The 115,343-nt window shown below is 31.9% G+C and carries 121 protein-coding genes, 3 pseudogenes and 1 riboswitch (1 of these 125 running past the window's edge); of the genes and pseudogenes, 28 read left to right on the top strand and 96 right to left on the bottom strand.

The window, feature by feature from the left end; all coding sequences use genetic code 11:
* From LGK95_RS07435 to LGK95_RS07330, 23 genes are all read right to left on the bottom strand, one after another.
* A protein-coding gene (locus tag LGK95_RS07435; RefSeq protein WP_226123741.1) for a FecCD family ABC transporter permease crosses the window boundary here: on the bottom strand, positions 1 to 358 show its 5' portion. Its footprint begins 731 nt before the window's first position; 358 of the gene's 1,089 nt are visible here — the first part of the coding sequence; it begins with the start codon at positions 356 to 358; its stop codon lies beyond the left edge, outside the window.
* A 41-nt stretch (positions 359 to 399) separates the two neighbouring features.
* Positions 400 to 1,182: an ABC transporter ATP-binding protein gene (locus LGK95_RS07430; protein ID WP_226123739.1), complete on the bottom strand. Its 783-nt coding sequence runs from the start codon at positions 1,180 to 1,182 to the stop codon at positions 400 to 402.
* Between the two features lie 71 nt (positions 1,183 to 1,253).
* Positions 1,254 to 2,342 carry an ABC transporter substrate-binding protein gene (locus LGK95_RS07425; protein WP_226123737.1) on the bottom strand — a complete coding sequence of 363 codons (1,089 nt, stop codon included), beginning with the start codon at positions 2,340 to 2,342 and terminating at the stop codon, positions 1,254 to 1,256.
* A 44-nt stretch (positions 2,343 to 2,386) separates the two neighbouring features.
* The gene (locus tag LGK95_RS07420) at positions 2,387 to 3,490 is read right to left on the bottom strand and encodes an ABC transporter substrate-binding protein (protein WP_226123735.1); all 1,104 of its coding nucleotides are present in this window, start codon (positions 3,488 to 3,490) and stop codon (positions 2,387 to 2,389) included.
* Positions 3,491 to 3,519: 29 nt separating this feature from the next.
* Positions 3,520 to 3,645, bottom strand: a complete 126-nt coding sequence (locus tag LGK95_RS22360) for a hypothetical protein (protein WP_264174496.1) — start codon at positions 3,643 to 3,645, stop codon at positions 3,520 to 3,522.
* A gap of 37 nt (positions 3,646 to 3,682) precedes the next feature.
* Complete coding sequence (locus LGK95_RS07415; RefSeq protein WP_226123733.1) at positions 3,683 to 4,549, bottom strand: beta/alpha barrel domain-containing protein; 867 nt, start codon at positions 4,547 to 4,549, stop codon at positions 3,683 to 3,685.
* Between the two features lie 30 nt (positions 4,550 to 4,579).
* The gene (locus LGK95_RS07410) at positions 4,580 to 5,656 is read right to left on the bottom strand and encodes a homocitrate synthase/isopropylmalate synthase family protein (protein ID WP_226123731.1); all 1,077 of its coding nucleotides are present in this window, start codon (positions 5,654 to 5,656) and stop codon (positions 4,580 to 4,582) included.
* A 94-nt stretch (positions 5,657 to 5,750) separates the two neighbouring features.
* The gene (gene nifB, locus LGK95_RS07405) at positions 5,751 to 7,022 is read right to left on the bottom strand and encodes a nitrogenase cofactor biosynthesis protein NifB (RefSeq protein ID WP_226123729.1); all 1,272 of its coding nucleotides are present in this window, start codon (positions 7,020 to 7,022) and stop codon (positions 5,751 to 5,753) included.
* 41 nt (positions 7,023 to 7,063) lie between these two features.
* Positions 7,064 to 8,401 (bottom strand): nitrogenase component 1, encoded by a 1,338-nt coding sequence (locus LGK95_RS07400; protein WP_226123727.1) that lies wholly within the window; start codon positions 8,399 to 8,401, stop codon positions 7,064 to 7,066.
* Positions 8,386 to 9,912: a nitrogenase component 1 gene (locus LGK95_RS07395; RefSeq protein WP_226123725.1), complete on the bottom strand. Its 1,527-nt coding sequence runs from the start codon at positions 9,910 to 9,912 to the stop codon at positions 8,386 to 8,388. The genes LGK95_RS07400 and LGK95_RS07395 overlap by 16 nt, the downstream gene beginning before the upstream one ends.
* 88 nt (positions 9,913 to 10,000) lie before the next feature.
* Positions 10,001 to 11,386, bottom strand: a complete 1,386-nt coding sequence (locus LGK95_RS07390; RefSeq protein WP_226123723.1) for a nitrogenase component 1 — start codon at positions 11,384 to 11,386, stop codon at positions 10,001 to 10,003.
* 72 nt (positions 11,387 to 11,458) lie between these two features.
* Positions 11,459 to 11,797 carry a Fe-only/vanadium nitrogenase subunit delta gene (locus LGK95_RS07385; protein WP_226123722.1) on the bottom strand — a complete coding sequence of 113 codons (339 nt, stop codon included), beginning with the start codon at positions 11,795 to 11,797 and terminating at the stop codon, positions 11,459 to 11,461.
* Between the two features lies 1 nt (position 11,798).
* Positions 11,799 to 13,190 (bottom strand): nitrogenase vanadium-iron protein, alpha chain, encoded by a 1,392-nt coding sequence (gene vnfD, locus LGK95_RS07380; protein WP_226123720.1) that lies wholly within the window; start codon positions 13,188 to 13,190, stop codon positions 11,799 to 11,801.
* A gap of 68 nt (positions 13,191 to 13,258) precedes the next feature.
* A complete protein-coding gene (locus LGK95_RS07375) occupies positions 13,259 to 13,642 on the bottom strand; it encodes a P-II family nitrogen regulator (protein ID WP_226123718.1) in 384 nt (127 codons plus the stop codon).
* A gap of 12 nt (positions 13,643 to 13,654) precedes the next feature.
* Complete coding sequence (locus tag LGK95_RS07370; RefSeq protein ID WP_226123716.1) at positions 13,655 to 13,981, bottom strand: P-II family nitrogen regulator; 327 nt, start codon at positions 13,979 to 13,981, stop codon at positions 13,655 to 13,657.
* Between the two features lie 106 nt (positions 13,982 to 14,087).
* Complete coding sequence (nifH, locus tag LGK95_RS07365; protein ID WP_226123714.1) at positions 14,088 to 14,909, bottom strand: nitrogenase iron protein; 822 nt, start codon at positions 14,907 to 14,909, stop codon at positions 14,088 to 14,090.
* A 653-nt stretch (positions 14,910 to 15,562) separates the two neighbouring features.
* Positions 15,563 to 16,630, bottom strand: coding sequence for a sulfate/molybdate ABC transporter ATP-binding protein (locus LGK95_RS07360; protein WP_226123712.1), 1,068 nt, complete (start codon positions 16,628 to 16,630; stop codon positions 15,563 to 15,565).
* 2 nt (positions 16,631 to 16,632) lie between these two features.
* Positions 16,633 to 17,316 carry a molybdate ABC transporter permease subunit gene (modB, locus tag LGK95_RS07355; protein ID WP_226123709.1) on the bottom strand — a complete coding sequence of 228 codons (684 nt, stop codon included), beginning with the start codon at positions 17,314 to 17,316 and terminating at the stop codon, positions 16,633 to 16,635.
* A 17-nt stretch (positions 17,317 to 17,333) separates the two neighbouring features.
* Positions 17,334 to 18,155, bottom strand: a complete 822-nt coding sequence (gene modA, locus LGK95_RS07350) for a molybdate ABC transporter substrate-binding protein (RefSeq protein ID WP_226123707.1) — start codon at positions 18,153 to 18,155, stop codon at positions 17,334 to 17,336.
* Between the two features lie 187 nt (positions 18,156 to 18,342).
* Positions 18,343 to 19,308: a substrate-binding domain-containing protein gene (locus LGK95_RS07345; RefSeq protein WP_226123705.1), complete on the bottom strand. Its 966-nt coding sequence runs from the start codon at positions 19,306 to 19,308 to the stop codon at positions 18,343 to 18,345.
* 27 nt (positions 19,309 to 19,335) lie between these two features.
* Positions 19,336 to 19,989, bottom strand: a complete 654-nt coding sequence (locus LGK95_RS07340; protein WP_226123703.1) for a pentapeptide repeat-containing protein — start codon at positions 19,987 to 19,989, stop codon at positions 19,336 to 19,338.
* A gap of 22 nt (positions 19,990 to 20,011) precedes the next feature.
* Positions 20,012 to 20,641, bottom strand: coding sequence for a flavodoxin family protein (locus tag LGK95_RS07335; RefSeq protein WP_226123701.1), 630 nt, complete (start codon positions 20,639 to 20,641; stop codon positions 20,012 to 20,014).
* A gap of 187 nt (positions 20,642 to 20,828) precedes the next feature.
* Positions 20,829 to 21,545, bottom strand: coding sequence for a YoaK family protein (locus LGK95_RS07330; RefSeq protein WP_226123699.1), 717 nt, complete (start codon positions 21,543 to 21,545; stop codon positions 20,829 to 20,831).
* Between the two features lie 284 nt (positions 21,546 to 21,829).
* Between LGK95_RS07330 and LGK95_RS07325 the strand changes: the two genes are divergently transcribed.
* From LGK95_RS07325 to LGK95_RS07310, 4 genes are all read left to right on the top strand, one after another.
* The gene (locus LGK95_RS07325; protein ID WP_226123697.1) at positions 21,830 to 22,453 is read left to right on the top strand and encodes a TetR/AcrR family transcriptional regulator; all 624 of its coding nucleotides are present in this window, start codon (positions 21,830 to 21,832) and stop codon (positions 22,451 to 22,453) included.
* Positions 22,454 to 22,499: 46 nt separating this feature from the next.
* Complete coding sequence (locus LGK95_RS07320; protein ID WP_226123695.1) at positions 22,500 to 23,384, top strand: ABC transporter ATP-binding protein; 885 nt, start codon at positions 22,500 to 22,502, stop codon at positions 23,382 to 23,384.
* Positions 23,385 to 23,389: 5 nt separating this feature from the next.
* A complete protein-coding gene (locus LGK95_RS07315) occupies positions 23,390 to 24,187 on the top strand; it encodes an ABC transporter permease subunit (RefSeq protein ID WP_226123694.1) in 798 nt (265 codons plus the stop codon).
* Between the two features lie 89 nt (positions 24,188 to 24,276).
* Positions 24,277 to 25,074, top strand: coding sequence for an ABC transporter permease subunit (locus tag LGK95_RS07310; RefSeq protein WP_226123692.1), 798 nt, complete (start codon positions 24,277 to 24,279; stop codon positions 25,072 to 25,074).
* A 281-nt stretch (positions 25,075 to 25,355) separates the two neighbouring features.
* On the opposite strand, the gene LGK95_RS07305 is transcribed toward LGK95_RS07310, so the two are convergent.
* From LGK95_RS07305 to LGK95_RS07285, 5 genes are all read right to left on the bottom strand, one after another.
* Positions 25,356 to 25,634 carry a winged helix-turn-helix domain-containing protein gene (locus LGK95_RS07305; RefSeq protein ID WP_226123690.1) on the bottom strand — a complete coding sequence of 93 codons (279 nt, stop codon included), beginning with the start codon at positions 25,632 to 25,634 and terminating at the stop codon, positions 25,356 to 25,358.
* A gap of 56 nt (positions 25,635 to 25,690) precedes the next feature.
* Positions 25,691 to 25,990 carry a DUF2325 domain-containing protein gene (locus LGK95_RS07300; RefSeq protein ID WP_226123689.1) on the bottom strand — a complete coding sequence of 100 codons (300 nt, stop codon included), beginning with the start codon at positions 25,988 to 25,990 and terminating at the stop codon, positions 25,691 to 25,693.
* A gap of 153 nt (positions 25,991 to 26,143) precedes the next feature.
* A complete protein-coding gene (feoB, locus tag LGK95_RS07295; protein ID WP_226123688.1) occupies positions 26,144 to 28,210 on the bottom strand; it encodes a ferrous iron transport protein B in 2,067 nt (688 codons plus the stop codon).
* Between the two features lie 26 nt (positions 28,211 to 28,236).
* Entirely contained in the window at positions 28,237 to 28,461 is a 225-nt protein-coding gene (locus LGK95_RS07290) for a FeoA family protein (protein ID WP_226123687.1), read from the bottom strand.
* 40 nt (positions 28,462 to 28,501) lie between these two features.
* Positions 28,502 to 28,738, bottom strand: coding sequence for a FeoA family protein (locus tag LGK95_RS07285; protein ID WP_226123686.1), 237 nt, complete (start codon positions 28,736 to 28,738; stop codon positions 28,502 to 28,504).
* A gap of 298 nt (positions 28,739 to 29,036) precedes the next feature.
* Here LGK95_RS07285 and LGK95_RS07280 point away from each other — a divergent pair, with 298 nt between their 5' ends.
* Entirely contained in the window at positions 29,037 to 29,306 is a 270-nt protein-coding gene (locus tag LGK95_RS07280; RefSeq protein WP_226123685.1) for a hypothetical protein, read from the top strand.
* Between the two features lie 278 nt (positions 29,307 to 29,584).
* Here the strand turns inward: LGK95_RS07280 and LGK95_RS07275 are convergent, their stop codons facing one another.
* From LGK95_RS07275 to LGK95_RS07265, 3 genes are all read right to left on the bottom strand, one after another.
* Positions 29,585 to 30,490: a polysaccharide deacetylase family protein gene (locus LGK95_RS07275; protein WP_226123684.1), complete on the bottom strand. Its 906-nt coding sequence runs from the start codon at positions 30,488 to 30,490 to the stop codon at positions 29,585 to 29,587.
* A 40-nt stretch (positions 30,491 to 30,530) separates the two neighbouring features.
* On the bottom strand, positions 30,531 to 30,767 hold the full coding sequence (locus LGK95_RS07270) for a hypothetical protein (RefSeq protein ID WP_226123683.1): 237 nt from the start codon (positions 30,765 to 30,767) through the stop codon (positions 30,531 to 30,533).
* Positions 30,768 to 31,088: 321 nt separating this feature from the next.
* Complete coding sequence (locus tag LGK95_RS07265) at positions 31,089 to 31,685, bottom strand: hypothetical protein (RefSeq protein WP_226123682.1); 597 nt, start codon at positions 31,683 to 31,685, stop codon at positions 31,089 to 31,091.
* A 189-nt stretch (positions 31,686 to 31,874) separates the two neighbouring features.
* Between LGK95_RS07265 and LGK95_RS07260 the strand changes: the two genes are divergently transcribed.
* The 3 genes from LGK95_RS07260 (at position 31,875) to LGK95_RS07250 (ending at position 33,361) form a co-directional block, all read left to right on the top strand.
* Positions 31,875 to 32,297 (top strand): hypothetical protein, encoded by a 423-nt coding sequence (locus LGK95_RS07260; protein ID WP_226123680.1) that lies wholly within the window; start codon positions 31,875 to 31,877, stop codon positions 32,295 to 32,297.
* Positions 32,298 to 32,324: 27 nt separating this feature from the next.
* Positions 32,325 to 32,816, top strand: coding sequence for a hypothetical protein (locus tag LGK95_RS07255; protein ID WP_226123677.1), 492 nt, complete (start codon positions 32,325 to 32,327; stop codon positions 32,814 to 32,816).
* Positions 32,817 to 33,169: 353 nt separating this feature from the next.
* Positions 33,170 to 33,361: a hypothetical protein gene (locus LGK95_RS07250; protein ID WP_226123675.1), complete on the top strand. Its 192-nt coding sequence runs from the start codon at positions 33,170 to 33,172 to the stop codon at positions 33,359 to 33,361.
* A gap of 92 nt (positions 33,362 to 33,453) precedes the next feature.
* Here the strand turns inward: LGK95_RS07250 and LGK95_RS07245 are convergent, their stop codons facing one another.
* From LGK95_RS07245 to hypA, 9 genes are all read right to left on the bottom strand, one after another.
* Positions 33,454 to 34,020: a hypothetical protein gene (locus LGK95_RS07245; protein WP_226123673.1), complete on the bottom strand. Its 567-nt coding sequence runs from the start codon at positions 34,018 to 34,020 to the stop codon at positions 33,454 to 33,456.
* Positions 34,021 to 34,086: 66 nt separating this feature from the next.
* The gene (locus tag LGK95_RS07240) at positions 34,087 to 34,791 is read right to left on the bottom strand and encodes an LrgB family protein (RefSeq protein ID WP_226123671.1); all 705 of its coding nucleotides are present in this window, start codon (positions 34,789 to 34,791) and stop codon (positions 34,087 to 34,089) included.
* A complete protein-coding gene (locus LGK95_RS07235) occupies positions 34,784 to 35,137 on the bottom strand; it encodes a CidA/LrgA family protein (RefSeq protein ID WP_226123669.1) in 354 nt (117 codons plus the stop codon). Before LGK95_RS07235 ends, LGK95_RS07240 begins: the two co-directional genes overlap by 8 nt.
* A 347-nt stretch (positions 35,138 to 35,484) precedes the next feature.
* Positions 35,485 to 35,922, bottom strand: coding sequence for a hydrogenase maturation protease (locus tag LGK95_RS07230; protein WP_226123667.1), 438 nt, complete (start codon positions 35,920 to 35,922; stop codon positions 35,485 to 35,487).
* Positions 35,923 to 35,977: 55 nt separating this feature from the next.
* The gene (hypB, locus tag LGK95_RS07225; RefSeq protein WP_226123665.1) at positions 35,978 to 36,646 is read right to left on the bottom strand and encodes a hydrogenase nickel incorporation protein HypB; all 669 of its coding nucleotides are present in this window, start codon (positions 36,644 to 36,646) and stop codon (positions 35,978 to 35,980) included.
* Between the two features lie 99 nt (positions 36,647 to 36,745).
* A complete protein-coding gene (locus LGK95_RS07220) occupies positions 36,746 to 38,146 on the bottom strand; it encodes a nickel-dependent hydrogenase large subunit (RefSeq protein WP_226123663.1) in 1,401 nt (466 codons plus the stop codon).
* Positions 38,147 to 38,215: 69 nt separating this feature from the next.
* Entirely contained in the window at positions 38,216 to 39,049 is an 834-nt protein-coding gene (locus LGK95_RS07215; protein WP_226123661.1) for a hydrogenase small subunit, read from the bottom strand.
* 193 nt (positions 39,050 to 39,242) lie between these two features.
* Positions 39,243 to 39,917 carry a hydrogenase nickel incorporation protein HypB gene (gene hypB / locus LGK95_RS07210; protein WP_226123659.1) on the bottom strand — a complete coding sequence of 225 codons (675 nt, stop codon included), beginning with the start codon at positions 39,915 to 39,917 and terminating at the stop codon, positions 39,243 to 39,245.
* Between the two features lie 3 nt (positions 39,918 to 39,920).
* Entirely contained in the window at positions 39,921 to 40,262 is a 342-nt protein-coding gene (gene hypA / locus LGK95_RS07205; RefSeq protein WP_226123657.1) for a hydrogenase maturation nickel metallochaperone HypA, read from the bottom strand.
* Positions 40,263 to 40,471: 209 nt separating this feature from the next.
* On the opposite strand from hypA, the gene rbr reads away from it, so the two are divergent.
* Positions 40,472 to 41,011, top strand: coding sequence for a rubrerythrin (gene rbr / locus LGK95_RS07200; protein ID WP_226123655.1), 540 nt, complete (start codon positions 40,472 to 40,474; stop codon positions 41,009 to 41,011).
* 11 nt (positions 41,012 to 41,022) lie between these two features.
* Positions 41,023 to 41,280 carry a hypothetical protein gene (locus LGK95_RS07195; protein ID WP_226123652.1) on the top strand — a complete coding sequence of 86 codons (258 nt, stop codon included), beginning with the start codon at positions 41,023 to 41,025 and terminating at the stop codon, positions 41,278 to 41,280.
* Between the two features lie 43 nt (positions 41,281 to 41,323).
* Here LGK95_RS07195 and LGK95_RS07190 read toward each other — a convergent pair whose 3' ends face one another.
* From LGK95_RS07190 to cobU, 4 genes are read right to left on the bottom strand one after another with little or no spacing between them, the layout of a single operon-like run.
* Positions 41,324 to 42,088: a heme ABC transporter ATP-binding protein gene (locus LGK95_RS07190; protein WP_226123650.1), complete on the bottom strand. Its 765-nt coding sequence runs from the start codon at positions 42,086 to 42,088 to the stop codon at positions 41,324 to 41,326.
* Positions 42,089 to 43,141, bottom strand: a complete 1,053-nt coding sequence (locus LGK95_RS07185) for a FecCD family ABC transporter permease (protein WP_226123647.1) — start codon at positions 43,139 to 43,141, stop codon at positions 42,089 to 42,091. It abuts the gene before it with no gap.
* 16 nt (positions 43,142 to 43,157) lie between these two features.
* A complete protein-coding gene (locus LGK95_RS07180; protein WP_226123644.1) occupies positions 43,158 to 44,105 on the bottom strand; it encodes an ABC transporter substrate-binding protein in 948 nt (315 codons plus the stop codon).
* A 22-nt stretch (positions 44,106 to 44,127) separates the two neighbouring features.
* Complete coding sequence (gene cobU / locus LGK95_RS07175) at positions 44,128 to 44,688, bottom strand: bifunctional adenosylcobinamide kinase/adenosylcobinamide-phosphate guanylyltransferase (protein WP_226123642.1); 561 nt, start codon at positions 44,686 to 44,688, stop codon at positions 44,128 to 44,130.
* A gap of 162 nt (positions 44,689 to 44,850) precedes the next feature.
* Positions 44,851 to 45,029: riboswitch (cobalamin riboswitch) on the bottom strand.
* A gap of 323 nt (positions 45,030 to 45,352) precedes the next feature.
* Between cobU and rd the strand changes: the two genes are divergently transcribed.
* The gene (rd, locus tag LGK95_RS07170) at positions 45,353 to 45,514 is read left to right on the top strand and encodes a rubredoxin (protein ID WP_226123640.1); all 162 of its coding nucleotides are present in this window, start codon (positions 45,353 to 45,355) and stop codon (positions 45,512 to 45,514) included.
* Positions 45,515 to 45,618: 104 nt separating this feature from the next.
* Here the strand turns inward: rd and LGK95_RS07165 are convergent, their stop codons facing one another.
* The 5 genes from LGK95_RS07165 to LGK95_RS07145 all read right to left on the bottom strand — a co-directional run bounded on the left by LGK95_RS07165 (position 45,619) and on the right by LGK95_RS07145 (position 51,578).
* A complete protein-coding gene (locus LGK95_RS07165) occupies positions 45,619 to 45,819 on the bottom strand; it encodes a hypothetical protein (protein ID WP_226123638.1) in 201 nt (66 codons plus the stop codon).
* A gap of 252 nt (positions 45,820 to 46,071) precedes the next feature.
* Positions 46,072 to 48,171: a sodium-translocating pyrophosphatase gene (locus LGK95_RS07160; RefSeq protein ID WP_226123636.1), complete on the bottom strand. Its 2,100-nt coding sequence runs from the start codon at positions 48,169 to 48,171 to the stop codon at positions 46,072 to 46,074.
* 317 nt (positions 48,172 to 48,488) lie between these two features.
* Positions 48,489 to 49,718, bottom strand: coding sequence for an ABC transporter permease (locus LGK95_RS07155; RefSeq protein ID WP_226123634.1), 1,230 nt, complete (start codon positions 49,716 to 49,718; stop codon positions 48,489 to 48,491).
* A gap of 46 nt (positions 49,719 to 49,764) precedes the next feature.
* Positions 49,765 to 50,457, bottom strand: a complete 693-nt coding sequence (locus LGK95_RS07150) for an ABC transporter ATP-binding protein (RefSeq protein WP_226123631.1) — start codon at positions 50,455 to 50,457, stop codon at positions 49,765 to 49,767.
* Entirely contained in the window at positions 50,457 to 51,578 is a 1,122-nt protein-coding gene (locus LGK95_RS07145) for an efflux RND transporter periplasmic adaptor subunit (protein ID WP_226123629.1), read from the bottom strand. The genes LGK95_RS07150 and LGK95_RS07145 overlap by 1 nt, the downstream gene beginning before the upstream one ends.
* Before the next feature lie 558 nt (positions 51,579 to 52,136).
* On the opposite strand from LGK95_RS07145, the gene LGK95_RS22355 reads away from it, so the two are divergent.
* Complete coding sequence (locus LGK95_RS22355) at positions 52,137 to 52,265, top strand: hypothetical protein (RefSeq protein ID WP_264174495.1); 129 nt, start codon at positions 52,137 to 52,139, stop codon at positions 52,263 to 52,265.
* Between the two features lie 154 nt (positions 52,266 to 52,419).
* Here the strand turns inward: LGK95_RS22355 and LGK95_RS07140 are convergent, their stop codons facing one another.
* Entirely contained in the window at positions 52,420 to 53,970 is a 1,551-nt protein-coding gene (locus LGK95_RS07140) for a nitrite/sulfite reductase (protein WP_226123777.1), read from the bottom strand.
* Between the two features lie 122 nt (positions 53,971 to 54,092).
* On the opposite strand from LGK95_RS07140, the gene LGK95_RS07135 reads away from it, so the two are divergent.
* The 4 genes from LGK95_RS07135 to LGK95_RS07120 all read left to right on the top strand — a co-directional run bounded on the left by LGK95_RS07135 (position 54,093) and on the right by LGK95_RS07120 (position 59,444).
* Positions 54,093 to 54,983 (top strand): LysR substrate-binding domain-containing protein, encoded by an 891-nt coding sequence (locus LGK95_RS07135; RefSeq protein ID WP_226123627.1) that lies wholly within the window; start codon positions 54,093 to 54,095, stop codon positions 54,981 to 54,983.
* A gap of 293 nt (positions 54,984 to 55,276) precedes the next feature.
* On the top strand, positions 55,277 to 56,404 hold the full coding sequence (locus tag LGK95_RS07130; protein ID WP_226123625.1) for an ABC transporter ATP-binding protein: 1,128 nt from the start codon (positions 55,277 to 55,279) through the stop codon (positions 56,402 to 56,404).
* Positions 56,404 to 57,996 carry an ABC transporter permease/substrate-binding protein gene (locus tag LGK95_RS07125; protein ID WP_226123623.1) on the top strand — a complete coding sequence of 531 codons (1,593 nt, stop codon included), beginning with the start codon at positions 56,404 to 56,406 and terminating at the stop codon, positions 57,994 to 57,996. The genes LGK95_RS07130 and LGK95_RS07125 overlap by 1 nt, the downstream gene beginning before the upstream one ends.
* 443 nt (positions 57,997 to 58,439) lie before the next feature.
* Positions 58,440 to 59,444 carry a lysylphosphatidylglycerol synthase transmembrane domain-containing protein gene (locus LGK95_RS07120; RefSeq protein ID WP_226123621.1) on the top strand — a complete coding sequence of 335 codons (1,005 nt, stop codon included), beginning with the start codon at positions 58,440 to 58,442 and terminating at the stop codon, positions 59,442 to 59,444.
* Between the two features lie 63 nt (positions 59,445 to 59,507).
* Here the strand turns inward: LGK95_RS07120 and LGK95_RS07115 are convergent, their stop codons facing one another.
* From LGK95_RS07115 to dpaL, 17 genes are all read right to left on the bottom strand, one after another.
* On the bottom strand, positions 59,508 to 60,785 hold the full coding sequence (locus LGK95_RS07115; protein ID WP_226123619.1) for an FAD-dependent oxidoreductase: 1,278 nt from the start codon (positions 60,783 to 60,785) through the stop codon (positions 59,508 to 59,510).
* A complete protein-coding gene (locus LGK95_RS07110) occupies positions 60,697 to 60,912 on the bottom strand; it encodes a hypothetical protein (RefSeq protein WP_226123617.1) in 216 nt (71 codons plus the stop codon). The genes LGK95_RS07115 and LGK95_RS07110 overlap by 89 nt, the downstream gene beginning before the upstream one ends.
* Before the next feature lie 85 nt (positions 60,913 to 60,997).
* Positions 60,998 to 62,098, bottom strand: a complete 1,101-nt coding sequence (locus LGK95_RS07105) for a hypothetical protein (protein WP_226123615.1) — start codon at positions 62,096 to 62,098, stop codon at positions 60,998 to 61,000.
* Positions 62,099 to 62,352: 254 nt separating this feature from the next.
* Positions 62,353 to 63,372, bottom strand: a complete 1,020-nt coding sequence (locus LGK95_RS07100) for a phosphodiester glycosidase family protein (protein ID WP_226123613.1) — start codon at positions 63,370 to 63,372, stop codon at positions 62,353 to 62,355.
* Between the two features lie 260 nt (positions 63,373 to 63,632).
* Positions 63,633 to 64,292 carry a VTT domain-containing protein gene (locus tag LGK95_RS07095; RefSeq protein ID WP_226123611.1) on the bottom strand — a complete coding sequence of 220 codons (660 nt, stop codon included), beginning with the start codon at positions 64,290 to 64,292 and terminating at the stop codon, positions 63,633 to 63,635.
* Between the two features lie 169 nt (positions 64,293 to 64,461).
* On the bottom strand, positions 64,462 to 65,325 hold the full coding sequence (locus LGK95_RS07090; protein ID WP_226123609.1) for an FAD binding domain-containing protein: 864 nt from the start codon (positions 65,323 to 65,325) through the stop codon (positions 64,462 to 64,464).
* Positions 65,319 to 65,795: a (2Fe-2S)-binding protein gene (locus tag LGK95_RS07085; RefSeq protein ID WP_404814412.1), complete on the bottom strand. Its 477-nt coding sequence runs from the start codon at positions 65,793 to 65,795 to the stop codon at positions 65,319 to 65,321. Before LGK95_RS07085 ends, LGK95_RS07090 begins: the two co-directional genes overlap by 7 nt.
* Complete coding sequence (locus LGK95_RS07080) at positions 65,785 to 67,923, bottom strand: xanthine dehydrogenase family protein molybdopterin-binding subunit (RefSeq protein WP_226123605.1); 2,139 nt, start codon at positions 67,921 to 67,923, stop codon at positions 65,785 to 65,787. Before LGK95_RS07080 ends, LGK95_RS07085 begins: the two co-directional genes overlap by 11 nt.
* Complete coding sequence (locus LGK95_RS07075) at positions 67,916 to 70,255, bottom strand: xanthine dehydrogenase family protein molybdopterin-binding subunit (RefSeq protein ID WP_226123603.1); 2,340 nt, start codon at positions 70,253 to 70,255, stop codon at positions 67,916 to 67,918. Before LGK95_RS07075 ends, LGK95_RS07080 begins: the two co-directional genes overlap by 8 nt.
* The gene (locus LGK95_RS07070; protein ID WP_226123601.1) at positions 70,252 to 70,704 is read right to left on the bottom strand and encodes a (2Fe-2S)-binding protein; all 453 of its coding nucleotides are present in this window, start codon (positions 70,702 to 70,704) and stop codon (positions 70,252 to 70,254) included. Before LGK95_RS07070 ends, LGK95_RS07075 begins: the two co-directional genes overlap by 4 nt.
* Positions 70,701 to 71,492, bottom strand: a complete 792-nt coding sequence (locus tag LGK95_RS07065) for an FAD binding domain-containing protein (RefSeq protein ID WP_226123599.1) — start codon at positions 71,490 to 71,492, stop codon at positions 70,701 to 70,703. The genes LGK95_RS07070 and LGK95_RS07065 overlap by 4 nt, the downstream gene beginning before the upstream one ends.
* A gap of 12 nt (positions 71,493 to 71,504) precedes the next feature.
* A complete protein-coding gene (locus tag LGK95_RS07060; RefSeq protein ID WP_226123597.1) occupies positions 71,505 to 72,587 on the bottom strand; it encodes a 4Fe-4S binding protein in 1,083 nt (360 codons plus the stop codon).
* A gap of 2 nt (positions 72,588 to 72,589) precedes the next feature.
* Positions 72,590 to 73,882, bottom strand: a complete 1,293-nt coding sequence (locus LGK95_RS07055) for an amidohydrolase family protein (protein WP_226123595.1) — start codon at positions 73,880 to 73,882, stop codon at positions 72,590 to 72,592.
* Positions 73,882 to 75,192 carry an amidohydrolase family protein gene (locus LGK95_RS07050; RefSeq protein WP_226123593.1) on the bottom strand — a complete coding sequence of 437 codons (1,311 nt, stop codon included), beginning with the start codon at positions 75,190 to 75,192 and terminating at the stop codon, positions 73,882 to 73,884. Before LGK95_RS07050 ends, LGK95_RS07055 begins: the two co-directional genes overlap by 1 nt.
* Before the next feature lie 47 nt (positions 75,193 to 75,239).
* A complete protein-coding gene (locus tag LGK95_RS07045) occupies positions 75,240 to 76,223 on the bottom strand; it encodes an ornithine carbamoyltransferase (RefSeq protein WP_226123592.1) in 984 nt (327 codons plus the stop codon).
* 68 nt (positions 76,224 to 76,291) lie between these two features.
* The gene (locus LGK95_RS07040; RefSeq protein ID WP_226123591.1) at positions 76,292 to 77,497 is read right to left on the bottom strand and encodes a YgeY family selenium metabolism-linked hydrolase; all 1,206 of its coding nucleotides are present in this window, start codon (positions 77,495 to 77,497) and stop codon (positions 76,292 to 76,294) included.
* Between the two features lie 40 nt (positions 77,498 to 77,537).
* The gene (dpaL, locus tag LGK95_RS07035; protein ID WP_226123590.1) at positions 77,538 to 78,776 is read right to left on the bottom strand and encodes a diaminopropionate ammonia-lyase; all 1,239 of its coding nucleotides are present in this window, start codon (positions 78,774 to 78,776) and stop codon (positions 77,538 to 77,540) included.
* A gap of 239 nt (positions 78,777 to 79,015) precedes the next feature.
* Between dpaL and LGK95_RS07030 the strand changes: the two genes are divergently transcribed.
* Together LGK95_RS07030 and LGK95_RS07025 are read left to right on the top strand one after the other, a co-directional pair.
* On the top strand, positions 79,016 to 80,407 hold the full coding sequence (locus LGK95_RS07030) for a PLP-dependent cysteine synthase family protein (protein WP_226123589.1): 1,392 nt from the start codon (positions 79,016 to 79,018) through the stop codon (positions 80,405 to 80,407).
* Positions 80,408 to 80,496: 89 nt separating this feature from the next.
* On the top strand, positions 80,497 to 80,961 hold the full coding sequence (locus LGK95_RS07025) for a nucleoside deaminase (protein ID WP_226123588.1): 465 nt from the start codon (positions 80,497 to 80,499) through the stop codon (positions 80,959 to 80,961).
* A 78-nt stretch (positions 80,962 to 81,039) separates the two neighbouring features.
* Here LGK95_RS07025 and LGK95_RS07020 read toward each other — a convergent pair whose 3' ends face one another.
* From LGK95_RS07020 to LGK95_RS07010, 3 genes are all read right to left on the bottom strand, one after another.
* Entirely contained in the window at positions 81,040 to 82,017 is a 978-nt protein-coding gene (locus LGK95_RS07020; protein ID WP_226123586.1) for a 2-hydroxyacid dehydrogenase, read from the bottom strand.
* Between the two features lie 61 nt (positions 82,018 to 82,078).
* Complete coding sequence (locus LGK95_RS07015; protein ID WP_226123584.1) at positions 82,079 to 82,945, bottom strand: DMT family transporter; 867 nt, start codon at positions 82,943 to 82,945, stop codon at positions 82,079 to 82,081.
* Between the two features lie 3 nt (positions 82,946 to 82,948).
* Positions 82,949 to 83,674 carry a hypothetical protein gene (locus LGK95_RS07010; protein WP_226123582.1) on the bottom strand — a complete coding sequence of 242 codons (726 nt, stop codon included), beginning with the start codon at positions 83,672 to 83,674 and terminating at the stop codon, positions 82,949 to 82,951.
* A 234-nt stretch (positions 83,675 to 83,908) separates the two neighbouring features.
* On the opposite strand from LGK95_RS07010, the gene LGK95_RS07005 reads away from it, so the two are divergent.
* Positions 83,909 to 84,400, top strand: coding sequence for a metallophosphoesterase family protein (locus LGK95_RS07005; protein ID WP_226123580.1), 492 nt, complete (start codon positions 83,909 to 83,911; stop codon positions 84,398 to 84,400).
* Positions 84,401 to 84,464: 64 nt separating this feature from the next.
* On the opposite strand, the gene LGK95_RS07000 is transcribed toward LGK95_RS07005, so the two are convergent.
* The 4 genes from LGK95_RS07000 to hydF form a co-directional block, all read right to left on the bottom strand.
* Entirely contained in the window at positions 84,465 to 84,677 is a 213-nt protein-coding gene (locus tag LGK95_RS07000) for a heavy-metal-associated domain-containing protein (RefSeq protein WP_226123577.1), read from the bottom strand.
* 260 nt (positions 84,678 to 84,937) lie between these two features.
* Positions 84,938 to 85,483 (bottom strand): DUF5317 domain-containing protein, encoded by a 546-nt coding sequence (locus LGK95_RS06995; RefSeq protein WP_226123575.1) that lies wholly within the window; start codon positions 85,481 to 85,483, stop codon positions 84,938 to 84,940.
* Between the two features lies 1 nt (position 85,484).
* A complete protein-coding gene (locus tag LGK95_RS06990) occupies positions 85,485 to 86,765 on the bottom strand; it encodes an HD-GYP domain-containing protein (RefSeq protein WP_226123573.1) in 1,281 nt (426 codons plus the stop codon).
* A gap of 659 nt (positions 86,766 to 87,424) precedes the next feature.
* Positions 87,425 to 88,615 (bottom strand): [FeFe] hydrogenase H-cluster maturation GTPase HydF, encoded by a 1,191-nt coding sequence (gene hydF / locus LGK95_RS06985; protein ID WP_226123571.1) that lies wholly within the window; start codon positions 88,613 to 88,615, stop codon positions 87,425 to 87,427.
* Positions 88,616 to 88,945: 330 nt separating this feature from the next.
* Between hydF and LGK95_RS06980 the strand changes: the two genes are divergently transcribed.
* On the top strand, positions 88,946 to 89,731 hold the full coding sequence (locus LGK95_RS06980; RefSeq protein ID WP_226123569.1) for a polysaccharide deacetylase family protein: 786 nt from the start codon (positions 88,946 to 88,948) through the stop codon (positions 89,729 to 89,731).
* A 55-nt stretch (positions 89,732 to 89,786) separates the two neighbouring features.
* On the opposite strand, the gene pssA is transcribed toward LGK95_RS06980, so the two are convergent.
* The 4 genes from pssA to LGK95_RS06960 all read right to left on the bottom strand — a co-directional run bounded on the left by pssA (position 89,787) and on the right by LGK95_RS06960 (position 93,822).
* Positions 89,787 to 90,305, bottom strand: coding sequence for a CDP-diacylglycerol--serine O-phosphatidyltransferase (pssA, locus tag LGK95_RS06975; RefSeq protein ID WP_226123567.1), 519 nt, complete (start codon positions 90,303 to 90,305; stop codon positions 89,787 to 89,789).
* 236 nt (positions 90,306 to 90,541) lie between these two features.
* Complete coding sequence (locus LGK95_RS06970) at positions 90,542 to 91,720, bottom strand: acetyl-CoA C-acetyltransferase (RefSeq protein WP_226123565.1); 1,179 nt, start codon at positions 91,718 to 91,720, stop codon at positions 90,542 to 90,544.
* A gap of 24 nt (positions 91,721 to 91,744) precedes the next feature.
* A complete protein-coding gene (locus tag LGK95_RS06965; protein WP_226123564.1) occupies positions 91,745 to 91,924 on the bottom strand; it encodes a hypothetical protein in 180 nt (59 codons plus the stop codon).
* Between the two features lie 188 nt (positions 91,925 to 92,112).
* Positions 92,113 to 93,822: a sigma-54 interaction domain-containing protein gene (locus LGK95_RS06960; protein WP_226123563.1), complete on the bottom strand. Its 1,710-nt coding sequence runs from the start codon at positions 93,820 to 93,822 to the stop codon at positions 92,113 to 92,115.
* Positions 93,823 to 94,049: 227 nt separating this feature from the next.
* Here LGK95_RS06960 and LGK95_RS06955 point away from each other — a divergent pair, with 227 nt between their 5' ends.
* Entirely contained in the window at positions 94,050 to 94,640 is a 591-nt protein-coding gene (locus tag LGK95_RS06955) for a protein kinase family protein (RefSeq protein ID WP_226123562.1), read from the top strand.
* 122 nt (positions 94,641 to 94,762) lie between these two features.
* Here the strand turns inward: LGK95_RS06955 and LGK95_RS06950 are convergent, their stop codons facing one another.
* On the bottom strand, positions 94,763 to 94,951 hold the full coding sequence (locus LGK95_RS06950; RefSeq protein ID WP_226123561.1) for a ferredoxin: 189 nt from the start codon (positions 94,949 to 94,951) through the stop codon (positions 94,763 to 94,765).
* A gap of 204 nt (positions 94,952 to 95,155) precedes the next feature.
* Between LGK95_RS06950 and LGK95_RS06945 the strand changes: the two genes are divergently transcribed.
* Positions 95,156 to 95,602 carry a DUF2383 domain-containing protein gene (locus LGK95_RS06945; protein ID WP_226123560.1) on the top strand — a complete coding sequence of 149 codons (447 nt, stop codon included), beginning with the start codon at positions 95,156 to 95,158 and terminating at the stop codon, positions 95,600 to 95,602.
* 233 nt (positions 95,603 to 95,835) lie between these two features.
* Here LGK95_RS06945 and ilvD read toward each other — a convergent pair whose 3' ends face one another.
* Both ilvD and LGK95_RS06935 read right to left on the bottom strand, forming a co-directional pair.
* On the bottom strand, positions 95,836 to 97,506 hold the full coding sequence (gene ilvD / locus LGK95_RS06940; RefSeq protein WP_226123559.1) for a dihydroxy-acid dehydratase: 1,671 nt from the start codon (positions 97,504 to 97,506) through the stop codon (positions 95,836 to 95,838).
* Positions 97,507 to 97,595: 89 nt separating this feature from the next.
* A complete protein-coding gene (locus LGK95_RS06935; protein WP_226123556.1) occupies positions 97,596 to 98,282 on the bottom strand; it encodes a FadR/GntR family transcriptional regulator in 687 nt (228 codons plus the stop codon).
* Positions 98,283 to 98,529: 247 nt separating this feature from the next.
* Here LGK95_RS06935 and LGK95_RS06930 point away from each other — a divergent pair, with 247 nt between their 5' ends.
* On the top strand, positions 98,530 to 98,814 hold the full coding sequence (locus tag LGK95_RS06930) for a hypothetical protein (protein WP_226123555.1): 285 nt from the start codon (positions 98,530 to 98,532) through the stop codon (positions 98,812 to 98,814).
* Between the two features lie 132 nt (positions 98,815 to 98,946).
* Here the strand turns inward: LGK95_RS06930 and LGK95_RS22645 are convergent, their stop codons facing one another.
* The 4 genes from LGK95_RS22645 to LGK95_RS06910 all read right to left on the bottom strand — a co-directional run bounded on the left by LGK95_RS22645 (position 98,947) and on the right by LGK95_RS06910 (position 100,811).
* Complete coding sequence (locus LGK95_RS22645; protein WP_226123553.1) at positions 98,947 to 100,008, bottom strand: PAS domain-containing sensor histidine kinase; 1,062 nt, start codon at positions 100,006 to 100,008, stop codon at positions 98,947 to 98,949.
* The gene (locus tag LGK95_RS06920; RefSeq protein WP_226123550.1) at positions 100,002 to 100,268 is read right to left on the bottom strand and encodes a hypothetical protein; all 267 of its coding nucleotides are present in this window, start codon (positions 100,266 to 100,268) and stop codon (positions 100,002 to 100,004) included. Before LGK95_RS06920 ends, LGK95_RS22645 begins: the two co-directional genes overlap by 7 nt.
* On the bottom strand, positions 100,265 to 100,558 hold the full coding sequence (locus tag LGK95_RS06915) for a hypothetical protein (RefSeq protein WP_226123548.1): 294 nt from the start codon (positions 100,556 to 100,558) through the stop codon (positions 100,265 to 100,267). Before LGK95_RS06915 ends, LGK95_RS06920 begins: the two co-directional genes overlap by 4 nt.
* A gap of 100 nt (positions 100,559 to 100,658) precedes the next feature.
* A complete protein-coding gene (locus tag LGK95_RS06910; protein WP_226123546.1) occupies positions 100,659 to 100,811 on the bottom strand; it encodes a hypothetical protein in 153 nt (50 codons plus the stop codon).
* 100 nt (positions 100,812 to 100,911) lie between these two features.
* On the opposite strand from LGK95_RS06910, the pseudogene LGK95_RS06905 reads away from it, so the two are divergent.
* Positions 100,912 to 101,040: pseudogene (locus tag LGK95_RS06905) on the top strand (cupin domain-containing protein); the annotation flags it as partial.
* Positions 101,041 to 101,098: 58 nt separating this feature from the next.
* On the opposite strand, the gene LGK95_RS06900 reads toward LGK95_RS06905, so the two are convergent.
* Complete coding sequence (locus LGK95_RS06900) at positions 101,099 to 101,440, bottom strand: zinc ribbon domain-containing protein YjdM (protein ID WP_226123544.1); 342 nt, start codon at positions 101,438 to 101,440, stop codon at positions 101,099 to 101,101.
* A 210-nt stretch (positions 101,441 to 101,650) separates the two neighbouring features.
* On the opposite strand from LGK95_RS06900, the gene LGK95_RS06895 reads away from it, so the two are divergent.
* Together LGK95_RS06895 and LGK95_RS06890 are read left to right on the top strand one after the other, a co-directional pair.
* Entirely contained in the window at positions 101,651 to 102,022 is a 372-nt protein-coding gene (locus LGK95_RS06895) for a DUF2812 domain-containing protein (protein WP_226123543.1), read from the top strand.
* A 151-nt stretch (positions 102,023 to 102,173) separates the two neighbouring features.
* Positions 102,174 to 102,617 carry a LapA family protein gene (locus tag LGK95_RS06890; RefSeq protein WP_226123541.1) on the top strand — a complete coding sequence of 148 codons (444 nt, stop codon included), beginning with the start codon at positions 102,174 to 102,176 and terminating at the stop codon, positions 102,615 to 102,617.
* A 234-nt stretch (positions 102,618 to 102,851) separates the two neighbouring features.
* Here LGK95_RS06890 and LGK95_RS06885 read toward each other — a convergent pair whose 3' ends face one another.
* Complete coding sequence (locus LGK95_RS06885; protein ID WP_226123539.1) at positions 102,852 to 103,727, bottom strand: alpha-amylase family glycosyl hydrolase; 876 nt, start codon at positions 103,725 to 103,727, stop codon at positions 102,852 to 102,854.
* 409 nt (positions 103,728 to 104,136) lie between these two features.
* On the opposite strand from LGK95_RS06885, the gene LGK95_RS06880 reads away from it, so the two are divergent.
* Together LGK95_RS06880 and LGK95_RS06875 are read left to right on the top strand one after the other, a co-directional pair.
* Positions 104,137 to 104,841 (top strand): DUF421 domain-containing protein, encoded by a 705-nt coding sequence (locus LGK95_RS06880; protein WP_226123537.1) that lies wholly within the window; start codon positions 104,137 to 104,139, stop codon positions 104,839 to 104,841.
* 964 nt (positions 104,842 to 105,805) lie between these two features.
* Positions 105,806 to 106,219 carry an AarF/UbiB family protein gene (locus LGK95_RS06875; RefSeq protein WP_226123535.1) on the top strand — a complete coding sequence of 138 codons (414 nt, stop codon included), beginning with the start codon at positions 105,806 to 105,808 and terminating at the stop codon, positions 106,217 to 106,219.
* 284 nt (positions 106,220 to 106,503) lie between these two features.
* Here the strand turns inward: LGK95_RS06875 and LGK95_RS06870 are convergent.
* The 9 genes and pseudogenes from LGK95_RS06870 to thiS all read right to left on the bottom strand — a co-directional run.
* A pseudogene (locus LGK95_RS06870) lies at positions 106,504 to 108,094 on the bottom strand (GxGYxYP domain-containing protein); the annotation flags it as partial.
* Between the two features lie 383 nt (positions 108,095 to 108,477).
* Positions 108,478 to 109,347: a DUF1002 domain-containing protein gene (locus tag LGK95_RS06865; RefSeq protein ID WP_226123533.1), complete on the bottom strand. Its 870-nt coding sequence runs from the start codon at positions 109,345 to 109,347 to the stop codon at positions 108,478 to 108,480.
* Positions 109,348 to 110,125: 778 nt separating this feature from the next.
* A pseudogene (locus LGK95_RS22800) lies at positions 110,126 to 110,200 on the bottom strand (HNH endonuclease); the annotation flags it as partial.
* A 281-nt stretch (positions 110,201 to 110,481) separates the two neighbouring features.
* Complete coding sequence (locus LGK95_RS06855) at positions 110,482 to 110,727, bottom strand: hypothetical protein (protein ID WP_226123531.1); 246 nt, start codon at positions 110,725 to 110,727, stop codon at positions 110,482 to 110,484.
* A gap of 7 nt (positions 110,728 to 110,734) precedes the next feature.
* Positions 110,735 to 111,331, bottom strand: coding sequence for a thiamine phosphate synthase (locus tag LGK95_RS06850; RefSeq protein WP_226123529.1), 597 nt, complete (start codon positions 111,329 to 111,331; stop codon positions 110,735 to 110,737).
* On the bottom strand, positions 111,324 to 112,481 hold the full coding sequence (thiH, locus tag LGK95_RS06845; RefSeq protein WP_226123527.1) for a 2-iminoacetate synthase ThiH: 1,158 nt from the start codon (positions 112,479 to 112,481) through the stop codon (positions 111,324 to 111,326). Before thiH ends, LGK95_RS06850 begins: the two co-directional genes overlap by 8 nt.
* Positions 112,482 to 112,494: 13 nt before the next feature.
* Positions 112,495 to 113,271, bottom strand: a complete 777-nt coding sequence (locus LGK95_RS06840) for a thiazole synthase (protein WP_226123525.1) — start codon at positions 113,269 to 113,271, stop codon at positions 112,495 to 112,497.
* Positions 113,272 to 113,304: 33 nt separating this feature from the next.
* Positions 113,305 to 114,114 (bottom strand): thiamine biosynthesis protein ThiF, encoded by an 810-nt coding sequence (gene thiF / locus LGK95_RS06835; RefSeq protein WP_226123523.1) that lies wholly within the window; start codon positions 114,112 to 114,114, stop codon positions 113,305 to 113,307.
* Between the two features lies 1 nt (position 114,115).
* On the bottom strand, positions 114,116 to 114,313 hold the full coding sequence (gene thiS / locus LGK95_RS06830; protein WP_226123521.1) for a sulfur carrier protein ThiS: 198 nt from the start codon (positions 114,311 to 114,313) through the stop codon (positions 114,116 to 114,118).
* Positions 114,314 to 115,343: the final 1,030 nt, after the last annotated feature.

The following is a 115,343-nucleotide window of genomic DNA, read 5'->3' as shown; positions in this document are numbered from 1 at the left end:
CAGGTGATACCATAGGGTTTTTAAACAATCCTTGATAAGTGGCTCCAGCGCTAGATAGCGCTGCACCCACCATAATAGCCACTAAAATTCTTGGTATACGCACATTAAAAAGAACTGTTTCAATAGTTGAAGGCCATGTTGGTGCAAGTCCAAAAACCTTTCCCGTAAAAACTTCAAACAACTCTGGCAATGATATGGTATATCTACCAAGGGTAAAAGATATCAATATTATGGCAATTAGAATAAAAATCAAACTAGTAATTATATATGGCGCTCGATTTTCTTTTGTTTTCTTTGATTTCTCTAGATTAACTTCATTAATACTCACTTCCAAAAGATTATCTTTTTCAATCTCCATAATATACCTCCCCTTGCAAATGAAATCTATAAATTTATATGTTAGCTAATTAATGGTACACAAGATTTAATTGTTTTACCTTGCTCATTTACACTACTTATTATTTTTACATTTACACCGTATGCTGATTTTAAATTTTCTTCAGTTACCACTTGTTCTACGCTTCCTACAGTAAAAATATTGTTTTTCTGTAATAGTGCAACTTTAGTTGAACAAAGAAAAGCATGATCTGGGAAATGTGAAGTCATAATTATTCCTATTCCCATTTTTGCAAGCTTATTAATTTGTTCAAGCACTTTAACTTGATTTCCAAAGTCTAAATTTGAGGTTGGCTCATCCATTACCAATATTTCGCTTTGTTGAGTAAGTGCCCTTGCAATTAAGATCATTTGCCTCTCACCGCCACTAAGTTCAGTGTAGATACGATGTTTCAAAAATGAAACATCCAAAGTTTCTAGTGCTTCCTCCGCGATTTTTACATCTGCTTTAGATGGTGATGAAAACATTCCCAAATGAGCAGTGCGACCCATTGTTACTACATCTAATACGTTATAGGGAAAGGAAGGAATATGTGCTTGTGGAACATAACCAATAGCCATTGCCAATTTCTTTTTAGAAAAGTTTTGTATATCCTGATCATTCAAAGTAATTTTTCCACTCATTAATTTTAAAAAGCCTAAAATTGTTTTAAATAAAGTAGTTTTACCCACACCATTTGGACCCAATAAACATAATATCTCTCCAGATTCTACTTTAACAGATATTCCATCTACCACAACTTTTGACCCATATCCACAAACAGCCTTTTTTATTTCAAGTTTCATAACTATTCACCCCCGTATAATAAATACTACAAATGCGCACTCATATTAATCATAGTAGTAGTTCATTTTATCTATTTCATTTCCTCGTGAATTTGTGTATCAATTATTGATTTAGACAAATAAACCTTTGAATAAAAGGTTTTTACCTCTTTATTAATGTCTAAGTTTATTTTTTTTGGATATAAAACATTTGCTGTCCATTCGAGTCCCATTAAGGACTGAATTCTATCTAACATTTCATATTTTAAGGTTGCATATACACGTTTATTTTTTACAGCATCTATATTTTTCCATTCTGAACTTGAGAGTATCTCATAACGTGCCTTTGCTGTTTTCGCTATAATTACATCAGGATTCCAAGTAAGTACTTCCTCCATAGAAGGAGTTACACTCTCATTCTCTTCATCTGCTTTTGAAGTTGAAATTGTGTCATAAAGATTAATTCCTCCAGCCATCCTTATTATTGATGCCATTATAGTCTTAGATCCAACAGTTGTATTAATTTGTGGCTGAGCATAATATACCTTTAACTTATCCTTTTCAGGAATTTTAGATGTTATGTCTGTAACCTTAGCCATAGTGCTATGCCAATAATCTGCTAGTTCATTTCCCTCTTTTTCATTACCTACCAGTTTTCCAATTAATCTCCAAGATTCTTCATAATCAGTAAGACTGTTCTTTGAGGCTGCAACTACAGGAGCTGAATAATTAGTTTGTTCCTTATCAAGATTTACATCCTTCTTTAAAGATATAATAATATCAGGTTTTATCATTAGCATTTGTTCTGTTTCCATATCTCCAGTGTTAAAAGTTCCTGTTATAGGAAGACCTTTAAGTCTTTTAACCTCTTGCTCAGGCATAAACAATAATCTATCCTTAAATTGATTATCAATACTCACCATTTTTTTTGGTGCCAATCTCCAGACCATATGTGAAGGAATTGGGTGTATGCAACTAATTTTATTTACTTCTTTCGGAATATTGATTTTACGTCCAGCCATATCTGTGATGACAATGTCTTTCTTTATCTCCGATGTGGTTTTCACTTGAATATTTTTACTTTTCTCACTACATCCTGAAAAAGATATTAATATTACTAGTAACATTGCTGAAGCTCTACACATATACGTGGCAGATTTTTTACTTTTCATATTATTCATTTTCCTTTCTTCATATGAATTCCTTTGAATTCAAAATTTTTCAATTATGAAGTAGCATGGTTTAATAATTCTTTTAAATCTTCATCTGTTAGCGTATAGTTATAAAATAACTTATAAAAGTCTTTGAATTCTTTACTCATGTCTATCTCTACATATCCTGGATATAACATATTTGAAAGCCATTGAACTCCAAGAACTCTTACAGCAGAAGGAGGACGATCAACTAAGTTAAAAGGTAGCGCTGGAATTTTATAATATTTATTGTTTTTTACCGCATTAATTTTTGTCCAATTCTGATCCTCACTAACACTTGAATATAGTTTTCCTTTAGCGGCAGTTGCACCTTCTAAAATCACATCTGGATTCCAAGACATAACTTGCTCCATTGATACAGTTGCCATGGATCCTATCTTTGCTTCAGCTATATCTGCCACATTTTTAGCACCAGCAATATCTAAAACTTCTGTATGTATATTTCCAGAAATATCAGTTTGAAGCCAACTTGCTCCCTCTGCATAATACACATTAACTTTTTTATCCTCTGGAATCTTTTTCACCATAGCCTTTACATTAGCCAAAGCTTTTTTAGAATAGTCAGAAAGTTCCTTTGCTCTTTTCTGTTCACCAAGACATTCGCCCAAAAATGTATATACTTTCTCAGTATCCTCAAGATTAGCAGATACCATTACAACTGGAATTTTTAGTTGTTTCTGAATTTCATCAGCTGCATAAGGCTGATCTTCCTCTGAGCAGACAATTAAATCTGGCTTTATTTTAAGGATAGATTCATAATCAATCTTTTTATCAGAAGTGGTTCCAACTACTGGGAGTTTATAATATTTTTCATCTATATACTTTTTTGCAGCATCTTTTAGCTCAAAGCTCAAACCGGCGAGTTTGTCTGGCGCAATAGTATATATGTCAACAGTGGTGTTATTACTAAGAGATAATACCTTGTTTACACTCTTTGGTATAGTTACCTTTCTACCCTTCATATCCGTAACTACATGAGTCATAGTTTTAGAATTATTTGCTGATGAAGTATTAACAGATTTTGTACATCCAGTTAAATTTGCGAGTACTACAATTGTACAAATTAATTTAATAATGGTTGTCCTATCTAAAATTCCATTGCGTTTTTTTATCATTTTCCTACACTTCCTCTTTAAACTTTTTTTTATAATTTCATAGTATAGTAATAATAAAATATCTCCTCATCTAAATCAAAATCTTCGGTATACGAACAATCTATATCCTTACTAATTGTGAAATATGATAAGAATTTCTTGATAGAATTCAACAAAGACTCCACCTCCTCACTAGATATAAATTTCAGCAATTTATTTGAATTTATTCCTATTTATATATCCAACTATAGGCTTATATGGAAATAGCGGCCTTGCACTGGCTTTAGCTACTATATCAGATAAATTTGCTAAAACATGAAGATCTATTCCACAGTTATAGTTATAAAGTTTTGATAATGAAGTTACTACCTCTTCTAAAGGTGCATTGCCAGCTTTCTCTCCAAGTCCATCTAGAGTAACGCTAGAATAAGCTACCCCTGCTTTAAAAGCTGCTAGAGTGTTTGCTGTCGCTAACCCAAAATCATTATGGCCATGGAATTCAATAGGAATAGGGCACCTCCTTGCCAAATCACTTAAACTAGATAAAGTTTTAAAAGGATCCAAACAACCAACAGTATCTGCAAACCTAATTCGCATAGTGCCGTACTTTGCTGCAACATCAGCGAAGCGAAGGAAAAACTCCGGATCAGCTCTAGAGCAATCCTCTGCACCAACAATAATAGAACATCCGTAACTTTTAACTAGATCTAAGGCTTTTTCTAACCTTCCTAAAACCCATTCACGATTTTTTTTTAATTTTTGAAAAATATGAAAATCAGATACAGGAAGTGATATATGAATACAAGAAAAACCACAATTAATAGATGCACGAATATCATTTGAATTTGCGCGATTCCAAGCAATCAGTGTTGCTTTTAATGGTAAATCTAATAGTAATTTCAATGTATTTCGCTCCCTCTCTCCCATTGCGGGTGTACCCGCTTCAATCCAAGTAACACCTGCCTTATCAAGTGCAGTTGCAATGTTTATTGTTTCCTCTTCAGAGAAAACAACACCTGCAGACTGTTCGCCATCTCGCAGTGTAGTATCTACAATTTGAAACTTCGAATTGGAATTCATATTTAATCCTCCCCCCTTATATCTAATTATTTATCCAAGCATTTGATGTTGTTTTTTATATAATTGTTTAAGTTGATAATCTGATAATGCACTTTTTTGATCTATCGCAAGTTCTTTAACCTTGGCTAGCACTTCCCTTGCCTCTAATTGACTTAAATTCAAATTCCACTGAAGAAATTTAAATTTAATAGAAGCCATGCCTGAATGTTTTCCAATTATTATTTGCCTAGTTAACCCTACTTCTTCAGGCTTAATTGCTTCATATAAATAAGGATTTTTAGATATTCCATCAACATGAATCCCTGACTCATGAGCAAAAATATTATTACCAATGATAGCCTTATCCACAGACAACGTTAATCCCATATAACTTAATATCTCAGAGCAATCAAAGGCTAATGAATATCCACTAGTTACCTGTCCCTGTTTCCACAAATGCTTAAGTGTCATCAAAACTTCTTCCATTGCGGCATTTCCACATAAACCTACCCCTCCAACTGCTGTACCTATATAGTTTATATCAGCTCTAAATGCTGCTAGACTATTTGAGGTAGCTAACCCTAAACCATTATTACCTATAAATTCAAGAGGGCAAGGTGCCACCTTTTTAAGTTGCTTTAAATTTTCAAAAGTCCTAAACGGATCCATATTACTGTTCTTATCCTTATAAATTAATCTTTTAACTCCATATTTCACAACTATAGGCCAATACAATTCTATTTCACTGCTTTCAAATTCAGAGGCATTTTCAATACATAGATAGATTTCCTTAGCAAAAGCTTTAGCTTCAACTAAAGCTGAGAAAAGCTGAACTAAAGATAGATTTCCAATATGATGTTCCCAAGTTATTACTACCTTGGAAAAACCTATTTCTTTAGCTAAAGCCATTTCTTCACCTGAAGTATTAACAACACAACGCACTAATTCCAATATATCTGCTTGTCCTAATATGCAACAACTATTTTCCCAATATTTTAAATACACATCTACTGCTTCTACAGGATATTTTTGCATTTTTTTTATCATTAACTTAATATTACTAATTCCAATTCCTAATCTTAGAGCTTCATTTACAGTTTGATCAATTACCCTAACTATAGCTTCCATCTTTAAATCACCTCCCTCTAAAAATCATTAATTATATAATAAAAAATTTATAATTCAATTTTAACTTTCGAACTAAAGTAAATGGAAACAATTATTAATTTATCAATTCCTTTTGAACCAACTTCAAACCCTGTTCAATTGTATACCAATATATAACGCTTCGTATTCCTCGCTCCAGTAGCTTTTTCTCGGCATAATCTCCAATTCTCAAAGTAAGAACAGCATCACAATCAGCAATTGAATCAACCGCAGCCTCCCTGCGAGCTTCCTCTTCATCACATTCCTCATTCCCTAGACAGTATTTATCCGCCTGCCTTGTTTCAATGAATTTAAAATCTAAACCATTTATTTCATAAATCATAAACTCTTTAGCATGACCATAATGCAAATCTACAAGTCTACCATTCTTAGATGTTACTGCAACTTTTATTTTTTTTACATTTTGCTGATTTTCAACTACTTCCAATACTTCCTCTTTTAAAGCCTTATTTGAGAATTCTTGTGAACGATCCTCACCAAGTAATCCAATTGCATCCGCCCTACATTGTTTACAATGGCGCATTTGCCGAACATCCAATTCACATATATCTCTCATTTTTATTAAGTTCTTCATATTAGTTTGAGGATGATTTTCAAAAACGCTTCCTTGTGCAGGTATTAATGGCATAATATTTATAATATAAACTCCAAGTTCCTTCATCTTTTTAACAACCTCAGGTATGTGCTGATCATTAATTCCCTCAAGCATTACAATATTTATTTTTACAATAATTCCTTGACTAGTTAATAATTCAATACCTTTTAATTGATTCTCTAATAACAATTTTGCTCCCAATTCTCCAACGTATTGCTTACCCTTATAATTAACATATTTATATATTTTTGCACCAATCTTGCTATCTAAACAATTTACAGTTACTGTAACATGTGTTACACCTAATTGAATAATCTCCTGTGCGTATTCAGGTAACATTAAACCATTGGTTGAGAGACAAAATACTATATCAGAATTTTCCGTTCTAATTAATTCTATAGATTTCTTAGTATTATCCCAATTATCCAAGGCATCTCCAGGTCCCGCAATACCTGCTACGGAAAGTTGTCCGATTTTTTCTTTTACTCTATCAAACTTTATTTTAGCTTCTTTAGGTGTAAGTATTTCACTAGTAACACCAGGCCGGCTTTCATTTACACAGTCGAATTTTCTATTACAATAATTACAACTAATATTGCAATTAGACGCAACAGGCAAATGCATTCTAGCAAATTTATTGTGAGCATCAAAAGAATAACAAGGATGCCTATTTGTTTTTTCTAACATAATGTCTGAAATCTTATTCTCCGTTTTTGAGCAATTGCAATCCATAATTTTCACCTCAACTTTTTAAGTATGTTTCTATGCTTTACCTAACACTCTTTCCAATTTATTTCTTTTGAACGAAATGCACGTTCCCAATCATTTGCAAAAACCTCTAAAATATTTAGCATACCTTCATATCCGAAATATTCCTTATCAACATAAACATCTCTATTTGTGGGATTTAATACATCAAAATCTATTTTTATTCCTACTTCTTCCGCTATGTATTTCTCCCAGGCTGACCCAACGACTGCATCAACCTTTATATCTGCTAATGCCTTTTTTATCTGATAACCATCAATAGAAAATGCTACTTTAGGCGAAATCCCTAGATCATCTAATTCTCTCTCAAGGATCTTTTGTGATTCTGGCATATCAGATTTAAACAACAATAATTCAGGAATCATCTCAAGTTCCTCAAAAAGCATTCTCACAAGACCAATTCCAATGGTGGCATCTGCAGATATTGCAACTCTACAATTACGATATCTTGGAATAATCATTAATGCTCTCTTTCGAAGAATTTCAACAACAAATTCCTCACCTTTTTCTATTATTTGCTGTACCTTTTCCTCAACATCAAAATATTTTCCAAGTGCTGTTAGCCACCCAGTTGTATTTTTCATACCTATCGGTAGTGGAATATCTGCAAGAATTAAAGGTATTCCATGTATATCCTGCATCTTTTGCGCAAACTTATAGCCGACATCATGACTTAAAAGAATATTTGCAGATGCTATGCCTGCAACTTCTAGTTCACTTAAAGATGTATTATGAGCTATTACGCATTGTACATTAATACCTAAATATTCTAATATTCTACTAACCCATTTTAAATCTGCCCACCAAGTAGGATTTAAATTTGCCTGAGGAGCTATAATATTAACAGTTTTAACTTCTTTTGATTCTTCTTTTTTTATAAATGGGAATAAAGCTTCAAGACCTATATCCATGCCATCATAACTATTGCCTCTAAAACCACCTGCCATGATAGGTATTAGTTTTGCACTAATTTCTGGCTGCATATTTTTGCATATAGCATTTATATCTTCACCAATAATATCCGCTGAGCATGTTCCAACCACAAACATGACCTTAGTTTTAAATGCAACGTCGGCCTCTTTTATCATATCTTGTAATTTTTGCGTTGCTCCCATTATAATATCTGATTCAAAAAGACGAGTACATCCTATTTTTCGTTTCGTGAAATCAATTTCATGAGCATCATATGCACTAGCAACCGTTGCAGCACAGCCTTGAGGAGAATGAATCACAACACTTACATCTTCAATCCCGGCTATAATGCTAGCTACACCTTCAAGTGCACAACCTAAAACTGGATCTTTACTATACTTGCTATCTTCAAATTTTATTCGTTCATACATTTTCCTCGCCTCCTACCTGCTGAATAAACCGTGCAATCAGGTAAGTCACCTGATAATTTGGGAGTTAGTGATAAAGCAGATGCCATTCCTGCATTCTTCGGGAACACTATTCTTTTAGTTAGATAACTTCGTGGTCTAAAAGAATACTTAAACGCAGTATTTATACATTTTGCAACCTTTAACGCTCCCCTATATCCAAATCTCGGTCTATTTAATATTGCATTTAGATCCACCAACGGAATATTGGGAAAGGCTAATGAAGAACCGAAATAAACCACTGATTCTGCACTTAAGCCACCAATCAAATTCAATAGTTCATCTTCTGTTTGTTTCATAGATTCATATCTACCGAATGCAAGTGTGCCCTTTGTAATTAATATCTCTGGATCTATGCCGGTTTCTAAGAGATAATCAATACTAGTTTCCCTTGCCCCTGTGCTCCAAGGATGAAAATTAAATATTACAACGCGCATACCGAAATCTCGCTCTAACATATGAGCTATAGCTAATGATTTTACAGCATCGTGACCTTCAACTATTGCTGTTTTACCCACTAGATTCTTTTTAGTTTCTTCAAATTCAATCTTAATGTTATTATATTCCTTCTCCATTAAAGCCTTAGCTTCTTCTTCCATTCCTAAATGTTTAGCCGCACCTTCTATCCATTTTTCAGTAGCGCTTATACCATACGGAAGTATAGTCGAGTTAAGCGGAGTACCAAATTGTGATAGCATTTCTTTACCTATGACATACCCTATATCAACACATAAGCTACAATTTACTGCAACACTTGGAGCTTTCTTTAGCTCTTCTAAATTGCAATTACCAGCAATAACTGAATTAACACTGGCTCCCATACCTTCAATAAGTCTTATTAGCTCCTTTACATCGGTATCTACCTCGGTTCTTTCTGGTCCCATCTTGCCGCCTACAATATTAACGGACTTAGATAATTTAGTCTTAAGCTCTGGAGTGGGGGGCTCCATTAATTTTACTAATTCCTTAAACACCAAGTCAAAGCCACTTCGATATTCTCCCGAGAACCCTTCACAATGTACTGTCATTGTCTCAGCATTTATTTCACCTTTAAGGTCATCTACTACACTATCGATATTATCTCCGATAATTCCAGTAGCACAACTAGTTGCCACAATGATAATATCAGGTTTATATTTTTTATCTACTTCTAAAATAGCCCCTTTTAATTCTTTTTCCCCACCATAAACTATATTTTTTTCTCCTATATTTGTGCTTAAAACCGATTCATAAGGTGATCCACTATTACGGCAGTTTGTAAGCTTATATGCCTGTTTTACTCCATAAGCACAACCACTTGGACCATGTGCAATAACTATAGCATTTTTAATACCACTCAAAATCTTCATAGCGGTCCAGAATTTACAGGCACGAGTATGACTACCTTGTAGATTAGTTTTTATTTTTCCTTCCTTAGCCAATTTATAAAGCTCACCCAAATGGCCGGAAAATACAACACTATCAGAAATATCCATGACTTCTACCTCCTACCTAGACTTTTATAGATTCGGGTATGACTAACTTGTAGTCATACCCGTAAATTTTTATTTGAATTATGTTATTTTACCAAACGTTTAGTATCCATTCCCTATCTTTTTTGGCTTCCATGTCAGCAAAAATAGTATTTGCTATGGTTTCTGCTAACCACTCTGCTCCCTTATATCCTATAACAGGATATTTATATAATCCTGCTCTGTCAAAGGTCGGGAATCCAACCCTTACCATTGGTATCTTATTATCAATAGCAATATATCTACCCTTTGAGTGTCCGAGTATTAAGTCGATATCTAAGGATTTATCCTTTATTCTTCTCTCGAGTTCCCATAAATCAGCCTTACATATTACTTCAATCTCACAATTAGAATTCTCTTCTATTTCTTTAAACCTAGGATCTTTTGGATATGTCTTGTTATCATCACCTAGTAAAAGAAGTACAGGTTGCAGTTGTGCCTCTAAGCAAAACTGCGCAAGTCCTATAACTAAATCTGGATCACCATAGATAGCTACTTTCTTATCTGCAAAAAACATGTGTCCAAGATCTGCCATCGAATCAAGTGCTCTACCACGTTCTCTAACTAAAGATTCAGGTATCTTTTTCCCAGTAAGTTTACTTATATTCTTAAGAAACTCATCTGTATTTTTAATACCAATTGGCATTGAACCTATTATTGCTGGAACTTTAAACTCATCTTCCAAATACTGAGCTGTACTACCACCTTCATATTTGCATAAAGCTATGGAAGCTATAGAATTAGCCGTATCTGCAATATCTTCTATAGTTGTATTACCACAAGCAAAACCTGATTTATCAGGCATTATAGGCGCATCGAAACTTTCTGTATCCAATAATATATTTGCCTTTACGTCCATTTCTTTTAAATAACGCTTTATTAAAGATACATCTCCAGGATTAACCCAACCCGTTATAATATTCAACTTACCATTTGGTTCACTTTTTTTAGCTAGTTCTTTAACAAGTGATAAAACTCCTACATCATATCCACTTACCTGACTCCCAGAATAACTAGGTGTATGGAATGGAACAAGTATAACCTTCCGGTCAGGATAATCTTTCTTTAATATTTTATTAATTTTTACAATTGATCCTTCAATATCATCACCAATAGTTTCTACTGAACAGGTAGTAATAATAGGAATTATTCTTATATCAGGGTATCTTTTTACAAGCGTCAAAACACCCTCTTCTATTCTCATAGTGCCTCCGAATACTGCTGCATCTTCATGTAATGAGGAAGATGCAATGTCAAAGTTTTCTTTGTAGTGCTGAGCAAACATAAGTCTAACAAATGTACAACAACCTTGCCCACCATGTACCAAAGCGATACAATCTTTTATACCTATAGCAACATATTGTCCACCACATGGCTGACAGTTAAATATAGGATTAATTATACCTTGACGTTCTTTTTGATTTATTACTAAAGACATATTATCACCTCTTAATATAAATTTTATTATTAATATAGTTTTATCACTTCTACAATCCTATATTTTATTTATCTAATATTTTGGATTATCAACTTCCAAATTCAGAGATTTTGTTATAGTTATTTCAATCATTTTTGCTTTTGTGGAATTAATTAATGCTTTTCTTTGAGCATTATCCATTTCGTTTAACCATAAAAACTTACTCTTAATTTCATTAACGAAAAACTTTGCATCAGCATAAAAACAATTTTCTTTTGGAGTGTCAAGCGATACTTCTTGGCCTATTAAAAGTTCACTAGCCTGATCTAAAATACCATTTATATTTTCTTCTCTATCCCAAGTTCGTGGAGCAAATTGCCATAAATATCTTTGTTGAATAAAGGAGACTATTTCTGCAACTCTATCTTCCATTTTATAAAGCCTCCCTTATGTCTTCTTTTGATAATTTCCATAATGGAGAATAAATAGCATTGTACATGTCTTTCGCCATGTTTACAGCACCCTCAAAACCCATGTATGGTCCGTTGTGATAACCATGTCCATTAATGTACGGTATTTGTAATTTTTTAACTAACTCTCCTACTCTAGGACCTGTAAATATAACATCTGGTTTAACTTCATCTAAAATTTCGAAAAACTCAAGTTCATTACCATCATCTATATATATCGTTCCTTCACGACCTCTTGAAATTGCCTTTTCAAAGTCCTCTTGGTGACCAAATTTAGAAGACATTGCAACTACTTCCATTCCTAACTCATCTTCAAGTGTTTTTGTCCAATGCCACAACCTTGGTCCACCTGTCCATATACAAACTTTTTTACCTTTTAGTTTCTCCCTGTACCATTCTAGCTTAGGCTTATACTTTTCCACTTGCTCCGCTATAACTTTTTCTGCTTTATCCTCTATACCAAAGAATGTTCCAAGTTTTCTTAGTCCCTCTGCCACATAGTTAAAACCATAAGTATCAATATCAAGACGTGGTATATCATACTTTTTCTTTAATTCACTAGAAATATACCCTGCTGATCTTGCACAGTTAACAACATTAAGCTTTGCTCTGTGCATACCTCGAAGCTCATCATAAGTTCCATTTCCAGAAAAATGTGCTATGACTTGAATACCCATTTTATCAAAATATTTTTCTAATACTAGAGTATCTCCTTGAATATTATAATCTCCAATAAAATTTATTGTATAAGGGCTAGTAATCACAGGTTCAATCTCGCCTACCTTCTCTTTCATCCAAGCCATGTTAAATACATGATGTCCTTTTGACTGACTTACACCTGCAAACCCAGGACACTCTACACAAAATATATCAACCTCTCCGAGTTCTGCTTCGACGTCTCTCGCAACTGCCTGTATGTCATCTCCGATTAGTGCAGTAGAACAAGTTGTATAAATCATCATTCTCTTAATTTTAGGAAATTCTCTAAAAGCTTCCAAAATAGACTGTTTTAGCTTTTTCTCACCACCGAATATAACATGTTGTTCCTTCATATCTGTGGACCAAACATACTTTAACTGGAAGTTATCATTATCACTTGTATAACGTTTTGTATGCCAAGTATTGTATGCACATCCAATAGGTCCATGGATTAATTGAATTGTATCCTTAAGTGCTCCGCCAATTACTAGTTTCGCTCCGCAGAAAGCACAACCCCTCTCTGATAATGAGCCTGGAATAGTTGATATATCCGAACTTGGTAAAAAATCATTTATACTTTCCCCTGGTGCTTTAACGTAACAGTGCTTTTCTCTCTCAGGAATAGTTTGATCACATTTTAATAACTTTAATGGCATTCATGTACCTCCTTAATCTTTCTTATTTAATTACCTGCTTCGAAATGCAATATATAAAAAATACTAGATTATTGAATAGCTTCTATTCCAACTTCACCTGTTCTAACTCTAACAGCGTCATCTACAGTGGTCACAAATATTTTCCCATTTCCCGGATTACCATTTTTGTTAACCTTAATAATAGTTTTTATTATCTTTTGAACATCCATGTCTTCTACAATTATAATAAGCATTCTCTTTGGAATAAGTCTATGCTGCTCTGATAATTGTTCAGCCATTACAGGAGTAAGAATTTCACCAGATGTAACATGTTGAAATAATTCATATGCAACTTTTTTCTTTCCACGTCCCATAACTTTTTTACAAGTTATAGAGGGGAAGCCCTCTTTAAGAAGGGCATCCTTAGTTTTATTAACCATATCAATTCGAATTATAGCTGTAATTTCCTTCATTTTTTTACCTCCTTATAAACCTTCAGTTCCGGAGCTTATTGTATATACTTCATCTATGGCACTTACAAAAATCTTACCATCTCCAAAAGCACCTTTTAAACCTGTTTTTGAACTTCTCATAATTATTTTTATAACATCTTCTTTATCCTCATCACTAACTGCTATCATAAGCATTTCCTTTGGAATCTCATCATATTGTATATCTCCGACCTTTAATCCTCTTTGCTTACCTCTACCAACTACACCTATTTTAGTAATTGCAGGGAAACCTGCATCAACTAGTTCCGAAAGTACAATACCTATTTTTTCTGGTCTAATTATAGCCCTTATCATTATCATTTCTTGACTCCTCCTAACTATTTGATATAATAAGCATGGACACTTTTAAAAATATTTTCTTTGACATGTTATTCAATAAGGCTTCAAACTGATTGAATTGCATGTCTTAGATATCCATTAACCCATGCTCCATTAATATTTCTTCTAATCTTTCTTGTGACATTGGTTTTGGAATTACAAACATTTTATTTCCATCAATTGCTTTAGCAAGTTTTCTGTATTCTTCAGCTTGTTCTGCCTCCGGCTCAAATTCAATTACAGTTTGTTTATGTATCTCAGCTCTTTGAACCATGTTGTCACGTGGTACAAAATATATTAACTGACTTCCAAGTTCTTCAGCGAATGCTTTTAAAAGATCTATTTCCTTATCAACGTTTCTACTGTTACAAATGATACCACCGAGTCTTATTCCACTACTGTTCGCATATTTTAGTACTCCCTTTGCAATATTGTTTGCTGCGTAAAGCGCCATCATTTCACCACTTGCAACTATATATATTTCTTGTGCTTTTCCCTCACGCATTGGCATTGCGAAACCTCCACAAACAACATCACCTAAAACATCATAAAACACATAATCTAAATCTGGAGTATAGGCACCTAGACTTTCAAGCATATTAATTGAAGTAATGATTCCTCTTCCTGCACAACCAACACCGGGTTCAGGTCCACCTGACTCAACACATCGTATATTTCCAAAACCAGGCTTTAATATTGAATCAAGATCTACATCCTCGCCTTCTTCTCTTAAAGTATCAAGAACACTTACCTGTGCAAGCCCACCTAATAGAAGTCTTGTAGAATCTGCTTTTGGATCACATCCAACCACCATAATTTGTTTTCCCATTTGTGCAAGACCTGCTGTTAGATTTTGAGTTGTAGTAGATTTTCCAATACCACCCTTTCCATAAATCGCTATTTGTCTCATTGTCATAATCCTCCTTATACGTATCTATTTAAATGAAAGTGAAACAGTTTTAAATGTTTCACTCTATTTACTTTAAGTTAATATACATGCCAATAAATAATTTCAGCCTTACTTGCATTGTGTGAATATGGTTTAAACAGTATTAAACAACTCCAACTTGTATATTGGTTATATTGTACTGGTGATTTTAAATAAATGCAAGTACTATTTGGTTAAAATATCATTTTTTTAACAATTCTAACAATTGACATAGATGAATTTTCTCAAATCAAATTTTATTGAAAACGAGCTCATAATTGATATGACTTGTACCAAATTTATAATTATCTAATTATATATATTTAAAAAATATTTCAATTAATTTCATTTTAAAGTACACTTTTGATTAATTAATTATTATTTAACCCATATTTACAATTAAGATAAATTTAAATAGAATATTTTAACACACATAAAAAACCACTGATGGTATAGTAAGTCTACACTTTCAGTAGTTTAATATTATAAAATGTTATTTTTATTGAATGACCATAAATTACAGGAGAGAAAGGCAGTATCTGTAAGTATATAATACAATCATAGATTTGCTGTTTTTAATATGTATTTTTAATGGTAGCAGGGAGATGACTAAAAGTCCTCTCCCTGCTACCATTTTATTTTATTTGTATAACTTTCTCTGTATTTATTCTTATTTTTAATGGAAAAGGGTTTTGTTTCACTAAATCCCACTCCTCCTTAGATATATCCCACATTACATGGTAATCTTTTTCATCTACTATAGGTCGCGTAAATTTAAGATAAACTTTTATTCTAAATAAAGCCTCACTGGTAAAAACAACCCAACAATTAAAAGTATTTGTGACTTTATCATCTCCACTAAGTTCTAGATAATGAGCCCTTATACCAAGGTATGTTATATCATCTTCTAATTCATAATTAAAAGTAATTTTACATCCCCAGTCAATAGCTTCTATAATATTAGGCCCAATTTTTCTAGCTTTTGAAATATTTTTACATCCTGTTAGCTTTGCAGAGTAAAGTGTTGGTGGGTTATTAAATATAGCATCCTTATGCCCTCTAGCATCAATACATCCGCCTTCTATAATTATTATGTTATTACATATTTGATATGCTTCTTCCATATTATGTGTAACAAAAACTGAGGTTCCCTTAAACGACCTAAGGTCCTCCATAAGTTGTATAATCATACTATTGCGAAGATGCTCATCTAATGCTGAGAAAGGTTCATCAAGGAGTAATATCTCAGGATCCACAACCAGAGCTCTTGCAAGTGCGACTCTTTGTTGTTGTCCCCCTGATAGTTGATAAGGATATCTTTTTTCCATCCCAGTAAGCTGCAAATCTACAATTTTCTTTTTAATTTTATGCTCTTTTTCAACTTTTGAAATACTTTTAATGAGCCCAAAAGCAATATTTTGTTCTACAGTCATATTAGGAAATAGAGCATAATTTTGAAAAAGAAATCCTACTTTTCTTTCTCTAATACGCACATTTATTTTATTTTCTGAATCAAACAGTACTCGTCCATTTAATACTATTTTTCCACTGTCTGGGGTCTCAATGCCAGCTATACACCTCAGTGTCATGCTTTTTCCTGATCCTGATGCTCCTAGAAATCCTAAAATGTCATTATCCGCCTTAAAATCGACTCTAAGTTCAAATCCTGGTAATCTTTTTATAATGTTTACATCTAAGCTCATGATCATTTCCTCCTTGCAGAGGATACTAAAAACATTTGCTTCTCGGCCCATTTATCACTGGCAACCATAATCGTTAAAGATATTATGAATATTAATACAACCCACTTAATAGCATTACCAGTTTCTCCTGCTACCACAGCAAAATATATTGCAATGGGAATTGTTTGCGTTTCACCAGGAATGCTTCCAGCAACCATTATTGTAGCCCCAAATTCTCCAAGTGCCCTTGCAAAAGCTAGTACTGTACCCGCCGCAATTCCCGGCCAAGCTAGTGGTACCGCCACCTTCCAAAATATCTTCCACTCAGATACTCCTAAGGTTCTTGCTGCATTAATAACATTAACATCGATTTGACTAAAAGCACCTACACATGTTCTATACATTAGAGGAAATGCCACCACAGTTGCAGCTATAACTGTAGCAAACCATGTGAATATTAAATTAATTCCAAATCCACTTAATATCTTTCCTATAGGATAATTTTTCCCTATAATTAAGAGCAATATAAATCCTACAACTGTTGGAGGTAGCACCATTGGTAATGTGAAAATTCCATCTAATAATCCTTTGACGCGTCCTTTATAGCTAGCCATAAACCAAGCTACTGCAATTCCGATGAAAAACACTATAAAAGTAGCTGTTATAGAGGTTTTTATGGAAATCCATAATGGTGAATATTCTGACATACACTCCAACTCCTAACTTATTTTACAAGAAAACTAAAACCATACGATGCGAATACTGCTTTTGCTTTATCACTAGATAAATACTTTAAAAACGCCTTTGTATCATCTACATTTTTACTAGCTTTAATTACTGCTACTGGATAAACAACTGGTTTTTTATATAATTCCTTACCAGCAGTAACTAAAACTTTTACTTTCTTAGAAGTTTTGGCGTCAGTACCATATACAATTCCTGCATCTGCATCTCCCGATTCCACCCAAGATAAAACTTCCTTAACATCTTTTCCGTAAACAGCCTTTGTTTTTACTTTTTCAAGAATTTTTAAAGATGTCAATATTTCCTCTGAGTATTGACCTACAGGAACAGTTTTCGGTTCCCCCAAGGCAATCTTCTTAATTTTACTATTATTCAAATCTTTAAAATCACTAATAGCTAGTGTAGAATCACTTTTAGTTATAAGCACGACACTATTTCCTAATAAACTAACCATTGTACTGTCAATTAGTAAACCTTTTTTCTGCAGTGCATTCATCTGTTTTGTAGCCGCTGAAAAAAACAAATCAGCACTAGCACCTTGTTCTATTTGCTGCTGCAATGTACCTGAAGAACCAAAATTATAATTTATTGTAACGTTGGGTTTCTCCTTGCTATAAAGTGTTTTTATTTCCCCCATAGCTTCAGTTAGACTCGCTGCAGCAGAAATTGTTAATGTAACTGGTTTCTGAGTCGCTGTAGGCGTTGCTGTTTCTGCAGTTTTAGCCTTCTGAGCGCACCCCCCCATTGCCAATGTAGATGCTATTAAAAACATAACTAGTAAAGAACGTACTCCCTTTTTCATTTTTTCCCCCCTATAGTTTTTATATTACTGATTAAACACAACAAAATGCATTTTAAAATTAACTCACTTTGTGTTTTGTTATGTTTTGTTATGTTTTATTATAATTTAACATGTTAAAAATTTCAATGTTTTTTTATAATAAAATAAAAAGTGATTTAGCCCAATACTAAGTCACTCCATTATTACATTATGTCTCTGCAGTTATTTCGCCCAAAGCTTTTAAATCATATCCACCAATACCCTCGAGTTCCAGTCTAAATTCTTGGGACTTAAGAATTTCAAGGACAGCTTGAAAATGTGGTTTATCCATATTTTCTTTTTTAATAACAAGCTCGTAGCTTTCCTTTTGTAGCGGGATAAAATCAATTTCAGCTACCTGCTGGCTAGCTTTTTCATTTCCAATAGCAACATCTGCTCCGCCTCTTGCAATGACACTCGCAACAGCAAGATGTGAAAAACATTCCCTCTCATATCCAGCTACACTATTACCACTTATTCCAAGCTTTTTTAAATGCTCGTCTAATAATATCCTTGTTCCACTTCCAATTTCGCGATTTATTATAGTAATTCCAGGGCATTTTAAGTCTTCCCATCCTTTTATTCCTTTAGGATTACCCTTTTGGACATAAAATCCTTGCATTCTATTAGCAAGATGCACTATAATCGTTGGTATTCCAGGAAGCATTCTTTTTACATAAGGCACGTTATACTCCCCGGTCTCACTATCCCATAAATGAGCTGTAGCAATCTGGACATTCCCATGATAAAGAGCATACAACCCGTCATAACTTCCAACATAGGACCTAAGTGCCTGAACTCCTTTAGAGTGATGTTGTAAATGTCTTGATAATATATCTAGCATGATATCTTGACCACAAATAACGAAGCCATAACTTTTTTGAATTTTTTCTGCTTGATATGGATTCACAATTGTTGTATAAGCATTAGCTAACTCATTGTCGCTTCCTTTAGACTTTTGAATTTTCTTAGATCTATTCTTATAAATGTCTATATCCTTCATTTCTATTCTTATCTTGTTACCAACCCTGTAAGAGTTAAGTTCTCCTCTTTTCACCAATTCATAAACCGTATTCTTTGTAATTTTAAGTATCTTCGCAACCTCTATTGGTGTTAATACAGAATTATTTTCCATTTTATCAACCTCCCTATATAGGGTATTTTATTTAATAATGAGACCTAGTATGGCAGAAAGCGAAATAGCTTGCGTAGTGGTAACTCTTGCACCCTTAACATCAGGAATATTTATGCCCATACCTTCAATTTCACAACTAGTAAAATCTATCCCTTTAAGACTTGTGAAATTCATTTGCGCCCCAACTAAATTAGACTCTTGAAACTCGACTTTTGAAAATGTTGAATTTTGAAAATCTGAAGACCGTAATTGACATTTAAGAAATGCCACTTGCTTACAACTAGAATAACTAAAAAAAGCAAATTGTCCGTTACAATTTTCAAATATTACCTCTCGTAAGGTGGCTTCATTTAGATTAATACCGATAATTTTACAATTTAAAAATTCTACCCTATGTAATGAAGCCTCATTAAAATCCACATTTGATAAATCGCAATTTTCAAATCTCACATTAAGCAATTCTATACGTCTAAAAGTTATTTTACTAAAAATAACTTTTTTAAATATTACTTGTTTAAAGGTAATTCTGTCTGCTTCATGATTTTCTAAAGAACAATCACTAATTGTTCCATAAGAAAATATACTTTCATCTTCAATATTTTCTTTGCATAACTCTATAATATCTAAATCACTGTCAAATTTAGGCCTTATAACTTTTGTTTTTATTTTCTTGTCTTCCATATATACTTACCTCCATTTTAATTTAATCTATATGTATTTCAAACTTTTTCTCTGCTTCTTTTCTTAACCTAAGCGTTTTTTCTAGTTTTTGTCCAGCCATTATTACTTGTTCCAAAGCAATTCTATCTTGCAGTGCTTCGCCCTTTTTAAACAAATTTAGAACTTTAACAGTCGATAGTACTCTATATCCTAAACCTTCAAGAGGTTTCTTCATAGCTTCAGCAGTAAACCCCATATCTTCTTCATTATTTTGTTCACAGATAGCTATAACCGAAGCATATTTTCCACCTAATACTTCATTTACACTTGACCAAACCGAGCGTTCATTTTTATCAAATATTTGAAAACAATATAATCTTTCAATAAAAGCTTTCATGTCTGATGTTATATTATAAAAATATGTTGGAGATCCTAAAATAATAGCATCAGAGTTGATAATTAGTGGGTATATTTTTTGCATGTCATCCATTATTACGCACTTGCATGTGTCTTTACATCCTTCACATCCAGTACAGCCTTTAATATTATAATCTCCAAGAAAAACGAGCTCAGTTTCCACGTCTTTAGACTCAATTGCATGTAATGCTTGCTGCACTAAATATGCTGTATTACCATTTTTTCTTTTACTTCCTACTATCCCTAATACTTTCATTCTACTACCTCCATTAGTTAATTCTCGTAGTTATGTTAATTCTATTTATACCATTTTTAAAGTTTCGTGTATTTACACGACTCACATAGTACAACAACAATATTTTATTGTCAATAGAATTTAATTACTATTATAATTATATAAGTCTGCTTAAATCTGCGATTAGATTATGTCTTTGTGTCTTCCCTTATTTGCTTCGACCTTCGGCAACGCTAAATAATATAAAAACACAGACTAATACAATAGCAGCCCCCCATATTGCCTTAACTCCAACACTAAATGTCAACAGAGCGCCTAAAAATGAACCAAATAAAAATGAGAGGACTATGCTAAAAAACCGAATAGTGCGAATAGCTGCTTCGGAATCTTTCTGCGTAAAAGCAATATATGCTGCCTTTGAAGCTGATCGCAGGTTTCCTGTGGACATGGTTGAGCTATATGGGGAATCAGCTAGTTTAGGAAATGAAGCTACTTGAATCGAAGCAACGAATGAAATTATAATATTTACAATAGTATCAGGAAACGAGTTTGGTATAAATCCTATTATAAAAAGAATAATAATTTCAAAAACTAGAACTGCCCTTGGCCAATCCAATATAAACAGGCGTGATGAATTGTTTTTTATTGCTTGAACAACAATTACCCCAATTATAAAAGCTAATATAGGTGGAATATGAATAAGTGCCTGCACCCATTCGCCTTTTGCAGCATATATTCCTAAGAGTACAATATTTCCAGTTTGAGCATTAGAGAAAACACCTCCCCTTCCTATAAAGGTATAGGAGTCCAAAAATCCACCAGCAATTGCAAGAAGAATTCCAAATCTAAAGGACTCATGTATCTCATGACGTGAATGTAGTTTTCCAACTCTTTTTTGCATTACATTAAAAACATTACCAATCAAAATTTATCGCCTCCACTTATTGTCTCATTGTTTTGCCTAAAACCATTAAAAATAAAGTATATATATAATAAATATGTCTTGAGGCTAAAGTAGAAAACTGCATAATTCTAAATTTATGACATTATAATATATTATATTGTAACATAAAATTTAGGATACAGAAAATAGGAGTGTTACCTGCTTAAAATATTTTTTAAACAGTTGACCCTATGAGTCAATAATGCTATTATTTAATTGACTAATGTGGTCAACAATATTTGTTCGTTAAGAAAGGAGTTATTAAAATGTTTTCTAAATTTCTAAACTTACAACAAGAAAAGCAAGAACGTATATTAGATGCTGCTATGAAAGAATTTGCACAAAAAGGTTTTGAAAACGCGTCTACCAATGCAATTATTAAAGAAGCTGACATATCAAAAGGTTTATTATTTTACTATTTTAAGAATAAAAAAAGTTTATTTTTATTTTTATATGACTATTGTATCAATCTCTATATCAATGAATTTTACAAAAAAATTAATATGGATGAAACAGATATTTTTATTAAGTTACGTCAATGTTCAGTTATAAAGTTAGAATTATTAATGAAATATGCAGCTATCTTTATATTTATTGAAGTTGCATACAGGGATAAATCTGAAAATATAAAGAGCGATTTAGAACTTATAAATAAAGAACTATCCATTAGTAATTATAATAAGATATTTAAAAATATGAACACATCAAAATTCAAAAAGGGTCTAGATACAGAAAAATGCATTAATATTATAATGTGGACCCTTGAGGGTTTCGGAGCCCAAATAACCAAAAACGAAAAATTACTAACTTCAAATAAAGAGGATTATCAAAAAGCCTTTGATGAAGCAGATCTTTATATGAATGTTTTAAAAAATTGTTTCTATAAATAATGCTAGTCATATAAATGGCTAGTTTAATAATAAGGGGGTCTTATTAATGAATGTTATTGAAATCAAAAATTTGACTAAAAGTTATGGCAATGCAAGGGGAATTACCGATGTAAGTTTTAATGTTTGCGAAGGTGAAATCTTTGGGTTTATTGGTCCAAATGGTGCAGGAAAATCAACAACAATTAGAACATTGTTATCTTTAATTTATCCAACTAGTGGCAGCGCTACGATTTTTGGTAAGGACTGCGTTGAATTTGGACCTGAGATAAAGAAAGAAATAGGATATCTACCATCAGAAGTCTTTTATTATGACAATATGAAGGTTATTGACCTACTAAAGTATTCAGCTAGTTTCTACAAGAAAGATTGTAGTAAAAGGATTAGTGAACTGGCAGAGATAATGGATCTTGATCTTAATAAAAAAATTGATGATTTATCATTTGGCAACAAAAAGAAAGTTGGTATTGTCCAAGGACTGTTACACTCACCTAAACTTATTATACTTGATGAACCTACTAGTGGACTTGACCCACTTATGCAACAAAAATTCTTTGAACTCCTTGAGGAAGAGAATAAAAAGGGTGTTACAATTTTACTTTCTTCTCATATTTTAAGTGAGGTTCAGAGGTTATGTACCCGCGTTGCAATTATTAAAGAGGGAAAAATTATAAAACTTGATAAAATTAGTACATTACAAGAAAATAACCATAAGAAATTTAAAATCGAGGTAAACTCAAAAATAGATGATAGTTACTTTAAGTTCAGCGGTGTTACCGATTTTAATATAAAGGGTAACATAATAAGCTTTTTATTTAGTGGTAATATTAATTTTATTATGAAAAAGATTTCAGAAATAGAAATATCCAATCTCTGGATTGAAGAGCCAGACCTTGAAGAAATCTTTATGCATTACTACGAAAAGGAGGACTAAAAACTATGAATATGTTTAGTCACGAATTGAAGGCGTATAGAAAATCCACTATTATATGGACCTGTTCTTTAATAACACTTGTTGTTCTTTTCTTATCACTGTTTCCCGCTTTTTCAAAAGAAGCTGAGGCTTTTAAAGGAATAATGAAAGGTTTCCCAGAACCAGTAAGAAAAGCAATGGGACTCTCTGTAGATAGTATGTCTTCTATTTTGGGGTTTTACTCCTATATGTTTTTATATACAACACTCTGTGGTGCCATTCAAGCTATGAATCTAGGAACCTCCATTATATCAAAGGAAGTCCGCGAAAAAACAGCAGATTTCCTTTTAACTAAACCTGTTACTCGCACAGAAATTATGACATCAAAGCTAATGGCTGCATTAACCTGTCTTGTAATTACCAATGTAGCCTACTTAGTAGCGAGTAGCATTATGGTGTCCTTTGTTTCAACAAAAGACTACAGTTACAAGCTATTTTTTATGATTTCTATTACATTGTTTTTCATTCAGCTTATGTTTCTTGCTTTGGGGATTATAATTTCTGTTGTGATGCCAAAGATTAAATCTGTGCTACCTATTTCCCTTGGCACTGTATTTACATTCTTTATTATTGGTATGTTTGCAGCGACGTCGGGAGATGGTGCCATGCGTTATATTACACCCTTTAAGTATTTTGACACAAACTACATTATAAAAAACTCTAGTTATGAGATCTCATTTATTATAATAGAAATATTGTTTATTGTTGCAGCAATTGCTGCCAGTTATTTTGTATACTCTAAAAAGGATGTTCATGCTGTTTAACGTCGACTTCGCTTCGAAGATGATGATTTAACGGGTGTATCAATTTATAGTTATTTAATAGATAATAAGGAATACGAGGGGGTTAGTTTATGAATGTATTTATTGTAGAAATGAAGGCCCATAGAAAAGGGCTTATTATATGGGCTTTTGGTATTCTATTTATGGTTTTTGCTGGTATGGGCAAATATGTTGCATTATCATCTTCCGGTCAATCTATGAATGATTTATTTGCACAAATGCCGAAATCTATGCAAACAATTTTTGGTATAGGTGGTTTTGATCTGTCAAAGGCCAGCGGTTATTATGGAATGTTCTTTTTATATTTAGCGCTTATGGCAACTATTCATGCTGCTATGCTTGGAGCTGATATAATTTCAAAGGAAGAACGTGATAAAACCGTAGAATTTCTACTTTCAAAACCTATTTCAAGAAATAAAATTATAACATCAAAACTATCTGCAGCCTTTGTAAATATTTTAATATTTAATATTATCACTTTGGTTTCTTCAATTATTATAGTAGGAAAATATAGTAAAGGGGAAGCCGTAAATTCAGAGATAGTACTCTTAATGGGTGGAATGTTTATTTTGCAGCTTATATTTATGTTTATTGGCACATCTATAGCTGCTTGCTGCAAAAATCCAAAGAATGCAACAACCATATCTATGGCAGTTCTTTTAATCACATATATATTATCTATGGCAATAGACTTAAGCGGCAAACTTGAAAATCTTAAATACTTTACACCATTTAAATATTATGAGGCTAAAAATTTAATATCTAGCGGTGGCTTTCAACTAAGTTTTGTAATTTTATCAATATTAATTATTTCAGCAATGTTAACTATCACATATGTATTTTATAGAAAAAGAGATTTGAGCATATAATAATATTACAAACATCTATAACATGGAAGTTTACTCCATGTTATTTCTTCTTATACTCTACAATTTAGCTAAATATAAAATAGATAAATATTCAAAAAACAAATTCAGCCTAGCATTTGTGCTAAGCTGAATTTATACACCCTCTTTGGAGAACTAAGTGTATGTTAATATTATTATTGAAAGGTCTTTGTACTGTACTATTCGTAGCCTATTAAAAAGGTTCCATAGGTAAGCTATATATTCACATATAATTTTACGACCTATTTAACATTTTTTTAAAACTATTTTACCGTTAATGCCGTTTCTCTCCCTTTACTTGTAATCTTCCACATTTTTATATCCACATTTGAAGTATTACAACAACTTCCCTTTTTAGAGCTACTTCCGCAATCACATCCACCAGAGCAGGTCGCCATCTCTTCTGCCTCGATATATCCCATCCTCTCAAGTTGTAATATTATTTGCTCAACCATTCCTTCATCTATTCCAAGTTCCTTAGCCATTATCTTATTAGAATACCGCGCGCCTTGAGATAATCTTTTCAATACTTTCATTAACATTATATATTCCCCCTTTGCACCATAATTTTTGCTTTCTCTTAAATGTAAATAGCAACTTACTCAGCCCCCGCAAGTTCCTTCGCGCACTCTTGTATTTTCTTTTCCATGTGTGTCCATGAACGCTTAGAGTATACAACCTTAACATTAGATCTTCTTGATTCTTCTTTAACAACCTTTGCTAATTGATGACCTACAAAATCTACCAAGACCATTACTAAATCTATGTGACCAGGCATTCTAAAATTTTTAGCATCCTTTTTTCTACCAGTTATATGCTCTATGTCACTAAATCCATTCTGCATTAATTTCTCAGTGATACTACCAATATTATCTCCACCTATGAGTAATATGCACATAAGTTCACCTCCCTACTATATATTCTATGATATTGACACTCATTATCAATAAAATGCTAATCTTATCTCTTTTTTCTATAATTAATTATATGAAAACATTTAACAACTTTATAATATACTCATACCAACTTGATATTTATTTGTGTCTTATTACTAACTAAAACCTAGAAGTTTTCCTATTTGATATACTAAAACTCCTCCAACCCACCCGATAACACAAGTATATATAACGGCTATAAGTGCCCATTTTCTAGAATTTGTTTCTCTTCTTATTGCACCTATAGTCGCTGCGCAAGGACAATACAATAAAGTCATTACCATAAACGCTAGAGATGTAAGAGGGGTAAATGCTTGCTGAATAGCAGCAGTCAATGATGCATCATTTGATGCTGCATAAACAGTTCCCAAGGTACTAACTACTGCTTCTTTAGCAGCAAGGCCTGTTATAAGTGACACTCCGGCCTGCCAAGTTCCAAAACCTGCTAAGTTGAATATTGGTGCAATAACTGAACCTACTGATCCAATTAAACTATCTCTCGTTCCTGGTTCTACTCCCAAAGGCATGTTTGAAAGTATCCAAACAATTATAACTAATCCTAATATAATTGTACTCATCTTTTTTAAAAAATGAGATGATTTTTCCCACATATGAATTAATACACTTTTAGCTGTAGGTACACGATAAGGTGGAAGTTCCATTACAAAATAAGATTCTTCTCCTTTGAATACTTTAGCGCTTAAAAATTTACCCATAAGTATTGCAACTGCAATCCCTAAAATGTATAGACCGAATACAATAACTCCACCTGCATCAAAGAACCAAATCTTTCTGCCTGCAAAGAAGGCACCAGCAAACAATGCATAGACTGGAAGTCTTGCACTACAGGATACAAAAGGGTTTATGAGTATAGCTATCATCCTATCTTTCTTACTATCTAAAGTTCTTGTAGACATAATACCTGCAACGTTACAGCCACTAGATATTATAAGAGATACCGCTGTTTTACCATGCAATCCTATTGAATTCATAAATTTATCCATTATGTATGCTGCTCTTGCCATGTATCCGCTGTCTTCAAGTATAGCTATAAGAAAATACATAGTGAAAATCATAGGTGTAAATACAAATACTGATCCAAGTCCACCTATTATTCCATCAGTTACAAATGATTGTAATAATGCTGGTGTTCCCATGCTCTCTAGAATGCCACCTACAAATTCTCCTAAAGCACTGAATCCACTATCTACAAGGCCTCCTAAAAATCCATTTCCAAAGGTCATTGCTATCTGATACATTAGGAACATTATTACTGCAAATATAGGTATTCCTAAATACTTGTGAGTAGTCCATTTATCCATTTTATCAGAAGTACTCTCAACGTTTGATGTTTCTTTCTTAACACTATCTTGAACTATTTTACTTATAAGTTCATATCTTTTATCTATTATAAATGCATCTGGTTCATACCCTATTTTTTGAATTAAATTCTCTATACTTTTATCTAATGTAGTATTTACCTTTTCGGCATTTTCTTTCTCTTCTACATATTTCTTTATATATTCATCCTTTTCTAAAAGCTTAAGTGATGCCCATTGCGCTGGGTACTGCGTTGTAGCTGAAACTTGTGAAAAAGTTTCTGTAAGTAACTCAATTTCCTTCTCTATATCTTTACCATAATTAATTCTAAAGGTATTATGTTGCTCCGAATCACCTATTCTTATGGCTTCCTTTATAAGTTCTTTTATGCCTTCATTTTTAGTAGCTACTGTTTCAACTACTGGTATACTTAAGGTTTTCGATATTTTTTTAACATTTATTTCTATGTTCTTGTTTTTTGCTTCATCCATCATGTTAAGAGCTAAAACCATCTTTGCCCCAGTTTCTAGAATCTGCATAGTTAAATATAAGTTTCTTTCAATATTACTTGAGTCAATTACGTTAATTACTACATCTGGCTTACTTTTTAAGATAAAGTCACGGGCTACTACCTCATCCTCTGAATATGCTCCAAGACTATAAGTCCCTGGTAAATCTACAACAATTACATTTCTTCCCTCAAACTTAAACCTGCCCTCTTTTTTTTCAACTGTAACTCCTGGCCAGTTACCAACATGTTGCTTAGAACCAGTTAATGAATTAAATAAACTAGTTTTTCCACAATTAGGATTACCAGCTAAAGCTATAACTAAATCTTTCTTCTTATTACTCATATTATCCATGTATTCCCCCATGATTTCATATTATATTATACTTCTCTTACCATAACTTTTTGTGCCATACCTCGTCCTAGTACTAATCGAGTTTCTCCAACCTTAACAATTACAGGACCACTATCATTTTTCATCATCTTTACAATAGCACCTTTGCTCATCCCCATCTCCATAATCTTCTTGCAGATGTTTTCTCCGCCTTGTACGCTATGAATTTCTGCAAATTTACCTATTCCGACAAAATTAAGTGGCATACTCATAATTTTAACCTCCATTATTATTTTTGTACATAAGCTACATTTAAATTAGTTCTACCATAATATCCTTTGCTTCGTTTTTTCTAAGGCTTAAAGTATATCCTCTAACCGATAGCTCTATTGGATCTCCCATAGGTGCTTTCCCAGTTACTACAAGTGTTGTATTCTTAACTATCCCCATGTCCATTATTCTTCTTCGTACTTTACTTTCTAGTGCTACTTCTACTACTTTTACCTTGGTTTTCAATTCTACTTCAATTAATGATATTGCCTTTGTCATAAAATCACCCCTCACACATTCTCTGTTAATATTGAATTTCATTATCAATAAATGCATAAAAAAATTGCATATTTTTCTATTTAGTATACATAATCATTTGATATCCATTCTCATAATACTATGATTTAGTCTATTTGTAAACATATTCTTTTATTATATGAACTTAATTAATCTAATTTATGAATTTTAATTTCACACTTCTTACAAATTCTTAGTTGAGAGTAATAGTAAAAAATACGTAAAGGTTCAGAGTACTACTAGTTCAGATAGTGGACAAGATAATAGTAGCTCATCAAGTATGAACTCTAATAGTAAATTAGTAGAAATTACAACAGGTATAGAAACTGAAGACTATATTGGAGTTACAAAAGGCGTTACAGTTGGACAAGCAGTATTAGTTCAGCTCCCTTCAAGTAGCAGTAGCACTACTGCTCAACGTGGTATGGGTGGACAAGATGGATCTATGGGAGGCCAAATGCCAAGCAGTGGTGGACAACAAGGCGGTAGTAGTAATGGTAGTTCAAGTTCTAAATCCTTGGACCCTCAGGTGCAGGTAAATCTACACTAATGAATCACAGTTAGAGATGGTCACATAACTTCCGATGAATTGAATAACAAAGAGGTGAGGTTATGAGGATATCACAATTATTTAAAATAGCACTTTCGGAATTTATCCTGCAAATAAAGCATCAAAATTGAACCCAATAGAGGCATTAAGATTCCAATAACATGAGAGGCTTATAGTTAATTTTATTTAACTTAAGCCTTTTTCTACTATTTTATATTTCTACTATTTTATATTTCTACTATAGGGTAGAATTACAGTAGATTGTTTATAACTGAAATCTAAGTTGCAACCTTAAATTGTGGTGCATAAGTATTTTCAGAAAGTACATCAAAAATAAATCCTTTCTTCTTAAGACCCTCTATAATTTCAGGTAAGGCTTGTACAGTCGTAATCTTTGGGTTCAAATCATGCATTAGTACAACTGGATGTTTAGTTCGACTGCTTTCAGTTAAAACTGCTTGTACAATTTTATTTTTGCTTTGACGATAGCTTGATGCATCAGTAGAATCCACATTCCAATCAAAATAAATGTAGCCTTCTTTATTTGTTTCTTTAATCATCGTGTCCATAATCCCCTTCCCACCATAATATTGACTAACAGTATTATTAGATCCACCTGGATATCTTAAAATATGATTAGGCTCTTTACCTGTTATATTGGTAAGGAACGCATCTAATTTTGAAACATCTTTTTTAAAATTATCTGCTGATGTATAAACGTCTTTATATTCGTGACTATAGGTATGGTTAGCTAATATATGTCCGTCATCAGAAATATGTTTATACAAATATCCTAATTCAGGGTGACCATTCACAAAGAAAGTTGCTTTAATGTTATATTTTTTTAAGATCTTTAATATTTCTAAAGTGTTATTTGATGGTCCATCATCAAATGTTAAATAAGCTATTTTTGTATTAGCTAATTTTTCTCTATATAATATCTGATTTTGTTTCATGGAAGTTCTAAGATTTTTATTTTTTAACCTTAACGACTCATTGTCACTATTCATTTGACTTATTTGTTGCACGAATAAATTGCTTTTCTCTTTTTTTTCTTGACTCCTTACAACTGTTGCTTGGCTAACAGCTGCCTTTATAAGTAGAGAAATACATATAGTGAAAATAAAAACTTTAATTAATACAAATTTTGATGAGGGCTTTTTCTTTATTACTAAATTAATCATATTCCTTCCTTATTCCTCCTAATACGCCTAACACTCTATATCAATTATTAATATTTTTTAATCTGTTAGCCTTTTCTGAAATTTTTAAATTTGTTTCATTAAGCTCATAATTTGTTTTTGTTAAAGCTTTATTCTCAAGTTTAAGGGACTCAAATTGAGTTTTTAAACATTCAGTTTTAGTTTTATTATCATTATTGCTCTTTAAAAAATAAAGATATATTGAACCTATAAATAAAATACTAAAAAGTCCAAGAGCGTTTACACTTCTTTTTTTCATTATTTATTCCCCTTTCTTAGAAAATTTACCAATTAACACTATAATACACTATAATGCGATGTAATGTATTGCTAAAAGTTACATTTATTGCGAAAAAGTTTGAAAAACATAAATAATTACTACAATTACCAAAAATAAACATATTATAACTTAGTATAATATATTTACACGCTAAAATAGTCAAAAAATACCTATAGAATAATCACCTTTTTAAAAGTGTTTGTTCTATAGGTACAGTTTTAAAATATATTTTATGTAGACATATATTGGACAGCCAATAACTATATCAGAAAGGAATATGTATTTACAAGTTAACATTTATTATTCAAATGATTCAGCTGAAGTAGCCTTTCTAATTGATTTATCTGCTTCTACATTAGCTTCTATTTGTTTTACTACAACCTTATTATTATATATAATTGCTTGTTTTTCGTATCTTTTTAGCTTACATATTCTAATAACTTCATTTTCATTTATACCAAAGTCTTTAAGATAACTTAAATACCTGTCCTCTTGACTTGATAAATACTCACTTATACCTAGGGTTTTGCATTTTTCTATATTATCATGATTTATTGTTTTCATATAACCACCAAAAGCATACATCAATGCTTTGCTTGAATTCTTTTCTGATTCGCTACTTATACCAGTTAAATATCTAAAGCTAGATTCTATATCTTTTTTTACTCTTACAATTTCTTTTTGTTTTTTTATTTTAGAGCTTAAACTCTTTACATCTTCCTCTTTTAACTCAGAATCTTTAATATTATTTTCTGCATCTTTAAATTTCTCATTTTTTATGTTTTGTTCAATAATATTAATTTTTTGCATATATTTATTATTATGTAAATGAGTACCTACAATACTCATTCCAAGTACAATTGCGATAACTATAACTGTACTCTTTTTCATTTTCAAAATAATCCCCCCTAATATATAGAACATAAACTTACTGTATTTACATTTTATTAATAGTAAATATTAAAGTCTTTACCTGTTGTATTATAATACATATATGCTGAGTTGTGAAATAAAAATATAATTTTTATAACAGAAACCTAGAGTACATCATATACTGTAATGTAAATACTTTTAGGAGCTAACTTAATGTATATTGATGACGATTTTATTAGATTTTATGATCCAAACTACATGTATGCTAACGAAACTCAAGATTTTCCTATAACATGTCCATACAGGCAAATGGCTCCTCCCACACCCTTTCAACCTGGACCTCAAGGACCTCAGGGTAGGCCACCTCAAGGAATGCCGCCCCAAGCGCCTCCAAACTTTACACCATCCCAACCTCAATCACAACAATTTGGTGCTACCCCTCTAGCTATAGACGCGGGGGCAATTAGACCTTGTATCTTTAGATTGGTATATATATGGCCAAGAAGAGAAAGAGGCTTCTGGGCATTCCTTACATTTGTGGGTCCTAGATCTGTATCTGGATTTCGCTGGAACAGAAATACTTGGAGATATTTTGGAATGGATTTAAGAGATATTAGTAGTTTCCAATGTTTTTAAAATAGTAATGAAGAATTGAGGATAAAAATGAAAAAATTTCAACCTTTTTACGGAATGATTACCATGATTAATGATTTTTTAATAGACGAATCCGGAGAAGGAGCAGGATGTTATAAATTAATATCTGTAGAAAACAGATATGGAACTTTAGTAAATTTTGTTGTAGAACCGAATACTTACTTTGTAGACCATGTAATGGTGTCCCTTGGAGATATGGTAACTGGATTTTATGATGCAAATGCAGCTGTTCCTCTCATTTTCCCACCACAATTTAGAGCAATTGTTATGGCAATAGATACACTCTACCAAAATGTGAAGGTAGACAATTTTAACGATCAGATGGTTAGTAGCGATAATGCTTTAAAATTAAACATTGGCCCCTTCACACAGATAGTACTAGAAAATGGGCAATCCTTTACAAGATACCCTGCAAACAGGGATTTAATTGTTATCTATGGTGCTACCACAAGGAGTATACCAGCTCAAACTACACCCTATAAAATTGTTGTTATGTGTTAGATGTTTTGGAGGAAACATAACTAAAAAAATACTCACTCGTTTTACCTGTCAAAACGACAGGTAAAACGAGTATTTATTTATATGAATTTAAATCTGCCTATATCAATTTTTGGTCACTTTCTAAATAAAGATAATCTCTAGCTTCATTTAACCCTATACTGTACTTGAATAAAACCTTAATGAATAGATTATTCTATTACTTAATTAAATTAAAAATTGTAATGTTAGTGATAAAAAACGAATATGATTATATATATGAAAATAATATAGTAACAATTGATTGTCTTTTGAATATAATAATATAGTTACTAAGTAGTATCCTAATATTTTTTAATTTACTAAGGAGGTACCCTATGGAAACGAAAAATTGTAAGCAACATTTTGAAGAAGTGGCATATCATCTTCGAAATGCGAAAAGCTGTCTACGCGATGCACTCAGTACAGTACAAAAGCCTGAAAACAAACTACAAATTGAAAATAATTTTAATCTCGTAAGTGGAGCGCTACAAGATGCCACCACTATACTTTCAAATTATAAAGATTAAATTTATAGTAAGGGCGGAGTATATACTCCGCCCTTACTATATAAATAATATATGTTGGAAAATTTTAAGATTTATATTATTAATTAAAATATTTACGCAAACTGACTTAAGCATTCTAATAATTTATCATAATTGTTTTTGGCTATTATTTCTCTGTCCTTAACATTTCCCATCTCTTGTTTATTAAAAGCTTCATTATTATTTAAATTTACTAGAGTCTCTTTTACAGTTTCTTTAAAACTTGGTATCATATTTATTATTTTTTTGACTCCATAAATATATTCATCATCATAAAGCTTAAAACATTGAAATAGACCTGATGTAAGTCTCCCATCTGAAAATATGTAAATATATCTATCACTCATCTCATCTGACAAATCCACTTCAACCTTATGCTTATACAGCCTAAAAATAACATCATTTTTTTCTACAAAAATAGGAAATATCGTAGAAAAAAGCACCTTTGTTTCCTCTCCTTCCTCAACTAGACCTGTAAAATCACTCTCATTAAGTTTTTCAACTATTTCTTCTGTAAAAATGAATTTGCGTATTTCTTTTCCCAATTTGCTTCTTAGTTTCTGCTCTTTTTCATCTGATAATAAATTGTCTATTGAATCAAACAACTTATTTAATGGGCCTTTACTCTCTTCTTTTTTCATAATTATAATACCTCCTTGATCTTCATACATTATATTTATAGAGTTAGCTAGTTATATTATAATCAATTAATTAAACATTTGCAGAAACGCTTTCCATAAGAGAGGATATAAAAGAACAGTGACAACCCCCGATATAGCCATAGTTAAGCCACTCATTGCTCCCTCGATTTCTCCCATTTCCATAGCCCTCGCTGTTCCTACTGCGTGAGAAGATGCTCCCATAGCAATACCTAGAGCAACTTTATCCTTAATTTTAAAAATTTTATATAAAAAAGGTCCAACAATAGAGCCTATAATTCCTGTCATAATAATAGCTACGACAGTAATTGATGAAAGTCCACCTAACTGCTTTGACAAAGCTATTCCTATAGGTGTTGTTATAGATTTTGGCATTAAAGATTTTGTGAGCAAGTTAGTTAGTCCAAATAATTTTGAAAGAAATGCTACACATATAAAACCCGAAATAGCACCACTAAAAATCCCTATAAGTATTGCAGTAGCATTTTCTTTAAATAAAACAAATTTTTTATACATAGGTAGTGCTAATGCAACTGTAGCCGGAAATAAGAAGAACGAAATTATTTGACCTCCGTTATTATAGTCTTTATATGTAATATGAAATTTTGTAAGAAAAAGTATTAATATAACAATTGCTATTAATAGCGGATTAAATATTGAAAGTCTCCCTTTTTTCTTTATAAAGATCCCAATTTCATAAGCTATAAGAGATGCTATTACGCCAAAGATCGGTGAAGTAATTAATTCATTCATTTATTCGTCCCTTCCTTAAAAATTTAACCATATAAGCCGTTACAGTCCAAACTAAACATGTGGAAAAAACAACTATAATTATAAATGGTATCCATTTTCCTTTTAATACACCAAAAGCTGTCATTAAACCTACCCCCGCAGGAATAAAGAAAAAAGACATATTCGATAACAAGAACTCACAAAGTTCCTCTATCATTTCAACTTTAACTATTCCTACTTGTAATCCTAAAAACAGTAAAATGAGTCCAATAACAGATCCTGGAATTGGTAACTGTAATGTTAGTTGTAATACAGTACCAATAAGATATGGAATTAAAACAATCATTAATTGCCTTAAGTATTTCATTTTTTCACCTACTCATTAAAATTTTCCTATTTATCTATTTACTTTCTTTTCTTAGGCAAATCATTATATAATAACTGTTAAACATAATATACTTTCAATTAGTTATAAACATTATAATTATAATAATTAGTCTTTCTAGGTATACCATCTTTTAACTCAGCAGTCAAAAACAACTCATTGAAGTTTTTGGCTTAGTAAACGGTAATCATATTTTCATTGGTTAAAAAAACTCTCATTTGCTTACTTTTTCTAATTGACATAATCTTTACCTAAATAATATTTTTAGGTTTACTTTCCAAACTTCCAATTTCACTCTTATTATCAACATATGCTTGCATTTAGAGTATTTATGAAATAATAAACTTCAATATTTTACTAGATATGCATTCTAATTTTCCCTCTAAAATATGACTTAAACCAATATTTATATTAATACTAGCAATCTCTATTCCTACAAAGTATCCATTAATATTTAAATTGTACATATTCACTAATTCCAATAATCCTAAAGAGTGAATAGACCTATTCTGACCTCTAATCTTTCTTATATCATCCAAGCTTTTAAAAGTTACAGTGCCTGGTGAATTTCCATAATATGTTGAATCAATGATATAAAATACATCACATTCATTTAATTTTGAAAAACAAAATTCTACATCTGTTTCTCCTATAATAGCCTCTATACCTTTATCCTCTATGATATTTTTAATTTTTTCTAAAACTAACACTGCTACTGAATCATCCATCATCAACCTATTACCTATAGCAATAACCTTTTTACCCATATTAATTCAACCCCTTAATATAAAAAAATCCTGCTATAAACAGGATTTGAAATTTTTATTTGTGACTACTTATTTTTCTCTTTACTTGTTCCAAAATCCATTCACTTAGTTCATCTATTCCTATATTTTTAGTGCAAGAGGTTTGAAAAATCTTTGCTTTGTCATTCAATAATTTAGTATCTTCGTAAAACTCTTCTTCCTTAAAATCCGTAAATTGCATTAAATCAATTTTATTTAATATTATCGCTGTGCTTTTTTCAAACATCAATGGATACTTTAAAGGCTTATCATTACCTTCCGTCACACTAAGCACGCAAAGTTTTATATCCTCTCCAATTTCAAATTCAGCCGGAGATACTAAGCTCCCTACATTCTCTATGATAATAAGATCTATCTCTCTTAAATCAAAGTTTAATGATGCTTCCCTTACCTTAGATCCTTCTATATACGAAGATCCCGCAGTATTAACCTGTACTACTGGGACTCCCTTGGCCTCAATCCGCTCTGCATCTTTAGTGGTATATAAGTCTCCTTCAATTACCGCCATATTTAAGTTTTGTTTAAGCTTTGGAATTAATTTTTCAAGTATAGTAGTTTTACCGGACCCAGGAGCGCTCATTAGATTTATAACAAATATGCCCTCTTCATCGAAAAGGTTTTTATTTTCCTCATGAATCTCTTCATTAGTATTTAACATATTAATACTAATCTTTATTTCACTCATTTCACTATTCTCCTTATATTGTATACATATATAATTCATATCTTCTTAGGCATTTTTAGAAATATTTAGTTAGATGAATAATGTTTTATTTTAGATGTATCAAGTAATATTTATACAATAAGGCTCACCGTATTCTGTATTAACATGGGTAGCACAAGATATACAAGGATCAAAAGAGCGCACTATACGGCCTATTTCTACAGGATTCTTAAGGTTTTGAATTTCAGTACCAATAAGAGCACTCTCGAGAGCCCCATGCTGACCCATCTCATCTATTGGTGATAGATTCCAAGCAGTAGGAGTAACTATATCACAATTCTTTATGACCCCTTTTTCTATAGTAGTCCAGTGTCCGAGCGCTCCCCTAACGGCATCACAAAGTCCTATTCCCTGTGCACTCTCTGGAATAATATATTTTTCCTGTACTGCTGGTATAGGCTCTATTGCATCAAGTATTATGAGCATTTTTTCACAAATCTTTTTCCCTTCAAGTACCCGAGCCATAAGCCTATCCATGGTGGATATACTATTTCTATAGGAACCTGATAAAATCATACGAGCAAGTGGCCCAACCTGTACAACTTTACCTTTATACCTAGGTGCTTTGATAAATGTATATGCTCCCGGCTTTTTAATATCTGTTTCAGATGGATAATTTGATGGAACTTCAGTAGGTTTCGAATCTTTATACCAAGCAAATGCTGAACTCTCCGTTATTGCTTTTACGTCTAAATTAGCTACCTCACCGTCAATACAACTTAAAGGCTGTACATACTCCATATCTTTATTATGCAAATCATGAAATAGTCCATAGGTTAAAAGATTCTTTGTCCCACCACCAATTTTAAAATACTCTGGATAATAATGAGCTATAACATTTATATCGTAAACCATGTTTCCACACATAAATTCACTAATAGAGTGCAGTAGGGATTTCATTCTTATAATTTTAGAAGCATCCATGTTTGCAGTGGTTCCACCCACAAATACACCATGGTTATGTGGTACTTTCCCACCTATAAGAGCTATAATTTCATGGGCAAGGCGACTACATTCTAGTGCCTTCACATAGTCTTTATTGATTTTTTCTGTGTATTTCTCGGGAAGTCTAAAATCATAGTTTGAATTTCCTGGAACCAATGTTATATTCACGTAATCGGGAAATACAAAAATACAAATTTGCCTCATGATATTTTGAAGAAACTCAGCTCCATGAGCAAAATCTCTGATTTTTACTCCATTCTCATTCGGCTTTACCTTTAGTGCATCTTCAAGTGCAAGACTTGCTACTAATCCATGTGATGTAGAACATATGCCACATATTCTTTGCGTAAAATATACTGCATCTAATGGGGGCCGTCCTATTAACATCTTTTCAAAACCCCTAAACTGAATCCCACCACTTTTAGCTTCTACTACTTTATTTTTTTTAATTTCTACTTCTATGCTTAAAGGACCCATAATTCTAGTTATAGGGTCTATAGTTATTTTGGTAGTCACCACAATCACCTCACTCTAGAATAAATTTGAACTATCAATTGTTATCTACCTGTGGTTTTTAAACATTTTTCAGTACTTAACAAATGGTTCTGTACCATCCGGGAAAAATTCACTAGCACAACCTATGCAAGGCGTATTAGCCTCTACTGGCCAATTTATTCTTGAATTCCATAATCCAAGCGGACAGTAAGCTTTTGTAATAGGGCCTTTACATCCAACCTTTATCATGCACTCTTTTTCTCCTAGTTTCTCTGCATATACCTTATTATCAAAATACGAGCGTCTTGGGCAATTAGTGTGGTTGCTTTCTTTAAAAAACATTATTGGTCGCCCTTTCTCATCTACTTCAATCTTTTTATGAAGAATAATACTAGCTATAGTTCCCATAACCCACAAAGGGTTCGCAGGGCAGCCTGGAATATTTATTACTTCCTTTTGAAGGAAACCCTCTAAACTTATGCATCCTGTTGGATTAGGTTTAGCTGCTGATATTCCTCCAAACGAAGCACAAGTTCCAATAGCTATTATTGCTTTTGCTTTCTTTGACGCTAAATTAATAGCTTCTGATGTAGGTACCCTCCTGCCTTTATAGGTTGCAAATATATTATAAAAGCCCTCATCCATATTAGTTAGAGCCCCTTCTACTCCTAATATAAAATCAGTATTTAAAACTTCCAAGAATTCTTCATAGGCAACTTCACCTTCTGCTTGCATAAGGCTGGGGCTAAATTTCAAATTAACCATTTCCTTTAGAAAATAAGGAACATCCGGCTTATCTGCATTAAGAAAGGAAATTATATTTCCCATACAACCATTAGCCTCCATCCATACAAAATTAATTTTCTTTGCCTCACCCTTATGAATTTCATTTATGGCACTCTTTATAAGTCTTCTTCCATTCAAAATACTCCCTCCTATTTATCCATTCTTAATATATATTGAAAGAATATCTTAATTATGCAGTATTTGGTACTGAATAATCATATTTTAAATAAATAAAGCCAGAGATACATAATCTCTAGCCCTCTTGTACAAAATCTAACATATCCTTAGAGTAAGCTCCTTAAAAATATCCAAGGTTATTTTTGCTTCTTCTTTATCTATTGTTAACTTTTAATTTTTTACTTTGTATTTTTAGCATTAACCATGAACATATTTCATCTATACCCTGATTTTTAACACAGGATGTTTCAAATAGATCTACATTAGCATTTAAAGACCTTATATCTCTATAAAAATCTTTTTTGTCAAAATCAGTGAATTCTATTAAATCTAATTTATTTAAAATAATTGCACCACTTTTCTCAAACATTAGTGGATACTTCAAAGGTTTGTCATTCCCTTCTGTAGTACTCAAAACACAGATTTTTATGTCTTCACCAATTTCAAATTCAGCGGGACAAACTAGATTACCTACATTTTCTATTACAAGCAAATCAATTTTATCAAGGGTTAATGCATTTAATGCATTTTTTATCATTTGGCCATCAAGGTGGCACGCTCCGCAAGTGTTGATTTGAATCACTGGAACGCCCTGAGCCTCTATTCGCTCGGCATCTTTCGTGGTATAAATATCTCCTTCAATTACAGCTATATTTATATTGTTTTTAAGCTTAGCTATTATTCTTTCAAGTAAGGATGTCTTCCCTGAACCAGGTGAACTCATTAAGTTTATTACATAGATGCCTTTTTCGCATAGTAGTCTTTTATTTATTAAGGTTATCTCATCATTTTTTTGAAGTATATTGGTAATTACCTTTATTTCACTCATATTTTAATCTCCTTCTATAGTATTTACATAAAGCTCATATCCACTAATAATACTAGAACAAAATTTATTACAGCATGGACAAAGTTTATTGAAATGGTCGATTGGATATTTCTGTTTGCAATCTTTGCATTCAGCAACTGCATTAACTTTTTCTATTTCTAAAGTCGAACCTTCAAGCAGTGTATCTACTATACAGATCTCAAATGCAAAATTTAAGCATTCTGGCATAACACCAGATAACTCCCCTATTTTTAACGATACCTTATTAACTTTAGTTAATTTATTTTCAATCGCTTTCTCTGAAACTATTTTAATAACATTTTGAATTATAGAAACTTCATGCATATTTATCTCCTAATTAATTTTAGTTCTTTCATATTAGTATATATATGTTAAATTCTTTGTTAAAATGTTTTTAATTACAACTACATTTTCATTCAACCCATCACAAGCACTTTTAATATATTCTATGTGATGTCTTTTTTTAATGTAACCTTTAAAAGCATAATGAATAGAATAATAAGGAAGATAAATTACTTAATGGAGGAATAGAAATGCAATTAAATGGTAGTAAAACTGAGAGAAATCTTTTAAGTACTTTTGCGGGGGAGTCAAGAGCAAGAAATAAATATACATTTTATGCTGAAAAAGCAGAAAAAGAAGGATATGAATATATAGCTTCTATCTTTGAAGCTACTGCAAACAACGAAAAGGCTCATGCAAGAGAAGTTTTCAATAGATTTCTTAAGATGAATAAAAATACTGCAGAAAATTTAAAAGACTCTGCAAAAGGAGAAGCTCATGAAAGTAACACCTTATATAAACAATTTGAAAAGGAAGCTATAGTAGAAGGTTTTATGGATATTGCAAATTTCTATAAAGAATTACAAGAAGTAGAAGAAAGTCATGAAATGAGATTTATGAAAATATATGAAAATCTTGAAGCCGGCATGATGTTTAAAAGAAACACTGATGTAAAATGGCAATGTATGAATTGTGGATATATTCATATAGGAAAAGAAGCACCTGATTTTTGTCCACTATGTAAGTTTCCAAAGGCTTACTTTAAAATCTATTGTGAAGACTATAAATAGGAGGAATGAATATGATAATTTATTATCCCACCTACTATTTAGTACCAGTAGCCCCTTTAATACCTTTAGATGAGGTTGACTACAACGTTCGTTATAACGAAGACTACAGTGTTCGCTATAATGAGGACTACAGTAGCCCTTATACCGATGAATATAGAGCTAGGTACAACATGGAAGGCAATGAATTGTACCACAATTCTTATAGAAATATTAATGAGGATATATTTTATGAGGTTGATGAGTCGTACGTAAATGATAGTCTTAAATGAAAAATTAAGCACAATTAATTATAATTGTGCTTAGTTTTTCACACTAAAAAGGCATAATAAAAGTCTTCCCTGTTTTAGGGTTTTTTGTTACATATACCTCTAATCCATAAACCTTTTTAATTATATCTTCTGTTAATACTTCCTCTGGGGCTCCATCTTTATAGACTTTGCAATCATGCATTAATATCATATGATCAGCATACGCAGCTGCAATGTTTAGGTCATGTAACACCGCAATAATTGTTACATTTTTATTTTTATTCAATTGTTTCAATTGATTCATTATTTCAATTTGTTGATGGATATCTAGGTGAGAAATAGGCTCATCTAAAAGAATTATTCCTGTCTCTTGAGCAATCGCCCGTGCAACAACCACTCGTTGTCTTTCTCCACCACTTAGTGCATTTATACTTTTATCTTTAAATTCCCAAGTATTTGTCATTTCCATAGCATTCTTCGCTATTTCCATGTCTTTTTCACTTTCTGAGCTAAACCTAGGTATATGAGGTATTCTTCCCATAAGAACTATATCTTGTACTGAAAAATCGAATTCAATTTCTGTGCTTTGTGATACCACAGCCATTTTCTTTGCTAGAATCTTTGATTTTATCTGGGTTAATTCCTCTTCATCAATATATATTTCGCCTTTATCCATATGTAATGATTTTGATAATATCCTTAAAAGAGTAGTTTTACCTGATCCATTTGGTCCTAGAATGGTATAAAAATTTCCTCTTTTTATATTTATATTGATATTTTTTAATACTTCTCTTTCAAATGAAAAACTTACATTATTTATCTCTATCAACTAAATCGCCTTCTTCTTTGCTTTATATAATAAAAATATAAAAAATGGCACCCCAAAAATCGAAGTAATGATTCCAACAGGTATTTCTGACGGAGGAAGTACCACCCTTGCAAGAGTATCACAAATTATTAAAAATATAGCTCCGAAAAGTGCAGAGAATGGTATAACAACCCTATTATCTGGTCCAAAAATCATTCTGATAGCATGAGGAACTATAAGCCCTACAAAACCAATAATTCCACTTACAGATACAACAACTGCCACCATTAAAGTACTTATTACAAATATATATTTTTTGAATCCATTTACATCGATGCCAAGGCTTCTAGCACTATCTTCTCCAAGTAGCATAATATTTAGATCTCTTGAAAATACAGCTATAAACAATATTGATGGGACTGTTATAATAGACAGTAAAATTACGTCACTCCAACCTGCTGTTGAAAAGCTACCCATAGTCCACATAACAATTTCCTCGATATTATCTCTATTAAAGGTCATCATTAATGAAATGATAGCAGATAATAAATAATTTAAAGCGACACCCGCAAGTAGCAGTGTAACCACTGGAACCTTTATGCCAACCCTCGCAACGTTATAAACTAAAAAGGTAGTTATTATAGCTCCTATAAAAGCGCTGCATGCTATCATGCTCATTCCAAAGAAATGGATTTCTTTAAGAAAAACCATAGTTATAGTGGCCCCAAGTGCTGCCCCAGATGAAACTCCAAGTATAAATGGGTCCGCCATTGGATTTTTAAAAATGCCCTGATAAGAAGTACCAACCACTGAGAGTGCTGCTCCTACAAGGCAGGCCAATAGTATTCTAGGAAGTCTTAAGTTTAGAAGTATAATTACAGATGTATATTTTATACCATCTAATGAAACAAAGTTATTTACTATTGGAATCTTACTCATAATAATTATGGCTGTCTGTTTCAAAGAAATATCCGCCACCCCTAAATTAGTAGCAATAATTATAACTATGAAGAGTAAAAATACCCCCACAACTAAAATTCTTTTATAATAATTTTTCTTATCAATGAATGTCATGATAATTTAACTCCTTCTATTTAAAAAGTTCAGGATGAATTAACTTAGCAATTGCTTCTAGCCCATCTGCAAGTCTTGGTCCTTGCCTAACAATAATATTTTCGTCAACTTCTAGCAAATTGCCCTTCTTTACTGCCTTCAAATTCTTGTATCCATTAGTAGCTTCTATACTTTTTTTTGAGTTGTATAACTTAGAGCATATTAGCACATCAGGATTCTTTTCCACAAGCTTTTCAAGACTGTATTTCCAACCAATTGCATCGTCTGCTGCATTTTTCCCACCAGCCATTTCTATCATATTACCGATGAACGTATCTTTCCCAGCAGTGAAATCACCACTTTTACCGAACCCTGCTATATAGTACACTGTTGGTTTTCTAGCACTTGCTACCTTGCTTGTTACATCCGCAACCTTCTTTTTCATGCTTAATGTTATTGATTGTGCTTTTCCGCTAGCATTTACAACCTGTCCAAGCTTTGATATTGTATTATGTACACCAGTAAAATCTTTTTCATCGCTCAGCACTATAACCTTTATATTAAGATTCTCTAATTTTTTTATAATATCCTTATTAAAAAGAGTTGAAGCAATAACTACGTCAGGTTTTAGTTCAACAATCTTTTCTATACTTGGCTGTAATAAGTCACCAACTGATGGAGCCTTAAGGGCCTCATTTGGATAATCATCGTAATCACTTCTACCAACTACAATTGACCCTTTTCCCAGTGCATAGATAATCTCTGTTATATTTGGTGCAATTGCTACAATTCTTTTAGGTTCCTTTTCAATAGTAACTTCTCTCTTATAAGAATCAACCACCTTTAAAGGATATACAACGTTACTTGTTTCTTTTTTGGTAGTATTAATATTCTTATCATTCGTAACTTTGTTACCACATGCACTAAACACAAAGCAAACAATAACTACTAAAACTATACTCATTATATTTTTTGTCTTGAACATAGGTTACCTCCATAAATTCCTCCTATTTGACCTTAATTGGTATACCACAAACCACCATATAAACTTCCTCCGCCCTCGATGCGATATACTGATTTACTCTACCTGCAATATCTCTAAAGACCCTTGACATCTTATATTCGGGTACAATTCCAGAACCAATTTCGTTAGTTACGAGAATTACCGTTTTCAAGCTTTTTTCCGCCTCATCAAGAAAGGCCTCTACCTCTTGTAAAATTTCAAGCTCCATTTTATCTATAGCCTGATTATTAAGATCATCAAAATTATCCCCTGCCCGGTCAAACATAAGATTTGTAACCATTATTGTTATACAATCTAATAAAATAAGATCAAAGTGAATTTTCGTGTTATAAAATACTTGTTTTAAATTCTTATAACCTTCATAAGTAGACCAATTATCAGGTCTTCTTTCCTTATGTTTTTTTACCCTATCTTTCATTTCATCATCAAATGGAATTGAAGTTGCAATATACAGTACCTCACCTCTAGTTTCTTTAGCCAACTTCTCGGCATAAGAACTTTTGCCACTCCTTGCGCCACCTGTTATGAGTACAATGTTTCTCATAGTATTCTCCTTTTAATTTTAATAATAGCTACTTATGCAAAAAATTTAGTAAATAAAAAAAACCACACCTCAAAGATGTGGAATAATGCAATTTAATTTTTGTGTATTGGATAACCCAATATTATTGCTAAATTACGCATTTTTCATCCTCCCTCCGAAGATTAAAATTTTAAGCGTTAGGCAGGTTTACTGGCTTTAGCATCATCTTACTCTCCAACCTTCTCAGTTTCCCAATGGTTTTTGGATTTCATCTTCTAATACAGTAGCGGTGGGCTGCAGTGGCTTTCAACCACTTTCCCTTTTAACCCTTTTTAAAAGGCACCTAAAGCTGATATTAAATTTTTATAAGTTTACGGTGATAATTGTAACATCAAGAAAATATTATAGCAATTAATTTAATATTAATTACCTTTCTTTATTATCCTACACAAATTTTATATTTATTCTATTTAATTTTTAAACAAATAGGAATAATAAAAATATTGTTTAAATATAATAATGTTGGTTAACATTATTAATCAGAAGTAATGTATAATGAACATTGATAATGTTAAATTATTTTAAAGATTGACAGAAATAATATCATTATTATTAAATAAGTTAATTAGTATATAATAAATAAGTTAATTAGTATATAATAAATAAATTAAGAGGAGATGTTTTTATGAGTAAATATGTTTGTTTAGTTTGTGGTTATGAGTATGATCCAGAAATAGGAGACCCTGATGGTGGAATAAAACCAGGCACTAAGTTTGAGGATATTCCAGAAGATTGGGTTTGTCCATTATGTGGAGTTACAAAAGATGATTTCGAATTAGTAAAATAGTAATCTTATGATACTATCAAAAAACTAATATTGAAAGCCAGTGAAGTTTAATCATAAATTGATTAAATTTCACTGGCTTTCTTATTTTCTTATGTCTCTAAAAATTATTTTTTACTAGTGCCATTAGCTGCTGATTCTGCTTTAACTTTATTTCTTTCTTCTTGAGTAGCATCGCCAGGACCGCTAGTCATACTAGATGCGTCATACATTCTAGTTACATCACTGTTTGTAGCATCACTGCCATCTCTATTTGCTCCTGGTTGGTTATTTAATTGCTTCGTTTCTTCTGAATTGTTTTTATTCATAAGTTTTCTCCCTTCGATTATAAAATTACACTGGATATTCAGCGCTTATTTAGTTTACCCATTTTGCTTGGAGTATAATCATAAAATTTGTAAAATGTTGAAGCACAGTTTGCTCCCACATAATAACGAATAATATTAAAACAGGAACAAATACTGAACAGTTAAAAGAGATAGAAGGCTAATGCCTTCTATCTCTTTTAATATGACATATTTAAATATATCATATCAACAATGTACAATAATGTATTAAAGCTAAAATATTGAAAACTGCAAAATAACTGCTGCAAATACTATTGATACCATTGAAAGCAACTTAATTAATATATTTATAGATGGACCTGAGGTATCCTTAAATGGATCTCCTACAGTGTCACCAACAACAGCAGCTTTATGACAATCTGATCCTTTTCCACCTAGGTTTCCAGCCTCAATATGTTTTTTGGCATTATCCCAAGCTCCACCTGCATTTGCCATCATAATAGCAAGTACAAAACCTGTTACAGTTGCTCCTGCTAGTAATCCTACCACTCCATTTACACCTAAAAGTAACCCAACTACTAACGGAATAATAATAGCAAGTAGTGCAGGAAGAATCATTTCCTTTTGTGCTGATTTTGTACAAATATCAACACATTGTGCATAATCAGCTTCTGCTTTACCTTCCATAAGACCAACTATCTCTTTAAATTGTCTTCTAACTTCTACAACTATAAGTTGTGCTGCCTTACCTACTGCATCCATGGTAAGTGCTGCAAATACAAAAGGTACCATTCCGCCTATAAATAATCCTATAAGGACAGCGGGATTTAATATTGACAAGTTAAGAACAAAATCTAAATTTTCTTTTTTTACAATAATCTCTACTTGATCTTTATATGCTGCGATAAGCGCAAGAGCTGTTAAAGCTGCAGAACCTATAGCAAATCCTTTGCCCGTAGCTGCAGTAGTATTTCCTAAAGAATCAAGAGCGTCTGTTCGCTCACGTACTATAGGATCCTGATGAGTCATTTCTGCAATACCACCAGCGTTATCTGCCACAGGGCCATAAGCATCCGTAGCCAATGTTATACCTAGTGTACTAAGCATACCTACTGCCGCTAAACCTACACCATATAAACCCATATTATAATCTGCTGATCCTCCAGCAAAATAAAAACTAGTTGCTATAGCCGTAGCTACGATTACAACAGGAAGGAAAGTAGACATCATTCCCAATGAAAGACCACCTATTATAACTGTGGCTGCACCAGTTGTTGTTGTCTGTGCTAATTTTTGAGTAGGCTTGTATGTGTCTGATGTAAAGTACTCTGTACAAAACCCAATTAAATTACCTGCTATAAGCCCACTTAATATTGCAAAGTAAACTCCTATGTGATTCCATCCAAGTACATTCCAAACTAGGAAGAAGGAAAGAATCGCAATTATTGCAGAACTTACATAAACACCTCGCCTGAGAGCCGCTAGAAGACCCTTTTGCTCAGCTTTTTCCCCTGATTTAACAAAGAAGGTTCCAATAATAGATGCAAGTACGCCTATAGATGCTATAGTCATAGGAATTGCAACACCCGAAACTCCAAGTCCAGCTGCTACGGCAAGAGCAGTAGTGGCTACTATTGACCCAACATAGGATTCGTATAGGTCTGCTCCCATACCAGCTACATCTCCAACATTGTCTCCAACATTATCAGCTATAACTGCTGGATTTCTTGGATCGTCTTCTGGAATTCCTGCTTCAAGCTTACCAACAAGATCTGCACCTACATCTGCAGCTTTAGTAAATATTCCTCCTCCAACTCGTGCAAATAATGCCATGGCACTAGCTCCCATTCCACAGGTAATAAGCGCACTTGTTATACTTTGAATTCTTAGTGCCGGTTCTAAATCTCTATACATAAAATCCAATACATAATAAAATATACTAATATGAAGAAGTCCAAGACCTACAACAGTAAGTCCCATTACTGCACCGCTTGAAAAAGCAACTTTTAAAGCACTGTTAAGACTTTTTCCAGCTGCATGTGTAGTTCTAACATTTGCATGGGTGGCAATTTTCATTCCTATGAAGCCTGAGAGACCTGAGAAGAGTCCTCCACTTATAAATGCAAATGGTGCAACCGGGGTAAGAAACCCAAATGCCGCAAGTATTCCAAGAACTACAAACATAACTACAAAGAAGATGGCCACTCCTGTGTACTGTCTTTTTAGATAGGCATCTGCACCTTTTCTGATAGCAACAGCAATTTTTTTCATCTGCTCTGTTCCTTCATCTTCTTTTAATACTTTACTTGCAAGATATCCGGCAAAACCAAGGGCTAATATAGAACAAATTGGTGCTAAAATTAATAAACTCATAATAAATTCCTCCTTCTTCAATGTTTTTTAATTTCTCTTAAAATCTACCTCTATTAAGTATTCAATACTCTTTTGTAAAATCCTTCAATAAACTATCTATTTGTGTAATTATATTACAAAGTATACCAAATTATCACTTAGTTCTATTAATAAGGAAAAGATGTTAAATTTAATTTTAACACCTTTTCCTTATGTTCCTAATATTTAATTAAATGATTTTTACTACTTTTAAATATGGTACTTTGAAAAGGGTACCCATTGTATTTTATATCGTAAGCTTTATCAATACTTCTTATGTGAAAATTCCTCCTTAAGTTCTATTCATAACGCAGTGCATCTATAGGATTTAATTTTGCAGCTTTCCTTGCAGGATAAATTCCAAAGAATACACCAACCGCTGACGAGAACAATATGACTTCTAAGACAACAATGATTGAGACACTAGGAACAATATTTGCAAAAGATCCTATTATTTGAGCTGCCACTATACCAAGTATCATTCCTATAAGTCCACCTATAAGCGACAAAATAACAGATTCAGTTAAAAATTGAAATAATATAGCATTAGTTGTAGCCCCTATTGCTTTTCTAATACCAATTTCTCTTGTCCTTTCAGTTACTGAAACTAACATTATATTCATAACACCAATGCCTCCAACTAAAAGAGATATAGCTGCCACAGCACTAAGAAAGCTCGTAAATATTCCTAAAACTTGATTAATTGAGGCAAGCATACTAGCTGAATTAGTAGCCTTATAAAGATCTGGAGTCTTATTGTCATGTTTATCCTGAACAATTTTCAAGGCATCATTACCAGTTTGCACCGAGTTCTCTTGAGACGTGGATGCTACACTAAGCGTCGAAATATTAAAATCTATTGGATATAAAGTTTTCAAAAATGTAACTGGTACTGTTACGAGGGTTGGTGTACTATTCCCACTTCTACTTGGTGGACCACCACTTCCGCTAAACATGCTGCTTGCTTTTGAAACACCAACAACAGTAGCACTCTTGCTTGATGCTACAGGTCCTAATTTAAATGACTTCCCTACAGCATCATCAGTTCCAAATAATGATATTGCTGAGGTTTGGTCAATTACTACAACTGCTTTACCTTCCTCAACTTCTCTATCATTTAGAAATCTTCCGTAGACAATCTCTACATTACTTATCAATGAATAATCTGTGTTAACACCGGTAATATTTGCTGTACTAGTTTTAGTATCAGTTCTCGCTGTTCCCTTCTCTGATACAGTCGGAGAAATATACTTAACTGTATCAACCCTATTTTTTATTTGCTTAACATCATCAAGCGTAAAGTAATCACTTGTCTGCTCTATTTTTGAAGAATCTACAGTTAACGTAACTGTATTTGATCCCATTTTAGCAAATTGTTCTGCAATATAATTTTTTCCCCCATTACCAAGAGAAACAATAGTAATTACTGAGCTTATTCCTATTATAATTCCCAGCATTGTGAGAAAAGATCTCATTTTATTTGATAGAATACTAGAAATAGCCATTTTGAAACTCTCTAAGATGTTCATAACTGCCCTCCATTTCATTGTGAAAAGTATGCGTTTAATATATTATCTATAATATTGTTCTTCCCTCAACAGGGTAATCATCAACTATATCTCCATCTAGGAATCTTACAACTCTTTTTGCACATTTTGCTATATCATCTTCATGCGTAACCATCAATATGGTTGAGCCTTCTGAATTTAACTTTTGAAATATTTTCATAATTTCAATTGAAGATTTTGTATCTAGATTACCTGTTGGCTCATCGGCCATAATAACTGCAGGATTGTTAACCATTGCTCTTGCAATTGCAACTCTTTGTTTTTGGCCACCAGATATTTCATTAGGCCTGTGTTTCACTCTATCGCTAAGCCCAACTTTTCCAAGTGCCGAGAGTGCTCGTAGTCTTCTTTCTTTCGGTGATATCCCTGCATAAAGCATTGGAAGTTCTACATTTTCAAGTACAGATATTCTTGGAAGTAAATTAAATGCTTGAAATACAAATCCTATTTCTTTGTTTCTAATTAGGGCAAGTTGATTATCTTCAAGATTTGAAACATCTTGACCGTTTAAAAAATATGTACCTGCGTCCATTCTGTCCAAACATCCTAAGATATTCATAAAAGTTGATTTTCCAGAACCTGAAGGTCCCATAATCGCAGTGAATTCGCCCTTTTTAACTTTAAGACTTACCGATTTAAGTGCAGTAAAATCAATATCACCAGTTACATACCTTTTTAATATATCTTTTACTTCAATCATTATTTTCCTCCTGTAACTGAAGCATCTTTAACAAAGATGCCATTTGTAATGGTGCTTCCTGGATTTAATATTACACTCTCGCCAGCTTTTACACCGCTTACAATCTGCGCAAATGCATCCGATTGTACTCCTAGTTCCACTGTTTTTTGAACTGCCTTACCATTTTCAGAGACAAACAAATAAGTTGATCCATCTTTATTAGTTAATATTGCTTCAGCAGGAACTTTTACAACTGCTAGTGCTTGCCTAAGTAATATATCAACATCTGAGTCAAAGTTTACTTTTAACTGTGGAGCTGCTTCTAATACATTAAGTTCTACAGTTAAAGTTGTATCCCCACCTGTTGCTGTTGTATTAACTGTAGCTGTTGGATAGATTTTTGAGACCTCAGCTTTATAAACTTTGCCATTACTCATAATTGTTGCTGGTTGACCTATTTCTACTTTAGCAGCATCATATTTTCCAACTTTAACAACTGCTTTTAAGCTTGATATATCCTGTACAATTATAGCCGTTTCTTGGCTTCCAGTTTGGCCACTTATAACATTAACATCCGTTACTACCCCATTAATGTCAGATGCAATGTATGAATTTTGTGATAACTTATTCTTTGCTGCATCAAGAGTTGTTTTTGCCAATTCAACAGCATTGTTGAGTTGTTTTACATTTTCATCTGATAGTTCACTTGCTTTTGCCGCGCTGATTGTTGTGGCATTCGTAGGAATATCTTCTGTATTTGCTATGGTATCTTTTGATTCATTGTTTTTATTTAATGCATCATTTTTTTTAGATATAGTATCGTTATAAGTGATTTGGGCAGACTCTATTTGATTGTTTAAATCAGCTGTATCGTAAGTTAAAAGAGTATTACCCTTTTTAACAATATCGCCAACACTAACTTTAACGTTCAAAATCCTAGTTGTTGCTGATGCCGAATAATCTTTTTCATTTTTAGATTTTATGGTAGCCGTTGTGGACAAATACATCTTTACATTGCCTATTGAAACTTTTTCCATTTTTACAATTGTACTCTGCTTCCTATTTTTTGAAGTAATTTGAACTCCCGCAATAATACCTACTAAAGCCACTATAACAACGCCAATAATAATTTTCTTTTTCATGATTGCCTCCCATTTATTTGTTATTATTAATTCTTATCTTATAATTCTTATTATATAATTTATATATCACATAATAAATATTAAAAATTTCTTAGGTAAATATTAATTTTTTATTAAGTTCATTAAAATTTTGACGACGAATTATCCCACTATTGTTAATTCAATTTTGGCTTTTAATATTCTCAAAAATAGGCATGAAGCCATATTTAATACGACTTCATACCAATCCACTATGCTTTTTATTATTGGATAACCTTTATATGTATATATTAATATAAATTCATAATATTTACAAGTAATCTATGAGTCACTGCCACCCTAGTCTATTATGAAACGTTTAGTATGAGAGAAAATTATGTAATTTTTTTAGATTAGTTATAAATTGTTTACAATATTGACACCTAAACGTAATAATTATTTAGTAATATAATACTTAGAAGTTATTGTTATAAAAATAATGCAATGCTTCCATCACTAAGATATCACTTTAAAAATTATATCAGGTCAATATTAAATTTATATAATAGCCTATAAGGTCAGAAATGGAGACAAATTATTATGAATCCTGAAAATAAGAATGTTACTGAAATGTCAAAAAATACATCCATTTTTATTACCCTTTGTGTTGTCGCTTCAGTTTTAGCACTCGTTGGAGTTAAAATACTGTTAACCACTGTACTTGTATAAATTTAATATAACTTACTAAACTGCTTAATATCGCAATTAAGGGAACTCTAATTTATATAGAGTTCCCTTAATTTAACAATATCGTATATATGTTTTTTATTTTGCACTTTATAAGAATAATTTTCTACACCTTTTATAATTATAGAATAAACTTCTATACTATATATTTGTTTATTATCTTATTAAACTCATCTACATTTTGCTCAGACCAACTAGTGAAATCTTTATTAGCGTTGTCTACAGCACTTGCAAGTTCAAATAAAAACTTTGGTACTTCCTCTTGTTTAATATCACCATAATTTTTACTAAGCTTAGTTTTACCTATTCCAAGATCTCCGCCAAAGTGTAATTCGAATACATTTGTAAGTTCATCTTGTACTCTTTTCTTCTTGCCACAAAACCCAATTAAACCTATTTCATGCACAGAACAAGAATTAGTACATCCTGATATATGAACACTAGGTAGTATATCTTTTGTTAAATTATTTTCTTTAAAATAGCTTAATATTTCCTTTAACGTACGCTGACTTTCTAAAATTCCCATCTGACAAGTAGGAACTCCAATACAAGCAACAGAACATTCTAGCGCTGTATTTCCACCCATTCCCTCAGTTAATCTAAGTAATATCTCAGCTTCTTTGCCATTTAAATTTCTAATATACAATCCTTCTGTCATAGCGAGTCTTATTTCTACGTCATCCATAGTCTCTATTTCATCAATTATTAGTTTCAAATGCTCACTTTTTAATTGACCTCCCATTGGGTGAACATATACACTGTATAATCCGTTTTGTTTTTGTGAAAATAGTCTCCAACTTTTTATAGAGGTTTTAATACCAACTTTGTCATAAACCTTATTCTCTACTTTAATTTTTAGATTTTCTTTAGCCTTAACTTTTTCTAAATAACTATTATAACAGTTTAAAAATCTTTCCTCACCCATTCTTTCCTTAATATATCTTATACGAGCCTTTCCTTTGTTTACGTAATCACCTTCATTAATAAAGAGCTCCGTTATTGCTTCAACATGGTATAAAATATCCTCCGGCTTAATTAACTGTTCACTCTCAGCGGACAATCTTGAATTTTTTCCCATTCCGCCACCTAAATATACTTTAAAATATTCTACGCCATTTTCTTTAACTGCCATAAACCCCAAATCAGTAGCAGTTACATGCGACTCATCCTTTTCATTACTTGAAAATGCAACTTTAAATTTTCTTGGAAGTTTATATGTATATATCTTACTTAAAAAGTGTTGTCCTACGGCTACGGCATAAGGTGATATGTCAAAAACCTCTGCACTCTCTACCCCTGATAGTGGAGATGTAGAAACATTCCTAGGGTAATTACCACCTGAGCCCCTTACATATAAGCCTTTATTTATACCTTCCTCCATAACATCACAAACTTCATCAATAGTAATCCCATGTAACTGCATTGCCTGTCGCGTAGTTATATGTATACTTTCTACCTTAAATCTCTTTGCAAAGTCATAAATTAATTTAAGATCTTTAATAGAAGCTATTCCAGCTGGCATTCTAAATCTTATCATAAATTCCTTGCCACTCCGCTCGGCATACACACCCATACCCCCAGAAGCTCCTTTAAAATCCATTTTACTTACTTCACCATTTAAAAATTTATATCCAAGTGCTCTAAAACCCTCAATTTCACCAAGAAGAATATCATTTAAAGCTTTCATCCATATCAATCCTTTCATATTGCAACATTCTTATGTCTATAGTATACTGGTTTTTAACCAATAAGTATAATACATGTTTTCTATGATGTTTATTAATATTTCTGATAGGTAGGGTGATAATTTTGATTGAAGAATTAAAAAGTTTTATTGCTGTTGTAGATAAAAAAAGCTTCACGAAGGCCGCAAATAACATCAACATCTCTCAGCCTAGTGTAAGTTTACACATTAAAATTCTAGAAAAATACTTTAACACAATGCTAATAGAAAGATCTAACAAACAAAGGAATATATTAATTACACAAACTGGCCAAATTTTATATAAAAAGGCTAAACAAGTAATCTCACTTTTAGATGATACAAAAGAGGAACTTAATAACTATCATAATTCCACCTCTGGCACTTTAAAAATTGGTGCAAGCATGACTATAGGAGAATTTTTGCTTCCATTAATACTTGGAGAATTTATAAAACAGTTTCCAAATGTGAAGCTAGAAGTTGCTATAGAAAATACTCATAATATTTATGAAAAATTCAAAAATTACGATATAGATATTGCTTTAACTGAAGGCACAGTTCCTGTTCAGGACTATACTTTTAAAAATTTTTATAAAGATACAATGGTTATTGTAACTCCCAATTCCTTTACTTATGATAAAAATATCGGACTTAAGCCATATTTATCTAATCAAACATGGATACACAGAGAAGAAGGCTCTGGAACCGGTGAATATTTGAATATATTTCTAAACACTGAAGGCATATCACCAAAACATTTCATTATACTTGGAAGTAATTACGCCATTAAAGAAGCCGTTAAAAACAATTTAGGAGTAACTTTCATTTCATCTTTGGTAGTGACTGCTGCCGCCGATAATAATGAACTTAAAATCATACCTACTAAAACAAAATACAATAGATTTTTTTCTTATTTAGTTCATGAAAAAAACTTATCAAAGATTGCTACACTTTTTGTCGAAAAATTAGAAAGATTCAGCAGTATGAATAAATATTAACTACATTTATTTTACTTATATGCAGTTAATTCACATCCGTATTCCCCATTTCTAACCCTCATATCACCTTTTACCAAATCTAAAAACACTATATAGCCAATAATAGTACTAATATCAAGCATATGGGTCATTTTTACCCATATATCGACTATACACTAATATTGATACAAATGTCACATTTATTCATAGTTTATGGAGTTTTCCAAACCTACAATCCTATGATATTATATAAGTTGTTAGTTATAATTAATAAAATTAGCTAACTTTCTATTATTATATTGAGGAGAGGTTATATGTTAGAGTTTAGGAATTTAAAGAAGGTTTTTAAGAACAAAACCGTAATTAACGACATTAGTTTTACTGTAAATAAGGGAGAGTTCGTAGTTATAGTAGGACAAAGTGGTTGCGGTAAAACCACAACTTTAAAAATGATAAATAAGTTAATTTCACCAACATCAGGAAGTATATACTTGGAGGGTAAAAATATATTAAAGGAAGATACCATTAAGCTTAGACGAAATATGGGATATGTCATACAGCAAACAGGGCTTTTACCACATATGACTGTAGGAGAAAATATTGGAATAATACCATTGCTCGAAAAATGGCCAGAAGATAAGATTCTTGCTCGAACAACTGAACTTCTACAAATGGTAGGAATGAAGCCAGAAGAATATGTAGACAGATATCCATGTGAATTAAGTGGAGGTCAGCAGCAAAGAATTGGAGTGGCAAGAGCTTGGGCAACAAATCCAGATGTAATTCTTATGGACGAGCCTTTTAGTGCTTTAGATCCAATTACGAGAAATCAGCTTCAAGATGAATTGTTTAACCTTCAGCAGGAGTCTAAAAAAACAATAGTTTTTGTAACACATGATATGGATGAAGCACTTAAGCTAGGTGATAGAATTTGCATTATGAAAGACGGAAACATTGTTCAGTTTGATACTCCAGAAGAAATTTTAAATAACCCTGCTAATGATTTTGTTAAAGAATTTATAGGAAAAAACAGAATATGGCAGCAGCCAGGGTTTATAAAAGCTAAAGATATTATGATTACAGAACCAATTACAACTAGTGGTAGCAGAACAGTAGTACAAGCACTCGAAATCATGAAAGCAAACAAAGTAGACAGTTTGTTGATCATTAATAAAGAAGACAAATTAGAAGGAATTATTACTATAAAAGATATTATACGGAATTACACAGGTTCTCTAAAGGTAAATACTATTATGGGCACAGAGATTAAAACCGTAAATTTAGATGACTCTTTAATAGACATATTAAATCTAATGAATGAGCTTAAAATTGGATATGTTCCAGTTGTAGATGATAGTTCAAAATTAGTTGGACTAATTACTGAGAGTAGCTTGTTACTTGTTTTAAGCAATCAGTATATTAACCAGGAGGATGAGGATTAATGGGTATAATAAATGGAATTATTAGTTTTAAAGATTTTGTATTTTCAAGACAAGGAGAGATAATAGATTTAACACTTCAGCATATTGAATTAACTGTATTTGCTGTCGTTATAGCTATAATTGTTGGAATTCCTTTAGGTATATTAATATCTAGAGTTAAGAAGTTAGCAGGACCAGTTATAGGTTTTGCAAATTTAATACAAGCAGTACCTAGTTTAGCTCTATTAGGGTTTCTAATACCAGTAATGGGAATAGGTAGTGCACCAGCAATACTTATGGTATTTTTATATTCACTACTTCCTATTATAAAAAATACATATACTGGACTTATGAATATAAATCCGGATGTAATTGAATCATCTAAGGGAATGGGTATGACAAATAAACAAATACTTAAGTTGGTTCAATTACCACTTGCGTTCCCAATAATTATGACAGGTATAAGAATATCAGCAGTTACGGCTGTTGGACTTATGACCATTGCAGCATTTATAGGTGCAGGTGGACTTGGGTATATGGTATTCTCAGGTGTGCAAACGGTAGATAACAATATGATTCTAGCCGGAGCTATTCCTGCATGTTTACTCGCCCTATTAATGGACTACATTGTAGAAAAAATAGAACAAGGTGTAACACCTCCAGGAATCAGGAAAGCGGATGGAACAATTAAGCTATCTAAGAAAAAGAAATATAAATTTAATAAAACAAAAAAAATCATAATTAGTAGTTTAGCTGTTATACTGATAGCTACTGGTGTATACATATCCACTAAAAAAAGTGACACAATTGTGGTAGGTTGTTACAACAGTTCTGAGCAAATAATACTCGGTAATATGCTAGCAACATTAATAGAAAAAAACACAGATATTAAAGTAGAAAAACATTTAAATTTAGGAGGTTCAGGCCTTGCGTATTCTGCATTAAAATCTGGTGAAATAGACATGTACCCTGAGTATACAGGAATGAGTCTAGTTGGTATTATGAAGAGAGCACCAATTAATGATCCAGCTAAAGCTTATAAAGTTGTAAGTGATTATTACATTAAAAATTACGGTATAACTTGGCTGGAGCCTTTTGGGTTTAATGATACTTATACATTGTCTGTAAGACAAGACACTGCAAAAAAATACAATCTAGAGACCATTTCAGATCTTGCAAAGGTTGGAGACAAGCTTAAACTCGGTGCTACATTAGAATTTTGTAACAGAGCAGATGGTTATCCAGGAATAACCAAACTATATAACCTTAAATTCAAAGAATTTAGTTCAATTGATGGAGGACTTCGTTATACTGCTATAGGTAATAAAAAAGTAGATGCTATAGATGCTTTTAGTACTGAAGGGTTATTAAAATCATATAAACTTAAGGTTTTAAAGGACGATAAACATTTCTTCCCAAATTATGATGCTGTACCAATAGTTAATAGTAAAACTCTCCAAAAACATCCAGAACTTAAAGATCTAATTAATAAATTAGGTGGTACAATTACGGATGAGAAAATGATAGACTTAAATTATAAAGTTGATAAGCTTGGAGAGGAACCAGCGAAAGTTGCTGAAGACTTTTTGAGGGAAAATAAATTGATTAAGTAATTTTCAGAAGTTCAATAATTAATTGAAATAACCGATTTCTACTGTTTGTGTGGAAGTCGGCTATTTTTCGTTAAAAAATAATACGGTCTGTATTTAAAAATGTTACTTAAGTTCTATGATATAATAGTTAAAGTAATTTGTAATTAATAGAAAAAATTGTTTATATATTCTTTATAACCATTTTATGATGATAATAGTAACTACAACTTGAAACAGTAGAAAAATTAATAATAATATAATCGAACAAAAATATAGAGGAGTGAATCTAATGGGAACTGTTATAAATGAATGACGAACCAAATTTTTGTGTGTTATGCTACTAGATTACCTGAAAATATCATATTAAAATTTTATATAATTTTATAAAATTATATAACAAGTTACAACTATTATAACTCCAATTAAACAAAGAAAGTCTATAGAAATAAAGGGTAGGTAAGTTTATGAAAAATTATAAATTTAATTTAATTTTAGGAATAGCCTCTGCAGCTATTTTTATACTATTAATTGTATTCACTCATGGTTGGATGGATTTAATACATCAACTGAAACATTTGCAAATTGAATGGATAGTCGCAGCTATTTTTTCCATGGTGTTATATTGGGTTTTTGAAGCTAAAATCTTACAGAACACTGTATTCTTAATGAAAAAAGATTATAAATTCAAAGAAGCGTTTAAAGTTACTATGATAGGACAATATTTTAATTCAATAACTCCCTTTGCATCCGGAGGACAACCAATGCAGTTGTATGCTCTCATAAAGCAAGGACTCGGGGCTGGCAAATCTGGTTCAGCCCTTATGATTAAATTTATTATATATCAAACTATATTAACTATATATTCTTTAATTCTTATATTCTGGAAAATAAACTTTTTTAAAAGAAACACTAGCAACTTATTTTATTTAATAGGCATAGGATTTGCAGTTCATGCTAGCGTAATTATATGCTTAATTATATTTTCAAAATATAGAAAATTAACACACATGTTTATAATGGTTTTTTCTAAAATATTAGCAAAGCTCAGATTAGTAAAGAATATATCAAAATTAGAAATAGGCATCAATGATAATTTAGATCAATTTCATGATAATATGCAGATAGCAAAACATAGTAAAGGATTAATTGTTAAAGCTGTTATTTATACCATATTACAGCTAACTATATACTTTATTATCCCTTATTTTATTTATCTTAGTTTCGGTATGAAGGGTGCTAATGTAGGTAGTATGATAGCTGGAACTGCATTTATAATGATGATAACAGCAGTTATACCGTCACCTGGTGCAATGGGTGGTGCAGAAGGTGCTTTCTATATGTGTTTTAGTTTGTTTTTTGCATCTAATAATATAATGGCTGCTATATTATTATGGAGATTAATTACATTTTACTCTTGTATAATATTTGGTTTCCACTCACTAAAAAAAAGCAAAGATGTTTCTTCGTAAATGAATGCTTTCTAATGGAATAAAAAAGAGGTCAGACTCTAAAGTCGACCTTTTCATTTCTTGCTATATAAGTTTTGTATTAAATATGTTAGTTAAATTTAGATTTTCTACTTTATTCTTAATTTCATCTATATCTAGAGTATAAAGTCCAAGTTCCTGCATTCTCTTAAAGTATGTTGCTCCCGCGAAAGTAAATCTGGTTCTTCTTCCTTCTTTAGTTTTCATTGTCTCATTTTCAGAGGCTATTATGTCTCCAACGGCGAGGGAATTTGGTAATACTAAAAGAGGCAGTTCTAGATAGCTTTTAACTGCATTGTGACCTGCCAAAGCTCCTGTTATCATTGCTTCAGTGTGCCCTATAAATAGCCCAGCTTTTTCGCCAGCGCAGAATAAATTATCTAAGTTCAAAACCTTCATACTATCTTCTCTCGGAGCTATAGATAGATACCTTACAGAGTTTCCAATCCCTCCAGCATATGGGTCTACATATTTTGCATTTTCAAAACCTTCAATTTTTCTAAGTTTTTCTAATGGATAGAATGGAGTCATAAGCTTAACGTCACCTGTATCTATTAGAACTAAATTTTCTGCATACTCTTTTAGTGCATACTGCTGACATACCTTTTGTTTAAGTTTGTCTAAATTTACATCTTCTTCTGGAACTTTTACAACAACTACCCCTTTTTCATCCAGTTGTTTTATAATATTTTCAGCTAAAGAACCCTTCGCTAGTTTACATGAACCACTAAACGCCCCATACACGCCATTTTCTCTTTCACCATGTAAATCTTCAATACCTGCTTTACTACTTATGCTTACTCTTCCACCAAAAGCTGGACATCTCAAAACACACATTGCGCAGCCATTGCCATATTTTACGCAGTTATTCATTGGTCCGGCTGAACCTGTAGTTTCTATAAATGCATCTGCTTCAATATATTCCTTGTCTGATAAGTATATCCCCTTTATTTTATTCTCTTCTTTTTTAACATCGACTACTCTTGTTATCATGTTTACTTCTATACCCATAGCTTTTAAATATCTTCTAACTGCTGGTTCAATTTTGTTTACATCGCATAACCAGGCATTCTTATGCCCAGGAAAACTTATATTTTTATGTTTACTATTCTCATCCGTTAAATGTATAAAATCTCCTGCACCTAATGCTATTATTTCTTCCGCTGCAGTATACCTTCCGTTATTTCTCATTATGCCACCTACATTGCCAAGGCCCAAAAGCATATCTGTTTTTTCATATAATACTACTTCTGCACCAGCTTTCTTTGCCGTGATTGCTGCAGTGCAACCAGACCATCCACCACCAATAACTATAACCTTCAAAATTTTCTCCACCCTTCCAATATATATTTGGGCTCTTACCCTCTTCTAATACACCTATTGCTTTAGTTTTGACTCTTTTTAATTCTATTGTAATAGTTATAGTTTTATTACTAATATCAGCATCCATTAATAATTATTAATGATGGATTAAAAATGTATTGTATAAAGGTATTCATTAATTAGTCTTATCCTTATCAATTCACAAAGAATTATTATAATTTTAGATTCATTACTGTAACTGCTACCTCACTCCCGTTAATTAATATTGCAATTCTATGCTCTCCTGGATAATGTTTTCGGGTAGTAAGCTCTACCCATCTGTGCACCCGTATTCCGGTAATACACTGCCCACCAGATACTGTTTTATCGGACAATAAGAATAATTTACGTGACTTCTTTCCCCTTGCCTTCACAAAATCAATTCCATATTCAATGCGTATATGCATAGGTTCACCTTTACGAATAGCGAGATTATATTTAAGCTCACAACTCTCTCCAATTTTTAATTCAGGAGGATTTACAGACAAAAAAGCACTGCTAGTAACAGGTCTATCTATAGATTCTCCATATCCAAACAACTTCATTATTTCTGGATGGGCTTTACGTATTAATGTTCTGCAGCCATGTCTTAATATCCAGTCAGTGTATGAATTAACTCCTTTTAAGCGCCTTACTATTTCAACAACAACTAAAGGATTATCTTTAGAGATATCGTTTAAATTATTAGCAACACTCTTACGTACATAAACTGAAGGGTCTTGTTTTAATTTATCCAACACACGGATTACAGCGGTTGGATCATTTTTAAACGCAGTAAGTGCTACTCCCCATGGAAGACGCGGACGACACCCTTCACTCGAAAGCCTTCGTACATGTTCATTGCTGCTTCCTGACCATTCTAGCATCTGTGACATCATTCGCTTTGGATCCAGCATAATAAAGGTTCTTACAGCGAATTCCGATGATGACCTTACAGTGAATCGTTCCAATGCTACCATAGAAAGCTCCCAGTTTTCATTTCCCTGACCATACATTGCCACGAAATTCGGGAAGAAAAGATAAGGGAATCCAACACAGGATTCATCAATAGCAAACAGTATATCTATTGCATATTCGTATTTTTGAGGCAGATATAACCTAAGTGTTTCAGTTATTCTATTCATTCTGACCATTAGTTTAAGCTCATCCCACGTATCATCTATTGTGGTTTGTATGAACTTTTCAACATCAAATATTTTGTAAATAGCATGCACCTTGTCACCAAATTGACGCAAAAATTCTTTGTCATACATATTTTTTAAAGCTTCTGCCATGAGTTTCCCTCCTTTTGTATATACTTTATTATAACTTTCTTAACTAGACAACATCATGTCAAGTTAAGACTTTTAATTGTATTTTTTGAATGTTTTAATGTTATTTAAAAACCGAATTTACTTTGTCGATCCTGAATCAAAAACAGCAAAATAATAAAATAATGAATAAGTTTCAAAAAATAAAAATTAAGGCATAATTTTAATGCCTTAACTTTTATTGTAAATAAGATAATTTTTAGATAATTCCCTCTTACCTACTTTCTACTTTCTACGTATATAATTGAAGATACAGATCTTTCACCCAAGCTATCGCAAGGATTATTTATAACTTCATCATCATAAAACATGGTAGATGACGAACCTCCATCTAAGTTAGTGGCATTATAAGCTCCATATTCATATAATACATCTTGTGCCTCTCTTAATGTAGCACCTATACTTCTTAATTCTCTACCGTCGATAACTAATAATAATATTGCTCCATCTTTCCTTTGTCCAATACACGTTCTAGGTGCAATACCCCAACCCCCATCACCTTTAGTTATCATTTTCTGTCCATTAACTATCATTGCTGGACCAAAAGATACTGCTTCGGTTACACCAAATGTTCCCATTTGTTTAGTAGAATAAGGTCCAACTAATAACTTTCCTGATTTAGTTAATGCTACAGTTTGTCTTTTCTCGTTTTCGTTTTTTATTCCATCATAAATAGTTTTTCCACCAGATATTATCACTCCCGCTGGATTTGCTCCAGTGCCTGTCCATTTTGACCCTGCTGCCTCATCTGTGAACCCTCCACCATTAATTGCTGCTATAGCATTGTTATCCTTTGCAATATCACTAGTTAGTTCCCCTTCTTTTCCTAATTTACTAGTGTAACCTACTTTTACCCTAGTTGGGTCATTAACTACTAATAAATACCCGTTAAATTTAATTCCTGATACATCATATCTCTCAATACTATTATCATTCTTATTTTCTACGACTACTCCAGACTCTACACCCTCTAAATTATTTTGAACTATAGATTGAACTTTTTGTTCACTCATAATTTGTTTTATTTTTTCATCAGATAAAAATGATGTTGCAAGCCATTGTAATGTATAAGTAGTCATTGCCGCTCCTACAACTGTTGTTTTTACATTTTTAAATGGTCCATAATAAACCATGTAAGGTCCTGTAATCACTGTGAAAATTAATTCAAATAGTATGAATAATAAAAAAAGTTTCCCTGAACTTATTTTAGTTTTTCCACTTTTTTTTATTCTTCCCATGCTTCACATCCTTTATCATATTAGGTACTATCCTATAATTCATTGCAGCCTTTTTAATTGTAATATCTTCCTATAATTTTAGAACCTTTGCACCCTTCTATTTTATGGAATATATCTACATAATTATACTACTCAATACTGGTATATAAAAAAGCAATCAATTATTGACTGCTTTTTTATTATACTATAGAATTTACCTAAATATATATTAAAATATACTTATAAGTTAAATATATGAATATTTTTTTATTCTGAATTAGTTATTTCATCCTAATTAGGATACCGTTTTTTCTCTTTCCTTTTATAAAAACTATAACCCCAGGCAACAATGATATGATTATAATAGCTATTAGAACATAAGAAAAATTTTCTTTTATAAAAGTTAGATTACCAAATAGGTAACCCACACCTAAAAATAGACTCACCCATAGTCCCCCACCAATTATATTGTATGGTATAAATTTTGAGTAATTCATTTCTCCCACACCAGCTACAAAAGGTACAAAAGTTCTAATTATAGGGATAAACCTTCCTATAACTATAGTCATTGAGCCATGTTTTTCATAAAACGTTTGAGCTTTTGCTAAATACTCTTTATTAATAAACCTTACTTTTTCTTTCGCCAGTATCTTCTTCCCAATTTTTTTACCAATATGATAATTTGCAGTATCCCCAAGTACTGCTGCAATATATACTACTATTAGAAGAGTAACTATATTCATTGATCCAATTCCTGCGAGCGCTCCTGCTGCAAATAGCATTGAGTCACCTGGTAAAAATGGTGTAACAACCAAACCTGTTTCAATAAAAATAATTGCAAATATAATAACATACGTTAAGATCCCATACTGCTGTATTATTAGCGCTAAATATTTATCGATATGCATTAATCCGTTTATAAAGTTAATTAATATATCCATATTTTCTCCTTTTGTAATTGTTTATTTTTTATATTTCCCAATATTTTATATTATATATTTGTAACATTAAAATCAAATTAAAAAAATCTTAAATTTTGCTAAACATTAATGATAGAACGAAATAATAGAGAGGGCATATGCCACTCTCTATTATTTACAACATATTTACTTAAGGTGTTGCTGAATTACTAGTAAATATATTTTCCAAAAAGTCCCTTACTAAATTCAAACAAACTCCTTTTCTATACTCGGCTGTAGACCTCTGATCGTCTATTGGCAGAATAATCTTAAAGTACTCTTCTTCTATTTCTTTTAAAATACTTTCAAGCTCCTGCTTATTAAGTCCCTTAATTCTATCTTCCACTGGTTTTGATCTCACAATAGTTGGTCCTACTGCCCCAAATGCCATTCTTACATCCTTTATCCTCTCATCCTCTAAAGTATAAAATCCAATAAAGGATACCTTGGAAAGAGATGTGGATTTTCTTGTACCTACTTTCTTATAGTAAAATGAACTGAAGTTATATACTGGAATTTTTATTTCTACTAAAAGCTCCTTTACTTTTAAATCTTTTTTACCAGGCCCCAATATAAAATCTTTTAATTCTATCTCTCGTCTGTAGTTTAAACTTTCTATTATTAAAGTGCAATCCAAATCATATAGGAGTGGAAATATATCCCCTGCTGGTGATGCATTGCATATATTTCCTCCTATAGTTGCAATATTTCTAATAGCTGGTGATGCCATAGATAATATTACTTCCTTGAAGTAAGGCGGCATCAATGTATTTTCTTGTAATTCAGTGAGTGTACAAGCTGCTCCAACCATTAAATATTTCCCATCTGTTTTAATATTTTTAAGTTCTTGCAAATGACTTATAAATATTACATCACTATTAAAGTATGGTAGACATCCAGACCATTTCTTTCTTTTTACCATTAAATCTGTGCTACCTGCTATAATTGTGCACTCTCTGTTATTTATAAACTGTAAGGCTTCCGCCTTACTCTTGGGTGCAAAAGCTTCTACCATAAGCCATCCCCCCTTACTGAAGCTAGAGAAATTGCTTCTACAATCATATTATATCCTGTGCACCTACATAAATTTCCAGATATCCCTTCTCTTATATCTGCTTCGCTAGGTCTTGGCTTTTTACTTAATAATGTTTCCGTTGCCATTATCATTCCAGGTATACAAAATCCGCATTGTACTGCACCTACATCCTCAAAGGATTGTTTCACTATTTCATACTTAGGAGTTTCTCTATATCCATCAATAGTAATTATTTTTGTGCCCTCAAGTGTTCCTATAGGTACAAGGCATGAATTTATTAGTTTTCCATCAATAATTACTGAGCATGCACCACATTCACCTTCGCCGCAACCTTCTTTAACACCTATAAATTTAAAGTCTTCTCTTAAAACATCTAAAAGTCTTTTTATAGGTTCTGCTACTATAGATACATTTTTAAAATTCAAATTAAAATTAATTTTAGTTTTTATTTTTCATCACCTCCATTAAATATTCAGGGGTTACAGGAATTTTATTTATATTGTGTCCTATAGCATTCTGCACAGCAAGAGCATAGGCTGCTGCTGCTCCTATTAGCGTAGTTTCGCCTACACCTTTGGCTCCAAAAGGACCATTTATATAAGGGTTATTTACAAGCTCACTTTGTATTTTAGGAAAATCCATAGCAGTAGGGATAACATAATCGGTATTAGTTCTTTGAAGTAACCGTCCATCCTTATGTCGCATAACTTCCATCCCTGCATATCCAAGGCCTTGCACCATTCCACCTTCTATTTGTCCACGTACGATTAACTCATCTATAGCCTCTCCTATATCAAACACTGCATAGATATCTGTAACAGAAACCTCATAAGTTATAGGATTAACTTCAACCTCTATAACGTTTGCTCCCCAAGCGTAAGTATTATAGGCATCCCCCTTAAATGTTTCATCATCCCACTTAAATCCCTCTGGATGTTTGTAATTTTTTAATATTTCAAGTTCAATATCACTCCCCATAAATTCTTTCATATCTATAGCAGCGTCTTGTAGAAGCTTACCAACAATGGTGATGGTTCTTGACGCTACTGTAGGTCCTGAATCTGGGACTTTATCAGTGTCTGGATTTTTAAAGATAACTCTATTAATAGGTATTTCTAATGTATATGCTACTATTTTCTTTAAAGTAGTTTGTGCTCCCTGTCCCATTTCAACATTAGAGACAAGAATTTCTACAGTTCTATCCCTATGTTTTAATAGCTTTACCTTTGCCTTTATAATATCTTTTTCCCCACTACCAGTGAACCCACAACCATGAAAGAAAAGAGAACAGCCTATACCTTTTAATATTCCTTTTTTTTTAGGCATTGCTACTTTCCCTTTATAATTAGACATATTCTCTATAACCTCTATAATTTCAGGTAGCATTGTATTTTCTCTAATTACACCACCAGTAGATGAAATATCTCCTTTCTTTAGAATATTTAACTTTCTAAACTCCAATGCATTTATGCCAAGCTCCTTTGATATATAGTCCATATGCATCTCTAATGCAAAAAAGGCTTGTGGTGCCCCAAACCCTCTAAATCCTCCACCAACAACCTTATTAGTTGCTAGGGCCACCCCATTTATTTTTACGTTTTCCACATTGTAAACTCCAATTGCTGCAAACATGGTTCTTTGAAGAACTATATTTGAAAGTCCTGAATACGCCCCTCCGTCAATTTTTATATCTACATCCATGCCTAATATTTTTTTGTCAAACCCTATATAACTTTTAATTTTTATAGATGATGGATGCCTTTTCGTAGATACTTCTATATCCTCAGCCCTATCTAAAATTAACCTGACAGGTTTCTTGATTTTTAGTGCTGCCACTGCTACCTGACCAGCCAATAATGAAGGATATTCCTCTTTTCCACCGAAGCCACCACCTGTAGTAGTTTGAATTACTTGAACTTTATTTTTATCAAAACCTAACGCTTCAACTACCGCATCCTTAACAAAATATGGGCACTGCATAGAACCCCATATTCTTATTTTATCGTCAATACATTCTGCAACTACTCCTTGAGTTTCTAAATATATATGTTCTTGATACCCTGTACTATATTCTCCTTCAAACTTTTTTATGTCACCCTTTGCTACTTCCTCTAGATTTCCTTTACTGAATGCATACTCTGCATATAAATTATTATCCCCAAATATAGGTGCCCTAGTATTTGCTAATGCATCTGCCATACTTAAAATAGGCTCCATATCCTCATACACAACTTTAATGTTCGATAATATACTTAGTATTTCTTCCCTATCAGGACCTACTACTAATAAGATAGGTTCACCTATATAATTAACTTCATCTTCCGCAAAGAAAGGCATGTCATAAAATATTATCTTAACTCTATTTCTTCCTGGCACATCACTCCTATCCACAATGTAATAGCCTTCAGGTAACTCTGAAATATCAATAGATATAATCTTAGCCCTTGCCCTTGTGGATCTAAGAGTTCTTGCATAAAGCATACCTTCAAATTCAATATCTGCTAAATACTTTACTTGACCACCTATCTTCTCTGCAGCATCTACTCTTTTAATAGGTTTACCTATTTTCTCATTCATATAGCGCTGCATCCCCCTTTAGTGATTTTCTCCTTTTAAGCTCCATCAGTATTTTTTCTGGAGTTATAGGAAGAGTTTTTATTCTTACACCAGTAGCATTGTAAATTGCATTAGCGATAGCTGCTGGTGGTGTGTCGATTCCTATTTCACCTACTGATTTCGCTCCATACGGGCCTGTAGGCTCATAACTATCCGCGAATTCCACTGTTATATTATTAATGTCTTGCCTTGTAGGTATTGTATATTGCATTAAACTATTTGTTAAAAGCCTGCCGCTTTCACTATATTTAACATTTTCAAACATAGCCATGCCAATGCCTTGAACTAACCCGCCCTCCACTTGTATCTTTGCAAGGTTTGGATTTATGGTAGTTCCACAATCTACTACTCCTACATAATCTAGAAGATTTACTTTACCTGTTTCCAAATCCACTTCTACCTCAGCGAAACCTGCCATATATGGTGGAGGGGACTTTATACCAACATAAGATTGAGCTGCAATTAATTGCTTTTGATCATGATTATAATACAATTGCTCAGATAATTCTTTAAGTGATATTTTATCCTTAGTATCTAACGACTTTACATATTTTCCATTAAAAACAACTTCATTTTTCAATAAATTCAGCCTTTTAGCCCCTTCTTCTTCTATCATTTCTTTCATTTGATCAGCAGTTTTTTTTACTGAATTTCCTGAAATGTATGTAGTACTAGAAGCATAGGCACCACAGTCAAAAGGGGTAAGGTCTGTATCTGAGGAGTAAACAATTATATTACTTGTTGCTACTCCTAAAGTCTGTGCAGCTATTTGTGCAAGTATGGTATCACTTCCTGTACCTATATCTGTAGCCCCCACAAGTAAATTGAAGAAACCTTCATCATTAAGTTTTAATACAGCAGAACCCATATCCATGTAAGGAATTCCAGAACCCTGCATAGCTATAGCCATTCCTACTCCTCTAACGGTGCTTTTATCTATATTGTTTCTTGGATATTTAGATTTCCATCTTATAAGTTCCATGCCCCGCCTTACGCAATAATCTAATTTGCAGCTTTCAATAGACATCTCTATGCCCTCGCAGCCTTCGCCCATTATCTTAAATATTGGTGATGTCTCACCCTGATTAATCATATTCTTCTCTCTTAGCTTTATAGGATCCATTCCCAATTTCTCAGCTAATTCATCAATTGCAGATTCTAATGCAAAATTTCCTTGAACGGCCCCATATCCTCTAAATGCACCTGCTGGAGTATGGTTTGTGTACATAACCTTGCCACAAAAATGAACTGAATCCACTTTATTATATAATGGAAGAGTTTTTGATGCAGCAACCATAAATACAGTAAGAGCATGCTCACCATAAGCTCCTGTATCTGATAAAATCTCCATATCAATAGCTTTTAAATTTCCATCAATGTCACTACCCAGTGTAATATCAATTCTCATTGCATGTCTGCAATAACTGGCCTCAAACACTTCTTTCCTTGTATATATAAGTTTTGATGGTTTTCTTGTTTTAAGGGTAACTGCTGCTACTAAAAATTCTCCATGAATAGCTTGCTTACCGCCATAAGCGCCTCCTACTCTTGGTTTTATAACTCTAATTTTACTAACTGACATTCCAAAAGCTTGTGCAATTATTCTCCTCATATGAAACGGTGTTTGAGTAGAGGATATGATGTTAAGTCTTCCCTGAAGGTCTATGTGAGCAAATGAGGAATGAGGTTCCATGGCAACATGTGCCTGGGCTTGAGTATAATATTTTTCTTTAACTACTACATCGCACTTGTTTAAGTCTTCTTCAATATTTCCAACTTTCATTTCATATGTGCAAGCAATATTTTTAGCTGGCTCAAAACCCATAGGAAACATTACGTGACATTCTGGCTCCGGATGTATGATAGACTCATGTGCTTCTGCTTTTTCAAAATCTAATACTGGTTTTATTATTTCATATTCTACTTCTATAAGTGCTAAAGCTTGTAGTGCAATTTTTTCATTTATTGCTGCAACTACCGCCACCTCATCCCCTATATAACGGACATACTTATCTAGTATAAATTTATCATGTGGGGATGGCTCTGGATATCCTTGCCCCGCTCTGGTTACTACATTTCGTGGTACATCTTTATAAGTTAAAACACACTCAACTCCTGATAATTCCATAGCACTTCGCGTGTTTATCTCTATAATTTTTGCAAAGTGATGGGGACTTCTTAATACCTTTATAACTAAAGCATTATTCATGGCAATATCATTAGTATACGCTGGCGCTCCCATAATAAGCCCTAATCCGTCTACCTTAGGTACTGATTTATTAACCTCCTTCATCTTTTCACCTCCAAATATTTCTTAATAGCACGCAGGTGTCCCACATAACCTGAGCACCTACATAAATTCCCTACCAAATAATGTTTTATATCGTCCTCTGTAGGATTATTGAGTTCTTTTGTCATTCCTAAAATAGCTAAAGCAAAGCCTGGGCTACAGTATCCACATTGATCTACCCCCTCTGCTACAAGGAATTCTGCTATCTCTAAAGATTCCTTTTGCACTCCCTCTATAGTAGTTATGTTATGTCCCTCGGCTTTTGCGGCATAACATGCGCATGAAGGAATAGGATGTCCATCAAGGAGTACCGTACATACCCCACAAGATCCTGTATCACAACCTCTTTTTACGCTTAAAAGCCCAATTTTTCTTAGCATATCTAATAACATCTCATCTGGTTCAATATCTATGTTTCTTTGCCCCCCGTTAATAGTTAGACTGATCTTCACTTCATCACCTCTACTATTGCCCTTTTTACAAGGACGCTACAAAGCTCTTTTCTATATTCTTTTGATGCTCTTAAGTCTGTACCAAAAATAAGTTCCTTTGAAGCTATATCTCCAGTTACTGCTGCATCATATTCATCACCTTTTGATGATTCTATATACTCCATAGCTTTTATGGCAAGTGTTGCAACCGCGGGTCTTGCCCCAACTACAATATTGTATTTATCATTTTTTTTACAAACTGCTACATTAATCATAGAGAAATCAGTACTAGTATTTTTCATAGTTTGAAATGACGCAATTCTATCATCTTTTTTAATAATTATTTTTTCTATTATATCCTTATCGATCCTTTTTTCTTTTAAAAAGTATTCTAGGTATATTTTCCCTCTTTTATGGGTGACTACTTCACAATCCAATGCTAATAATGTAGTAATCAAATCAGAAAAACCATATTTCCCATATATTGTGCCACCAACTGTAACTATATTTCTCATCTGTACTCCCATAATATCTCCTACAGTTTTAGGTATTACTCTATCATAATAATTCATTAATATCTCACTTTTCTCTAACTGCCTAAAAGTAGTGGTTGCACCAATTTCTATCGTATTATCCTTTTCAGTAATAAAATCAAGTCCTGTATTACACATATCTATAGCTAAATCCACATTTTTTTTCCCAAGTCTTATATATGCACCGCCTCCAATCACTTCAGAATTCTGCGTTGAATTTAATAAATCATAAGCTTCGCTTACACTGTTTGGTTTCACGTATCTATTTATTATCAACCTTACACCCCCTTAAAGTATTCCACTAATAGCACTTACAGGACATCTGAGCTCACAAAGTCCACAACCAAAGCAAGCCCTTATATCTACCTTGGCTTTCTTGTCAACCTTCATAGCAAAATAAGGACATATACGAGCGCATAGATTACAACCTATGCATCTTTTTAACTCTATTTTAGGATATTTGGGATTAAATCTTATCTTTTCCTTAATTAATTTAGCGTCAATTACTTCTTGTATACTATTAAACCCATAATACTGAAGAGTTTTAGGTAAATCTCTAATGATCTTCTCATATAAATCCTTACCTTTAATCATTGCTGAGGAAAGCATCTGTACAGCATCTGCTCCTGCAAGTAAAAATTCAATAACATCTTTTGCACTTGATACCCCACCTACTCCTATGATTGTAAAATCTGGCACTGCTTCTTTTATTTTATTTACGATAGCCAGTGCTATAGGTTTAATACTAGGACCCGAAGTCCAGACTTCCCCCTCTTCATTACCAAGTAATACCTTACGTTTTTCTATATCAATTATCATTGAAGGCCCTAATGAATTAATAGCAACTATGCCACTAGCACCATTTTCTTTTGCCATTTTAGCGAACCCTACAACATCCGGTATATGTGGACTTATCTTCATAAAAAACGGTTTATCTGTATTATTACGAATACTTTTAACAGTACGCGCTATAACATCTAGATCTTTCCCTACATAATGAGTTGAAACTTCAAAAGCATCTGCATATTCATTCAACTTTGGAATCAAACTATTCATATCATCTTTTGAATATCCTACGCTAACTATAATTGGCACACTACATTCTGCTTTTAATTTTGGAAGTATTTCTTCTAACCACTCTTCTGGTGGAAATTCAGACCAAAGCTCAGCATTCATTATTTTATTGTTATCCCCATATATACATGGCCTTGGAACCACGGCAGCTTTAGAGGATATTGTTTTAGTTACTAAGGCCCCAACCCCAAAACTTGCTATAGACATAATTTTATCAAAATCCCCCACGAGTGGTCCAGATGCTGGCATTAATGGATTCTCTAATTCTAAACCACAAATACTTGTACTTAAATCCATTGTTATCCCCCCTCTGCTATTCTTTCCCATAGCCTATCTGCCTCTTGTTGTGCCTTAGAGTATACTTCTTTTATATTCACTTTAGTGTTATAGTTTTTGATTAAACAATTACCATCACAATAAACCTCTCGAGGATGAAAATTATCGAAAACTCCATAAAAAACGTGTTCAAAAGCATTATCTATATTTATGTTTGTTGGCGCATTATATGGAACAATAAGCATATCTGCTTTATAGCCTTTTTTAATCCGTCCAAGCTTTATCCCTAATGTCTTAGAAGCATATTTATATCCATTGTCTATAACAACTCTTAAATCTTCTAATGTAAATGCTGCAGGACTTTTAAATCTGCTTTTCATTCCAAAAAATAAGTTTAAATATTCCCTAGTAATATTTGTACCAAGTCCATCATTACCGATAATGCAGGGTATGTTCCTTTCTTTTAATAATCTATAATCTACAAGCCCTACAGCATTGTTCATATTAGAGGTGGGGTTTATTGCTACATATGCTTTTGATTTTGCAATTATATCTGCTTCCACCTCATTTATATGAACACAATGAGCTAAAATTGAGTTTTCTTTTAATAAATTGAAATTTTGGAGTCTTTCAATTACAGTGATTCCATACTTTTGCATGCAATCATTCTCATCTTCTATACTTTCAGCTACATGAATATGAATAGGCAAATCTTCTATGCACTCTTGTATCTTTTTTAGTGTCTTGTCATTAAGGCTCATAGACGCATGCATTCCAAATAATCCCGCAGACTTTTCTGTTCTATAAGAGGTAAACTTAAGATTTTCATCTATACACTTATTGATGTCAAAGCGATCGCTAGTTTCAAAGCAAAAAATACCTCGCATTCCTACAACATTACATAGACTCTTTTTTAGTTCATCTAAAGTTCCAGTAATATCAATGCCACTAGCATGGTGATCTATAATTGTAGTAACTCCATTACTTAAACTCTCATACCCATTAATAAGACCACTATAATACACGGTTGCCTTATTACATGATCTATCAATCTTCCACCAATACTTATCTAATATATCTTTGAAACTTTTAGGATCAAAAGATATATTTATGCCCCTAGCAAATGTAGAATAGATATGAGTATGGCAATTGATAAGACCTGGCATTACAATACATCCTCTGCACTCTATTACCTCGCCCTCTGCCTTAAATTCACTCATAGGTCCTACGTCTATTATTTCATTATGGAACAAAACATACTGATTCTCTTTATAGGAATCATAATCGAATACATTAACGTTAATTAACGCTTTCATCAATATTTAAGCTCGCGAGTTATGTACTCACCCTTTCCGCCTACAAAAACGCCATCTTTAACTACAAATTTACCTCTAGAAATAGTACTGCAAACTTTTCCTGTTATCTCTATATCTTTGTAAATATTATAATCCACGTTTGAATGATTTTCGCATATAGTATATTGTGCATTTTCGTCAAACACTACTATATCTGCATCTGATCCTGGAAGCAGTGTTCCTTTTCTAGGATACAATCCATGAACTATTGCAGGATTTTTAGTAAACTTATCAATGACCTTTTCTCCAAACCTCTCGTACATAAGTGGGAACGAATATTCAACTCCGCCTATGCCCATAGGGATATCATTAATAAATTCTTTATTTTTATCAAAGGAATTAAAAGGGCAGTGATCTGTGCCTATAGTAAATATATTATCTATTTGATGGTTTAATTTTTTGACCTCACGCTCGCTTCGAAGTGGTGGGGTCATAGTATACAAATAACCATCTCTTTGTAGATAATTAGAACTCGATAAAATAAAATAGTGTGGACAGCTTTCAATTATAAAGTCTTTATTAAGAATACTATTATAGTTTTCGCTAAGTCTCTCAACAGTAGTACCGCAATTGGTATGTACAATATACATACGTCCATCTCTATACTTAGTCATTTCTGCAAGTTTTATAACTTCACTTATTTCAGATATGGCTGGCCTTGAGTTTTCGTGTTGCACAACATGTATTTTCTCCCCATCAATTACTAATCCATCATTTTCTGCATGCACAAGTAAAAGGGTTCCTGTTTCCTTAGTATTCCTTAGTAGCCTATCTATAGTTCTATCTTTTGTGAGCCTATTAGAACTTGAATAGGTTGTAAATAACTTTATTGTTGGAATTCCTAAGGTTTTTATTTCATTAATAAAGTTAATAGGTTCTTCATCTAAATCAGCAATAGTTGCATGAAACGCATAATCGATGACACTATCCTTAGCCAATGTCCGTCTCTCATTAAAAGTTTTATTCAATCCCACACTATTTTTTACTGGATTCAAAAAATCTATATATGTGGTTATACCCCCAAAAGCTGCAGCTCTTGAACCACTATAAAAATCATCTACTGAGGTATAATTATTATTCGTAAGCTTAAAATGTACATGCGGATCTATAAAACCGGGTAATATAGCTCTTCCCTTGGCATTATATTCTTCTTTAGCTTCTAACATACCACGCCCAATAGTTGATATTTTATTATCTTTTATATACAAGTTGCCTTCATACCAATTCCCGCCTATATATATTCGTCCATTTACAATTCCTAGATCAAACATTCATTACACCTTCCCCCTTCTATAAAGCATTTTAAATCATCTATCCTTTATCTTCCTCCCATAGTAAGTGTCATAACAGCTTTTGCCGTATGAAGTCTATTTTCTGCTTCATCATATACTATAGAATGAGGTCCATCTATAACAGAATCTTCTACTTCATTTCCTCTGTCCGCAGGTAGTGCATGCATATACAAAACATCTTTACTTGCTATGCTCATAATATCTTCGGTGCATTTCCATCCTTTATAAGATTGTAACAAATCATCTACGATAGCTGAATCTTGATTGTTAACCCAACTTCCCCAATTTTTTGGAATAACTACATCTGCACCTCTATATGCTTCTTCCATATTGTGAGTTATCTTGAAACTTCCACCATGTTTAATTGCATTTTCTCTTGCTTGTCTTATAACCCAAGCCGGTAAATCATAACCTTCCGGATAAGCGAGTGTTACATCCATACCATATCTAGGAAATAATAAGCTTTGAGTTAGAGGAACAGATATTGGTTTTTTATGACTAGTTGCATAAGCCCATATAATCGATACCTTGGTTTTTCTTAAATCACCAATTTTTTCTTTCATTGTCATAAGATCAGCAATTCCTTGCATCGGGTGATACAAATCGCACTGCAGATTTATTATAGGAGTAGTAGACCATTTTGCAAGCTCATTCAAATATTTATTTCCCTTTTCCCAGAAACAATTTCTGCATGCAATAGCATGGCCATATCTTGAAAGAATTATTGCAGTATCCTTTGCTGATTCTCCGTGTGATATTTGCATAGTACTTGAATCCAAATAATTTGCATGTCCCCCAAGCTGAGTAATACCTGCTTCCATAGAATTTCTAGTCCTTGTTGATTGCTCAAAAAACATAAGAAAAACCGTTTGATAAGGTATATATGGTGTCAGCGTTCCCATCGCAAACTTTTTCTTAAGATCTAATGATACCTCGAGTAGAGTATCTATTTCTTCTTTAGTCCAATCTTGAAGAGTAATGAAATTTTTTCCCCTAAATAAAGTATTCATAATAAACCATCCTTTCCTTTTGAATAGATTACAATTAGTAATGCTAATTAAAAGTGATTATTAATCCTTTATTCTCTTCCTATATATAAACTAGGAATAACTGCATACATAGCTGCCGCCTTTACTAATTCACTTTTCCAGGTTCTCTCATTTGGCGAATGTGCTTCAGCCTCATGCCCTGGTCCAAATCCAATACAAGGTATATCATATCTACCCATGATAGAAACTCCATTTGTAGAAAATGTCCATTTATCAACCAGAGGTTCCTCATTAAATAAAGCCTTATAGCAGTCTATTAAAGTTTCACAAACTGGATGATCAACATCTATTACCCAAGTTGGAAAATAAGCAGCTGTTGGGTAAACAACCCCCTTATAAGATGATTCCTCGTAATCATACATAGATACCTGGGCTTTCATATTTTTAACAGAGGCCAGATTTCTTATTTCCTCTAGTGCCTCAATGTAGGTTTCCCCATTAGTTAATCTTCTGTCTATTGAGATGGTGCAACTATCAGCTACTGCACATCTTGAGGGCGAAGTGAAAAATATTTCAGAAACAGCTAAAGTTCCTTTTCCTAAAAACTCATCATAATGAAGGGTTTCATTAAGACTTTTCAAGTCGTTTATTATAGGAGCCATTTTATAAATTGCATTCTCTCCTCTCTCCGGTGCACTTCCATGACAACTTAAACCATGAGTAACTAGTTTTATCTCCATTCTCCCTCTGTGCCCTCTATATATGTTGCAGGAGGTAGGTTCTGTAATCACAACAAATTCGGGCTGGATTTTATCTTCATTTATCATGTACTGCCAGCAAAGTCCATCACAATCTTCTTCTTGAACTGTACCTGTAATAAGCAAAGTATAGTCACCCTCCATATCTAAATCTTTAATTATTTTCGCAGCATAAACCATAGATGCCATACCACCCTTTTGGTCACTACCACCACGTCCTATAATCACTTCCATGTCTTCGTATCCTTTATATGGGTCATACTGCCATAAATCTTTATCACCTATACCCACTGTGTCTATATGTGCATCCATAGCTATAACATGTTTCCCACGCCCTATAGTCCCAATTATGTTCCCCATTTTATCTATGTCTATCTTATCAAAACCAACCTTTTGCATTTCCTCTCTTATTCTCTCAATAACCTTAGCCTCATCACAACTTTCACTAGGAATAGCAATCATGTCACGTAGAAACCTTGATATGTCCCCTTTGTACTCTTCTGCTTTCTGTAAGACCTTTTGAAAATCTACATTCATAGAAAACCCTCCTTCTATTAATCTATATTTTAAAATTTCTTCAATTAAAGCCTGGTAATTCGTACAATCCATCCCAAAGAATATTCCTATAATTTATGGGATCCGTATCTCCTTCAGTACTAAAGAGCAGTATCGTAGAATTTTCATCTAATTTAAGCTGTTTTTTTATAACCTGTGCATATTTTTTTTGCATAATTATTGATAATAACCCTATTCCAACAGCCCCTGATTCTCCTGAAACAATTTTCTCATCCTCACCTATAGGATTCGCAAGAATTCTCATACCTCTTGCAGTTACATAATCAGGGCAAGTACAATAACAATTCGCAAAATCTCTTATTATCTCCCACCCTATAGGTATAGGTTCTCCACAAGCAAGGCCTGCCATAATAGAATGAAGCGTTCCTTCTACTATATGAGGTTTACCGTCATTAATGGATGCAGACTTAAACATACATGCTGCATAAGTGGGCTCCATAATTGTTACAATAGGACAATCACCTTTAAATAAATTTGCATATGCTCCAAGAACCCCTCCAGCCATTGCACCTACTCCAGCTTGTAAAAAAACATGTGTGGGCATCGCATCTTTTAAATCTTTAAGTTGCATAAAAGCCTCATACCCCATAGCAGAATACCCCTGCATAATCCACTTAGGTATCTCAGTATAACCATCCCAGGATGTATCCTGCACCACTTGGAATCCATTTTCTTTAGCTTTATTTTTCGCATATCTAACCGTATCATCATAATTGAGATTTGTTACTATAGCCTCTGCACCTAGTTCTCTAATAGCTTGGACCCTTATAAGGGTCGTTCCCTTTGGTAAATATATTACTGCCTTTAGGCCAAGTTCTTTAGCCGTCCAGGCTACGCCTCTGCCGTGGTTACCATCTGAGCAGGTAACAAACGTAATTTCTCCAATCAATTTATGTGCTTCCGTAGACTTTAAATATTCAAAACTAGTATCTTCAATATGTACACCTAGCTTTTGACATAAAAACTTACCAATGGCATAGGTTGCTCCGAGCATTTTAAATGAATTAAGGTTTGCTCTTTTAGATTCATCCTTAACATAAATACTCTTTATGCCAAGTACCATGGCTAAACTTTTTAGGTTGACTAGTGGAGTAATGTTATACTCTTTAATGGTTTCATGATAAGTTTTTACTTTTTCAAGTTCCTCACGAGATAAAAATTTTGGATAACTTTCCGATTTACCTTTGTATCTATTATCAGAAAAAATAGCATGTATTTTATTTTCATGTAATAAGTCCATAAATACCCCCCTCCCAATATCATATTTAAAAGTTTACTAAAAAATTACCTAAAAATAAAAAAGTATATATTACTACAAATATATTGTATGAAATATATCTTCATAAAATTACTGATTTATAAATTATTTTTGGGGTGTACCATGCAAGAATAATAAAAGCTATAGAGCAAACATATATTAAACATGGAGCTTAATGTTTTAATAATAAAATTTTATATTGAAAGCAAGGAGGACAAAATATGTCAAAAAAATTAGTATGGGGACCTACTTTTGAAGAAATGCTTAATCCAGAAACAATTCGTACTGATATACGCGAAAAAGCTTTGAAGGCCAGAATTGAAACTCCATTAGATCCTATAAATTTATTTAACATTAATTGGACGGATTCCAATGGTAACATGAGCTATATGGTTATTCCGAAAGAACTCACAGGAGTTTCTGCAAATATAATAGTTATGTATAGTAAAAACTTTCCAACAGGTAGTCATAAGGTTGGTGCAACATATTCCGTTACCATGGAAAAACAGTTATCAGGTGAAATAATACCTGGCAAAGATACTATAGTTTTTCCGTCCACTGGCAATTACGGTATAGGTGGTTCCTGGACAGGTCCTCGTATGGGTTATACTACAAAAGTAATTCTTCCTGAACTTATGAGTAAAGAGCGCTTTGAAAAAATTGAATATTATGGTGCTACTTATATTAAAACATCTGGCTGTGAAAGTAGCGTTAAAGAGATATATGATAAATGTTGGGAGCTTAAAGCCGCGAGCCCTAATAACAAAATTATGAATCAGTTTGAAAGTTTTGGTAATTACTTATTCCATTATCATGTAACAGGAAATTCAATTAACAAAGTAGTATCGAGCCTTAAAGAAAAAGGCATCGGTAATGGTAAAGTTTCCGCACTAGTTTCTTCTATGGGTTCTTCAGGCACTATAGCCTCTGGAGATAGATTAAAACAGTTATACCCCGAAACAAAGATAATTGGGTTAGAGCCAGTTCAGTGCCCAACTCTATACTGTAATGGTTTCGGTGATCATGATATACAGGGAATTGGAGACAAACATGTTACTTGGATACACAATGTTATGAATATGGATGCAATGATATGTATTGACGATATGGAAAGTAAAAAGGGACTACAACTATTAACAAGTGATATAGGTAAAAAATATCTTATAGATGTCGTCGGAATGTCAAAAGAAAGTGTATCACTGCTTTCACAAATACTAGGTATATCTGGAGTTTGCAACTTGATTGGGGCTATTAAGACTGCTAAGTATTATGAAATGACTGAAAATGATAATATATTCACCATCTGTACTGATACCATAGATAGGTATCATTCAGTAATGGATAATCTAGATAATGAGTTTGGAACTATGAATAAAACTGAGGCCGCTGTCAGATATAACTGCATTTTTAAAAATATTAAACTAGATTATATCCAAGAAGGTACCTATGCAGCCAGAAAGAGATGGCATAACTTAAAATACTATACTTGGGTTGAGCAACAAGGCAAAACCGCCTTTGAATTAAATGCTCAAAAATCACAAGATTATTGGATGGAAAAACAAAATCAAATTAAAAGTATTGATCATAAATTAAAGCAGGCAAGAGGATTTTAACTAAATCTTCAAGATAAATATCAACTTTAGCCGATGACCAGCTACGTTAGTCTAGTAGCATCATCAGTTGCTAAATAAGGCGGTGTATAATGAATGAGTTTATGAAACTTGCAATAGATGAAGCATTAGACGGAATGAAAAGCAATGATGGTGGCCCTTTTGGCGCTGTTATTGTAAGAAATGGTGAAATTATTAGTTATGCTCATAACGAGGTCGTTAAAACTAATGATCCAACTGCACATGCTGAAGTTACAGCCCTTAGAAAGGCTTCTAGTAAGCTTTCCAGGTTTGATTTATCAGATTGCGAAATATACTCATCTTGTGAACCTTGTCCCATGTGCTTTGCTGCGATTCATTGGGCAAAAATAAAAAAGCTCTATTATGGTGCAACTAAAGAAGATGCTGCAAATATTAATTTTGACGACCGATATATTTATGATGTAATAAAAGGGACTGCTAAAAAATTACAAGTTGAGGTGATACAACTTGATAGAGAAGAAAGCCTTGAACCTTTTCGTAAATGGAAAATGAAAATAGATAAAACTGAGTATTAAACCATAAAAACAAAGCACTTACGTTCACTAATCTGAATGTAAGTGCTTTATAACTTATGTCCATATATCTAAGTAAAATTATTTTAACACTTCCAAATTAACACAAGTATCTGGCTTTTCACCATTTAACACTTTAATAATATTTCCAGCTGCAATTAATCCCATATTTGTTCTTGTTTCCATTGTAGCTGAAGAAATATGAGGAACAATTGAAACATTATACATATCTAAAAGTTCTGGTTCAATATCTGGTTCATGTTCAAACACATCCAGTCCAGCTCCCCATATTTCACCCTTTTTAAGAGCTTTAACTAATGCTTTTTCATCAATAACTGGACCACAACATGTATTAACAATAACTGAGGTATTCTTCATCATAGAAAATTCTTTTTCACCTATATAATGTATTGTAGAAGGCAAAAGTGGTACGTGCAGCGAAACAAAGTCAGATTGCTTTAACAATGTTTCTTTATCCACATAAATAGCCTTTAATTCCTTTTCCATTTTATGATTTCTAATTATATCTGTATAAAGTATCTTCATATCAAAAGCCTTTGCTTTCTTTGCAAAGTTAGAACCAACTCTCCCTGCTCCTACAAGCCCTAACGTTTTACCTGTTATTTCTCGTCCAAGAAACATCATGGGATCACAAGATTGAAAAGCGCCATTTCTTGTGAATTTATCTGCTGAAACAATTCTTCTAGATACTACCATAAGTAGTGTCCATGCAAGATCCGCAGTAGCATCATCGAGCACATCCGGTGTATTTGTAATTATTACTCCATTCTTAGTAGCTTTAGCTATGTCAATATTGTTGCATGCTACACCGTAGTTAGCAAATATCTTACACTTTTCGCCCGCTGCCTCAAGCACATCTTTATCAATAATATCAGTTAAAAGACATAGAACTGCATCCTTACCTTTTACCTTTTCTATTAATTCTTCTCTTAATAAGGCTCTATCACGAGGATTAATTTCCACATCAAAATGCTTTTGTAAAAGTTCAATAGCTCCATTTGGAATTCTTCTTGTAATGTAGACTTTTTTCTTATCCATATATTCCACCTCCTATTAATACTAGATCCATTTATTTTATCAAAGCTAAGCTAATGTACTACTAACCTATTTTCTTTAAACCCCTTTTTTCATTATAAATAAAAGCAAAAACTGCTGTTGTTATAATAATTAACGTTCCTATAATACTTAAAACATCTGGAACTTCTGACCAAACTATAAACCCTATAATAGCTGAAAACACTATACTAGTGTAGTCATAGATTGATACCTCTGATGCTGGCGCAAACCTATAAGCATTTGTTAAAGCAAATTGTGCAATTCCAGCAAAAATTCCTATCCCTAATAAATAAATGAATTGGATTATTGTAGGTTTTTGATAATTAAACATCATTAATGGAAACATTACCGCTACCGAAACAAAAGAAAAATAAAATACAATAGTTGAAGGTTTTTCTCTATCTCTTAAAAACCTAATTATTGTATATGTAGACCCTGCACACATAGCAGATAAAAATCCTGCGAGTGATGGAATAACCGAAAGATTAAATTGCGGTTTAATAATTAAAAGAGCTCCTATAAAAACAATTATTAATACTGGAATCTGGATTTTAGTAAGCTTCTCCTTTAAAAAAAATACAGCAAATATAGTTACAAAAAAAGGTGATGTTTTATTAAGCATACTTGCATCTGATAATACTAAATAATTTATAGCATAAAAACTTAGAATTACGCCCATTAGTCCGAGTAACGATCTAGATAACAAATATTTCTGATTTTGTTTCTTTCCAAAAAAACTCACCTTAGTGTTTTTTATCATAATACATGCAATCCCTAAACTTACTAAATTTCTATAAAATACTTTTTCGAATAGTGGAATATCACCTGCAAGTTTTACCATTGCCCCCATAATTGCAAATGCTAAAGCAGATATCAATATAAGTGCAATTGCTTTAGGTTTATTATCCATTCTTCACAACCTCTCGAATATAAGTTCATTTTTTAGCTTTCCTATTTCTTTTATAATATTCATTTTTCTCAAACAATACGTGATTTTTCTAGCCTTAAAAACAGTTATTGCTAATGTTTTTGCTAAATTTTTATTTGTAAAGTTCTCTGGTAATTCTTCAGGTAAAAACATTAAAAAATCTTTTTCTTCTCTAAATGTTACTTTTTCAATTACCTCAAGAAGTTTCCTATCCTTTATACTAATACCTTTTCTTCTCCAACTTCCTTTACCATCTTTGCATCTTATTTCTTCCTCTTTAGTCATTAAGATTTCTAATATAAAATTATCCTCTGCCATTAAATCAGGTATTCTAATTAATTCATCAAACAAATTCACTAATTTACCTTTCTTAGGCGATTTTCTCCTACTAATTACTCCACCCGCTACTTCAGTTGTTACTATATATTTCTCAACAGCTATAGGATGTACTAGCATAACTTTATTATACTTAACTAAGTCTCTAAGTTTATTTCCAATTGCGCTAAAATTTTTTGTTTGTATTTCAATTAATGAATCTTCCCTTACTAAATCAATTACATACTTATCAATTTTCACTTCAAATCTGTCCCCTGGAACAACATACCATTGCTTGATAGATGAATGTAAAGATTTTTCATTTTTTATATTTATTCCATTTTGCTCATAAATTAAGACTACATCTTCTGCTTCTCCCATTATTTCTCCTAACATTGTAATAAACACCTAAAAATCTTATTAGAATTTAAACTAAGCTTCTTATATTTATATAGTAATTATAACAGAAATATTAAACAATTAAAATTAAAATATGTAAATATAAGGTATTTGTATAATAAGTTACATTGAAACAAATAACAAGATAATATGATTTCTATTTTTCTTAATGTGCCTAAATCTGTATCAAATCATAATATAAAATAATATAATACTAAAAGGTGATGTAATATGAAAATTGCAATATTATCTGATACTCATGCTAAAAAACATAGTGATAAACTTTTTGAATTAATAGATAATTTATATGTAGAATCTGATATGATAATTCATGCAGGTGATTATATTTCAAACAGCGTTGTATCTAAATTAAAAGAGCATAAAAACTTTGTTGGCGTATGGGGAAATAATGATAAAGGATCTATTAGGAATTTGTTAAAGGAAAAAATAATTTTAACTATAGAAGGATATAAAATTGGTCTATATCACGGCCATGGTAATAGCAAAACCACATTGAACACAGCTTACGATAAATTTTCTGCTGATAAAGTAGATATAATCATCTTTGGTCACAGTCATCAGCCTCTTGTTTTAACTAAAAACAAGATACTTATGATAAATCCAGGTTCACCATCTTGTAAAAGACGTGAGTTATGGTATTCTTATGTTATTTTAGAAATACAAAATAAAAAAATTAGTGTTCAGTTAAAATTATTTAAATGATTACAATATTAATACATCTTTTATTATAAAAAAAAGTCTACCAATTTGGTAGGCTTTTTGTATATTAATACTCTTCTACTTCAGTAACTTCATATCCTACTTCTTCAAGAGCATCTGTAATATCATTATCAGTTACATCATCGTCAAATTCTGCTATAGCACACTTTTCTTCTAACTCAACTTTTACTTTAGTAGCACCAATGTCTAGTAACGCTTCTTTTACATGGCTTACACAATGTGAACAACTCATTCCATCAATATATATTTTTTTCTTCATTTAAAATTCCCCTTTCAATTGCTAATTTATACTATTATATATTTAAACGTTAAATTATATAATCAATAAGTCAATTTAATTTTATAATAATCCCTAAAGTTATCTTTGTCTACCCTTATTTAATAATATCAATAATAAACGTAAATTTATATTTACTATTACAACTTAAAACTTAATATAAAAGCACCAAAAATGTATATAAATTCAAAATTATCGGTTTACCTAAAGTATTATATCCAAAAAAATGAATTAAATTCTCATTACTTATTAATTTTTATTTCAGCAGTTTTTTTCATTCCTGTAATTATAAATAACATTAGTCCTACTGCCGTAATAATATCTCCTATACTTATGGCAAAATTCCTCAAAAAAGTTAGTGGAATAACATCTCCTAAAAACCAAAATATAGTATCCCTATTTATTAGTGTGTATAGTCCTTCTTTGCTTATATCTAATGTTATCCCCGCGGCCTCTGCCGCTTTAGCACTAACTGGCATTGCTCCTCCATTTAAGAAAATTGGAATAGCGTTAAGTAAAAAGCCTACTCCCATAAGCACTATATATTTATTTTTTCTGTTAAAATAAACAAAAACTACTAATAAAATATACATTATAGAATCTAATATATATGTAAATTCACCTATATTAAAAATCCCTTTACGTATACAAATAATAATAAATACCTCTATAAAAAATGATATAAATATAAGATATGCACCTTTTATATCTACATTCTCTAAATTCTTCAATCTTCCTTTTAATACATATCCAATTATAATTGCAAAAAACAAACCCTCAATAAACATTTTAAACCTCACCTTGTTTTTTTTGTTTCTCTAGTACCCTAAAATATGCTTCAACTACTTTTGGATGAAACTGACTACCTGAATGTTTTTTAAGTTCTTCAATAATTACATCCTGACTTAAAGCCTTTCTATAAGGCCTATTTGTAGCCATAGCATCAATAGAATCTGCTAGTTGAACAATAAAAACGCTAAGGATTAGCTCATCATCTCTTTTACCATCAGGATATCCTTTTCCATCATATCTCTCATGATGGTGACGTACTATTGGTAATATATTTTCAAGATTTTTAATATCTTTTAGAATATTATATCCTATAAGTGGATGTTTTTTTATTACATTAAATTCATCATCCGTAAGTTTACCAGGTTTATTTAGAATATGATCATCAATTCCAATTTTTCCAACGTCATGTAGCAGAGATGCCATATTTAACTGTTCAATTTTCCATTCTGAATATTTCAGTTCTTTTGCTATACTTCCTGAAATTTCAGCCACTCTTTTTGAATGTCCTTGTGTGTATACATCTCTTGCCTCTATCGCAAGCATAAGAGCATCTAAGGTTTCGACATATTGAGATTTTGTTTGAATATATAAGGAGAAAGTGTATCTTGCTAATACTATAGGGACTAATACAAGAAGCACACCGACGTAACTATATAAATTGAATAGATATGCTAATAAAATACCGAAAGGAGTCATAGCAAAAGTATTTAATAATACTAATTTGAAATTGATTAAAAATGAATATATAATACCTTTTTTATTAGTTATTGAATATACCATTGATATAATAAAAGTGTTAATTATATAAAACACAATACCAAACACAATAATCGGTAGTAGATTGCTATCTAGTCTACCCTTATAAGTAGTCCCACCTGTTAGTTTGTAAAAATAATTACCATAAATAATTGGTAATGTAAATCCACAGCAATTAAATAAGGTTCCATAAAAAGGTGTGTTAAATACATGCTTATATTTGCTATCTACTTTAAAGGCTCTACATATAAATCCAAATACTAAAATTATTATTGCATTCAATGTGCCAAATAAAATAAAAGAAGCAACTGTAATTGCAAAACTTGTACTAAAAGAAATGTTTCTGTACGTTACTGTAATACTTTCCGTTAACGCAGTTAAAAATATAAAAAATATAAGAATATCAAACCTTACTGGAAAATAATTCGATGATTCTGTTTTAAAGAAAACAAGGAAAGACATAAAAGTTAAAAGATAAATAGTAAAAAGATATATTTTAAAATTTAAGGGTAGTTTCTTCATTGTTTCCCTCCTATATATTAAAGGCCGATTACCTATCTAACTAAAAAATCCAACTTGCTGTTGATCCACCTGCTATAGCAAGTGCTAAGATAACTAGTAAAATTGTACTTATTTTCTTCATAATTAATCCCCCCCCCTCTATTTAAATTAGTAGGGCATTCTATGCCCTAACACCAATTTCTTCTAGCATAGGCAAGTAAAATAATTGTTTCTTTAACTAATCTAAATATATTATATGGCATCGGCCTTTAAATCAAATTCATAAGCCACTTAGTGACTTTTAACAACTCTATTAATTGTTAAATTTACTTTTCATTCTATTTATATCTACAATAGTAACTTTTGCGATAGCTTTATTGGTATTATTTCTTGAAATATAAAAAATCCATGATATGTACTTAGTTTATGTAATCATAAGCAATATGCCACCATTTAATAACAGTATGCAATCCTTATAAACAGTTCTTTTTTATAGTATTACTACTAATTTAATATTAACATAATGCTAAGAATTAATATACAATATCTTCTTTATAATTTACTGCTTTTTTCTATATTTTATTATATAAAAGTATAAAATCCACAACGAAGGTTTTTAATCACCTTGGTTGTGGATTTTTTATTCTACATTATGCCTTCGAAGTTTCGTTCAAGAAAATTTACTCAAAAGCACTAAGTACTCTATCTAATATACCATTTATATGAGCTATTGCTATACCAAAATTAGTGATAGGTAGTTCTACTATATTAGCTTTTTTAATTCTTGACATTAACTGCTGTCTATTAAACATACAAGCTCCACAATGGACTATTAGCTTATATCCACTTAACTCCTCTGGAAAACTGCTTCCTGCACAAACTGTTATATCTAACTTTCCCCCTACTTTTTCTGCAAGCCACATAGGTAATTTTTCTCGCCCTATATCACCTTCAAGTGGATGATGGGTGCAAGCTTCAGCTATAAGCACTTTATCTCCTGGTTTCAGTGTATCTATAGCTCTTGCGCCTTTAACTAAGGTGTTTAAATCTCCCTTATACCTAGCCATAAGTATAGAAAAAGAAGTAAGGGGAACATCCTTTGGTATAATAGCATTCACTTTCTTAAATACCTGAGAATCTGTAATTACTAAATCTGGTTTCTCCTTTAGAGAAGCTAAAATATCGTCTAATTCACTATCTTTTACTACCAGTGCCATTGCATCATTATCAAGAAGATCTCTTATTATTTGAACCTGCGGTAGTATTAGTCTTCCTTTTGGGGCTTGAATATCTTGAGGTGCCACTACCAATACTTTTGCCTTAGGCTTTACTATATCACCAACAATTGTACTTTTTTCAAAATCCTCAGGCGCAGCAGCCATAATTGCTTTTTTTAATTCATCAATATTTAATCTATCCTTAGCATTAACTTTTACAAATGATATATCTATTACCTTTTGGATATGTTCTATTAATATATCATTTTTATCAATTTTGTTTATTACCCCAACTACTGGTATTTTTCTTTCCTTTAAATCTTCATACCATACCTTTTCAAAAGATAAATCAGCCCCATCACCATCTATAACTAAAAGTGCTAGATCTGTTTTATCCATAACTTCCTTGGTTTTTTTAATTCTAAGCTCTCCGATTTCCCCTTCATCATCAAGTCCTGCAGTATCTATAAGGACGACAGGTCCTATTGGAAGAAGCTCCATTGCCTTATAAACTGGGTCTGTTGTAGTTCCTGCCAAACTAGAAACTAATGCTATATCCTGCGATGTAAGTGCATTAATTAAACTTGACTTACCCACATTTCTTTTCCCAAATATAGCTATATGAAGTCTATTAGAATTTGGTGTTTGCTGCATAATATAACCTCCTCCTGTTCTTTAGGTTGATTTTATAGTTGCTAATATATATTATTTTAATTATTTTTTAATTATTTTTTTGTGCAATCAGAAAATTCTAAATTTATTAAACAACATAATTATACAAAATTTAATCATTGATTGTCAATGTTTTATCATCTGTATATTCCTACTGCTGTTTTATCCTATTAATAAATTATCTATGATAATTGGCTTTAAATTTTTAATGTTATCTGTTTTTAAGTAAATTCTGTATATAAATATATAATGCTTTAATACATTTTTCTTTGGGTACACTAGTAATAACAAAAACTAAAGGTGAGTGATATTATGAATTTTAGAAAAAGAAATATCCTATTTGTTTTTACAACAATTATTATATGTTGTTTATTTGCTAGCCTCTCTCCTAAAGTTAATATTAAAAAAAACACCCAGGCCTTTGCGCCTCTAAATACGTCATTTAAAGACTCTGGCGATTATAAAGTTTCAAAATATGTTTATTTAACTTTTGATGATGGTCCAACCTATGTTGTTACAGATGCACTATTAGATGCATTAAAAAAGGAAAGAATAAAAGCTACTTTTTTTGTAGTTGGCAAAGAAATAATAGGCAGAGAGATAATTCTTAAAAGAATATATAATGAAGGCCATGGCATCGGTCTTCACACTTACAGTCACAATTTCAAGAAAATATATAGAAGTACAGATGAATTTGTTAATGAGATGAAAAAAACTTCTAAAAAAATTGAAGAAATTACAGGAACTACTCCTAAAATAATAAGATTCCCAGGTGGTAGCTCTAAGCGCCTCAATGCTTTTACGTTAAACGATCTCCATAAAAATAATTTTAAAGTGTATGATTGGAATGTTAATTTATGTGATGGTGTAAATCCTAATTTAAGTGTTTCGCAACTTATTAAAAATTCAAAAATTATTAAAGGTAATGAAAATTTGGCTATAATCCTTATGCATTGCAATTCTAATAATAAAAACACTGTAAAAGCACTTCCTGGAATAATAAAATATTATAAAGATTTAGGTTATGAGTTTAGAGCTATTACTGAAAACACGCCTGAATATTATTACAAATTTAAGACTAAAAAAACCTCACTTTAAAGTGAGGTTACTGCTATAATTGCGTTTTAATTTATGTTCTAGAATAAATGGTTTTTTATTTCTTTTTAAATCTTAATTTACTTATCATTAAGTAAGATAATACAACCATCAAAAACATAGTAGGTCCTAAGTTTGAAGCTTTGTTAAACATAAGTAAAGCATACAGAGCTAAAAATGTTCCTGTAATTGTAATCGGAATTCCTGAGAAAACGCCATCAAAATCTGTTATATTATATTTTGCTAATCTATATGCACCTGCTACGGGAAAAATTAATACCATCAAATATCCAATTGAACCTAACTGAGTAAAATTATAAATATTAAATATTAATATTGAAGGCGCTACACCAAATGATACTAAATCACATAATGAATCTAGTTCTTTACCTAAATCATTTTCTACATTTAAAAGTCTAGCTATTTTACCATCATATCTATCAAATATTCCTGCTAAAAGAATAAACATTGCTGCTAATTTATAATTTCCATCAAAACTCATAAGTATAGACATAATTCCACAAGACATATTGCTTAAGGTAAAAATGTTTGGTACAGCATTTTTTATTTTAACCATCTATATCACTCCTATCCTTATAATTATAACATAACATATATAGTTATTCTTTAGTATTATATAACATAATTATTAAATTAACCTTAAATCCTTTATATTATAAGTTATATAATGTTTTTATATACATCTCCTGCTTAATTAACAATACAAAATTAATATTATAATAAAAAAATACTTGTACACTATTAAAACAAATAAAAAAAAGACCAGCATATTTTGCTGGTCCTATTTTGCTATTATCTTTCAACAATAACTGCAGTTCCTTGGCCGCCACCTATACATAGTGTAGCAAGTCCTTTTTTAGAATCTCTTTTTATCATTTCATGTATTAATGAAACAAGTATTCTTGCTCCTGAAGCTCCTACTGGATGTCCAAGTGCTATAGCTCCACCATTAACATTTACTATCTCTTGATTAAATCCTAAATCTTTACCTACAGCTATTGATTGAGCAGCAAATGCTTCATTAGCTTCTATTAAATCTAAATCTGCTACAGTCATTCCTGCTTTTTTCAAAGCTTTTTGAGTTGCAGGAACTGGACCGTATCCCATTATTTTTGGATCTACTCCAGCTGAACCATAAGATTTAATAGTAACTAAAGCTTTAACTCCTAATTCATCTGCTTTAGCCTTTGACATTACTATAAACATAGCTGCTCCATCATTTATTCCTGATGCATTACCTGCTGTTACAGTACCGCCTTTTTTAAATGCTGGTTTTAATTTATTCAATTTTTCTATAGTTGATCCAGCTTTTGGGTATTCATCTGTATCAAATACTATTGGATCGCCTTTTCTTTGAGGAATTATAACTGGAACGATCTCATCTTTAAATTTGCCATCTTTTATAGCTTTTTCAGTTTTTAATTGACTTTTTAAAGAAAATTGATCTTGATCTTCTTTTGTTATATTCCACTTTTCTGCAATGTTCTCTGCTGTAACGCCCATATGATAATCATTGAATGCGTCCCAAAGAGAATCATTAATCATAGTATCAACCGTTTTACCATTTCCCATTCTTGCACCCCATCTATTGACTGGAAGTACATATGGAGCATTACTCATGCTTTCAGTTCCACCTGCTAAAACTATATCTGCATCTCCACACTGAATAATTTGTGCTGCTAAACTTACAGATCTTAGTCCTGAACCACATACCTTATTTATTGTAAGTGCTGAACTTGCATCAGCCAAACCTGCATTTATAGCTATTTGTCTTGCAACATTTTGTCCAAGTCCTGCTTGTATAACGTTACCGATTATAGCTTCTTCTATTAATTCTGGTTTAATACCTGCTCTTTTTATAGCTTCTTTAGCTGCAGTTACTCCTAATTGTACAGCTGTTACTTTTGATAATGCTCCACCAAAAGATCCTATTGCTGTTCTTGCGGCTGCTACGATTACTACTTCTCTCATATTAACCCCTCCATTAATTTTTTTTTAATTTATTGTTGCTACATAATAGGAATTCATCATCTGCTTTAAAAGTTTCCCTATGTATATGTATATAGTATAAGCATTTTTCATGCCAAGTATTCCACCTTGCGCAAAGCTCATCATACCAACCTCTTCCAATATTGTAAGGCTAATTATAATTACAACTGTATACTTAGTTAACATTAATAACTGTAACTGCTTGTCTTAGTTTAGCTTGTTAATATTATAACTAATATGTTAAAAAAATAACTAAAAGTACTTTCAATGTATTGATATGAGTAAGCTTTAAATTTTCCCTAATATCCTCAGTTGTAATAGAGTATCTATTATTTATATAAAAATAGCACATGTACATAGTGTTTACATGTGTACTATTGTAGATTAGCCAATTTCATTAAATTATATCTATTTAATTTTTTATATAATCCAGCTCTACTAAGCCCCAATATCCTCGCCGTTTCTTTTTTATTTCCACCTGTCTTTTTTATACACTCCATAATAAGGTCTTTTTCAACAGTCTCAACAACCTCTTTTAGATAGTTATTTTCTAATGAATATTTTTTTATCTTATTTGCTGTTATCTTTTCAGGTAAATGCTTAGGCATTATACAAAAGTCCGCATCAAGCATGTTAATAGCTCTTTCTATTACATTTTCAAGTTGTCTTATGTTTCCTGGCCAACTATATGATTTTAGATAACCAATAGCTTCTGTAGAAATACCTTCAGAATAAATGCCCTGTTTTTCGCATATTTTTATTCTTAACTGATTTGATAACTCTTCAATATCTTCTATTCTTTCTCTTAATGAAGGTATTTTTAAATGCATAACATCCAACCTATAATACAAATCTTCTCTAAATTTTCCATCTTGAATCAACTTTTCTAATGACTTATTAGTAGATGCAATTATTCGCACGTCGATTTTTATAGCATCGTTTCCACCAACTTTTACCAATTCTTTTTCTTGAATAACTCTTAGAAGTTTAACTTGCATATTCATAGGCATATCACCAATTTCATCTAATAATATAGTACCACCATTTGCATGTTCAAACTTACCTCTCTTACCTGATTTTTTAGCACCCGTGAAAGCACCTTCCTCATAGCCAAACATTTCTGACTCAAAAAGCTCTCTTGGAATAGCTCCACAATTAATTTTTATAAATGGTTTTAAACACCTTCTACTAGCATTGTGAATAGAATGAGCGAAAAGTTCTTTACCAGTTCCACTTTCTCCAGTAATTAAAACGTTTGAGTCTATTTTTGCCACTCTTTTCGCAAGGTTCATTACTTCTAAACTTTTAATACTTTCACCTATAATGTTATCAAAAGTATATATTGCTTTTTGATCTGTGCTTAGTTCCTTTTTACTGTATTCAACTTCTTTCTCTAAATTACTTAGATTATTACCTAATATTTTAAAATTGCAATAATCCTTAAACATTACTTTTCCAATTGCCCCAACAATTATACCATCTTCCTTTATAGGAACCCTCATAGAAATCATTTTATGACCATTAGTTTCTTGAATCACTCCGTACTCTTTTTTACCAGTCCTTGCAACTATATGTAATTTTGTATTCTCAATAACTTCTGTTACATGTTTTCCTTCTGGATTTTGGCATTTAATAAATTCTTTATATCCATTACTCATCATAGTTATAATTCCATTCTCATCTACTACAACTACAAATTCATCTAAAGTATTAAATATTGTTTTTATAATGTTCCCTCGAGTTATATCCTCTTCTGAATGAACTAATAACTTATTATCTATTTTTTCACTAAATATTTGGAGTCCACCTATAACTTCTCCATTTCGACTTATAACTTTACGGGTAACAATAAATTCTCCCTCTTCTTTATTCAATTGTGCTTCTCCATTTTTAATTACACTTAATAATTCACCATACGGGAATATATTTAAAATATATTTTCCTATGCTACTTTCTGCATCAACCTTCAACATTTTTTCAGCTGCATTATTAATAATTTTTATAATTCCTTTTTTATCTATAACAATAACACCTTCATTAATATCACATATAACTTGATTGTAGTAATCATTAATTGTACCCATTTGTCACCTTCTTTTAAGCTTATAACCCAATTATAAAGTTCATAGTTTTATTAATCAAGATATTTATAGTTTATTTATTTTGCCTGTGTCACACTCTCATATATAATTAATAATATATAGTAAAAATTTATTATTATCATCTTTAAATAACCATTTCTTAATTGTATCTGTGAATTTATAATTGCTTCACAAATCTAGATACATATTAAGGAAGGAGGTGATATAACTTGAGAAGCATAAAAAATTCAAATAACGGAAATATAAACTGCTTTAATATAGATTTAAGCACTTGTAAGTATTTAGGGCAAGGACGTAATGGGAAAGTCTATTTATTGCCTGATGGCAATGCTTTAAAGATATTTTTTAAAGAAGCAAATTGCAAACATGAATATGAAATATTAAAATCTGTTGAAGGAAATAAACATTTTCCTAATGTTTATGAATATAACAGTAACTGCATGATAAGAGACTATGTTGGCGGGGTACTAATTGAAAATTATATTATGCAGTACGGTCTTAGTGCTAATTTATCTAAAAATTTAATTGAATTAATTAAGGATTTTAAAAATTTAGGTTTCACTAGACTCGACATTAGATGTGAGCATATATTTGTTCAAGAAGATGTGTCTATTATGATTATTGATCCCAGACGGACCTATGACAAAATCATTCCGTACCCAAATTCAATCTTAAAAAGTTTATATAAATTAGGTGTATTAGATGATTTCTTCAACACCCTACAAAATACAGATATACAATTATATAAGGATTGGAGCACAAAATATATTTTTGATATTAATAATGGTATACATTATTAGTATTTAATAGAAAGTTAATTGTTAATAAACAAGCTATATTAAAAACTCAGCACCAATTTTATGTTTTATAGTAGGATTTAATTTCATACCCTAAAACACATAATTGGTGCATTTCAATTGTTTTACTCTACTGTAATTGCATTAACAGGACATTGTTCTTCTGCATCCTTTGCACTACTTAATAAATTTTCTAGCACTTCATCTGATGATGCCACGGCTTTTCCATCTTCATCCATTTCGAAAATTTCAGGACATACTTCTGGGCACAATCCACATCCAATACATGTATCCTTATCAACGTGAGCTTTCATTAATATCACTCCTTTAATTCATTTTTTCTTTTACTTATATATATTTCCTTAATAACATAGTAATATACTTGCACTAAAAAGTAAGTATCCTCCGTTACCAAGAACTTGCATAATACTCTAAAAATATTAATTATAAATTCATGAGATTTATTTATGATATTAATAGTTCATTTGGGCAACATAAATAATAGAGGAGGTGATATTATGAATAGTAAGAATATTAAGAGTTTAAATACCATTCTCGAAGGTGAATATATGGCTATTAAAAGTTTTGATGCCTTAATCGAGCATGCAAACGCTGTAATCACTAAAAATGAACTACAAAAAATACAGCAAACTCATAGGCACCACGCTTCTCAAATCTGTACTAAAATACAGAACCTCGGTGGTAATCCATCAGAAAGTGTAGGAATTCAAGGTGTAGTAGCAGAGACTATTTCGAATATAAAGCATATTGGTACTACTGATAATACTGCTTATCTCAAAGAAGCACTTCAAGATGAGTACATGGGTATAAAAGCTATAAAGGAATTATTAGCTGATAACACTAATTCTAGTAGCTCGAAGCTTTTAAATAATATAATAACTCAACATCAAACTAATATTAACTCACTTAATACCCTTATTAGTACTACACGAAACGCACAGTAACACTGATATGTTATAGTTTTTTTAATAATTAATGAATTACAACCTCGACTAATTATCTAGTCGAGGTTGTAATTTACATCATATGAACTCACGGTATTACATCCAACTGTGTTGTAAAATAATATTTTTCAGGCGAATATATTATAACCTTACAAAAACGCTTTATAAAGCCTTCATGCCTATGAGTTTCTAAAATGCGGCGTTTATTTGTAATTTATTAAATTAATTTTAAATTAGGCTTTAGGAATTTCTAAAATAGCACCTCTGTTACCAGATGATACTAATGCAGCATACCTTGCAAGATAGCCTGTAGTAATCTTAGGTTGTCTTGGTTTCCAATTTGCTCTTCTCACTTTAAGTTCCTCATCGCTAACTGCAAAATCAATAGAGTTGGCTTCTATATCTATTGATATAATATCGTCTTCTTTTATTAAAGCAATATTACCACCGACTGCTGCTTCTGGAGAAACATGCCCAATTGCAGCACCACGAGTTGCACCACTAAACCTGCCATCTGTTATAAGGGCTACGCTATTACCTAACCCTCTTCCCATAATTGCAGATGTTGGATTAAGCATTTCTCTCATGCCCGGTCCACCCTTAGGGCCTTCATATCTGATAACTATAACATCGCCTTCAACAATTTTATCTGAGTTAATAGCACTTAATGCATCCTCTTCACAATCAAATACTCTTGCTGGCCCTTTGTGTTTTAACATTTCTGGTGAAACCGCAGAGCGTTTTACAACACATGAATCTGGAGCAAGATTCCCTTTAAGGACTGCAATGCCACCAGTACTACTATAAGGATTTGTAATGCTTCTAATTACATCATTACCTTCAATTTCGCATCCCTTAATATTTTGTGCAACAGTTTGACCTGTACATGTTATTAAGGTGGTATTTAGTAAATTTAATTTATTAATCTCATTCATGACAGCATAAACGCCACCAGCTTCATTTAGGTCCTCAACATAAGTATGTCCCGCAGGTGCGAGGTGGCAAAGATTAGGGGTTTTATCACTAATGTCATTTGCCATATCAACATTTAATTCAATACCAACTTCATGTGCGATTGCTGGTAAATGAAGCATACTATTTGTGCTGCATCCAAGAGCCATATCCATGGTTAAAGCATTTTTAAATGCATCTTCAGTCATAATATCTCTTGGTCTTATGTTCTTTTCTAATAACTCCATAATTTTCATTCCAGCATGCTTTGCAAGTCTAATCCTCTCAGAATAAACTGCTGGTATAGTACCATTCCCGCCAAGTGCCATTCCAAGAACTTCTGTTAAGCAATTCATACTATTTGCAGTATACATGCCTGAACAAGAACCACAGGTAGGACAACACTTATTCTCAAACTCTTCTAACTTTTCTTCTGTGATTTTACCAACATTGAAAGAACCAACTGCCTCCGATATACTTGAAAAGCTTGTTTTGCATCCGTCAATCTTTCCTGCAAGCATAGGTCCACCACTTACAAAAATTGATGGTATATTAACTCTTGCAGCCGCCATTAAAAGTCCTGGAACGTTTTTATCACAATTAGGGACCATTACTAGTGCATCAAAAGCATGTGCCATTGCCATTGCTTCAGTAGAATCTGCAATTAAATCTCTCGTAGCCAATGAATACTTCATTCCTTGATGTCCCATCGCAATTCCATCACAAACGGCTATTGCTGGAAAAACAATTGGAGTCCCCCCCGCCATTGACACACCTATTTTCACAGCCTCTACAATTTTATCTAAATTCATATGACCTGGTACAATATCATTCTTTGAGCTAACAATACCAATAAGAGGTCTTTCCATCTCTTCTTTTGTGAAACCTAACGCATTAAAAAGTGCACGCTGAGGTGCTCTGCTTGTACCTTTTGTTACTACATCACTTCTCATAATCTAACCACCTTTTATATTATAATAACTCGTTGTATATTTTTATTGTATGTTGTATGACGTCTGTTGTCAATGATGTAATGTAAATTCTATACATTATTTATTCCTAGTCCTCGCATCGCACGTAAAATATGAAGTTTCATTGCAGTTTTTGCACCCTCGGCATCTCTAGCTTCTAAAAATCCCATAATAATGTGATGATCATTAAGCGTATCTCGTATTATAGATTTATTTTCTAATGATAAAGTAACCCCTTTATCAATGGCTTTATAAAGTATTGGCATTAATTTATTCATAAACTCATTATGAGTTGCCTTTGCAATCGATTTATGGAAAGCTTGTTCAGCCTCGGTTCGATCAACATTATTTAATATTTTTTCTTCCTCTAATTTACCATAATATAATATTCTGGCGAGTTCCTTATCTGTTGCACGTTTTGCTGCATAAAAAGCGGTTTGAGGTTCAAATATCAATCTCATTTCATACAAATCTTTTATATTCGTTTTAAATGTAGAAAACTCTTCTAATCCAAAATTTCCATCAAGCTTATCATGGTTTGCTACGTATGTACCTTTTCCCCTTTTAATATCAAGTATATTATGGGTAACTAAAATACGAATGCCTTCCCGTAATGTAGTCCTGCTTACTTGCAGCTCCTTTGCTAGCTCATTTTCATTTGGTAGCTTATCCCCAATAACAAACCTTTTGTCTATAGTAATCATTGCGAGGATATCATCAGCAACACTTTGAGATAAATTTTTTTCTTTCCTTGGCATAAGATAACCTCCTTTATTTTTGTATTTACATCATATAATAAAAGATGTTGTTTTACAAGAGAGATGTCCGATGTCTAAAAAACATCTTTAATTTATAGTTAGTGATCCTACCTTTTAGCAAATAATTTATGATTAGTAACGCTTATGACATTTAAGAATATACTAAAATAGAGCTGAAATTATAAATAAGAAGTTTATACTGTCATTTTAATATTAAGAATTAAATTAAAGAGGGGATGTATTCGCTGTGGATAATAATAATCAAGTTCAGACTAATAATAACAATATTCAAAATGGAGATATTAATAATCAAGCAATGACATTAAAGGATTGGATAATTACTTATTTGTTGTTACTGATACCTATTGCAAACATAGTGCTAATGTTTGTTTGGGCGTTTGGACAAGATGTAAATCAGAGTAAAAAAACATTTTTTCAAGCTCAATTAATTATATTAGCGGTCGTATTAGTATTATATATTTTGTTTTTTGGTGCTATCATTGGTGCTATGATGGGCACAGGAAGTTACTAACTCTAATATATTTATAAAAACTACTGCATAACTACTTAATTAATGGTATAAATACTTAGCACACTAAAAGTGTCAATGATAAATAAAACATTGGCACTTTTAGTGTATCTGTAGTTTCTTAGAGAAATTCTATCATATATGAAAGTTTAGCTTTGTAAATACGCCCGATAGTTCAACTTGTAAATCTTCAGTCTTACTTTGGATAGTACTACTAACAAATATATCTTCTTTCATCACTTTTATATTAGGAAGCTCTACTATAAACTTACTTCCTTTCCCAAACTCACTTTCAACATGTACTCTACCCTTATGCATTTCAACAATAGCCTTGACTAAGCTCAGTCCTATGCCTGTACCTTCTGCATTCCTAGATAGCGATTTGTTAACTTGCTTGAATAGATTTAATACTATTCTCACTATCTTTTCTGGGTCACAAGCAATAATTTTTTCCTCTATATCAGTGTCAAAAATTAAACTTAACCCTTTTATATCAGTGTAAGCGGTAACAGAATCCACTATTTCCTCTACAATCTCCACTATATTATTATTTGATAAGTTAAGCTCAAAAAATCCGGCTTCAATCTTTGATAAATCTACTATGTTATTAATAAGTTTTGATAACCTATAGCAATTTTGCATCATTGAGTTAATATATCTAAAAATTGAATCTTTCTGTTCATCTAACGAACCATTTTTACAATACATATTAAATAATTGTATTGTTGAATATATAACATTCAGCGGAGTTTCATCATCTAAAAGGTTTGTAACAATATCTGAAATGTTATTTCCTTTTATCTGAGCAGTTGATTTAATATCCGGTCTCAATGTCTTTACAATATCAAATGCCTTTTGGTTTATTTCCAAAACCAATAAATTTGGACATGATAATCTAATTACAGGTAATTCAAGATTATCTATAAGTCTATCTAAAAATTCATTTCTACTTTTTAGAAATTCTTCTTGCTTGTAATAATCTGTCATATCACGACTTGAAATTACTCCCATAACAAATTTCCCTTCATTATCATAAATAGGTGTTCCACTGATATCAAGATGAACCAGCTTGTTATGTAACCTTGCTGATACCCTCACATTACAAAATTTATCACCTTGCATAACCCTACTAGCGGGGGTGCTTTCAAGTGGAATTTTATCACCTTTATAATAGGAAAAATCAATCTCGTTTACCACTCTTGAAAATCTTCCAAATAACCAAAGGGAGGGGCGAACGTTTCCCTTGAACTTTCATTGAAAAGCTTAACATGTCCTCTATCCTCAACAATAGATATACCATCTGTTACGCTTTCTATAATTGCTTCTAGTTCCATTCTCTGTTCTTCAATTTTTTTAGTTTTACTTATCATCATTTGATTCATTATTTTAAGTTTATCATTTTGTTTTCTAAGTAATAATTCGCGTTCTATTGCGTCAACTACAGTTGTTAATGTCAATAAGAAGAATGGATTGTGAAGAATGGATTGTGGAGTATAACAGCAGTCATTATACATATACTTCCGAGTAGATTAATATCATCTATAAAATGAAATGGCACACCATAGCAAGCACTGTTATGCAACTTTTTATGAAAGTGATTAGTTCCTATTAACTGCACTGGGTGATTTTGTTTTAGTGTTAAACTAACAACATTTGTACCCATCTCATCTTCATCAAACTGAATGCCAGTCTTAATTCCTAATAAAGCCATGGTTGATTTTATTGTTTCATCTCCTAGTGTATCCAATAAATAACCACTTTCATCTGATATAACTATTAATATGGGTGTACCTTCTAATGATTTTAGTATTTTCTCACTAAAAAATCTTACTACCGCTAAGATGTCTTTATAATCTTCTTTCTTTTTTTGAGAGCTTTGATTCCGACATAATATTTTTGGGTGACCTAGTAGGTTTATTAGGATCCCTCCCTAACTCAACACATCTTTTTTTTGACTCTATAATATAAATTGGTTCTTGTTCATGATCTTGTTGCAACATATGTTACATTCCTCCTAGGACACTAAAAATAGCAATTAATTAAATTTTATCATATTTTTCCTTTTGAGACAATAATTAAGTTGCTATTTATATATTTCGAGGTTATTCCCTCGTTGGCTGTATGGTGTCCCCTTGCTTTGACTTTAAAGAATTTGAAATGTTTGAAAGAACTGCTCTTTTAAATAAGTATTCTCAATCTAAAGATGTAATAGATAAACTTACAAATTAAATGTTGCTAAACTTAAAAAAGCTGCTGGAATCAATTGATTCTAGCAGCTTTTTACTATTTATATCTTTTTAACAAATTCGGACTTTAATTCCATAGATCCAAAACCATCAATTTTGCAATCTATATTGTGATCTCCATCAATCAAACGTATATTTTTCACCTTTGTACCTATTTTTATGGATGATGAACTTCCTTTTACTTTAAGGTCTTTAACTATTGTTACAGAATCACCATCATTTAATACATTTCCGTTTGCATCTTTGACAATTATTTTATCTTCAATTTTTTCAGTTTCTAATTCTAGATTCCACTCATGTGCACATTCCGGGCAAACAAAAACACTTCTATCCTCGTAAGTGTATTGTGAATTACATTTTGGGCAATTTGGCAAATCAGCCATAATTTCATTTCCTCCGTTCATTATTGTTAATCTAATATATTCTATATATTATCAGATTACATACTATCATAGTCTTCTAATATTAACAAATTCCACTCCAAACTACCCCGATTTTATTGTAATATTTTTCTCACATTAATTTTAGTTAAATCATCAGCTTTATAACCCGCTCGCAAGTTATTTGAAGCAGATTCAATCCCCAAAACTTTCATGCCACCTGCATCTGCACTTTTTTCACTATATATGGTAATTATAGTAATTTACATTTATAAGTTGTATTATGATTATGAAAAAGAAGAGAACTGGCTTAATGAAATGTCCGCTAATGGAATGACTCTTACAAAATATACGTGGTGTAGATATGTTTTCACTGAAGCACCAAAAAATGAGTATATTTACAGGCTTGAACTTCTACAACATTCACCCTCTCATCCTGAAAGCATTGCATATATTAAGTTTTTAGAGGAAACGGGAGTGGAATGCATTATTGAATATATCATATCATTTTGTATAACCATCCAGTGTTTCCAATCACAACTGTTTTGTTGGATGTTTGCAATAAATAAAAGTATAATTAAGTAACAATTACTCCATATTTTGAAGGTAAATCAGTTACAATATTATGTGATTTCATATATAATTATGGTAATATTTAATGTCACAGTATCATATTAATAATGATAAAAATATGGTATGATTTATTTGAATTATTAAATAAAGGGGGTAATGTCTAATGCGAATCGGTTTTATAATTTCTTTGGTTTTTGCTATTTTAGTAGCCTTATTTGGTATCCAAAATGCTGCAGTAATATCTGTTAATTTCTTTTCCACAAAATTTTACATATCCTTGGCCCTTATAATTTTTGTATCTGCAATTATAGGTGCTATAATAGTAACTTTATTTGGACTTCAAAAGGAATTCAAACTAAGTCGTGGTAATAAACGCCTAACAAAGCAAGCTGATAATTATCAAACTAAGTTTGGAAATTATCAAAATGAAAATTCATCTTTAAAGATTGAAAATGAAACTTTTAAAAGCAAAACAGAGTCCTTACAAATTATAATAGATGCTTTAGAAACTAAAAACAAAACCTTCAATGATGAAATAACTTCATTAAATAATGAAATTGAGAGACTAAATACAATGTCTACAAACGAACCTAATACTTTAAAATAATATCATTACGCAATATTTTCAACTTATGATTATAAAATGAGCATCAGCAGCTATTATTTCTATAGCCACTGGTGCTCATTTAAATATTCTTCCCTTTCTATATTGTCATCCTTTTCCCAATCGGCTGTTATACCAATAATATTCTGTCCCAAAATATAAACTCTTAATCATATCATTCCTATACGATTAAGAGTTGCGAATACTTTAAGATATTTGATTATGCCTAGCAATCTTTTAACCTGCCAAATTAATATTTTTAATTATTTCCATTTTCCATAAATCTGAATATGCCCTGACGTAAAATAATACATTGCTTTCTTTATAATTTTTTAACAGTAACTCCCATTTTAATGTTATCACATTATCATCCATACTTTTAGTAAGTCCCCAGCTTTCCTCGGTATCATGGGACATTACATAAATAACCATCCTGCTCTGATTGGTTGCATTACTGTCAGTTAACACATTGATAAAAGAAGTATACTTATTTAACAAATCTTCACTGGATTCAATACATTCAGCATAGTTGAACATATCTCCAAATTCGCCAAACACCCTTTTCCAAAAGTAACTTCCTTCACTTTCTAATGCAAAATGCTTACCCATGTCGATTCTAAACCCACCAACTCCACAATTCTTTAGCTCTTTTAAAAACTTTATATAAATATTTTGTAACTCTGAATCATTATAATTGAGCATTGGTAACCCAAAAGCACCGTTAACGATTGCATTTCTATTGCCATAATCCACTGTATTTTTTGCGTTAGTCCAAAATTTAGGGTTATCTCGTAGATCCGGGTCTACGGTTTGGCTTGGTATTAGACTTCCACTTTCATCACCCGCTAAATGTCGTAATACAACGTCAACGATGATTTTAATTCCTATCTTATTAGCTTTATAACATAATTCTGTTAAATCTTCCTTTGTGCCACTCCTATTGCCTATTTTAAATGATAGGGGCTGATAGTACGTCCACCATTCATCTCCTTTTTTGCAAGGTTGAATGGGGGTAACCTGTATGGATGTATAGCCACACTCTTTTACTTTAGCTAAAATTCTAGTTATATCTGAAATTTTCCATTGAAAACAATGTAATATTATTTCTCTCATATTATTATGTCCTTTCATTAGTCGTTTATTTTGATAATGTATTTAACCATTTATCTACTTTCCAACCATTTAACCCATTTTTAATTAAAGTATTACTATTACAGTCAAATAATTTTCACATAAATTGGGTTTAAAATAAAGTAGCTCTTGTAGATAATGATGTACCTAACTCCCATTAAATATACATAGAATGATTTTTAAAAAATAAAAAAAACCCCGACTAATTTATTAATTAGTCGAGGGTTTTACTGGTGGAGGTGAAGCACTGTGTGAAATCCACCATTAATTAATACTGCAAGTAACACATATTCATATGTTTAAGTTAATTCACTATTCTTTTAATTTTTTTATTGATTATTGGGTAAAATAATATAAATATTAAATTTTTGGAATAAAGGAGGTATCTTCTATGGATTTTTTACAAGGTCAGGAAACGCTTACCACCATTGAATGGATTCTTCGTGCTATTATTGCTTTTTTCTTTTTGCTAACTGTAGCAAAAATCTTAGGACAGCGTACTATCTCCCAATTAAGGCTTCTTGATTTTGTTATTGCTTTAGTAATTGGAAATATTATTGCCCATCCGTTGTCTGACGAACATCTTGGGTTAAAAGGGTCCATCATTTCAACAATTGTATTAGTTGTCCTATATCTTGGTGGCATATTCAGCATTCTTAAATTTCCATCTTTAAGAAGACTTATTAATAGTTCGCCAATCACAATTGTTCAGGACGGAGAAATCCTTTATAAAGGATTAGAAAAAGCAAGAATATCAATTGATGTATTATTAGAAGAATTACGTGAAGAAAAAATAGATGATGTGAAAAAGGTAGCATTAGCCATTTGGGAAGCTGATGGAAAAATTTCTGTTTTTTTACATCCAAAATACGAACCGATTACTCCTTCATCCTTCCAAATGGAAACAGAACCTTTTGATTTGCCAAGGACGATTATTAAGGAAGGTAAAATTATTTCCAAGGAGCTAATACAAATTCATAGGGATGAAGGCTGGGTTGTTTCTAGTTTACAAAGTTTATATCAAACTGAGGTAAAAAACGTTCTGCTTGGCACCCTTGATAAGAAAGGTAACCTAAAAGTCTTTTTATATAAGTAATCCCTTAAGGCCTAAACATATCCATTTATATATACAGATTAGTTTAAGCCTCTTTGTTTTGAAAAAGCCTCATTTACTTATGGTACGATCCACCTTACAGGTATAGCGTAGACTTTTTAAAGTGTATCTACAGGCATGATAACTTATACATTTTTGATTACATTTAAATTAATTCAATTAAGCTAACTAACTTATTAGACTACTTTGACTATATCTTTCATATGAATCATATCAATATTTGTACTTATTATGCTAAATATACTGGATAAACTTCTTGCACTCTGGCATATTTCGCTCTTTTACAAAGCCTCTGAGCATTGGAAACAAATTCTTTGCCTGTTTTGAGTTAGGTGGATAAATATAGAATTATCACGCTTTCTAGATTACCCTTTATGCTCTCATCACTCTAATCTAACTAATTCAAGGCATAAGAAAACCCTCAACTAAAATTAATTAGTTGAGGGTTTTACTGGTGGAGGCGAAGCACGGTTGGTGAAACCCACTATTTATCTCCCCTATATTTACATCTAAAAAGGTCCATGATTTATAAACTACACCAGCTAGCGATTTGTCGAAATATGGAAGGTGTTGTTCCATACCTCCTAAAGTTCTATTTTCTTTTAATACTGGATACTTCTCAATTATATATTCAGCAAACTCCTTAGTTATCCTTGTTGCTTCACGTACTGTCTTACCTTCAATAGAAAAATTTCAATATTGGAACTATTAATAAATAAAAGTAATATAATGTATAATGTAAAACTCACTGGAACAGATATTTAGTATCTATATATGTTTTTATAATTAAACTAAATTATTATCACTTTACATAAATATAAAGGAGACGATAAAAATTAAAAATATAGATATAAAACATCTACCTTTAGTAGGTGCAGGTTATCATGGCAAAGTTTATAGATTAGATGAAACACGTTGCATAAAAATCTGTAAAAAAACTAAAGATATGCAGCTAGAATATCGTGTACTTAAATATATTGAAGGGTACCCTCAATTTCCTAAAGTATATGAGTGTAAAGGCAGATATATGATTCGTGAATATGTTGATGGTCAAAATATTATAGATTATATTAAAAAATATGGGTTAGACAATAATTTAGCAAGAGAGTTAACAGAACTTATTAAAGTATTTATCAAATTAAATTTCACAAGAATTGATATCAAAATGGGTGAAGTATTTGTAACTAAAAATAATAAAATTAAAATTGTTGACACTACACGTTATTTAGATAAAAAAACATCCTATCTACGCTTAATGTTAAAATCTCTTAAAGATCTTGGATGCAAAAAACAGTATATGAATTTTCTTAAAGTAAACTACCCTGAATTCTATAAATCATGGAGTATTCGAAAAATATAAGACTACATCCTCTGATACAGGCATAAATACTACTTTATTTATTTTTATAATAAAAAGAACTTATTGCTAGTCTATTATGTATTCATATACTCATTTTAAAAAGAAATTCAAGAATGAGCTAGTAAATTATAAATTTTACTAGCTATTCATTTAATATATTATTTGTCTAGCTTAGCATATTTTTATCTTTCCAAATCAGATTACCATCCTTAAATGAATTTTCTTAAATATTTCTGTATTATAATAAAAAATAGGCGATAATATTCACAGATAATTAACTGTTACTAACAGTTAACATTCTTCTTTATAAGTTCCATAAATGTTTCTGGGGTAACTATTGATACTTTAGAATTTTCCTTTAGCTTATTTACAACTTTTTCAATATTACTCAAGCTTTTGCTCCAAGCATGAACATAAACAAAGGTATAACTATTAGAATTATAAATATCTACTTGCCCAGAGTCAATTCGATTATTAATATTTTCCACTAACTCATCTTCAGTTTCAAGCCTATCCCAAAGCAAATCTCTACAGGACACTATAGGTTTATTATTAGACCATATAATTTCTCCGTGATAGTTGTGGTGTCTATGATAATCTAGATAAAACAATCCATGTATATTAGGCTTCCTAGTAAATTTAGCCCAAATCTCCTTGTTATGAAAGGAGGAGTCATCGATAATTGCTACATATTTCTCATCTACTTTTTTCATGTAGTCATTTAATCTATTAATATATATGCCAAGCGTATTCTCATCAAATTTACTTGGGTACATATAACCATTTCCAGATGGTGGTACTATAAAATAATCATTAGAAGCTCCAGTAGCTGCGCTTTCATAATATAATTTAAATACAGTAGGTGCTAGATAATATAGTGATGGGCTTAATGACCAACCTAAATTAAATTTACCTCTATTAGGCGAACCATACCATTTGGAAGAACCATAATTATTTCCAAGGCCCCACTGTTGATTATCTCCATCAGACATAATAAATGTTACAGTATGAATATTTTCTTTATGAGGAATGTTCACTAACGTTTTTTGTTTCATAGGTAATGAGGGAAATGAACTTAATACAGATAAATTATAAGACCAATCTGCACCAGTCATGTTAATACCATATTTTGAAACTGTACTGATATTAATAAATTCATCTGGCCCCCAACCTAAACAAATGGAGTCTTTTTCCATGGATGAAAATATTTTATCTCTAAGAGATGTATCACTTACTTTGTCTTCATAAAATATTAGGGATTTGGTCATTATGGCATAGTCTCTTAATGCCGCAACTTTATCTGGGGATAGTTGAATTATTATTGAATGGTTCAAGCCAGAATTCCATAAATTATTGTAAGCCCATCTTTCATCAGTGCTTCGGCAGTCGCCTTTAATCTTTGTAATACCATGGGATCTTACTTTATCTTCGATATCTTCATCAACTGCAATACAATTATTTAATGAGGCAAGTGAACAAGCATTGTTTATTGAAGGATCTTTTAATAATTTATTATTATAAAGTACATATCCATCAACATTATTTTTAAATATATCTAATAATTCCCATGGATCCGAAATATTTTCGTATGAAATTCCATACCTATCTTTTAAATCATCTAGCCAAATTTGATAATCTGGTTGTAATGAACTAAGTGTATATATTTGAAAATAAGATTGAGTATTAACCAACCCTTGGAGGGTAGCTACCATTGTTCTTTCACAATAAGTCATTGTATCTTGAGAAATAACATATAAGTAAGTAGGCGTTGTAGGATTTTTTATATACTTATCAGTATTGAGAGTTTTTTTGAAACCATTCCATTTAATAAAACTCATTGCTATTTTCTTTACAGTATTTATAGAAATTTTGTATAGGGATTCGTATATTAGAACTTCTATTAATGAATCCATAGTATTGTTGTCTTAAGTTAACAGCTGTTATAGGCAATAATTTCCCTTTATTATTTAATAACATGATATTATAAAAATAATGACACCTGTACATATATATCCTCCACAAAAATATTATACACACTATAGTATGTATAATATTTTTTTTTGATACTATATAAAGGTGCCTCTCTTAAATACAGAAGACATCTCTAATAACCAGTGAACTCTTGTGTCTCAGTAGGGGTGGGGCATTAAACTAAAGAGTAGATTTCAATATGTATAGGCTAGTACCATACCACTTTTCAAGTCTACCTTTTTAATATTATTTCACCCATTAACTTATACCTCCCATGCCCATCTCATTTATGATTTTAAACTATCTGATATTCCTTTGAAGAAATTCCCAATAGAAGCACACACACTTGCGAACCAACCTTTAGTCTTATCACTTTCTAATGTATTTTTCATTGTACTAGCTACACCCTCAAGCTGTCCTTTTACTTTGTTGTAATCCAAGTTTAATTTATTTACATTTGTCATTAATCCAACAATACCACTTACATCATCTTTAGACAGATTGTAATTGTAATTATTCGTTATATTATTTACTATTTTTGTTATACCTGCCTCATTCTTAGGTTTATCTTTTATAACTTCACTCTTTACTTCATTGATTAATCCCGCAGCTTTATCTTGTCCAATTTCTTCACCTAGTTTGCCTGTAACTGCGACCTCTTCATTAGCTGTTTTCTTTGTACTTTCATCTAATTTCTTACCGTCTTTACTATTTTCGAATCCCTTTAGTATGCCAGTCATAGCTGCCGTACCTGATACAGAGAATGGTGCAGAAACTTTAACATTAGCATTCTCAATTCCTGCTGTAATTAGGGCATTCTTTATCATATTAGCATTTACCCAAGTTACATTATTTGTATTCACTACTAAACCACCAGTAGTTGTTGGCTCAATATAGGAACATGATATCGACTTATTACCTAATTGATCTCTAGATACTGTATCTCCTAGATATTTCTTCTCCTCATTAGCTGTAACTTCAACAACACTCGCACTATTCCTATCTACATCAAAATACTTTAACATGTCTTCTTTCTGTTGATTCGTCAAATCATACCCTATAGTAACACTCTTATATGAATCAGCGTATGCATTGTTTATAGGTGTTGCAAACAAACTTGCTGTTAACATTACACCTAAGACTAATTTCTTATTCATTTAACGAGACCTCCTTATTATATTGAGTTTTAGAGTATATTACTTTTATGCCAACAAAGCTATTTTACGATAATAATCCTTTAATTGAAGATTGCAAACTTTGACTCGCTTCCATCTGGTACTGCACCTGTGTAGCCTACGATAAATACATTTTTTGTACTTTGCCATAGATTATCTATTACAGTGACTGTCTCTAGGTTATCTTTTAGGCTGTCTTTAGCTTCTTTATTATGGTCTGCTAAAATAATGCCTGATCTAGTGCTATGGGAAAGTTCTGTTCGTCACGCTTTTGTATCGATATTTGCATCAGCTTTAACGCTATTTAAATTAGTTAAGCACATAGTAAAATCTATTAATGTAGTGGCAACTTCTAAAATTTCTTTGTTCATATTTGTTCCCTCCATATTCCACATTATTTTACTGTTGTGACTTAGATATATTATAACCTAAATTATACTAATTTGGTAAATGGATTTTTTTGTTACTGAATTATATGAACTATAGATACCCAGCAGTTTAGCTTATGTATAAATTTCACCTCATTAAACAATTATTGCCCATTTTATTTCAAATGTTATCTTAGTTTATATTAATTTAATTAAAAATGACTATACAACCATAACTACTGCTCCTATCATATTAGGTAAATCTCCTAAAGGTATAAACTTAACCCCTGGCAAACTTTACATGTATAATGTATTTATCAAAACCACCTTTTGTCTTTTTTATTCTGTCATCTTAATTTAATACCCCTCCGCAATTCCAACAATAATCAAAGTCACAGATATACAGTTCTTCCACCATTATGATTTGTAATATTATGAATTCCGAATTGTACTAATTCCATTTTTCCCGGTACTTGGGTATACTAAGTATCTTTGCATCTTCATTGATTTGAGTATATCTATCAAGACGAAGACAGAAAAAAACCATAATGTGTATCATGGCTCTCGGCATTGCTGGATGCCAGGATTATGATATCGCATTATGGCTTTATAAAGTTTCCTTAAATAATTACCTTATACTACTTAGATTTGCTTTCTTCATATTTATCCATGTTTATAATCATCTTCTACATGTAGCATGTCTCGTAAGAGAAATTAAATAATAAGTAGCGTTTTCTGATTCAATTAATTATTGAAGTGTTTCATAAAAATCTTGCCTAGAATTTAACCAATAATTCTTGTAACTTTCATCAGCAAGTATATCAAGCTCATCTTTGAAGATAAAATCACCTGATGAATCCACATTCACATTAACTAGATAAGGAATATTAGCTTTATCGTTGATAAAAGTAAGAATAACCGTTCTCATTGTAGCTTTATACTTTCCTTGGCAGATTTTATCCATCCAAGTAAAGAGGTCATTTAATGTGCACATTTGTTTTTTATATAAATACCCTAGGACTTTTGCAATTCATTAACCCTGACATAATACAAATACCATCTGCACCTGCATTAATAGCTTTTTGAGCATTTGCAGGCAAAATACCACCAATAGCATAAACAGGAATATTTACCGAACTACAGACTGCTGATAAAAAGCTTAACCCTCTTGGTGGAACGTCTTTTTTACAATCAGTAGCAAATATATGTCCTGCTATAATATAAGTTGCACCTAAATTAATAGCTTCTATTGCTTCATTTACTGAATGAATAGACACTCCAACTTCATTAAATTCTTTGCATACATCCGGCTTAGATTTTAAAACATGTAAAGGCAGATGAATCTTTTTACAATTAAGTTCACTTGCTACTTTATAATAAGTATGTAATATACACTCTATATCATTTTTTTTACATATTTTTAATACCTTAGATGCTAAATCCTTATAATCATTTTCGGACAAATCTTTTTCTCTAAGTACTATACTAACAGACTTAATCACTGTATTTTTTCCATTCAATGTACATATGTCTTGTATCTGTGCTAAAAAGTCATTATTGCAAAGATGACGATTGGTAATTGCCAACATTTTATACATATATATAATCACTCATAACTGATTGAAGACCATGACTCGCAATTACATCAGATATTTCTGATACTGTACGTGGGTCCGAAATCTCAAATTGTTCATCACCTTTAGCCTCTTCTTTATCACTATGACCGCCTATTCCAACTGAAACTCCAGCTGAAATTTTAGTTGCTGCAAGTCCAATTACATTATCACGAAAACCAGCACGTTCACGAGTTGATATAGTAATGTTTGCAAAGGGCAAAAATATTCTATATGCAGTAATTATCTGTAGCAGCTGCTTCTCATGTACATCTTTTGGATTAATTTTATCATTATTAATTATTGGACATAACCTTGGACATGAAAGAGCAATTTCAGCATGTGGATACTTACGTTGAAGAAGGTATGCATGAAGTCCTGTTGCAAAGGCATCCTTGCGAAAATCATCCAATCCGAGCAGTGCAGCAAATCCAACACCTCTCATCCCACCTTTTAATGCTCTTTCCTGTGCGTTAAAACGATAAGGGAAAACACGTTTGTATCCCTCTAAATGTAATGTTTCATATTTATCTGAATTATAAGTTTCCTGGAATACAGTAACAAAATCTGCACCACATTTATGAACATATGCATATTCATCTGAGTTCATTGGATATACTTCAAGACCAACCACCTTAAAATGTTTTCTAGCTATTTTGCAGGCTTCACCAATATAAGAAACATCAGACATGCTACGACTTTCACCAGTAAGAATTAATATTTCTTGTAATCCAGTTTTAGCAATACTTTGCATTTCCTTTTCTATTTCCTCTGCATTAAGTCTTGCACGCTTAATTTTATTATAGCGGTTAAAACCACAATAAATACAATAGTTTTCACAATAATTAGAAATATAAATTGGAGTAAACATATAAACTGAATTACCAAAATGCTTATGTGTTTCTAATTTAGCACGTTTAGCCATGTCCTCAAGAAAAGGTAACGCTGCAGGCGATAATAAAGCTGCAAAGTCTTCAATATCTAATACGTCTTTCTTAAGAGCTATAAGCACATTATGAGCTGTATATTTTTCAGAATCATATACTTCCATTTTTGAGATAACCTGATCCATAACATTAGATTCAATTGCCTCCATACCTTCCATATATTTCATATGATCAACACGTTGTTCCATTTAAATCCCCTCCTTAATCTTTAATAAATCCAGTTAATGGTGATGAAGCCGAAGCACCGTTATAAAGTACACTACCAAGCCCTGAAAGATATGCGCCTCTTCCTGCTTCTATTGCCTTCTTAAAAGCATCAGCCATAGCTGGAATATTACCTGCTGTAGCAATTGCAGTATTAACCATAATAGCTGAGGCTCCCATTTCCATAGCTTCACAAGCCTGAGAAGGTCGTCCAATTCCTGCATCTACAATAATTGGAAGTTCAATTTCATCAATTAAAATTTTAATAAAATCACGTGTACATAATCCTTTGTTTGATCCAATAGGTGCAGCAAGTGGCATAATAGCGGCAGCTCCTGCATTTACCATATCTCTTGCAACGTTTAAATCTGGACACATATAAGGCATTACTATAAATCCTTCTTTTGCAAGAATTTCAGTAGCTTTTAATGTTTCATAATTATCTGGTAACAGATATTTTGAATCACGAATAACTTCTATTTTAATAAAATCTCCACATCCAATCTCGCGTGCTAGACGTGCAATACGAACTGCTTCCTGCGCATTACGAGCCCCTGATGTATTTGGAAGTAATGTAACATTTTTAGGTATATAATCTAAAATATTAGCGCTACTACCCAAATTAGCACGACGTAATGCTAAAGTAATAATCTCAGCACCAGCATTTTCAACAGCTGCATTTATTAGATCAAGTGAATATTTCCCAGATCCTAATATAAATCGTGAATTAAATTCATGTCCACCTATAATAAGTTTGTCAGTATTATTCTCCATGTTTTCTTCTCCTTTATTTTCTCACTGTTAAATTTATATTTCTTCTATTCCGAGTATTAATCTTAGAACCATATTTGACTGATGACCTGCGCAAATAGATACACGTGGAGCCATTAGACCTCGTCCTACCATAGCACCATTTTCCCCATCGCCGCACAAATAAAAATTATCTGCTATTTTTTTTGTAATTATTGTATTACTGCTTTCATACCCTGCCATTCCTGAAGCTGCTACAATTTTCTTTAGTGGATAACATTCAAGAATAGTATTTACAAGCAGAGCCTTAGCTTTGGGATTATCAAAAGCTTCACAAATAATGTCATCATTATTAAATAATTCTTGAACATTTTCTTCAGTAACTAAAGCAGTATCAATAGTTACTTTAATAAATGGATTTATTTCTTCAATTTCATTTTTTAATGATTCTGTTTTATATAGTCCAAGATGTTTAATTTTATATTGCTGACGATTTAAATTGCTGGGTTCTACAATATCAAAATCAATTAAATGTAAATGACCTACTCCTGTTCTTGCTAAACTTACTGCTATATTAGATCCAAGACCTCCAAGACCAGCAACTGCTACTCTGGCAGCTTTAACTTTTTCAAATACATGTGGAGTATGTCTTGCACACATCAAGCTTTCGAATTCATCTTGTGATGGCATTTTACCTTTTTCAATAAAGTTTACTTCATCATTTTCACTAATCTTATAATCATCAGAGGTTTGAAATCCATTTAAAATAGTTATTATATTTTTTTCATAATCATACTGCTTTTTACGCAAATCAAAAAGAGTTAAACAATTAGTTGTTACTGGTTTACCATTAATCTTTATATTCAAATCAGCCGCCTCCTATAAAACTTACAACTTCAATAACATCACCATCAGTTAATATTTTTTCTTCATATTGAGTTTTAGGCACAATAGAACCGTTACATTCAACTGCAACAAAAGAAATTGTATAACCTTCTCGTACTAGATAATCAGATAAACTCAAATTATCCACATTGCTCATTTGATTGCCATTTACGTATATCATAATCCCCTCCTAAAATTTGGATACAGCAAAAAAGGTCACACGAAGACCTACACCCGTGGTGGTGTACCCCTTCGTGTGACCTTAGTCATCACTCTTTAACACATTGTACCAACATAATTATATAATGTCAATATAGTTTTATGCTTCCTCTGCAATACTAAAAAAATAGTTAAGAAATGGTTAAGTCACTTATACCCCTTATTTTTATGATGAGTTAATTCTATAAAATAAAAAATCCCCGACAACACAATTAATATTGTCGAGGATATGCTTGGTGGAAGCGAACCGATACTAACTATATCACTGTCTATTCAAAGAATTGAATTGTATAAGTAACAAGTAATGTTAAATGACTATAACTTGAGAACTTGAGAATTAAACAATTCTAAGATAACCCACACTATAGTTTACTTGAACATGGTTCATTATATTATTACTCTTTTTCTATTTAACTATCGATAACTGGGTATATTTAAAATAAATTTTAAAATTTACATTTTAAATCCTCATCATTTTTATAATAATCAGGACGCTCTTATAACATTTAGGGTTTATCTGGATAAAACAGCTATGGTTGGTCCATACATTTTTGATATCATCTGGGACCGTGTAATCTTTTTTACAAAGAAGAAAAAACTTGAGCATAATAAAAACAATTAATATAGAAAAAATAAAGTTTACCATAGAAAAGAGCACTAAAAACTAGTGCTCTTTTCTATGGTACCCAAGGTAGCCTTTTTCATTATTTTAGAAATGTTCATTGAATAAATTTACTTCATCTTGCGATTTGAAGACTGCCTTTCACTATACCTTTAATTATGCGTAAAAGTACGACCCTCTTAGTAATAAATCCTATTAAAACATAAGTCTGAGGGAACATAAAAAATGCTAAAAATGCACACCCCCTCAATTCAAAATCTGAACTGAACCACTAAAAACGGACATTGCAAAAACACCCCCATTTGTAGGATAATAAAACTATGATTGGGGGTATTGTTATGTCAGCAGTAAAAGGCAAAAAACAGTTTGG

This window comes from Clostridium algoriphilum (assembly GCF_020443705.1).
GTDB classification, from domain to species: Bacteria; Bacillota; Clostridia; order Clostridiales; family Clostridiaceae; genus Clostridium_AD; species Clostridium_AD algoriphilum.
This window is presented reverse-complemented; position numbering and strand designations above follow the sequence as displayed.

Coding starts and splice junctions, on each gene's coding strand:
- LGK95_RS07430 (WP_226123739.1), bottom strand. CDS start 1,182: ATGAAACTTGAAATAAAAAAGGCTGTTTGTGGATATGGGTCAAAAGTT.
- LGK95_RS07425 (WP_226123737.1), bottom strand. CDS start 2,342: ATGAATAATATGAAAAGTAAAAAATCTGCCACGTATATGTGTAGAGCT.
- LGK95_RS07420 (WP_226123735.1), bottom strand. CDS start 3,490: ATGATAAAAAAACGCAATGGAATTTTAGATAGGACAACCATTATTAAA.
- LGK95_RS07415 (WP_226123733.1), bottom strand. CDS start 4,549: ATGAATTCCAATTCGAAGTTTCAAATTGTAGATACTACACTGCGAGAT.
- LGK95_RS07410 (WP_226123731.1), bottom strand. CDS start 5,656: ATGGAAGCTATAGTTAGGGTAATTGATCAAACTGTAAATGAAGCTCTA.
- nifB (WP_226123729.1), bottom strand. CDS start 7,022: ATGGATTGCAATTGCTCAAAAACGGAGAATAAGATTTCAGACATTATG.
- LGK95_RS07400 (WP_226123727.1), bottom strand. CDS start 8,401: ATGTATGAACGAATAAAATTTGAAGATAGCAAGTATAGTAAAGATCCA.
- LGK95_RS07395 (WP_226123725.1), bottom strand. CDS start 9,912: ATGGATATTTCTGATAGTGTTGTATTTTCCGGCCATTTGGGTGAGCTT.
- LGK95_RS07390 (WP_226123723.1), bottom strand. CDS start 11,386: ATGTCTTTAGTAATAAATCAAAAAGAACGTCAAGGTATAATTAATCCT.
- LGK95_RS07385 (WP_226123722.1), bottom strand. CDS start 11,797: ATGGAAGATAGAGTTGCAGAAATAGTCTCCTTTATTCAACAAAGATAT.
- vnfD (WP_226123720.1), bottom strand. CDS start 13,190: ATGCCATTAAAGTTATTAAAATGTGATCAAACTATTCCTGAGAGAGAA.
- LGK95_RS07375 (WP_226123718.1), bottom strand. CDS start 13,642: ATGAAGGAAATTACAGCTATAATTCGAATTGATATGGTTAATAAAACT.
- LGK95_RS07370 (WP_226123716.1), bottom strand. CDS start 13,981: ATGATAATGATAAGGGCTATAATTAGACCAGAAAAAATAGGTATTGTA.
- nifH (WP_226123714.1), bottom strand. CDS start 14,909: ATGAGACAAATAGCGATTTATGGAAAGGGTGGTATTGGAAAATCTACT.
- LGK95_RS07360 (WP_226123712.1), bottom strand. CDS start 16,630: ATGAGCTTAGATGTAAACATTATAAAAAGATTACCAGGATTTGAACTT.
- modB (WP_226123709.1), bottom strand. CDS start 17,316: ATGTCAGAATATTCACCATTATGGATTTCCATAAAAACCTCTATAACA.
- modA (WP_226123707.1), bottom strand. CDS start 18,155: ATGAAAAAGGGAGTACGTTCTTTACTAGTTATGTTTTTAATAGCATCT.
- LGK95_RS07345 (WP_226123705.1), bottom strand. CDS start 19,308: ATGGAAAATAATTCTGTATTAACACCAATAGAGGTTGCGAAGATACTT.
- LGK95_RS07340 (WP_226123703.1), bottom strand. CDS start 19,989: ATGGAAGACAAGAAAATAAAAACAAAAGTTATAAGGCCTAAATTTGAC.
- LGK95_RS07335 (WP_226123701.1), bottom strand. CDS start 20,641: ATGAAAGTATTAGGGATAGTAGGAAGTAAAAGAAAAAATGGTAATACA.
- LGK95_RS07325 (WP_226123697.1), top strand. CDS start 21,830: ATGTTTTCTAAATTTCTAAACTTACAACAAGAAAAGCAAGAACGTATA.
- LGK95_RS07320 (WP_226123695.1), top strand. CDS start 22,500: ATGAATGTTATTGAAATCAAAAATTTGACTAAAAGTTATGGCAATGCA.
- LGK95_RS07315 (WP_226123694.1), top strand. CDS start 23,390: ATGAATATGTTTAGTCACGAATTGAAGGCGTATAGAAAATCCACTATT.
- LGK95_RS07310 (WP_226123692.1), top strand. CDS start 24,277: ATGAATGTATTTATTGTAGAAATGAAGGCCCATAGAAAAGGGCTTATT.
- LGK95_RS07305 (WP_226123690.1), bottom strand. CDS start 25,634: ATGTTAATGAAAGTATTGAAAAGATTATCTCAAGGCGCGCGGTATTCT.
- LGK95_RS07300 (WP_226123689.1), bottom strand. CDS start 25,990: ATGTGCATATTACTCATAGGTGGAGATAATATTGGTAGTATCACTGAG.
- feoB (WP_226123688.1), bottom strand. CDS start 28,210: ATGGATAATATGAGTAATAAGAAGAAAGATTTAGTTATAGCTTTAGCT.
- LGK95_RS07290 (WP_226123687.1), bottom strand. CDS start 28,461: ATGAGTATGCCACTTAATTTTGTCGGAATAGGTAAATTTGCAGAAATT.
- LGK95_RS07285 (WP_226123686.1), bottom strand. CDS start 28,738: ATGACAAAGGCAATATCATTAATTGAAGTAGAATTGAAAACCAAGGTA.
- LGK95_RS07280 (WP_226123685.1), top strand. CDS start 29,037: ATGAACTCTAATAGTAAATTAGTAGAAATTACAACAGGTATAGAAACT.
- LGK95_RS07275 (WP_226123684.1), bottom strand. CDS start 30,490: ATGATTAATTTAGTAATAAAGAAAAAGCCCTCATCAAAATTTGTATTA.
- LGK95_RS07270 (WP_226123683.1), bottom strand. CDS start 30,767: ATGAAAAAAAGAAGTGTAAACGCTCTTGGACTTTTTAGTATTTTATTT.
- LGK95_RS07260 (WP_226123680.1), top strand. CDS start 31,875: ATGTATATTGATGACGATTTTATTAGATTTTATGATCCAAACTACATG.
- LGK95_RS07255 (WP_226123677.1), top strand. CDS start 32,325: ATGAAAAAATTTCAACCTTTTTACGGAATGATTACCATGATTAATGAT.
- LGK95_RS07250 (WP_226123675.1), top strand. CDS start 33,170: ATGGAAACGAAAAATTGTAAGCAACATTTTGAAGAAGTGGCATATCAT.
- LGK95_RS07245 (WP_226123673.1), bottom strand. CDS start 34,020: ATGAAAAAAGAAGAGAGTAAAGGCCCATTAAATAAGTTGTTTGATTCA.
- LGK95_RS07240 (WP_226123671.1), bottom strand. CDS start 34,791: ATGAATGAATTAATTACTTCACCGATCTTTGGCGTAATAGCATCTCTT.
- LGK95_RS07235 (WP_226123669.1), bottom strand. CDS start 35,137: ATGAAATACTTAAGGCAATTAATGATTGTTTTAATTCCATATCTTATT.
- LGK95_RS07230 (WP_226123667.1), bottom strand. CDS start 35,922: ATGGGTAAAAAGGTTATTGCTATAGGTAATAGGTTGATGATGGATGAT.
- hypB (WP_226123665.1), bottom strand. CDS start 36,646: ATGAGTGAAATAAAGATTAGTATTAATATGTTAAATACTAATGAAGAG.
- hypB (WP_226123659.1), bottom strand. CDS start 39,917: ATGAGTGAAATAAAGGTAATTACCAATATACTTCAAAAAAATGATGAG.
- hypA (WP_226123657.1), bottom strand. CDS start 40,262: ATGCATGAAGTTTCTATAATTCAAAATGTTATTAAAATAGTTTCAGAG.
- rbr (WP_226123655.1), top strand. CDS start 40,472: ATGCAATTAAATGGTAGTAAAACTGAGAGAAATCTTTTAAGTACTTTT.
- LGK95_RS07195 (WP_226123652.1), top strand. CDS start 41,023: ATGATAATTTATTATCCCACCTACTATTTAGTACCAGTAGCCCCTTTA.
- LGK95_RS07185 (WP_226123647.1), bottom strand. CDS start 43,141: ATGACATTCATTGATAAGAAAAATTATTATAAAAGAATTTTAGTTGTG.
- LGK95_RS07180 (WP_226123644.1), bottom strand. CDS start 44,105: ATGTTCAAGACAAAAAATATAATGAGTATAGTTTTAGTAGTTATTGTT.
- cobU (WP_226123642.1), bottom strand. CDS start 44,688: ATGAGAAACATTGTACTCATAACAGGTGGCGCAAGGAGTGGCAAAAGT.
- rd (WP_226123640.1), top strand. CDS start 45,353: ATGAGTAAATATGTTTGTTTAGTTTGTGGTTATGAGTATGATCCAGAA.
- LGK95_RS07165 (WP_226123638.1), bottom strand. CDS start 45,819: ATGAATAAAAACAATTCAGAAGAAACGAAGCAATTAAATAACCAACCA.
- LGK95_RS07160 (WP_226123636.1), bottom strand. CDS start 48,171: ATGAGTTTATTAATTTTAGCACCAATTTGTTCTATATTAGCCCTTGGT.
- LGK95_RS07155 (WP_226123634.1), bottom strand. CDS start 49,718: ATGAACATCTTAGAGAGTTTCAAAATGGCTATTTCTAGTATTCTATCA.
- LGK95_RS07150 (WP_226123631.1), bottom strand. CDS start 50,457: ATGATTGAAGTAAAAGATATATTAAAAAGGTATGTAACTGGTGATATT.
- LGK95_RS07145 (WP_226123629.1), bottom strand. CDS start 51,578: ATGAAAAAGAAAATTATTATTGGCGTTGTTATAGTGGCTTTAGTAGGT.
- LGK95_RS22355 (WP_264174495.1), top strand. CDS start 52,137: ATGAATCCTGAAAATAAGAATGTTACTGAAATGTCAAAAAATACATCC.
- LGK95_RS07140 (WP_226123777.1), bottom strand. CDS start 53,970: ATGAAAGCTTTAAATGATATTCTTCTTGGTGAAATTGAGGGTTTTAGA.
- LGK95_RS07130 (WP_226123625.1), top strand. CDS start 55,277: ATGTTAGAGTTTAGGAATTTAAAGAAGGTTTTTAAGAACAAAACCGTA.
- LGK95_RS07125 (WP_226123623.1), top strand. CDS start 56,404: ATGGGTATAATAAATGGAATTATTAGTTTTAAAGATTTTGTATTTTCA.
- LGK95_RS07120 (WP_226123621.1), top strand. CDS start 58,440: ATGAAAAATTATAAATTTAATTTAATTTTAGGAATAGCCTCTGCAGCT.
- LGK95_RS07110 (WP_226123617.1), bottom strand. CDS start 60,912: ATGGATGCTGATATTAGTAATAAAACTATAACTATTACAATAGAATTA.
- LGK95_RS07105 (WP_226123615.1), bottom strand. CDS start 62,098: ATGGCAGAAGCTTTAAAAAATATGTATGACAAAGAATTTTTGCGTCAA.
- LGK95_RS07100 (WP_226123613.1), bottom strand. CDS start 63,372: ATGGGAAGAATAAAAAAAAGTGGAAAAACTAAAATAAGTTCAGGGAAA.
- LGK95_RS07095 (WP_226123611.1), bottom strand. CDS start 64,292: ATGGATATATTAATTAACTTTATAAACGGATTAATGCATATCGATAAA.
- LGK95_RS07090 (WP_226123609.1), bottom strand. CDS start 65,325: ATGGTAGAAGCTTTTGCACCCAAGAGTAAGGCGGAAGCCTTACAGTTT.
- LGK95_RS07080 (WP_226123605.1), bottom strand. CDS start 67,923: ATGAATGAGAAAATAGGTAAACCTATTAAAAGAGTAGATGCTGCAGAG.
- LGK95_RS07075 (WP_226123603.1), bottom strand. CDS start 70,255: ATGAAGGAGGTTAATAAATCAGTACCTAAGGTAGACGGATTAGGGCTT.
- LGK95_RS07060 (WP_226123597.1), bottom strand. CDS start 72,587: ATGGATTTAAGTACAAGTATTTGTGGTTTAGAATTAGAGAATCCATTA.
- LGK95_RS07055 (WP_226123595.1), bottom strand. CDS start 73,882: ATGAAAGCGTTAATTAACGTTAATGTATTCGATTATGATTCCTATAAA.
- LGK95_RS07050 (WP_226123593.1), bottom strand. CDS start 75,192: ATGTTTGATCTAGGAATTGTAAATGGACGAATATATATAGGCGGGAAT.
- LGK95_RS07045 (WP_226123592.1), bottom strand. CDS start 76,223: ATGAATACTTTATTTAGGGGAAAAAATTTCATTACTCTTCAAGATTGG.
- LGK95_RS07040 (WP_226123591.1), bottom strand. CDS start 77,497: ATGAATGTAGATTTTCAAAAGGTCTTACAGAAAGCAGAAGAGTACAAA.
- dpaL (WP_226123590.1), bottom strand. CDS start 78,776: ATGGACTTATTACATGAAAATAAAATACATGCTATTTTTTCTGATAAT.
- LGK95_RS07030 (WP_226123589.1), top strand. CDS start 79,016: ATGTCAAAAAAATTAGTATGGGGACCTACTTTTGAAGAAATGCTTAAT.
- LGK95_RS07025 (WP_226123588.1), top strand. CDS start 80,497: ATGAATGAGTTTATGAAACTTGCAATAGATGAAGCATTAGACGGAATG.
- LGK95_RS07020 (WP_226123586.1), bottom strand. CDS start 82,017: ATGGATAAGAAAAAAGTCTACATTACAAGAAGAATTCCAAATGGAGCT.
- LGK95_RS07015 (WP_226123584.1), bottom strand. CDS start 82,945: ATGGATAATAAACCTAAAGCAATTGCACTTATATTGATATCTGCTTTA.
- LGK95_RS07010 (WP_226123582.1), bottom strand. CDS start 83,674: ATGTTAGGAGAAATAATGGGAGAAGCAGAAGATGTAGTCTTAATTTAT.
- LGK95_RS07005 (WP_226123580.1), top strand. CDS start 83,909: ATGAAAATTGCAATATTATCTGATACTCATGCTAAAAAACATAGTGAT.
- LGK95_RS07000 (WP_226123577.1), bottom strand. CDS start 84,677: ATGAAGAAAAAAATATATATTGATGGAATGAGTTGTTCACATTGTGTA.
- LGK95_RS06995 (WP_226123575.1), bottom strand. CDS start 85,483: ATGTTTATTGAGGGTTTGTTTTTTGCAATTATAATTGGATATGTATTA.
- LGK95_RS06990 (WP_226123573.1), bottom strand. CDS start 86,765: ATGAAGAAACTACCCTTAAATTTTAAAATATATCTTTTTACTATTTAT.
- hydF (WP_226123571.1), bottom strand. CDS start 88,615: ATGCAGCAAACACCAAATTCTAATAGACTTCATATAGCTATATTTGGG.
- LGK95_RS06980 (WP_226123569.1), top strand. CDS start 88,946: ATGAATTTTAGAAAAAGAAATATCCTATTTGTTTTTACAACAATTATT.
- pssA (WP_226123567.1), bottom strand. CDS start 90,305: ATGGTTAAAATAAAAAATGCTGTACCAAACATTTTTACCTTAAGCAAT.
- LGK95_RS06970 (WP_226123565.1), bottom strand. CDS start 91,720: ATGAGAGAAGTAGTAATCGTAGCAGCCGCAAGAACAGCAATAGGATCT.
- LGK95_RS06965 (WP_226123564.1), bottom strand. CDS start 91,924: ATGTTAACTAAGTATACAGTTGTAATTATAATTAGCCTTACAATATTG.
- LGK95_RS06960 (WP_226123563.1), bottom strand. CDS start 93,822: ATGGGTACAATTAATGATTACTACAATCAAGTTATATGTGATATTAAT.
- LGK95_RS06950 (WP_226123561.1), bottom strand. CDS start 94,951: ATGAAAGCTCACGTTGATAAGGATACATGTATTGGATGTGGATTGTGC.
- LGK95_RS06945 (WP_226123560.1), top strand. CDS start 95,156: ATGAATAGTAAGAATATTAAGAGTTTAAATACCATTCTCGAAGGTGAA.
- ilvD (WP_226123559.1), bottom strand. CDS start 97,506: ATGAGAAGTGATGTAGTAACAAAAGGTACAAGCAGAGCACCTCAGCGT.
- LGK95_RS06935 (WP_226123556.1), bottom strand. CDS start 98,282: ATGCCAAGGAAAGAAAAAAATTTATCTCAAAGTGTTGCTGATGATATC.
- LGK95_RS06910 (WP_226123546.1), bottom strand. CDS start 100,811: ATGTTGCAACAAGATCATGAACAAGAACCAATTTATATTATAGAGTCA.
- LGK95_RS06900 (WP_226123544.1), bottom strand. CDS start 101,440: ATGGCTGATTTGCCAAATTGCCCAAAATGTAATTCACAATACACTTAC.
- LGK95_RS06895 (WP_226123543.1), top strand. CDS start 101,651: ATGCCACCTGCATCTGCACTTTTTTCACTATATATGGTAATTATAGTA.
- LGK95_RS06890 (WP_226123541.1), top strand. CDS start 102,174: ATGCGAATCGGTTTTATAATTTCTTTGGTTTTTGCTATTTTAGTAGCC.
- LGK95_RS06885 (WP_226123539.1), bottom strand. CDS start 103,727: ATGAGAGAAATAATATTACATTGTTTTCAATGGAAAATTTCAGATATA.
- LGK95_RS06880 (WP_226123537.1), top strand. CDS start 104,137: ATGGATTTTTTACAAGGTCAGGAAACGCTTACCACCATTGAATGGATT.
- LGK95_RS06875 (WP_226123535.1), top strand. CDS start 105,806: ATGCAGCTAGAATATCGTGTACTTAAATATATTGAAGGGTACCCTCAA.
- LGK95_RS06865 (WP_226123533.1), bottom strand. CDS start 109,347: ATGAATAAGAAATTAGTCTTAGGTGTAATGTTAACAGCAAGTTTGTTT.
- LGK95_RS06855 (WP_226123531.1), bottom strand. CDS start 110,727: ATGTGCACATTAAATGACCTCTTTACTTGGATGGATAAAATCTGCCAA.
- LGK95_RS06850 (WP_226123529.1), bottom strand. CDS start 111,331: ATGTATAAAATGTTGGCAATTACCAATCGTCATCTTTGCAATAATGAC.
- thiH (WP_226123527.1), bottom strand. CDS start 112,481: ATGGAACAACGTGTTGATCATATGAAATATATGGAAGGTATGGAGGCA.
- LGK95_RS06840 (WP_226123525.1), bottom strand. CDS start 113,271: ATGGAGAATAATACTGACAAACTTATTATAGGTGGACATGAATTTAAT.
- thiS (WP_226123521.1), bottom strand. CDS start 114,313: ATGATATACGTAAATGGCAATCAAATGAGCAATGTGGATAATTTGAGT.